The organism is Clostridium sp. MCC328, assembly GCF_018785465.1.
Taxonomy (GTDB): Bacteria; Bacillota; Clostridia; order Lachnospirales; family Lachnospiraceae; genus Pilosibacter; species Pilosibacter fragilis.
Window position 1 is genome coordinate 1 of record NZ_WQPW01000102.1, and the last position, 115343, is coordinate 115343.

Sequence of the window (115343 nt, forward strand, 5' to 3'; positions counted from 1 at the left end):
CCCATCGGACCTGTCGCTCCCACTGCTCCTGCCGGACCCATCGGGCCCATCGGACCTGTCGCTCCCGGCGCTCCTGCCGGACCTATCGGGCCCATCGGACCTGTCGCTCCCGGCGCTCCTGCCGGACCCATCGGGCCCATCGGACCTGTCGCTCCCGGCGCTCCTGCCGGACCCATCGGGCCCATCGGACCCATCGGACCCATCGGGCCCATCGGGCCCATCGGACCTGTCGCTCCCGGCGCTCCGTCAAATCCCGGAAACCCCTGTGGACCTCTCGGTCCTTCCGGACCCGGGCATCCCTGAGGGCCTCTCGGCCCCTGCGGTCCCCGGCAGCAGCAGGTTCCGTGTCTCCAGCCATATCCCCAGCCGCTTCCGCAATTTCCGCCACAGCCGCCTCTTCTGTTTCCTCCGCAGCCACAATTTTCACCGCAGCCACCTCTTCCATCTCCGCCACAGCCCTGCGTTCCGTCCCGGCCGCAGCAACAGTTCCCATCCCAGTGTCCTCTCTCGTCTCCGCCCCGGCAGCTCTCTGCTCTGCAGTCCTCGTTCTCCCAGAAACCATATCCACAATTACGCATAACCAATTCTCCTTTCAGCATATTTTCCTTGCGGACATCCCATACAGGTTGTTCGCTTACTATAATCTATGCTGCCCGTCCGAAACTGCTACTTCTGCGATTTTTTGTCCAAAACTCCGGCTGTCACCTCACTGGATCCATTCAATTTGCTGCTCTTTTCTTTTCTCAAAATATTTCCTGTTTAACTGGCATGTCTCCGTCCCCGGCCGGCACCTCTCCGCCAGCTCATTATACCGCTCCGCCATCTTCCATTCCCCGAGCCTGTCATAGCAGACACACATCTGAAGATACGGAATATATCCCCGGCACTCCGGCATCACAAAACCGTCCTCCCCTGTCAACTTTCCGGCCTGAACTGCCTGCCCGTACCAGAAAATTGCGTCGCGATAGCGCCCGGCCGAGAAGAACCACCATCCGAGATCACAGCAGAGCTCCGGCTTCGGGATCCCCTCAGAAAGTCCGGAAAGCAGAAACTTTAGTCCCCGGTCCCGGTCCCCGATCCGGTACATACAGTACGCCCCATGCCTGCAGGCATCCACCCGGTCTTCCCGCCAGCCATCCGGCAGTTCCAGATATTCCGAAAATACGGAAGCAGCATCCCGGTATCTTCTGTGATAATATAATTCCTTTCCATAATAATACTGATCCCGCGGAGATAATTTCCCCTTCTCCCGGAGCATCTGCTCAAATATCCGAAGATTCCTGTCCGGATCCCCTGTCCCCACTTTCCGGTGCTCGATCATGATATCTTCCCGCACTACTTTTCCAAAGGGTTCCACCGCCTCATGGATGCGCCCTTTCCATACGGCTTTTCCGCACCGCCTTAAAAGACGTTCTCTATAAAAGAAAAATGACGGTGCGCCATCCCCGTCATATCCAACCGCGTATTTCAACATCACCACATCCGGCCGTTCGTCATCCAGCCGTCTCTTAAGATCCATTAATTTTCTCCGTTCCTCCTGCCTTACCACATCATCTGCATCCAGCCAGAACAGGTAATCCCCCGTTCCCTTGGAAAACGCGAAATTTCTCGCCGCAGCAAAGTCATCCTTCCATTTAAAATCATAAACCTTGTCCGTAAAAGAAAATGCGATCTCCTTCGTCCGGTCCGTAGATCCCGTGTCCACAATTATGATCTCATCCGCAAATCCCTGCACGCAGGCCAGGCATCTTCCGAGAACCTTTTCCTCATTGCGCACGATCATGCATAGGCTGATGGATACCATAATCTCCCCCTCTTTGTCCTGTTTCTTCTATCTTAATATATGAGAGATGCTCCAATCTGCTATTCTCTCAGACGCAGTAACGGGCAGATCTCATTACAGTTGAAACTCCATTTCTGCAAAGCCTGCCGCTTCCATCTGTGAACAGGGATTTCCTGTGGCACAAAAAGGCGCTGATCTGCCATGACCTCTCAGCCATACGCAAACCAGCGCCATTTACACTTCACTTTTTAACGAGCCAGACCGGTTCCGATTCTACTGCCCCTATTCCGCATCTGCCACATAAGCCACAGCAATATCTTCGTAGCCATCTGTAGATGGGATCTCAAAATAAACTTCCTTGCCCGGATTCTTATATGTCATATTGATATCCATCTTATAGTTCATCTCATCAGCTTCGGATGTTGTATGATCTGTGACACTCATTCCGTAGTCCATAAACATCTTCATAGCCTCGCAATAGCCATCTTTGTTGACCGTCATCTCGCCGTTTGACTCATTGATCTTCATGTCCAGAGTGACCCCAAGCTCCTCGTAGGTCTCTGCGGTCGCGCTGGTAACTGCGGTCAGGACCTCGTTGATCTTCTGGTCATCAATAGTAAATGCAAGTTTCCTTGTGTCACCGCTTGTATACATTCTCAAGCCTTTGACAACATCCGTATCCAGATCCATGTTGATCTGTGTGGCCTGAGCTTTCGCAGCTTCCAGATCCATGGCTTGCCTGTACTTGATGCCCATAGTGTTCACATACATGTATCCGTCTGTGTAGAACATATCGATCGGCACTGCGGTTCCAAGCGTATCCGCGGTACCCTTGCATACAAACTGCATGTCTCCGTTCGCGTCCTCTTTCATCATCAGCTTCATATTCATGGACATATCAATATCCTGTCCGAGATAAGACATGGTGATCGTATAGTCCACATCGATATTCGCGCTCGGGAGAGACTCGCTAAGCTGCTGTGCTTCCTCATAGACCTTCAGCGCCTCCGGATCGTTCTCCGCGACAGCGATCGGAACTGCCTTTACCTGGGTAACACCATTTACGCTCCAGGCACCATTTTTATCGATCTCATATCCGTCCGCATGACTCGTATTTGTCTGCGCATATCCGGCATTCATCTGCAGATAACCGGAATTTCCGAAATAATAGCACTGTGCCCAGCCATCATGATCACCATCGATCCAGTCCCAGCCGTTCCGGCAGTAGGAACCGTCATCGTTCTCATACCACCAGCCGTTCATATCCTCGTGCCATTCGCCCGCGAATGCTGGGAAGGACAGTGCCATTGCTAACGGCATCGCTGCAGTAAGGATCATTTTCCACTTTTTCATAAGAGAGACCTCCTTAAAATTCAACAACCGCATCGGTCATCTGCACAAGTTTCCAGATGCCGGAGCGCCTGTTCTGTCACCCATCTGTTCATATACTTCCGTGAGTTCCATATCTCAAGTATAGCAGTTCAACCATGCAATCGCAAACCATTTTTGCTGTAGACTTCTTACGTTTTCTTTAACTGCAAAAATCCGGCAAAGCGCTTCTGCACGCTCTGCCGGATTCAATCTCTTTTCTTTATTCCAGATATGACTGCTCTGCCTGTATCACTGCGTAATAACTATCCCATTTCTCTGAGATCAGGTTCGCGATCCCCTGTTTTACCTCTTCGTTCGTTTTCCCATACTGGAATGGAACCACCGCGTCGAAAATCAGGTTCGTATGAGTCGTCCCCTTGACCATGCGGAAATCATGGATGGTGACGCCCGGAAAATGTTCGTTGATCATGTCAACAACTTCCTTTTTTGTCTCATTGATCGCCTCGTTATTCACCACGATCGGATCCATGTGGATCACGGCCTCACAGCCAAGTTTTTCCTTCAATTCCTTCTCGATCCGATCGATCACGTCGTGGATCTCAAAGATATCGCAATACCCTGACACTTCCCCGTGGAGGGAGATCATGCGTCTCCCCGGGCCGTAATCGTGGACCACTAGATCATGGATCCCAAGGATCTCAGGATGAGCCATAACGATCGTCCTGATCTCATTTACAAATTCTCTGGAAGGCGGTTCTCCGAGAAGCGGATTCAGGGTATCCTTCGCCGCGCTAAATCCGGCATACAATACAAAGCATGCCACAAGGCAGCCGCACCATCCATCGATACTAATTCCTGTCACATGGGCCACCGCCATGGAGATCAGAACCGCCGTTGTCGCGATGGAATCGCTCATACTGTCCATAGCCGTCGCTTTCATGGTCTCCGACTGGATCTTTTTGCCGACTGCCCGGTTGTAAAAGCACATGTATCCCTTTACACAGATGGAGACCACAAGGATCCCTACCGCCAGGGCACCTGTCTCCACCGGCTCTGGATGAAAGATCTTCTCTATGGAAGTTTTGAAAAGCTCGACCCCCATGAGAATGATGACCATGGAAACTCCAAATCCGGAGACATACTCGATGCGCCCGTGTCCAAAGGGGTGGTCCGCGTCAGCCTTCATACCGGAAAATTTAAATCCCACAAGAGAGATAAAGGATGATCCTGCATCTGACAGGTTATTGAATGCATCCGCCGTAATAGCGATGGATCCACTGATCACACCCGCCAGATATTTTCCGGCAAACAGAAAAACATTGAGCGCGATGCCCACAATACTGCAGAGCATGCCGTAGGCACGGCGCACATCGCTGTCCCCGAATTGATCCCTGTTTTTAATAAATAAGCCGGACAGTATCGTAATCATGTAAAACACCTCCATCGGTCCGCACACTTGCCGCGCCAAGCCAAAAATCAAGAAATTGTAATTCAGGTCTTCTCACATTCAGCACAGAAAGCCCATCGGCCCGCCGAATCGCTACAAGTTGCTTTCTTCTAACCATCTGTATACTCAAACAGCGAGGAAAAACATGATCTTTCATGTTCTCCTCGCTGTTCTTATATGCCTCAGCATACGAAAAAGTTCCTGCTTCCAGAAAGCTTTCCGATATATTTATTTGTCAAAATACCGATCACTCATCGACATCCTGTGTATCATCCTCGTTGAGAATGATTTTATCTGCTTCCTCAAGCGGAGCATCCGTCTCCTCCTGCGGCTCTTCAGCAGCCGGTGCTTCCTGCTCCTGGATCTTATCCTCGATCTCGCCTGTGCTGAGCTTGATATTGCGGTAACGCTTCATTCCGGTACCAGCCGGGATCAGCTTACCGATAATAACATTCTCTTTCAGACCGATCAGGTGATCGACCTTACCGTTGATCGCTGCCTCAGTAAGAACCTTTGTGGTCTCCTGGAAGGATGCGGCAGATAAGAAGGAATCGGTTGCAAGGGATGCTTTTGTAATACCGAGCATGACCTGTTTGCCCTCTGCCGGCTGTTTGCCTGCAGCGATGAGCTCCTCGTTCATCTCGTTGAAATCAAGAACATCCATGGATACGCCCGGAAGAACGTCGGAATCGCCGCTCTCCTCGACACGGATCTTCTTTAACATCTGACGCACGATCATCTCGATATGCTTATCGTTGATCTCTACACCCTGTAAGCGGTAAACACGCTGTACCTCACGGATCATGTAATCCTGTACGGCACGAACGCCCTTAACCTTCAACAGGTCGTGCGGGTTGATGCTACCCTCTGTAAGAACGTCGCCGGCCTCGAGAACCTGTCCGTCCGCAACTTTGATTCTGGAACCATAGGGGATCAGATAAGTCTTGGAGTTTCCTGTCTCCTGGTCCGTAACGATGATCTCACGTTTTTTCTTTGTATCTTTAATTGTAACAACACCACCGAATTCAGCGATGATCGCAAGTCCCTTCGGGCGTCTGGCCTCGAAAAGCTCCTCGACACGGGGAAGACCCTGTGTGATATCGCCGCCGGCAACACCGCCGGAGTGGAATGTACGCATGGTCAGCTGTGTACCCGGCTCACCGATGGACTGTGCGGCAATGATACCAACAGCCTCTCCGACCTGTACCGGCTGGCCTGTCGCCATGTTTGCGCCGTAGCACTTGGAGCAGACGCCGATATGGCACTTACATGTCAGGACTGTACGGATCTTAACAGTATTTCTGCCGAGCTTCTCAAGAACCTTGATAACGGCTGCGGCACGTTTCGGTGTACACATATGGTTTGCCTTGACAACAACTTCTCCGGTATCCGGATCTGTGATCGTCTCAGCGATATATCTGCCTGTCAATCTCTCCTGCAGCGTCTCGATGGTCTCTTTACCGTCCGTAAAGCCCTCGATCTCCATGTACGGGATCGTTCCCTTGCTTTCACAGCAGTCTGTCTCACGGATGATAAGGTCCTGGGATACGTCAACAAGACGTCTTGTCAGGTAACCGGAGTCGGCTGTACGAAGAGCGGTATCGGACATACCTTTTCTCGCACCATGTGCGGAGATGAAGTACTCAAGTACGTCAAGACCTTCACGGAAGTTGGACTTGATCGGGAGTTCGATCGTGTGACCGGTCGTATCCGCCATGAGTCCTCGCATACCGGCAAGCTGCTTGATCTGCTTATCGGAACCACGGGCTCCGGAGTCCGCCATCATGAAGATGTTGTTGTATTTATCAAGACCTGTCAGAAGGTCATGTGTCAGCTGGTCATCGGTTGCTTTCCATACATCGATAACTTCTTTGTAACGCTCTTCCTCTGTGATAAGACCACGGCGGAAGTTCTTAGCGATACGATCAACGGTAGCTTCTGCATCTGCGAGGAGCTGCTTCTTTGTTGCCGGGACAGTCATATCGGAAATGGATACGGTCATAGCTGCTCTTGTGGAGTACTTGTAACCGATCGCCTTGATATCGTCCAGGGTGATCGCTGTCTGGATCGCTCCGTGTGTATTGATGACTTTCTCGAGGATCTGCTTTAACTGTTTCTTCTTTACGAGGAAATCGATCTCCGGCTTTAACTCGTTGCCCGGGATCGTTCTGTCTACAAATCCAAGATCCTGCGGGATGATCTCATTGAAGAGGATACGTCCGACAGTTGTATCAACGATACCAGTCATGGTTCTTCCATCCGGAAGAGTCTTTGTCACACGGACTTTGATTCTTGCGTGAAGAGTAACGGCACCGTTCTCATATGCAAGAAGTGCTTCGTTCGGGCTCTTAAAGAACATTCCCTCGCCCTTTGCGCCCGGTCTCTCCTGTGTCAGATAGTAGATACCGAGAACCATATCCTGGGAAGGAACGGCTACCGGACCACCATCAGACGGCTTTAACAGGTTGTTCGGGGAGAGAAGAAGGAAGCGGCACTCTGCCTGAGCTTCCATGGTAAGCGGAAGGTGGACCGCCATCTGGTCTCCATCGAAGTCCGCGTTGAATGCGGTACAAACGAGCGGATGAAGCTTGATCGCCTTACCTTCTACAAGGATCGGCTCGAACGCCTGAATACCAAGACGGTGAAGAGTAGGAGCACGGTTTAACATAACCGGATGCTCTTTGATTACATCCTCAAGTACGTCCCAGACCTCTGTCTGGAGGCGCTCAACCATCTTCTTCGCGTTCTTGATGTTATGTGCGGTTCCGTTAGCAACGAGTTCCTTCATAACGAACGGTTTGAAGAGCTCGATCGCCATCTCCTTCGGGAGACCGCACTGATAGATCTTAAGTTCCGGTCCAACGACGATAACGGAACGTCCGGAATAGTCAACTCGCTTACCGAGAAGGTTCTGACGGAAACGTCCCTGTTTACCCTTTAACATATCGGAAAGGGACTTTAATGCACGGTTTCCAGGACCTGTAACCGGTCTGCCGCGTCTGCCGTTATCGATCAGGGCATCAACGGCCTCCTGAAGCATTCTCTTCTCGTTGCGGACGATAATATCCGGAGCACCGAGCTCAAGAAGTCTTGCAAGACGGTTGTTACGGTTGATGATTCTTCTGTATAAGTCATTTAAGTCGGATGTCGCGAAACGTCCACCGTCAAGCTGAACCATCGGACGGATATCCGGCGGGATAACCGGAATCACATTCATGATCATCCACTCCGGTCTGTTTCCGGAGCTGCGGAATGCATCTACGACCTCAAGACGTTTGATGATTCTCGCTCTCTTCTGGCCGGATGCCTCCTGAAGAGCTTTTCTAAGCTCTTCGGAGTCCTTATCCAGATCGATATTCTTTAAAAGTTCCTGAACAGCCTCAGCACCCATTCCCACACGGAATGTGCCGTAGCCATACTTTTCAACAGCATCACGGTACTCTTTCTCAGAAAGGACCTGTTTTAACTGAAGACCGGTGTTTCCGGCATCCAGAACGATATAGGAAGCAAAGTACAGGACTTTCTCGAGGACTCTCGGAGAGATATCCAGAATCAGGCCCATACGGCTCGGAATACCTTTAAAATACCAGATATGGGATACCGGAGCAGCAAGCGCAATGTGTCCGATACGCTCACGGCGGACGCTGGATTTTGTTACCTCAACGCCGCAGCGGTCACAGATAACACCTTTATATCTGATTTTCTTGTATTTACCACAATGACACTCCCAGTCCTTGGTCGGTCCAAAGATTCTCTCACAGTACAGACCGTCTTTCTCCGGCTTTAAGGTTCTGTAGTTGATGGTCTCTGGTTTCTTAACCTCACCATGGGACCATTCCAGAATCTTTTCCGAAGAGGCAAGTCCGATACGGATCGCGTCGAATGTCATCGGCTGATAAGTTTCATTTGTCTCAGGCATGAACGGTACTCCCTTCTAATTATTTGTCGTCATCCTCGGTATAATCGTCATCGACATAGTCGTCTTTGGCACCGTCGTTTGTATAGTCATCGTCTTCCACATTGACAAGCTCGTCGCCCTTGAATTCCTGCTTCTGGAATCCGTAGTCGGATAAGTCTTCCTTATCGTTGTAGCGGCGGTCTCCCTCGATGATGGAACGAAGGTCATAGTTGGTATCGGAGTAGTCGATGTTCTCAGACATATCGACCTCTTCACCGTTGTCACGCAGCACTCTTACGTCCAGTCCGAGAGACTGTAACTCTTTTAAGAGTACCTTGAAGGACTCCGGAATACCCGGCTCCGGAATGTTCTCGCCCTTGATGATCGCCTCGTAGGTCTTTACACGTCCTACAACATCATCGGACTTCACAGTCAGGATCTCCTGAAGGGTGTAAGCCGCACCGTAAGCCTCAAGAGCCCAAACCTCCATCTCACCGAAACGCTGTCCGCCGAACTGTGCTTTACCACCTAACGGCTGCTGTGTTACCAGTGCGTATGGACCTGTGGAACGGGCATGGATCTTATCATCAACCAGGTGATGCAGCTTCAGGTAGTGCATGTGTCCGATCGTAGTCGGACCATCGAAGTATTCACCTGTACGTCCGTCGCGGAGCTGTACTTTACCGGTACGGCTGATCGGAACGCCTTTCCAGAGAGCACGATGGTCAAGGTGCTCGCCGAGGTATTCCATCGCATCCGGACGAAGGATATCCTTATACTTCTCCTGGAATGCATCCCATTCCATATTTACATAATCATTTGCAAGCTCCAGTGTATCCTGGATATCGTTCTCGTCCGCGCCATCGAATACCGGTGTGGAAACGTTAAAGCCGAGTGCCTTTGCAGCAAGGCTTAAGTGGATCTCGAGGACCTGTCCGATGTTCATTCGGGACGGCACGCCTAACGGGTTTAATACGATATCGAGCGGACGGCCATTCGGAAGGAACGGCATATCCTCTACTGGAAGTACACGGGAGACAACACCCTTGTTACCATGACGGCCGGCCATCTTATCACCGACAGAGATCTTACGTTTCTGTGCGATGTAGATGCGGACTGTCTCGTTTACGCCAGGAGCAAGCTCGTCGCCGTTCTCTCTTGTGAAGAGTTTTGCGTCGATGATGGTTCCGTAAGCGCCGTGCGGCACCTTTAAGGATGTATCGCGGACTTCTCTTGCCTTCTCACCGAAGATCGCGCGGAGAAGTCTTTCTTCTGCAGTCAGCTCAGTTTCTCCCTTCGGAGTTACCTTTCCGACTAAGATATCACCGGCACGTACCTCAGCGCCGATGCGGATGATTCCTCTCTCATCCAGGTCTTTTAATGCGTCCTCACCAACACCCGGAACATCTCTTGTGATCTCTTCCGGTCCTAACTTGGTGTCACGGGATTCGCATTCATATTCTTCAATATGAACAGATGTGTATACATCGTTCATAACGAGTTTTTCGCTTAAGAGAACCGCATCCTCGTAGTTGTAACCTTCCCAGGTCATGAATCCGATCAGCGGGTTCTTACCAAGTGCGATCTCTCCATCCTTTGTGGACGGTCCGTCTGCGATAACCTCGCCCTTCTCTACATGGTCTCCCTTGTAAACGATCGGCTTCTGGTTATAGCTGTTGGACTGGTTGCTTCGTGAGAATTTGATCAGGCGGTAAACATCGCGGTTTCCGTCAGAATCTCTCTTGATCACGATCTCATTGGACGCGGAGCGCTCAACAACGCCAGCATTCTTTGCAACAACGCAGACACCGGAGTCAACGGCAGCCTTGCCCTCGATACCGGTACCAACGACCGGAGCTTCTGTGGAAAGAAGCGGTACTGCCTGACGCTGCATGTTGGATCCCATCAGGGCACGGTTCGCGTCATCGTTCTGTAAGAACGGGATCATGGATGTAGCGACAGAGAATACCATTCTCGGGGATACGTCCATTAAATCGATCTGTCTCTTCTGGAAGGAGGAAGTCTCCTCACGGAAACGACCGGATACGTTGTTGTGGATGAAGTGGCCTTCCTCATCGAGCGGCTCGTTCGCCTGTGCTACGATGTAGTTATCCTCTTCGTCCGCGGTCATATAAACGACTTCATCGGTAACACGCGGGTTTGCCGGATCAGTCTTATCTACGACACGGTACGGAGCCTCAACAAAGCCGTACTGGTTTACCTTCGCATAGCTTGCAAGGGAGTTAATCAGACCGATGTTCGGTCCCTCAGGAGTCTCGACCGGACACATACGGCCATAGTGGGTGTAGTGTACATCTCGAACCTCGAATCCCGCACGTTCTCTGGACAGACCGCCCGGTCCTAACGCGGAGAGACGTCTCTTATGCGTAAGCTCGGATAACGGGTTGTTCTGGTCCATGAACTGGGATAACTGGGAGCTTCCGAAGAACTCCTTCACTGCTGCGGTTACCGGTTTGATATTGATCAGGGACTGCGGAGTAATTCCGTCGATGTCCTGTGTTGTCATTCTTTCGCGTACCACACGCTCCATTCTGGAAAGACCGATGCGGTACTGGTTCTGAAGCAGCTCGCCGACTGCACGGATACGACGGTTTCCAAGGTGGTCGATATCATCCTTAACGCCGATGCCGTACTCAAGGTGCATATTGTAGTTGATGGAAGCAAGGATATCTTCCTTTGTAATGCACTTCGGAACGAGCTCGTGGATGTTGCGGTGGAGTTCTGCTTTTAACTCTTCCTCGTCATCCCCTGCTTTTTCCAGAATCTCTTTTAATACCGGGTAGTATACTAATTCTGTAATACCTACTTCTTCCGGATTAAATGTTACGTATGCGGAAAGATCTACCATGAGGTTTGAGAGAACCTTCTCTACACGTTCCTCAGTCTGGATCCATACGTACGGGATTGCTGCGTTCTGGATCGCGATCGCCTGGTCCTTTGTGATTGCCTTTCCTGCTTCGGCAAGGATTTCACCTGTAGATGTATCGACGATATCCTCAGACGGAATCTGTCCTACGATACGGTTCTTCATGTGGAGCTTCTTGTTGAATTTGTATCTGCCGACCTTCGCGAGATCGTATCTTCTCGGATCAAAGAACATACCATTTAACAGGCTCTCAGCGCTGTCAACGGACAGCGGCTCGCCCGGACGGATCTTCTTATATAATTCAAGGAGACCATCCTGATAGTTGTCGGATGTATCTTTTCCAAAGCTTGCGAGAAGCTTCGGCTCTTCACCGAAGAGATCGATGATCTCGGCGTTTGTTCCATATCCGAGCGCACGAATCAGGACTGTAACCGGGACCTTTCTCGTACGGTCTACACGGACATAGAACACGTCGTTGGAATCGGTCTCATACTCTAACCATGCTCCACGGTTCGGGATCACGGTACAGGAGTATAATTCCTTACCGATCTTATCATGATCGATTCCATAATATATACCTGGGGAACGTACCAACTGGCTGACGATAACACGCTCGGCACCGTTAATAACGAAGGAGCCGGTATCTGTCATTAACGGCAGATCGCCCATGAAAATCTCATGTTCATTGATTTCATCTTTATCTTTGTTGCAGAGTCTCACCTTAACCTTTAAAGGTGCCGCGTAAGTCGCATCACGCTCTTTGCACTCTTCGATCGTATATTTGATGTCATCTTTGCACAGCGTGAAGTCTACAAACTCCAGGCTCAGATGTCCAGCAAAGTCAGCGATCGGAGAGATATCGTCAAAGACCTCTTTCAGGCCCTCGTCGAGGAACCACTGATAAGAATCCTTCTGGATCTCGATCAGGTTCGGCATCTCAAGAACTTCTTTCTGTCTTGAGAAGCTCATTCTTACGCTCTTGCCGGCCGGCACCGGACGCATTCTGCTTTTCTCCATTTGACGTTTCACCCCTGTTTTCTTTCTCTATAATCAATAGCCAATTTTGGGCATACTGGTACCATATGCACATGATACCACAATAGTGCACATTTCATACTATCATGGGTTTGTCAATCTGTCAAGCACTTTTTTACAAGGTTTTCCTGGACGTTGTTCACGTAAATAAAAGATGTGCTGCAGAATCTTTCAGATGATCCTGCAGCACATCTTTTATCAGTCTATATAATTTTTACCATTCTACTCTACGCTTGTGTAATACCCCGGCGCATACATCTGGATCGAATAAAAATCATCCCCTGACGGGCTTTCTTTACTTGCAAAAATCTCCGGTCCATAAGCTGTGGTAAATCCGTTGACACTGTCATCTGTCTTACTAACGATCATATCCTCGGTATTGATCAGTTCCTGATATACCTCCTGTCCGCTTAGATCCGTATCCAGATAGCCGAATTCCTGAAATGCAGCTTCCAGCACGTCCACGATCTGGTAAAAGGCCTCCTCATTGCTGCTGTAGGCACCGATCCCATGGAGATCGTCCGTTGCCGTGTCAGCGTAGATGGTAATGCTTCCCACATACTCCCCGTCACGACTCAGATAATAGGCCTGATCTGTGTTGTACCAGCTCATATCGTCCGAAGCATAGTTGTAGCTGTATGTGTCCTCCATCGACCACTCAGAAAATCCGTACTGCGGCAGGAGCCGGTCCAGGGCGGCCGTCACATCCGCAAGCTGGGCGTCATAGTGACCGTAGTTTGTACAGTTTGTTCCGATGGCCCGCACCTCCTCGTCGGAGAGCTCGCCCTCTCCAAGGACCCCCACGGCATTGGAATCTGCAGAGGACCAGAGATCGCCGCTGGACGAGTCGAAGATGTTCTCGATCCCGTAGATCGATTCCCTGATCGCATGGGTGATAAGAAACAGCAGGTTTCCGCCGACGGAAAATACCAGCCAGATGATCACGACGATCAGAATGCTGGTAAACGGCTTCTTCCGTCCCCGCTCGGAGTTTACGCGGTCCATGATGTTCTTCGCGGACTGGCTGCTGTAAGTTCCACTCTGGCAGGTATCTGCCTGGCTGCGGTACTGTTCAAGCTGGCTCTTCATATGTTCGAACGCATTCCGCTGTCCCGTCATCCGGTTTCCCATATTCTGGAATGGCTCCGCTGTCTTCTTCTCCCGATTTGTCTTTTTCTTTCCGCCCTGTATTCTGGTTGATGTCCCATTCCCTTTAAATATGCCCGCGTACGGATCTGTACCGGACGCGCTGCTTCCAGGGTATTCGCTTCCGCCATCATGGTACAGGCAGTTTGACTCATGGCGCGGATGTCTCTCATTTAAATAGTAATCCACATCCTGTACATATGGATGCCACACGATCCTTTTGCATCCGCTGCAGTATAGACCCGATGTCATTTTCTGGTCGCAGTATGGACAATATCTCTGTTTCATCCGTAGTTCCTCCTGTCGGTATTCCTCTTTTCAGGTCATTTTAATTTTGTATTTTAAACCCAACAGCTAAATTTCCACTCTCATTTTAACATAGGTTTCCGGTATACACAATCGAGATTTTACATCGTCAGCCCGATGCCTGATTCTTGTTACAGTACACGGGCACTCCTTGCCCGCGCACTGTAACAGGATTTTGCCGATGCTTCGCATTCCGAATCGGCAAAATCCACTACCACCACTGTATTGTACGGAATTTTCAGTTCAGAAAATTCCTACCCATGAAAAGTAACTGATTCTTTTCCCAAAACGAAAAAAGACTCAGAGCAGCCACTTTGCATGGTCTCTGAGTCTTCTCACACTGATATACTGCTTTTACCGGTTCAGGATCTCCATAAATTCTTCCCCTGTGATCGTCTCCTTCTCGAGAAGATATCCGGCAAGTTCGTTTAATTTTGCTGCATGGTCTCTTAAGATTCCCATTGCCTTCTCGTACTGTGCCTTCACGGTAGCGATCACCTCGTCATCGATGGCTTTCGCTGTCTCCGGTGAGCATGCGAGGGAGGTGTCTCCGCCAAGGTACTGGTTCGTCACGGTCTCAAGGGCAACCATACCGAACTGGTCGCTCATACCGTAGCGGGTCACCATAGCGCGGGCAAGCTTTGTGGCCTGCTCAATATCGTTGGAGGCGCCGGTCGTGATGGAATGGAACATAAATTCCTCCGCCGCACGGCCGCCGGTCAGGGTTGCGATCTTGTTAAGTGCCTCCTCCTTGCTCATAAGAAGACGTTCACCGTCCTCCACCTGCATCGTATAGCCAAGAGCACCGGAAGTTCTCGGTATGATCGTGATCTTGTGTACCGGAGCGGAATTGCTCTGGCACGCTGCAACGAGGGCGTGGCCGATCTCGTGATAAGCGACGATCCGGCGTTCATTTTCCGATACGGACGCATTCTTCTTCTGATAACCGGCGATAACAGTCTCAACGCTCTCCTCCAGGTCAGCCTGGGATACAACGCGGCGTCCCATGCGGACGGCACGGAGCGCGCCCTCGTTGATAATGTTCGCAAGCTCGGCACCGCTGGCTCCGACAGTCGCTCTCGCGATGGCGTTAAAGTCAACGGACTCATCCATCTTGACATCTTTTCCATGTACCCGCAGGATCGCCTCACGGCCTTTGAGATCCGGGAGTTCCACCGGAATTCTTCTGTCGAAACGGCCCGGTCTCAAAAGAGCCTTATCGAGGGTCTCTGGACGGTTTGTGGCCGCCAGGATCACAACACCCTTTCGTCCGTCGAATCCGTCCATCTCTGTAAGAAGCTGGTTTAAGGTCTGCTCACGCTCATCGTTTCCGCCCATGCCGCTTCCGTCACGCTTTTTACCGATGGTATCGATCTCATCGATAAAGACGATACACGGCGCTTTCTCATTTGCCTGCTTGAAGAGGTCCCGGACCTTCGCGGCACCCATGCCGACGAACATCTCAACAAACTCAGAGCCGGAGATTGAGAAGAACGGAACATGCGCCTCACCGGCAACAGCCTTTGCAAGTAATGTTTTACCTGTTCCTGGAGGGCCTACGAGGAGCGCGCCCTTCGGAAGTGTGGCACCGATATCGGAATATTTTTTCGGATCATGAAGGAAATCAACGATCTCCTTTAAGGCGTCCTTCGCCTCCTCCTCACCTGCGACATCCGCGAATGTAACACCGGTCTCACTCTCCGCGTAGATCTTTGCATTCGATTTTCCAAATGTCATCGCGTTTCCGCCCATGCGCTTCGCCATGCTGCGGCTTAAGATCTGTCCAAGTCCGATCATGATCATGAATGGAAGGATCCAGTTTGTGAAGACTGCCATGATAGCGGATTCCTTCCGCGGGATCACCTTGTCGAAGGTCACTCCCTTACTGTATAACCGTTCTGTCAGATCCGGATCATCCCAGAGACCTGTCTTGTAGATCTGCTGTTTCTCATTGCTGTCTTTTGTGATGAATACGATCTCGCCGTTCGTGTCATCTTTTTCCACCTGTGCGACCTGTCCGTTGTCCACCATGGTCAGGAACTCGTTGTAGCCAACTTCCTTTACCTGGCTTTTCAGTGCGGACGGGAATACGAGTCCGTTTAACAGGACCGTCATGACCAGAATTATGATCATATAATAGAAAAATCCCTTAAATGAATTGAGATCATTCGGGTTCGGCTTTTTTCCGCCGTCTTTGGTACCCATACGTCTGCCTCCTTGATTTTCATTTTTCTGCAGAGCTTTTCATCGCATCCGAGCCTCTGCTGTTACTTTTTCTGCCTTTTACATGCTTTGTTTTCTGAAGATCTGCGTGAGATGACACCCTGTCATTTCGTGTGATATTTATCCTATATCAGGAAACATTGAAAGTCAATGGAATTTATGGAAGTTTCTGAAATGTTATATTTTTTTTAGAAATTACCATTTTTCTTTCTGTCCGGCGGAGTTTGCAGGTTTCCAAACTTTTTTTATTGTTCTTCTTGACAAACAATCCTTTTCGTACTATGATACCCATAACCAAACAAGAAAAACCGTTGAGAAAGAGGAGTACATTTTCGATCGTGTTTTCACAGAGAGCTGCAGGCGGTGGGATTGCAGTATTGCACTGGAAATGGAATGGACTTTCGAGGGCAGTCCTGAATTTTAGTATGGACTGACGGCTACCGCAGTCGTTAAGAGAGCGGCGTATATGTTGGTATACGAAAAAAGCGGACCGAAAGGTCAAATTGAGTGGCACCGCGGATATGAAATTCGTCTCAAGCATCAGATTCTAAATCGATATCTGATACTTGGGATTTTTTTTATACAAAAATAAGTGCTCTGCACCGTACAACATCCCGATCCCCAAAAACCTTCGCTCCACACCTCCAACAACTACTCGGCAAAACGGCGGTCGCCGCAACAGGACCTGCCGCAGCTGCAAAACATCTTTATCAAAAGTAGAAGAGGAGAACAAAATTATGAAAAAATCCATCAAAGCAATCATCGCAGCAACCTTCACCGCAGCACTCCTTGCAGGCTGCTCTTCTAACACAGCTTCCACCACAACAGCTGCTGAGACAACGACAGCCACAGCAACAGAAGCTGCCGCAGAGACAACAACGTCTGAATCCGCAGACGCAGCAGATACAGCTCTTGCAGACGGTTCCTACACCATCGGCATCAACCAGTTCGCAGTCCACGGCTCTCTCGACAACTGCCGCGAAGGCTTCCTTGAGGGGCTTGCAGAGAACGGTATCGTTGAAGGAAAGAACCTTACCGTATTAGAAGAGAACGCACAGGCTGACCCAGGGTTAGCAGCACAGATCAGCACAAACTTCGCCGGACAGAAGGTGGATCTCATCTGCGCGATCGCAACACCGAGCGCCCAGAGTGCATACAGCGTCGGCAGAAAGAACGACATCCCGGTCATCTATACAGCCGTTACGGATCCGGTTGCAGCCGAGCTCGCAAACGCTGACGGAACTCCGGTTGGCAAAGTGACAGGTACCAGCGACAAGCTTCCGGTCGAGCAGCAGCTCGAAATGATCCGCGCGATCCTTCCGGATGCGAAAAAGATCGGAATCATGTATACAACAAGCGAAGTAAACTCCGCTTCCACTCTGGCTGAGTACAAGGAAAAAGCCGCTGACTACGGTTTCGAGATCGTTGAATCTGGCGTTTCCTCCGCAGCAGACATTCCACTCGCTGCTGACAGCCTCTTAGAGCAGGTCGACTGCTTAAACAACTTAACAGATAACACCGTCGTTGCCTCCCTTCCGCTGATCCTTTCCAAGGCAAATGCGAAAAACATCCCGGTATTCGGAAGTGAGATCGAGCAGGTCAAGATTGGCTGCCTCGCTGCTATGGGACTTGACTATGTAGATCTTGGAAAGCAGACAGGACGCATGGCTGCAGAAGTTTTAAAGGGCGAGAAGAAAGCAAGTGAACTGAACTTCGAGGTGATCGAGACTGCTGCTTTCTACGGAAACTCCAAAGTCGCTGAGGATCTTGGAATCACTTTCCCGGAGGATCTTGCTTCCAACGCAAAAGAGTTATTCACTGAGATCACACAGTAGTTCAACAAATTTCATCCACTTTTAATAAGGAAGTCGGATGATCGGCAACATAAACCATCATGGTCCGGCAAAGCGATTTTCCGCTTCTGCCGGACTTTGCAGCAACATGTAATTGCGGGATTTTCCCCAGTTACTGATTTTCGGAGGATATCATGGCAATCTTATTAGGAATCTTTGAGGAAGGGCTGATCTACGCGATCATGGCCCTGGGCGTCTACATCACCTACAAGATCCTGGACTTCCCGGATCTGTCGGTTGACGGAACTTTCCCTCTGGGCGCAGCGCTGACCGCGGGACTGATCGTAAAAGGAGTTTCCCCAGTGTGGGCACTTCCGCTCTCCTTCTTTGCGGGTGTTCTCGCCGGATGCGTGACCGGTGTCATTCATGTAAAATGTAAGGTCCGCGACCTGTTTTCCGGTATCATTGTCATGACAGCCCTCTACTCCGTAAACTTAAGGATCGCCGGAATGAAGGCAAACCTTCCGTTCCTGTCCCAGGATACGATCTTTGACAACGAGTGGACCAGAAACAGTCTTCCGGCATCCGTAAGACCGTACATCGTTGTGATCATTCTGGCTGTGATCGTCCTGATCTGCAAGTTCGTTCTCGACTGGTACTTAAATACGAGATCCGGATATCTGCTCCGGGCGGCCGGTGACAATGATGCTCTTGTTACATCCCTGGCAGAAGACAAAGGCCGGGTAAAGATCATCGGCCTTGCGATCGCCAACGGATTCGCAGCCCTCGCAGGCGGAGTTCTCGCCCAGAAGCAGGCGTTCTTCGACATCTCGATCGGAACCGGAACCATGGTCTTCGGTCTCGCAAGCGTGATTCTCGGAACACAGCTGTTCCACCGCTTCGGAAAGCTGAAGGCGACCACCGCTGTTATCGCAGGCGCAATTCTCTATAAAGCGTGTGTCGCTTTCGTTATTTCCATGCGGATCGTAAAGGCGACCGACCTGAAACTTATCACCGCGGCAATTCTTCTTCTGATCCTGATCGTCAGTGATTCCATGAAGAGAAAGGGGGCACACCATGCTTGAGTTAAAAAACATCAGTAAATATTACAACGCAGGCACTGTAAATGAAATGTGCCTCTTTAACGATTTCAACCTCAGCATCGATGACGGCGAGTTTGTTTCCGTTGTCGGCAGCAACGGATCCGGTAAAACATCCATGTTGAATCTGATCTGCGGCAGCATTCCGGTGGATTCCGGCACCATCGTCATGGGCGGAACCGATATCACAAAAATGCCGGAATACAAGCGCCAGCGCCGCATCGGCCGCGTCTACCAGCACCCGGCGATGGGAACCTGCCCGAATATGACGATCCTCGAGAATATGGCTCTCGCGGACAATAAGGGAAAGCCGTTCAATCTTCTCCCCGGAACAAATAAAGCCCGCATTGACTTCTACCGCGACCAGTTGAAAATCCTTGGTCTCGGTCTTGAAGATAAACTGGGTGTAAAAGTCGGTGTTCTCTCCGGTGGACAGCGTCAGGCGATGGCTCTTTTAATGTCAACCATGACTCCCATCGAATTTCTGATTCTTGATGAGCACACGGCCGCTCTCGACCCGAAGACGGCAGATATTATTATGGAACTGACCGGAAAGATCGTTGCAGAAAAGCACCTGACGACCATTATGGTCACACATAATCTCCGGTTCGCTGTAGAGTACGGAAACCGTCTTCTGATGATGCATCAGGGGCATGCGGTCATGGATAAAAAAGGCGAGGAAAAGGCGAACACGAAAGTGGATGATATCCTTGACATGTTTAACGCGATCAGTATTGAATGCGGCAACTAATGCGCACCTCGCGCGGACGCTTGTGACAGTCTACATCTTCGCGCGAGTGCGCATCATTGGCACGTTAGTGCCTTTTATGTAACAGGGAATTTCTCGGAATTTCCTGTTACATAAAAAAGAGCTGTATGCGGCCGGAACTGGAATGACCAGTTTTCGGGGCATATGGCTCTTTTCGTTTTTGGGGGTATTGACTCATTGAGTCGAATCGCTCACTCGCAAACACGCGCTTCGCGCTCTATTGTCTGCTTCGCAGACAGTTTGCTCGTTAGCGGCGCAGGAAAAACAAATGTCGCCGGAGGCGCCGCTTGTTTTTCCTCTGCGCTCGCTATATCTTTATTTTCGTCCACTTTCCACTCTTAAATCTCCAGTTCGTCAGGCACACTCTCACGATCTGGTCGCACACGATTCCGAGCCAGATACCGACAACTCCAATCTCCAGTACATAGCAGAACAGGTACGCACAGGACGGGCGGACGATGGTGATGCTGAGGGTCGAAGCACAGGTGGTGAACACCACATCTCCCGCACCCCTGAGGCAACCCATGTAAATGACCTGGGAGATCTGCAGGAGTACGATCACAGTCATGACCTGCATGATCCGGACACCCATGGCGATAATATCTTCCTCAACAAAGTACAGGTGAAAATACCAGTTTCCTAACGTCAGGTACAGGATCGACAATACGATGGAGATCATGTTTCCGATCCTCTGGCAGATTGTTCCATACATGACCGCCAGATCCGGGCGCTTCTCCCCGAGACTCCGCCCGCAGAGCGCAACGGCAGCCACCTGCATGCCGTCGCCGAAGGAGAATGACAGGTTCATGACATTCATGGCCACCTGGTGCGCCGCGTAGGCCGAGGTTCCTAGTCTCGCCGCCATGATCGATACAAGAAGGAAACCGGTCCGCATGAACACCTGCTCGATGAAAACGCTGGAGGCGATCTTTGCCATATTCTTTGCCGGTTCCAGGGTGATGCGGACGCGCTCTTTTATAATGTAGGGAATGCTGACAAAATTGTCTTTCGGGATCAGGGAGCAGATGCTCATAATGCAGGCAACCACGGTTCCAAATACAGTCGCCAGAGCCGCGCCCGCGATTCCCATCGCCGGAAAGCCAAGATGACCCTGAATCAGGAGATAATTTCCGATCATATTGACCACGTTAGAAGTCACGTTGGTTCGCATGGCGATCTTCGTGTTTCCGGCACCGCGCTGGGAGGCGTTGATGGCCATGGAGATGATATTGAAGATCATGCCGCCCATGATGATCCGGAAATACAGGACCGCGCTCTCCTGAGTGTCCTCGTTGGCACCGCAGAAGCGGATGATCGGTTCCGCAAAAACCACCGCCGCTATGCTGATCAAAATTCCGACAACGACTGTGAAGATCAGCGCCATCAGGAGAACCTGGTTCGCGCCGATCCGGTCTTTCTCACCGCGACGTCTCGCCACCAGGGCAGATACGGATACATTCATGGCGATAAAGATACACAAGCCGATGAATTTCGGCTGCGTTGTCAGACCTACTGCCGCCACCGCGTATGCGCCGATGGAGCTCACCATCAGCGAGTCCACCATGCCCGCCAGGGCAATAAAAAAGGACTCCATCACCGCAGGCCAAGCCATCTGGAATGCGATCTGGTATCCTTGTTTTCCTCCACCCATAAATTTCTGAAGTCTCGTCTTTTCGTTTTCCGGCATTCTCATCACTCCTGTATGTCTGCTTTTGGCATCTTTAAAATATTTTTCGGTGTGTTGCTCTGATTCTTATTAGATTTATTATACAATACGGTGAATGTAAAATCAAAGTAAAAATTAGTAACTGTGAAGGTACCGAATTTCTAACATTGAGGGCGTAAACAGTAACGGTACCGAACAGTTACAATAAATATAGTTTTATGGTAACTATTCAGTACCTTCATAGTTACGTGCAAAAATCCATTCCAGATCAGCTTCGCTGATGGGATTTTTGCCTTCCAGCCTATGTTTTCTTACGGTCAGCGCAGCAAGTGCGCAGACCTACTGAACAGTTACGTTTTATGTAATCTTGCTTCATCAGCACTTTTATCGTACAATTATTATGTTGTCCAACCGATACCCGGCAACGGGAGGAGGTGGGTCTTTTGAATTTGATACTTTCGTTTCTTGTCTCCTGTGCGGCTGGTGTAGCCTGCCACTACATCATCAAATGGTTAGATGGAGACAAGTAGGGCAACACTAGCCTGGTGGTTTCTTATCCACCATAAAAAATAAGAAGAACCCCTCAGTATTCGCGGTACTGAGGGGTTCATTCTTTTTTGTCCTTTGAATCTGATACTTTCTTTGCCTAACGGCATTATATCATATGTGTTTTTTATTTGCAATATTCCAACACACGTTTAAAGCTGTATTTTTATATGCAGTGTTACTGTACACGCATGCGTGTACAGTAACGTGATTTTGCCGATGCTTCGCATTCCAAATCGGCAAAATCTGCTACCAGAAGTGTATCGTACGGAATTTTCAGTTCAGAAAATTCCTACCCGTGTACAGTAACTATGCAGTTACTGTTCCTCCTTGCGCAAACAGTAACTGATTTTGCCGATGCTTTCCAGATTGGCATAATCCACTGCCACCGCTGTATTGTATGGAATTTTCAGTTCAGAAAATTCCTGCCCGTGCACATTGACCGGTACCGAACAGTTACAATAAATATAGTTTTATGTAATCTTATTCCATTTGTGGTTCTACCGTATAATATTTATGTTGTCCAACCGATACCCGGCAGCGGGAGGAGGTGAGCTTTATGCAGTTTTTATTTTCATTTCTTGTCTCCTGTGCGGCTGGTGTAACCTGCCATTACATCATCAAATGGTTAGATGGAGACAAGTAGGGCAACACTAGCCTGGTGGTTTCTTGTCCACCATAAAAAATAAGAAGAACCCCTCAGTATTCGCAGTACTGAGGGGTTCATTCTTTTTTGCTATATGCAGTTTTTATTTTCTTTGCCTAACGGCATTATATCATATGTGTTTTTTATTTGCAATATCCCAACACACGTTTAAAGCTGTATTTTTATATGCAGTTACTGTTCCTCCTTGCGCAAACAGTAACTGATTTTGCCGATGCTTTCCAGATTGGCATAATCCACTGCCACCACTGTATTGTACGGAATTTTCAGTTCAGAAAATTCCTGCCTGTGTCCAGTAACTATATGCTGCCTGCACCATTTTTCTCAGCTTCTGGAAAATCCCAGTGTCTTCTCCAGATCCTTCTTAAACGTCAGCACATCTGTGGAAAGCTCCGCGATCCGGGCATCAGTCATGCGGCTTACAGGGGCGGAGATGCTGAGGGCATAGACCGGTTCCTTGTGGTAGTCCGGGATGCTGACCGCAATACAGCGTACACCTTCCTCGTTCTCCTCATCATCCATCGCATATCCGGCTTCCCGAACCCCGCGGATCCGATCCATGAGATCTGACAGACTCGTCACTGTATACGGAGTCAGGGAGGTGATCTCAGAACTGTTCCAGATATCTTCGATCTCAGGATCCGGCAATTCCGCAAGCAGCGCTTTGCCGACACCGGAGCAGTATAACGGGATCCGGCTCCCAACTCTCGACACCATGCGGATCGAGCTGACTGTGGACTCCACTTTATCGATATACACGGCCTCCGTTCCCTCTCTGCGGACCAGATGTACCGTCTCTCCCGTCTGCTCCGAGAGCTTCTTCAGAGACGGATGGATCAGGGACGCCATATTCGTCTGTTCCAGGATCTTACTTCCGATTTCCAGAAATTTTAAGGACAGCGCATATTTTAAGGATTCCTCATCCTGACGGATATAGCCCATGTACTGGAGCGATGTCACGAGGCGGTGCGTCGTGCTCTTATGAAATCCAAGCTCAGCGCTCAGATCCATGATCCCCATAGGACCATTTTCCGCCAGACGCTCGATCACCTGGAACAGGCGCTCCGCAACCTGGATCGGATTTTTTCCTGTTTCTTCCATTCTGCTTGTTCTCCTATCTAACCCGGCAGATCATTCCTGCCAGCCGGGTATTCGCGCAGATATAACTGCAGTTTCCTGCGCAATTTCTTAATTTATGCCTGTTTGGCAAATCTGCGGATTGCCGTGCAGTCCACTGCCGATCATATAAACCGTGTCTTCTTCGTCATTTCCACGAACTCTCTGTTCGTCCTTGTGCGGGCAAACATATCCAGGATCTTCTCCACAGATTCTTCTGCCTTCATGGAGTTTGTCGCCTTGCGAACGATATCCACAGCTTCCGCTTCCTCGCTCGTAAGCAGGAGGTCGTCGCGTCTTGTGCCGGACTTTAAGATATCGATGGCCGGGAAGATCCTCTTCTCGGAAAGTTTTCTGTCGAGTACAAGTTCCATGTTGCCGGTACCCTTAAATTCCTCGTAGATCACGTCATCCATACGGCTTCCGGTATCGACGAGGGCTGTTGCGAGGATCGTTAAGCTTCCGCCCTCTCTCATGTTTCTCGCTGCACCGAAGAATCGCTTCGGCATGTGGAGAGCCGCCGGATCAAGACCGCCGGAAAGTGTGCGTCCGCTAGGCGGAACAACGAGGTTGTAGGCTCTCGCCAGTCTCGTAATACTATCCAGAAGGATCATCACGTCGCGTCCATGCTCTACAAGACGTCGCGCGCGCTCGATCACCATCTCAGAAACGCGTTTGTGGCGCTCCGGGAGCTCGTCGAAGGTGGAATAGATGACTTCCACGTTCGGTCCCACAACGGATTCCTTGATATCTGTGACTTCCTCCGGACGCTCGTCAATCAGGAGGATGATCATATGCATGTCCGGATAGTTTGTCGTCACGGCTTTTGCCACCTGTTTTAACAGGGTCGTCTTACCTGCCTTCGGCGGGGACACGATAAGACCACGCTGTCCTTTACCGATGGGGGCGAGAAGATCCATGACTCTCATGGCCGTCGTATTTTTTCCGCCTCTGACTTCCAGATTCAATCTCTGGTTCGGGAAGATCGGGGTCAGGTCCTCAAAGTTCGGGCGGCGTTCCACGACACTTGTCGGGTAGCCGTTGATCGTCTTCACATAGAGGAGTGCCGCAAATTTCTCTGTTGCGGATTTCACTCTGCGGCTTCCGCGGATGATATCACCGGTCTTCATATTGAAGCGGCGGATCTGGGACGGAGCTACATAGACGTCGTTGTCGCCCGGGAGGAAGTTCTCGCAGCGGATAAATCCGAAGCCATCCGGCATAACTTCCAGGATTCCGTTTGCCTCGATGCCGCTGTCAAGGTCCTGGAGGTCGTTCTTCGGGTCCGCAGTGTAGCTCTGAGTTCCCTGGTTTCTTGTCTGGTAACCTGCCTGGTAGGTTCTTGTGCTCTCCTGGATGCCCTGGGCGTCCTGGACACTGTTCTGGCTCTGGCGGTCCTGATAGGAAGTGCCCTGTGTCTGTGCATCCTGGCCTGCGGACTGGCTGTTCTGTCTGTCCTGATAACTGCCGCTCTGACGGTCCTGATAGCTGCCCTGACGGTCCTGGTAATTATTCTGGCGTTCTCTGTAGTTATTCTGGCGGCTCTGGTATCCGCCCTGGCGGTCATTTCTCATCTGGCGCTCGCCGCGGTCCTGACGATCAGATCTCTCATAGCGTTCGGTTCTCTCCTGACGTCCTGTATGTTCCTGACGGTCTGCACGCTCTGATGCCGCAGACGCCCTCTCCGGTGCCGCGCTTTCCGTTCTCGCGCTTCCAAAACCGTTTCCAGAAGCTGCTGCCTCTACAGCTGTCCCCTGTGCCGGCACTGCTGTACTTTCTCTATTTTCACTGTTTCCCGCCGCTGCCTTTTGGCTGTCGGCGCTCTCCGCTGTCTCGCAGAGACGGTCAATTAATTCTGCTTTTCGTAAGCCGCTGATATTCTTGATTCCCTGGCTCTTTGCCAGCTCTTTTAACTGAGTCAGCGGTAATGTCGCTAATTTTTCACGCATAATGGATACTCCTTCATTCTTATTCCGGTTTTATCGTCTCGTTGGGAATCATAAAAGATTGTAACAGCCTCTCCGTCCCCGGACCGGCTGCCTTTGAACCATTAGATTTGAAACTCTTCTCCGATGGGATCACCGCAATTACGCAGTATCGGAGGATCAGTATATCTCATTATAACGCACACATTATAAAAAAGAAAGAGGGAATTTTACAGATTTGGAATACGAAGCATCTGCACAGTTCCCTCTTTCTTTATTGTCTGCAGCATCTACAGCTTAATTGTCTTACCGCGTATACAGCGCTCAGGCAGCTCAGCGAATTATTTCACAAAATTCCTTATTCTGTCTCCCCGGCTTCTCTCTTGATAAACTCCATATGCTCCCGGATCTTCTTCTCATACCCGTTCTCCGACGGCTCATAAAACCGCATTCCCTCCACTCCGTCCGGCAGGTACTGCTGGGTGACATAGTGGTTCGGGTAGTCGTGGGCATACTTGTAGCCGAGACCATGTCCAAGCTTTTCAGCGCCCTTGTAGTGCCTGTCCTGAAGATGGGCAGGTACCGGCATGGTCCGCGTATCCGCCACGGTCTTCATCGCTTTTGCGATCCCCATGTATGCCGCGTTGCTCTTCGGCGCGGTGGCGACATAAGCTGCCGCCTGGGAGAGGATGATCTGGCTCTCCGGCATGCCGATCCGCTCAACGGCCTGGGCCGCGCTCACCGCCACCACCAGGGCATTCGGGTCCGCGTTTCCCACGTCCTCCGACGCACAGATCATGATCCGTCGGGCAATAAATTTCACGTCCTCGCCGGCATACAGCATCCGCGCCAGGTAGTAGACCGCAGCGTCCGGGTCAGAACCACGCATGCTCTTAATGAACGCGGAGATCGTATCGTAGTGGTTGTCCCCGTCATGGTCATAGCGCACCACCCGTTTCTGGATACATTCCGCCGCCACATCGATCGTGATATGGATCTTTCCGTCATCGGATTTATCTGTCGTCAGGATTCCCAGCTCCACTGCGTTCAACGCCGCTCTCGCGTCGCCGTTCGCCACATCCGCCAGGAAATCCGCCGCCTCGTCGGTAATATCGGCGCTGTAGGTTCCCATTCCTTTTTCCGTATCATAAACCGCCCGCATCACAAGTTCCCGGATATCCTGCTTTTCCAGCGGTTTTAACTCAAAGATCCTGGATCTTGACAGCAGGGCGTTGTTCACCTCAAAGTACGGATTCTCCGTTGTCGCGCCGATCAGGGTGATCGTTCCATCCTCCACAAACGGAAGCAGATAGTCCTGCTGGGACTTATTAAAGCGATGGATCTCGTCCACGAAGAGGATCGTCTTCTGCCCGTACATACCGATGGAATCCTTGGCGTTCTTTACGATCTCTTCCATATCTTTTTTCCCGGCTACAGTCGCATTGATCTGCTCGAACCGGGCACTTGTCGTGTTTGCGATCACTTTCGCCAGAGTCGTCTTTCCCGTTCCCGGCGGACCGTAAAAGATCACGGATCCAAGCTTATCCGCCTTGATCGCGCGGTAGAGGAGCTTGTCCTTCCCGATAATATGTTTCTGCCCGACCACCTCGTCCAGAGTCGTCGGACGCATCCTGGATGCTAACGGCGACTCCTTTTCCATCGTGTTCGCTCTCATATAGTCAAATAAATCCATGGCTGCTGCCTTTCTGCGTTTTGCAGCGCTCCGTTTCCGCATGAAATATCACCATCTGCGCGCTGCATCCATTACCGCTCTTTTTGCAGGTCTTAATCGACCATCAGTTCGTCTACTGTAACAAAAGTATACCCTTTCGCTGTCAGGTTGTCAATGATCCGGAACGCCGCTTCCACAGAGGTTTTGAACTCGTCATGCATCAGGATAATGTCCCCGTCCTCCGTATCTTTCACCACTTTTGCGGTGACTTTCTCCGTATTTTTCAACCGCCAGTCGATGGAGTCCACATCCCAGAATACGGGGATCATGTCCACGGCCTCCTCCAGCTTCGCATTCCAGTTCCCATAGGGCGGACGGACATACTCCGGCAGGGTCCCGGTTACTGCCCGGATCTTCTCCCGTGCGGCCCAGAGTTCTTTTGCTGCGTCGGAAAGCTTCTCTTTTGTGAGATCCTTGTGGGTCATACAGTGAACACCGATGAGATGTCCGTCCTTTGCCATCTGCTTTACGAGATCCTCATTTCCGTCGATGCATTCGCCCACGAGGAAAAAGGTCACGCGGATTCCGCGTTCCCTGAGGCCGTCTAAGAGCGGCTTTGTGTATTTGGGATTCGGGCCGTCATCAAAGGTGAGTGCCGTATACTTTTTTGCGATGTCTTCCTGCTGGCCGTACAGATCTGATACAGCCTTTTCCGATCGTCCGGCTCCGCTGTGATCATGTCCCGAAACCTCAGTGGTCATCCCTTCGCCCGGCACAGGGATTCTTCCCGTATCAACCGGTTTTCCCTCGTGCGTATCAAATATTTCCCCTCTTCCCTTCCACATCCGCACTGCCCCCCAAGCCAGGATCATATCCACGATCAGGATCACAATAAAAATAAAAACTTTCTGTTTGAATTTCATACGCTCCTCCAGCTGCATGTATTACCGATACGTAACTGTTCGGCACTCACAGTTACGCGCAAAAATCCATTCCAAATCGGCTGTGCCGATAGGATTTTTGCCTTCTATTCTAAGTTTTCTTACGGTCAGCGCAGTAAATGCGCAGACCTACTGAACAGTTACATCGATACAATATATGCGGCCGCCCCACACTTTACCGCTCTGTTTTCTCCCTCAAAAAAGACAAAGCCCCTGAAACAGCTGTATTGGGGATAAGCTGCTTCAGGGGCTCTGCCTGCTCAATATGTACCATAATATTTCCCTTTTCAGGGAAATCCACACCGGGAACATGAATTTTTTCGCCGTGGCGAGACAGCGGGCCTCCCGGCCTTCCATTTTCCTGGCAGGCATCCAATCTGCCAGAAAACCGGTCTCTATCACATCCACCACGATGTGATTCTGCAACGATCCGGCGTCTTCATAGCTGCATGATCTCGTAACTGTTCAGTACCGCTATCATTGCATGTTTTCTATAACAAGGAGTGAAATACATCTGTCTCAAGTGGGTGGACTCGGGATCCCTGTGAGTGGATCCCTGGTCCGGAAAAGGATGGGTATTTATAACTGAAAGTTTGTTTTCCTTCCTTTTTGTTTGGTGTCTTCATTATATGCCATACTATATGGAATGTCAATAGTTATTTCAGACTTTTTGTTTGCATTAATGTTATTTTGTTGACAAACAGTTTGTCATATGCTATTCTGGACTTACATCGAAGCCTGCAGAGGCATTTCTTTATACCTCTGTTTTGTTATTTTTTTCACATAGCGTATATACGGCGAACACCCCGGGGAGATGTCCGTTTTTGACGCTTATCTTATGGGGGTACATTTATGGAAATTTCCCAGTATCTTGACTTTGACTTTCTGATCCGTTTTCTCGAGGGACTCCAGAAATTTTTAGGCGAAAACAGCGAGATCCTGATCCACGATTACCGGAAAGGATACGATCACACCATCGTTTACGCCTTAAACCCGGCGGTCAGTGGCCGTGCGGTTGGCGGTTCACCGAAGGGCGGAATGATCACACAGCTCGGAAAAGACATCGAGCCGATGAAAGACAGCATCCAGACCTTCTCCAATGGACCGAAAGACCGTTTCTATAAATCTTTCACCACGCTGATTCCGGACGAAAGCGGAAAGATCGTTGGATCTGTCTGTGTGAATCTGGACGTCTCGGATCTCCTGAATGCGCAGCGTGCGCTGGGTGCTTTTGTTCAGTACCCGATGACCCATCACGCGCCGACAAATGATATCGATGCCCTGGCCACAAAAAATGTGGATGACATTCTTAAGTACTACATGAAACAGGCGGAGCTTCTGGTCGGAAAACCGATGGGACTGATGAACAAGGAGGAAAAGATCCGCGCATTGGACTACCTCGACCAGAAGGGTGTCTTCAAAATTTCCAAGACCAGCGTTCTTCTCTGCGAGACGCTTCAGGTATCAAAATATACGCTCTACAACTACCTTGAGGAAGCACGGAGCGGACGTGGGGATAACAGCAGCGAAGAATAGCTCGCTTCTCATAAAAAACCGGAGTACAGGCATCTTGATATACTTGTACTCCGGTTTACATTTCTCGCAACTGTTCAGTACCTGCATAGCTGCAAACAAAAAGCCCATTCTATTAGAGCTGTTTCTGTGCCACCTCAATAACACATTCATGTTTCTTAGTCACTCTGTCATAATTAATTCCAACCAATAGCAGATTTCCCTGATAATCTTTTAAAGCACTTCCATAATTCTTTTCTTTGATCTGGTTCAGCGCACCGGCTGCGCTTTTATCCCACTTCAGTTCAATCACCACCGCCGGTTTATCCAGATGCGTCTTGCGCGGAATCATACATATATCAGCAAAACCTTTTCCTGAAGGTAATTCGCGGATCATCGTATAGTATTCCCGTGCAAAATAGAATGCAAGATTGACCGTGCAACTGAGCGAATTCTCGTCATTATATTGAAGAATAGACATTTCCTCATGCGCTTTATCAATTCCGGAGGCGACAGTATCCGCATCCATTGCCCACAATGCCTCTAATAATTTTCTGGATGACTCCACGGAATCTGCAACTCCATGCCAGTTCATTGTACTGATCGCATTTACATACTCCTGTGAAACCTCTTTGTTTGGTATCGCTGCAGTTTCTCTGATACTGTCATAGGTTAAATATCCAAGATGAACCAGTAATGTCAGAATATCATCTTTTGTCGCAAATGTGGTCATATCATTGCTGAAGGTTCCAATATTGATTGATACCGACTCACCTGCAAGCATTCTCACCACTGAATCCTGCAGACCATCCATATCCATTTGGATATAAATCTTCAGAGCTTCATATGTTTCTGTCTGATTCCAATAAGTACCGAATTTGTGCCGCAGCATGGCTTCAACAACAGACTTTGGACTGTACATGGAGTAATATCTGTCACCCGATTGATGATGAGCAATCAGATCATATCCATCATACCACTGTTTTGCCTCATCGAAACTCATTTGATACTTTTTACACAGGTCCGATACTTCCTGCTCTGTAAATCCAAAATATTCTGCCATATCACCAGGATCTGTCATGGAATACTCAGTAAACATGTTAAGTGCCGAATGGGATCCATATTTTTTTATAGGCAGAATTCCTGTCATATAAGCCAGAGCAACATAATCCTTGTCCTTAAGCCACGCGCGAAGAAAATCCAGATATTTTTTCTGCGCATTCTGATCCTGCTGATACTCCCGGAAAAGGCAGTCCCACTCATCGATCAGAATCACGAAAGAACGCTTTGTTTTCGCATAGATATCTTTCATCACCTGAATCAGATTATTTTCATCCCGGAACCGAATATCTCCAAAATGTTCCATAAGATCAAACACCAGGTATTTCTGCAGCATGGCCAGCATATCATCCATGTCGTGGGTCATGCTGAGAAACTCCTGCATATTGACTTTGATGACATCATATTGGTTCAGATGAACATGGTAAGAAGCTGCCCCACTGATTTTTAGAGACGCAAACAAGCTGGAGGAATCCTCTCCCCGGTCATAATACGCAGCCAGCATATCTGCTGCCATTGACTTTCCAAAACGCCTTGGCCGACTAACACACAGAAACTTCTGCCGGGTATTCAGAACCGCATTTGTCTTCTCGATCAGTCCTGTTTTATCCATATAAATTTCCGAGTTTAAACTTTCCTGAAATCCTTTGCTTCCCGGATTCAGATAGCTTCCCATGTGACTCCCTCCCTGCGAAATATATTTATATTACTCTTATTATACCTGATTCTGATTGAGATCACAAGAACCGTCCGCCTTTATGCCTTATGAGACCCCTTCCGATAACAGAGTGTCCTGATCACGAGCTACCGATGATCAGCCGAACGTCTGCCAGACCGGCAGGTTCAATTTTCTGTCAGATCGTCACATTCTCCAGCACCTTCAGCTGATCCAGCCCCGCGCTTCCACCTGAGATCAGGAAGCAGACCTTCTCATCCTTTTTCACCTTCGCAAGTCCCTGTAAGACCGCACCGACGGTGATGGCGGAGGACGGCTCGCAGAAGATCTTTCCCTCTGTCAGGAGCAGCTTCCATGCTTTTAACAGATACTCATCCTCCACATCAAAAAATCCGTCCACGTTCGCCGCCACATACGGATAGCACTGGTCTCCCGGCATCTGGGACACAAGAGCGTCCGCGATAGACTTCTTCTGTTCAACCTTCACCGGCTTTCCGGCCGCCAGACTTGCGCTGTATCTCGGAAGCGCTGCCGGCTCTGCCCCGTAGACCTTAACACTGTTATCCATACCCTTTACCGCCGTTGAGACACCGCCGATGAGTCCGCCGCCGCTGACCGGAACGATAATCGTATCGATCTCCGGACACTGTTCCAGAATCTCGATTCCCGCGGTTCCCTGTCCGGCCATAATCTCCTCGTCGTTGTACGGCGGAACCATGGTCGCATTTTTCTCCCTGCAGATCCGCTCCGCAACGTCAAACCGCTCAGATGTCTCACACTGAACGACCTCCGCTCCCAGCTCTTTGATCGCATTTACTTTAATAGCCGGTGCCGTATACGGCATCACGATCGTCGCCTTTGCACCAAGCTTCTTTGCAGTATACGCCACTGCCTTTCCGTGGTTTCCCGAAGATGCCGCGACGATCCCGCAGCTTAACTGCTCCGGTGTCAGCATCCTGATCTTGTTGACCGCTCCGCGGAGCTTAAATGCGCCGGTGATCTGCATGCACTCCGCCTTCAGATACACCTGACAGCCAAGGTACTCGTCCAGCTTTTCCAGACGGATGAGCGGTGTTCTCGTCGTGTACGGGGCGATCCTGTTTTTCGCTTCAAAAATTTTTTCCAAGGTAAGAGACATATGTTTTTCCTCCTCTGCGTTGATGCTTTGATTGTACCATCCGAAACCCCAGATGTAAAACAAAAGAGAGCCAGATTTCTCTGGCTCCAAAAAAGAGGTATTTAAACATATGAGATTGAGCTAAATATAAAGGGCAGGTCTTCTGTCTTTAAAGGATGGAAGTTTGCTCTCCACTTCCTTGATCCGATCCGTATCCACATATACCGGAATCAGTTCTTCTCTTTCATTTCCAGCTGCAAAGGCAACTCCCATCGGATCGACTGCTACACTCTCACCCATCGCTGTGCCTCCGCACTGATCGCACGCAAATACGAAAAATGTGTTTTCCAGTGCTCTGGAGGTAATCAGTGTACGGAACTGATGACTCTTTAAATCGCCTTTGAACCATGCAGTCGGCATAATGACAATCTCAGCTCCTTTGGCCTTCTGGTAACGTGCTACTTCCGGGAAACGAACTTCGTAGCAGACAAATAAACCGAGTTTTCCAAACGGAGTATCTACTGGCTCAAAAAACTTGTCTCCAGCTTTATACTCATTGGATTCCTTGTATCCGAACGCATCATATAAATGCGTTTTTCTGTAAGTCTGTACGATTTCTCCCTTGTTATTCACCATAACAACTGTATTGTAACAGCGATGATCAGCCGGATCCTCAATGGTCTCCTTCATTCCGAATGTGAGCCATACATCATGATCTGCGGCTAATTTTTTCATTCCCTGCACAAATTCTCCGTCCAGCGGTTCCGCAACCGCATTTGCTGTTGCAATGTCTGTACCAGCCGGAAAACGGCTCATAAAAGTTTCTGGGAAAAGAATCATACCCGGATGATATTTTTCTGCTGCTTCCTTTACTAAGCTGTCAGCTTTCTCGAGATTATCTTTTGGATATTCAGTTGGTGCGACCTGTGCCATAACAAATAAGCTTTCCATGTCTTTCTCCCACAGAATTTATTTCCCTTATCATACTACATATCACACACTTTTTCTATATACAGATTCAGTGTTTTATTTGGCCCTAAAAAGCCATTTTTTAGATTCCGACAGAATACAGAAAGAGACAGGCATCCCCGTCTCTTTCTTATCGTACACAGTTCTTTCCCCCATTATCAGCTCTTTACGATCGACCGATTATCTTTATCCCCACACCATCTTTCTTTTCCTACTTAACCCACTTTTCAACCTTTTCCACATGGAATCCAACAGCATGGGCTATCTGCTCCAGCGGCAATCCTAGTTTTCGAAGATTTATGGCCGTCAATTCAGCCTGCGTCTCTCGTCCTTCCTCATAACACTCTTTTTCCACCTCATCCATTGTCCGGTACATCTCGTTCACTCCCTTCGAATTTTCCTTGAGATACCTTGTTCTTTCTGCCAGCAATCCGTAATGCATGTCATCTGCATCTGCGCAGTTGAAATCATGCATCAGCTTTCCAATGGCGGAATCGTCACGGTACTCTCCGTTCACATATAGAATATGTGCCCCATCACCAAACGGTTGGTTTAATGTCTGATTCATATTCTGGATCATATACACCGCCTTTCCCGCCTGATAATAATCCTTTTCTGTGATAAAAATCACCCCCCTCAAATTGTATTTTTTCAACAATCCTAAAAAAGCGGATCTGATATGAACTGTTGATTGTGTGACTTTTCCCCGTAGGGCTCGCCGAGATAGGTTTCGAAAACACGTGTTATTGCCGGATTTTTGTTTTTATCCCTACTCACCCATACAATAAAACGTAAATTCTCCTTCTGCCAGGAGCTTCCCCGTATCGGTCTCCACGACCTCAGCTTTTGTAAAGCAGACGGTCTTCCCGCGCTTTGTGATCTGCGCCAGACCCTGAATGTTTTTTGCGCTGCTGCCGCGAAGGAAACGGAAAGAGCTGTCCAGAGTCACATATTTTCTTCCGTCATTCCTCGTTACAAGTCCCGCGGCAACCTCCGCCATCACGAACATCAGGCCGCCGTGGACGGTCTGCATAGCATTCAGGGAATCCTCTGTGATCTCAGCCCGGACCTCGGCCCGGTCTTCCGATAATGCGACCGCACGGATCCTGTTGTGGAGCATAAATGGGTTTGTTTGATTCACACGCTCCATCTGTTCTACATACGTTTCTTTTCCGGGATTCTCCATATCATTTCCTCCACATTTCTACTTCTGTCCTTCTGCTTTTTCACATGATCTTCTGTCTATGACGATGATCATTTATTCGTGCAGTTTGCAGCATCGATGGCGATTGCCAGCATCAGTGCCATAATTTCGTCCTTCGGATCCAGAATGTCGATCACATAGGTGTCGCCCCAATGGAACGGCTTCTTTGAAATATGAACCACCGCACAGCACTCCTCATACACATCGTAGTCCCAGGCCAGAAAATCGCCCTCACACCGCCATCCGTTGTAATCCAGTTCATACCGCGGCTTAAAGAAGGTAAACTCTTTCTGCACACTTCCGAATTCTTTTCCATCGATCTCGATATCGAATGCCGGAAGCAGGGTAAGGAGGCGTTGTTTCACCATGCCGACTTCCCGTCCGCTCTTGTCGTATACGTGGATCTGATGCCCCAGTGCAAAAAATTCCGCTTTTACAAAGTATTTTGGTTCTTCCTTCTCATCATACACATCGTATGTATCGGTCCATGAGAAAACTCTCTGTTTGATCAGTAGCTGCATAGGCTTCTCCTTTCTTAAAACGTCCGCTCCCATCCCGCAAACGCCTCATCCACCGCCGCCAGATATTCCGGCACATGCTGGGATTTGCGGATCTTTTTCGCAAGTTTTTCGCTGTCCGGTACTTCAGCTAACATATAGCTCCATAAATCTTTCATACGGAAAAGAAGATTTCTGTCGCCGGACATGGTCTCGCGGTAATATTCAAAGATCTCATCGTGGAAGGCACGGATCCGGGGCATGAGATTGTCTCCCGTGTTTCTGGACTCCGGTACTGTCTTTTCCGTCTGCTCCGGTGATGTCTCTTTGTTTCCGTTTTCTGTTCCTGCACAGACCTGGGCATTTTCCACACCGGCTTCTTCTATTTTTATCAACTCTGCCAGTGCCGGATTTCTGATGAGTCCCCTCCCGATCATCACGTTTTCCACCGTCGGGAATTTCTCCCGAAACTTTTTCATATGCTCTGCCGTGAACAGATCTCCGTTGTACACGACGGGATTCCGGCTCTCCTTTAAAATATCCGCAAAAACATCAAGATGCGGAACACCTTTATAAAACTCCTTCTGGATCCGTGGATGCACTGTCAGCTCGCTGATCGGGTACCGGTTGTAGACCTCCATGATCTCCGGCCACTCTTCCACTTCATTCTTTCCGATCCTGGTTTTAACAGAGATCTGGAACTCCCCGTTTCTCACCGACGCGTCCGAGAACACTTCATCAAAAAAACGATCCAGATCATCCGGGTAAAGTAAAAAACCGGAACCTTTTTTCTTCGCTGTGACCGTCCCTGACGGACATCCAAGATTCAGGTTGATCTCCCGGTATCCCATCTCTGCTAATTTCTTTGATGCCAGAAGAAAATCTCCCGCCCGGTTCGTCAAAATCTGCGGCACCACCGGTACCCCCGCATTATTCTCCGGCAGCACATCCCGCATCTCCTTCACGCTCATCCCCTGCTCCGGTCCCGGTGCCAGAAATGGTGTAAAATATTTGTCTACACCACCGAAATACTTGTGGTGCAGATTCCTGTATGGATATGTTGTGATTCCCTCCAATGGGGCGAAATATAGATGCAGCATGTCATGTTCCTCGTATCTTTTCGTAAACTCACAGTTCTTCCTGAACTGTTTTTCTTATCGTACCACATTTGGAACGTCAGAGCAAATTATAAAATCTTCTATAACATGCTAAGGTATGGATATCTGACAGCAATTCTTATTTCTTTTGCTCTGACTCATTCGGACCTGCTCGTCCACTTAACCATTTTTCTGCAGTTATTAACACAATCTATTTCATTTTTCTGCACGTATAAATACGTGTCTATTTTTCATTGACTAACACATCTGCACCTGTCATAATCAAAGAAGAAATCTATATGAAAACCTCAGAACTGATAAAACTGTTAATGCGTGCGAAGTGCCGCAGCATTCGAAACGAAAGCCGTCATGACATCTGGTATAGTCCAATGACAAACCGTGAATTTCCTGTTACAATTTTCCCTTTTTTTCTCTGCCTTTTCTCTGGAAAACTATCCTTTTTTCATCTATACTATATTCATAGTCCCATTACGACATCATTGCTGTTTATCTCATTTGGAGGTGCTTTTATATGACAGAACTCAGTATTCATGAATTATCCCTTGGTTTTTCCCATGACAGACAGATGCTTGTGGAGTTTCTCGCAAAGCATCATTTAAATTATGAGGACGATATCGAAGCGGCGTTCGGCGTGTTTGATTCCGATGACAATCTCACCGGATGCGGATGCTGCGCAGGAAATCTTTTAAAATGCTTTGCGGTGGATGAGAGTCTCAGAGGACAAAATGCTCTCGGAAGTCTCGTGTCCAGACTTGTCGAAAACCGGTTTGAGGCAGGGCATTACGATCTCTTCGTGATCACAAGACCGAAAAACAAGGTGCTCTTTACATCCTGCGGATTTTACCCGCTGGCAGAAACCGAAGCTGTCCTGATGCTGGAGAATAAGAAATCCGGACTGGACAACTATTATAAGAAATTTCTCGCTGGGACAGATACCGATGAGAACGTGGGCTGTATCGTCATGAACTGCAATCCCTTCACGAAAGGTCATCTCGCCCTGATCACTTACGCCGCTAAGGCATGTTCCCTGCTCCATATCTTCGTGGTTGAGGAGAACCGGTCCAGGTTCCCGTTTGCGGACCGTCTGAAGCTTGTCCGGGAAGGTACAGATCATCTTCCGAACGTCATTGTGCATCCATCAGGACCATATATGATCTCCAACGCTACATTCCCGACCTACTTCTTAAAGGACGACGAGGACGCGGCGAAGATCCAGAGTGAGCTCGACATCACACTGTTCGCGTCGAGGATCGCGCCGCTCCTTCATATTACAAAACGTTTCGCCGGGGAAGAGCCTTTTGATCCGGTAACAAGGCGCTACAACGAGGCGATGATCCGCATTCTCCCGAAATACGGCATCTCCTTCATCAAGATCGACCGGATCACCACAGAGGGACCGGATGGAAAGCCGGAGGTCATCAGTGCTTCCAGAGTTCGGAAATTGTTGGATGAGCAGGGCGTGACCGACGAAGTTCTGTCGCTGGTGCCGGAGTGTACGGCGGAGTATTTGAAGGAAAGCTTTAAGTAACTGCGAATTCTCCTGCCAATCCTGTTCTCTGACGTTTTTCCAGATGCATGATAGCTGAAATGCTGTGCGAAAGTAAAGCGGACATTCGCAATCCGCTTCGCTACTTGCTCATGAACGCAGTTGCTTCGCGATCTGTCAGTGGGAGCTTTCAACTCCCACTGACATAAGCATCCCACTCACTCACCGCTTAGTGCTCCGCGCACTTGAAGCGGGGGAATGCTTATCTGCGTTCAAAAAGTCTTTGCACAGCATTTTCTGCATTTAGGAAGTTCGAATTAAATTCCAAATGGAGTGTTTTTTTATGAACCTGAATAATGTAATTACCGGCTCACCGGTGACTTCCGTGGAACTTCGCGCCGCCAGAGACCGGCGCGTCCTGAAAAAATGGGAACTTCTTACTACCGGCGGGGAGATCTGTCTTGTGGAGTTTTCCTTAAATATTGCCGGGACAGTCAAGACGTTTCCCTTCGCCCGGGCGGCATTCCGGGAGGAAGTACGGGAACTGTCTGACCACCTCTCCCGTTTCTCTGTTCTGAAAACGGAGGTTTATGAGAAAAATACCGGTGACTGCGCGTTCTTTCTTTTAAAGTCCCAGGCCATACAGGTCAAAAAATTTCTCGTCTCCGTCGAGGAAAGCCACCCTTTGGGCCGTCTCTTCAACCTTGACGTCTGCGGTCCCGATGGAATTTCCGTAAAGCGGCATGATCTCGGACTTCTCCCCAGAACCTGTCTTGTCTGCGGGGAAGATGCCCATGTCTGCGCACAAAAAAAGTCCCATTCCATGGAGCTGATCCAGTGGCAGACGGCAAAGCTCTTCCATGAATTCTTCCGGGACCGGGCAGCTGATCAGGCGGCTTCCGCGGCGGTACGGGGACTGCTCTACGAGGTTTCAACCACCCCGAAGCCGGGACTGGTGGATCGGAACAACTCCGGCTCCCACAAAGATATGGACTTTTTTACATTCCTTGACAGCAGCGCCTCCCTGATCCCGTGGTTCCGGGAATTCTTCTGCCTGGGATGGGATCACAGCAGTGAGCCGGACGGACAGCTCTTTGAACGGCTTCGCTACGCCGGACAGCGGGCGGAAACCGCCATGTTTTCCGCCACGGGCGGGATCAACACCCACAAGGGGCTTGTCTTTGCCTCGGCAATCCTCTGCGGGGCGCTTGGAAAAGTTCACGCGGGGCGGGAGCTTCCGCTGCCGTTGGAGGATGTGCTTCAGGAATGCAGGAAGTTAGGGGAGTGCTCTCTCGCAGATCTGCATCGACTTCCGAACGTGCAGACTCCGCTTCCCGGTTCCGAAACCCAACATATTTCCGGACATACACCTGACAAGATGCAGTCCGATCCGCAAAGCGCTTCTGCCCCCGACGTCAGAACACATTTCGTATCACTTTCTACGAACGGGGAACGCATCTTTACCGCCTACGGTATCCAGGGTGCCCGCGGTGAGGCGGCTGCCGGTTTCCCATCCGCAGTCCAGATCGGTCTGCCATCCCTCAAAAAATGGCTTTTCTCCGGTTTCTCTTTAAATGACGCCGCCGTCATGGCTCTTCTCACCCTGATCTCTGAAGTTGACGACACCAATATGGTTCACAGGGGGGGGACGGAGCTTGCGAAAAAAAGCAAAGAGCAGGCAAAGCGCCTGCTCTCCACTGTCACAAAAGAAAATTTTAAAGAGACCCTGAACTCCCTGGACCATCAGTACATCACAGACAACTTAAGTCCCGGCGGCTGCGCAGACCTTCTCGCCGTCAGCCTGATGTTCTATTTTCTGGAATCTGCCGGTATGATTGCGAATATTTAAGATGGTCCAAAGGCGCTGCTCATGCCGCGTGGGGACCGCTTCTTTCCACCCTGCCAGTAATTTCTTCTGAGTATGTGAGACCGGCAGCTTCCACCGTTGGCAGCTTCTTCTAAATACCTGACTGCCGAAAAGGCCAGCAGCTCTGCTTATCTAAAGAGCTGCTGACCTTTTCTTACTCCATCGTTACCTTCACGCCGTCGTCCTCAGTCCATCTGATCTCATACGTATCTGCAGTGTAGGTAAATCCATTGATCTCCATTTTTCCATCTCCGGTATTCTTGAAGGAAAGGGTGAAATCAGTACAGTCATCCGTGTCTTCTCCCACATACAGATAGAGCGGGCTGTCCGGATCATTCGGCTTTTTCATTATATTTCCGATTTCTTCTGCCATCTCACGCTTATCGAATTCTCCGGAAAGACCATGTTCTGCTTCACAAATTTTAAACGCTTCCGCGATCCGATGTCCCTTTTCATAGAACACTGCGCTCCTCGCGCGATTTACGTAACCATTATAAACTCCAATGCTCACAGAAGCCAGGATCACCATGATGACAATTACCACCATCAGCTCTACTAACGAGTATCCTCCATGATCCAGTCTCTTCATTTTCTGCTTTCTTTTCGCCATACACACCCCCAGCTTTCTTCGTTGAACCGGGGTACCCGATGACATTTTCCGTTATTCTGTTATTCCCCGGCTGGTTATTTGTTACATTGGGTACTTGTAACTGTAAAGTTACAGACAATTGTACTCTTTGTTTATAACATATGGTCACATGGCGTTCTATTGTCCAAATTATGTCACCAGATCAGGCCTGTTCTTTCTCCCGTTCTGCCACTGCCATGGCGATCTTTTCCGGTGTGATCGGGAGTTCGTAGAACCTGGTTCCTGTGGCGTTAAAGATCGCATCCGACACAGCCGGAAGCGGTGTATTGATCACGACTTCACCGATGGATTTCGCGCCAAACGGTCCCGCATCCTCGTAGCTGCTCTCAAACTCTACACAGATATGTCCGATATCGATACGGGTCGGGATCTTATACTGCATCAGGGAGTTCTCCGCAAGTTTTCCCTGTGCATTATAGGTGATATTTTCCGTGAGTGCCATGCCGATTCCCTGAAGGATACCGCCCTCTGCCTGAACTCTTGCCAGGTTCGGGTTCACCGGTGTTCCGCAATCCACGGCAGCCGCATAGTTGATGACCTTCGCCTCACCGGTCTCAAGATCTACCTCGACCTCCGCAGCGCCCACCATGAACGGCGGCGGAGAAAGCGGAGACGAATTCGTCACGGTCGCTTCTAAAGCGATCTCATTTCCGCACATGGAAGCCGTCGCAATATCGGTAAGTGATACCTGTCCGGCAAAATCTTGTCCCGCTCCTTCCCTGCGAACGGATTTTCCGTCAAATACGACCTCATTCTCCGGACACTTTAAAAGTCCGGCACCAAGCTTGCAGATCTGTTCCCGTATCTTTAATGCACACTGTTCTACGGCTTTTCCGGTTACATATGTCGTACTGGACGCATAGGATCCGGAATCATACGGAGAGGAATCCGTGTCTGCACCAAGAACAATGATCTCCTCCACTGAACACTCCAGCACCTCTGCCGCGATCTGTGCAAGGATCGTATCGCAGCCCGTTCCCATATCGGCAGCGCCGATGGAAAGCGTGTAAAATCCGTCATCATTGACCTTAATCGTCGCACTTCCCACATCGACGGAGGTAATTCCGGAGCCCTGCATCGCCATTCCCATTCCGACAGCACGGACCTTTCCGTTGCCCATATCGCGGACCGGATACTTCTCCTCCCAGCCGATCATCTCCTTCACGCGGGTAAGACAGCGGTCCAACGCACAGCTTGTATTGACCTGACCATAATACGCAGGCATCACATCGCCCTCTCTTATGATATTCTTCTCGCGGATCTCAAAGGGATCCATGTGGAGCTTCGCCGCCAGCCCGTTCACCGCCGACTCCACAGCAAACAATCCCTGAGTCGCTCCGTATCCCCGGTACGCACCTGCGGACATGTGGTTGGTATAGACAACATCGCTCACAAAGCGGAATGCTTTTGCCTTTCCGTAAAGAGGGATCGATTTGTGACCGGAAAGTCCTACGGTGGTCGGTCCATGCTCTCCATACGCGCCTGTATTGGACAGCGTATACATATCGATTCCGTTCACAATGCCGTTTTTATCTGCACCGACCCGCACATGGATCTCCATCTCATGACGCGGGGTGGAGGCAATCATGCTCTCCTCACGGCTGAAAATAATCTTTGACGGCTTTTTCGTCATCCATGTCACATATGCCGGATATACCTCACTGACAGAGGTCTGCTTTGCACCGAAGCCGCCTCCGATCCTCGGCTTGCTGACGCGGATCATGGTCTTCGGAATATGGAGCGCATTGGAGATGATCCGGCGGCAGTGGAAGACGATCTGGGTAGAGCTCACTACGTTTAAACGTCCGTAGGTGTCGATGGTACAGAAGGTACGGAACGTCTCCATCATGGTCTGCTGACACGCCTTCGTATGATAGACTCGGTCGATTACGATCTCGCTGTTCTTTAAGACCTCCTCGATATCTCCGGAGCCGGTCTCGTCATGGGCGCACAGATTTCTCCGGTTGTCCGCCCCGACCGGAACCAGGCTCTCCCAGTTCTCCTCCGGATGCACCAGGATCGGATTGTCCTTTGCTTTTCGGAAATCAAGAAGCGGTTCCAGAACCTCATACTGGACCTTGATAAGCTTTAATGCCTTGTCCACACATTTTTCATCACGACCGGCAACGATCGCCACCACATCTCCGACAAACCGTACATGGCGGTCGATCAGCAGGCGATCATACGGGCTCGGCTCCGGGTAGGTCTGACCTGCCTGAGTATATCTTCTTCCGTCCTGTGGGATATCCTCCCATGTATAGATTGCCTCGATGCCGTCCACCTTCATTGCGGCAGCCTTGTTTACGGATGTCACCATCGCATTTGCGTAAGGAGATCGCAGAAGCTTCACGATCAGGCAGTCCTTCGGTGCGATATCATCCACATAGACCGGCTGTCCCGTTACGAGCTGCATCGCGTCCTTTTTCCGTACCGGTTGATTTACATATTTCATGACTTCTCCGACTCCTTTCCGCTTTTTTCCTTTTTCCATGCAAGGAACGCCTGGATCCCGCGGAGCTGTCCCTCATAGCCTGAGCAGCGGCACAGGTTGCCGGCAAGATATTCCCTGATCTCTTCCTCTTCCGGGTACTCGTTTTCCCGGAACAACGCCAGTGCGTTCATGATAAAGCCCGGATTGCAGAAGCCGCACTGCTCCGCGCCCTGATCCGCAATAAATGCCCCAAACTCCTTCGCCTCCTCCTGAAGTCCCTCCAGGGTCGTCACCGTTCTTCCGTCCGCTCTTGCCGCAAGCACCGAACAGGATAATACCGGCTTCTCATCTAAAAATACCGTACAAAGACCACAGTTTGATGTCTCACAGCCGCGCTTCACGCTGTAGCATCCGTGATCCCGCACAAAATCGATCAAAAGCATGTCCGCGTCGATGTCGGCGGAGATCTTCTTTCCGTTTAATGTCATGGTAATGTTCATGATATAATTCCTCTATAAATTTTTTTCACTTTCATCTGATTGATCCGGCTGGAATTCTTTCTTATTTTCCCGCCAGCTTACAGACAGCTCTCCTTACCAGAACTCCCGCCAGGTGTTTCCGGTACTCCGCGCTTCCTCTCGTGTTGGATCCGGTCTCGACCTGTTCTTTTACACATTTCGCCGCGTTTTCTGCCATGTTTTCCACATCTGCGGCTTGAATATCCGCGTCTGCAAGTTCAAAAAGTACTGCCTTTCCAGGTCTCGCCCCGATGGAAAACTGGTATCCTGCCTCCGTCTTTGCCGCCGCGCAGGTCAGTACCGGAAAGTCTGTCTGGCTGTTGCGGACAGACTGGTAATCGAACGCTGCCTTTTCTTTCTTCACGATGAGCCGCACCAGGATGTCCCTGTCATACGGCATCTTCGCGTACTCCTTTAACGGAATGATCCCGCCTTTATAAAGCTCCACATAGCTGTCCATGGCCAAAAACATCGTCAGCACATCGGAAAATCCGTATCTTCCATAAATACTTCCACCCACTGTCGCGAGATTCCGGAACTGGACCCCGACGATATGGCGCACGGACTCCCTCGCCGCGCCGTCCGTGTATGAATTGAGTCCCGGATCAAGCTCCAGGTCTCTCAGTGTCACCATGCAGCCGATCCGGAATTCCTCCCCCGTCTCCTCGATGGTGTCAAGTCCGAGACCGGAGAGGTCGATCGCCGTACCGATCTGCATCTTTCCCATTTTCAGCCAGACCATACCGCCGAGCACGCGGTTGCTCTTCTTCTGATTTAACTGCCATGCCTCTTCCAGGCTTTCCGCACGTTTATATTCCCTGATAACTCTCATTCTTTGCTCCTTGTCGCTACAAAAACTTCATATCTGTCCAGCATTTTCACAGCCTGCGCAGACAAGCGTGTAATCCCTATCGAACAGTTGTAAAATATACTTTAATTTTAACATACTTTCTGTTATAATTCCGTTATAGTTAGAAAAATACAACGAAATTTCAACACAAAAATATTGAAAGAGGACAAAAGATCATGAAAAAAAATCTCAAGAAGCTTTCTGCCCTGCTCTTAGCTCTCGCATTATCCGTGAGCACGACTGCATGTGGAAACAGCACTGCATCCACGACGACCGCGGCTGAGACAGCTGCTGAAGTTACCACAGAAGCCGCATCCGAATCCGCTGCTGAGACATCCGCGGCTGCCGGCGGCGAAATAACTGTCACCTATCCGGTCACCATCACTGACCATCTTGGCCGTGAGGTTACGATCGAGAAACAGCCGGAATCCTTCGTCAGCGGCTACTATATCTCCACAAGCCTGATGATCGCCCTTGGTCTCGATGACCAGTTAGTCGGCGTTGAGGCAAAGGCCGATAAGAGAAACATCTACAAATTAAGCGCTCCGGAACTCACAGAACTCCCGTCTGTCGGAACAGCGAAAGAGTTTGACCTTGAGGGCTGTGCCGCATTAAAGCCGGACCTTGTGATCGTTCCGACAAAGTTAAAGGATTCCATCCCGGCTATGGAAGAGCTTGGTCTCACCGTAATCGCTGTAAATCCGGAAGACCAGACAAAGTTGTTCGAGACCATCGACATGATCTCCACAGCCGCAGACGTAGTTGAGAAAGGCCAGGAGCTGGAGTACTGGATCTCCGACGCTCTTGAGAGCTTAAAGAAATCCCTCGACGGCGTTGAGACTCCGTCCGTATACCTTGCAGGCAACAGTGCTCTGTTACAGACCGCTGGTCCGGAGATGTATCAGTCCACCCTGTTCGAGAACGCCGGCGGCGTGAACGCGGCTTCCGACATCACTGATACATACTGGGCAGACACTTCCTACGAGCAGATCCTCTCCTGGAACCCAGACTACATCGTACTCGCTGCTGACGCTGACTACGATGTTGACTCTGTTCTGAACGATTCCGCTCTCGCTGACTGCACAGCTGTAAAAGAAGGACACATTGCCCAGATCCCGAGCGACATCGAAGCTCTCGATTCCCCGGTACCGGCAAGCTTTTTAGGCAGCTACTATGTCGCTTCCATTCTTCACCCGGACGTTGTAACTGAAGACGATTTCAAGACTACAGAAAAGAATTTCTATGAAACATTCTATGGCTTCACTCCGGAAAGCGCAAACTGATTCCAACCGGACAATGGCAATTTCAACTCTGGCGATGACATTTCTTGTCATCGCCTTTGTTTCAGCACTGACTACCGGAAAGTACCCGATCTCCCTGGCGGATCTTTGCGCAGGGGAACCAATGGCGGTCCGCACTTTTACCATACTCCGCCTGCCCCGCGCCCTCATGGGACTCGTCGGCGGCTTTGGCCTCGGTGTGGCCGGGTTCGTCTACCAGACAGTCTTCCGGAACCCGCTGGCATCCCCCGATATCATCGGCGTCTCTTCCGGTGCCAGCGCAGGCGCCGCCTTCGCAATCCTTTTTATCTCCGCCGCATCGCCGTCCACCACGGTCTTCGCGTTTGTCGGCGGACTTCTCGCAGTCTGTCTGTCCCTTGGACTCACTGCCCTTTCCCCAGTGAAGGAACACTCTTCCATTGTTCTCGCGGGGATCGCGGTCCACGCCCTGGCGCAGACATTTCTCATGGTGCTGAAGCTCATGGCTGACCCGGAAAAACAGCTGGCTTCCATCGAATACTGGATCATGGGAAGTCTTGCGGGTGTCACTGCCTCGAAGATCCCGTTCCCTGTTGTGATCATTCTGTTTAGCTCCGCCGTTATTTTCCTGCTCCACCGCCATATACTGGCGCTGTCGGTGCAGGAGGACGAGGCACGAATGCTGGGTGTCTCTGTCCAGAAGACCAGGTTTTTCGTGCTTTTCCTCGCGACACTCACGGTGGCTGCCGCAGTCAGCGTCACGGGGCTTATTAGTTTTATCGGTCTTCTCGCCCCGCACACGGCGAGACTTCTCACCGGGCACAACAGGCGGTCATCCTGTCTTTTGAGCGGGATCATCGGAAGTGTCCTGCTGCTCACTGCGGACGTATTGGCGAAGTCCCTGACTGCGGTGGAATTGCCTGTGAGTATCTTCACATCGCTTCTCGGTGCACCGTTTTTGATCTATCTGATTCTCTCGGAAAGGAGGAGCTGAGTCAAAATGGCTGATTTTTTTTCTGTTCAGGATATCTCCCTCTGTCTCGGCGGACGGCAGATCCTGGATCATGTCTCCTTTTCTGTTGACACACCAGGACGCGTGATCGGACTTCTGGGGCCAAACGGAGGTGGAAAGACCACACTTCTCCGGGCCATCTGCGGGGAATTGCTCCATGACGGGCATGTTTTTCTTGAAGGTGCTGAGCTCGCCGGACTGCGTTCAAAGGAACTGGCACGGCGGGTCAGCTATATTCCGCAGCAGAGCGGGATCTCGATCTCCATGAGTGCCATAGATGTGGTGCTGATGGGATTTTATCCAAAATTAAAGCTGCTCAGCCAGCCGTCCGCGGATATGAGAGCGGCGGCACTCCGGGCTCTGGAACAGGTCGGGATGGCTGGTCTCGCAGACCGGGATTATCTGACGCTCAGCGGTGGAGAAAAGCAGCTTGTGATCCTGGCCCGGACGCTGGTGGAAGACACGAAGCTGCTGCTCTTCGACGAGCCGGACAGTTCGCTGGATCTCGGAAATAAGTACCGGATGGTGCGGATGATCATGGAATTAGTGCATGGGTGTCCTGGAAAAGCTGGTCTGATCTGCCTTCATGACCCGGTTCTGGCGCTTGCCTGCTGTGACACGCTGATGCTTTTAAAAGATGGCCGCCTGATCTGCACGCTGCAGCCAAAAACTGACTCTGTCCAGGATATGGAAAAGGCGTTTTCTGAAATTTATGGGGCGGTAAGACTTGTTGCTGTTGCGGATCCGGAAATCTCGAACTATAAGCGGCTCATCCTGCTTCCCCTTCTCTAATTATTCTGCTGCGGATCTTTCTCCCGCAGTGCTGAATCATTTTGCTGTTTCCAGATTGGCATTTATGATATTATGGTAACTGTTCAGTATCCTCACAGTCACATATTATGATCATAATAATTCTTGAAAGAAGGTGTTCTCCATGATATCCGACATCCGAGTTTTTCTCTGCGACGATGACCACCTCCGATTCTTTGGTGAAGGTCCCTGCCGTCTGCTCCATCTGATCGAGGAGACCGGTTCGCTGCGGGCGGCGGCGATGTCTATGGGGATGGCGTATACGAAGGCACTTGCCATCATGAGGCGAGCTGAAAAGAATCTCGGTTTTCCGCTCACGGCCCGCCGGATCGGCGGAAAAGGTGGCGGAGGAAGTGTCCTGACGCCGAAAGCAAAGGAGTTTTTACATGACTATGAAACCTACCGTGACGCCTGTATTCAGAGCAGCCGCGAGCTCTATACTCAGATCTTTTCTAAATATGCAGATGGGGGAGAAGACGGGGAATAAATTTGTGTCTGAAACAGCGGCAGCTGCAGGTATTCATAAAAAACGGCATTTGGTCATAACTGGCAGCCGGAAAATCGGGAAGAGCACGCTGCTGAGAGAAATTCTGGCACTGCCGTACTTTTCTGATTTAGGACCATTTCCAGGATTTACAACGCAGGCGTTTCCGCGCGACCGTGTGGAATTGACAGATAATCTTACTGGTGAAACTGCGAGAATCGGATCCTACCATCCACATAAGTCCCTCGCTGTTCCAAATTTCTCTGCAGATAATTTTGTACAAAAAGCTTGTGCTGCTGATTCTGCGCATCCTGATGCTCAACGATCCGGCAACCAAATGACACCGGATATGGATGGCTTCCTTGGGCTCGGCATCACTTCTGTAACCCGCGCCATTGAGTCCGCTTCCCAATGGGCGGTAATCGACGAACTCGGCTATCTGGAAAGCTCCTGCCCGGAATTCTGCGATGCTGTTTTCCGTCTTTTTGACCAGAAACAGGTCATCGCTGTTCTCCGCAGCCAATCCACACCGTTTCTCGATGCACTGCGGGCACGGAACGACGTGTTCGTTTACGACCTGGATCATCCGGTTCTGCCCATCGGATGCGTGATCATGGCGTCCGGGCTTGGAAAAAGATTTGGTTCCAATAAACTTATGGCAGATTTCAATGGAAAGCCAATGATCTACCGGATCTTATCCGCCACCGACGGTGCACTTTTTGCTGCCCGGATCGTTGTGACGAGATCCAGGGAAGTTGAAGCATTTTGTCGAGAGCGAAAGATTCCGGTCCTTCTGCATGCAATGCCCTACAGAAATCACACGGTCCATCTTGGACTGTCTGCCTTATTGAAGGAATATCCGGAACTTGCGGGGTGTATGTTTGCGCTGGGGGATCAGCCGCTGTTAACAAAAGAGACACTTGAAGCTATGGTAATAACATTTTCGCAGTATTATCAAACTGCCTCTCCGATTTTCCGCCTGGCAGCTATCGCTGAGGATGATTCTATAATTCCTGGAAACCCAATTCTTTTCGGGAACCGATATTTTGAGGAGCTTCTCACACTCCCGGACAATCACGGCGGCAATGTTCTGCTGAAAAAATATCCCGACGTTGTCCGGTATTTCCCCGCAGGTGATCCTCTGGAACTCGCTGACGCGGACACCCCGGCAGAACTGGAGCAACTAAAAAAAGCGGAATTTAACCGGTAAGCGACACCTCGGTATCGCCCGGATAAATTCCGCTTTTTTATTAACCCTGCGCACAGATTTCTTATCAAAAAATTTTCAACGTACTTGATCGGGTCATTTTAACGATTTCAAGTATTTTATAAACGTTCAGCGCAAACCCCATCATTTTTTATCATTCGGAAGCACAATATTCAACAAAATCGCAACCATAGCCGCCGGAACAATTCCGGAACCGCCGAAGATCAGCTGGATCGCCTGCGGGGTCTGAGCTAAGATTGCCGTGTTCGCTCCCATTCCATAACCAACTCCAAGCGCTACAGAAACGATAGTCAGGTTCTTCGCTGTCATCTTCTCCTTTGTGACCAGCTGGATTCCGCTGATCACGATGGATGAGAACATCATAACGGCTGCGCCGCCGAGAACAGCCTGCGGCATAATAGAAACGATGGCGCCCAGCTTCGGAACAAGACCGCAGAGGATCAGGAATACCGCGCCTGTCGCGAGAGCGGTACGGTTCACTACTTTTGTCATCGTAACCAGTCCGACGTTCTGGCTGAAGGAGGTGTTTGGAAGAATTCCGAACAGTGCCGCGAAAGAAGAGCCGATACCGTCGCAGATCACGCCGCCGGAAAGCTCCTTATCTGTCGCCTCACGGTTCATTCCGCCTTCAATAACACCGGAGATATCTCCGACCGTCTCAACAGCTGTTACGATAAACATGATGAGGATCGGCGCGATGGCACGGGCATCAAACACCGGCTTCACCGGAAGAAATTCCGGAATGCTGATCCAGCTTGCCTGGGCGACTTTGTCCCAGTTCAGGACCCATGCTTTCGTGTACTCGGCTCCGTCTGCCGTGATTCCCGTTGTCGGAAGAACCAGGCTCATAACAAATGCCGCAATATATCCCGCAATGATTCCGATGAGAATTGCGGAGTTGCTTGCCATTCCGTTGGTCCAGTGTTTCACAGTAAGGATCACCACAAGGACAAAGATCGCCAGGAGAAGGTTCTCCATAGAGCCAAAGTCCTTCGCGCCGCTTCCGCCGCCGAAAGAATTGATCCCGACGGAGATCAGGGACAGTCCGATGGACAATACAACCGTTCCCGTTACAACTGCCGGGAAAAATTTACGCAGCGGCTTGATAAAGAATCCGAGAACACTCTCAAAAAGACCGCCGAGAATTGACGCTCCCATGATCGCGCCATAGGTGGCGAGTCCGCCGCCCATAGTGTCCGCCACACTCTTGAAAACTCCGATGAAACCGGAGCTGGTTCCCATGATGATCGGAACTTTACCTCCGATCGGACCGATCGCATAGAGCTGGACCAGAGTCACAACTCCCGCTACAAACATCGCGTTCTGTAAAAGACAGACCTGAAGATGGGCGAACTCCTCGCTTCCACTGATTCCGCATGCGCCGCAGATAATGAGAAGCGGGGTCAGGTTTCCGACAAACATCGCCAACACATGCTGGAGTCCAAGTGGAATCGCACGTTTCAACGGCATTTTTCCATAGAAATCATACATCGCCTGATCCGTTATCTTTTCTTTTCCCATACGTTTTTCTCCCCTGATGTAAATTTTTTCAGCTGCCTGTGTATGTACAGCCGTAATTTTCCACTGTCCCATCTGAATTCCGGCACGATTGCCATCGACAGGTTCACTTATTAACAGTGATTATTTTTTGTACCGTCATTATAAGCAAAAAAAGACAGCATGTAAATATGCTGTCGAAAATTTATATGTTCTTTTTTCGTTCTGGATCGTCAGTGTCGGATGCCTCCGCTGCAGCATGCAGACTTTTCAGTTCGGAAATCCTTATCTATGTGGAGTAACGAGATCAGGACTCTTCCCCCTCATTGGCTTCTTCCATGGTGACGACAGCCTGGGATCTTTCATCCGTATAATGGATCCGCAGAACTGCCTGAGGCCAGTTGAGCTGGATATGAGCGGTCTTGTTCTGCTCGGCTCCGGCTTTTTCGATAAGTTCAATGAGTTCTTTCAGAACCTCACGGGTCAGGTAGCCGCCGCGCCAGTGGAATGTAAGTGTTTTATTCTTCTTTGCAGTCTGCCGGGAGCGCTTGTAAACTTCCTCCGTCTTTGTGAAGGAAAGTTTTTTCTCTTTATAGTAAAAGTGATCACCGTCCGTACAGGCCGGGGCGGGGGCGATCAACGGCTCATGGTCGCGGAAGACCGCCTTATCGTCCAGATTGAAGTAGTCGTAGCGGATCTCACCGCCGGTCTCAACGCATTTTCCAAGGCTGTTGTCGAAGGTGGCATCCAGGTGATAGCAGGTCTTACCGATCTTCACGATATTCCATGTATGGCGGTACTTGATCCCTTTTTCCGGATTGTTTCCGCATAAGGCGATCATACACCAGATTCCAAGCGCGTCGCAGAGGATCTTGACCGACTTTGCGATCCCCTCGCAGACGCCGACACCATGACCTAACGGTCCGATAATTTCATGGGAATAGGGCTTTTTCAGTTTATCGTAGTGGATATTCTCACAGATAAAATCGTGGATATACTTTTCCTTTTCCAGCTCCGGGAGCTTTGCCGCCGGTCTTGCGAGCTTTTCCACCCGGGCATTCATGGCTTTCTGGTGGTCTTTGATCTTGCTCTTCTCAAAAAGGTATTCCGGGATGAAGATCAGATTCGGGGAATCCGCGAAATACCGGTATTTAAAGCTGGACACCCAGAAAATCTCCGGGTGGTCAAGGCGGAGCTCAAAAAAAATATCGCTTAAGGCGTGACCGTCGATCCGGGGGATCTGGAAAGAGTCAGCAAGGCTTAATAGTCCCTGCTGCATGGCACGGTAAACAGCCTGTCGCTCTTTGTCCATGTGATTATAATAAAATGGTTCCATGATAGTTGTGATCCTTTCAAATCTCTAAAGATTTACCCGACTCAGTATAACGTATTTGTAAATGCTTTTCCAGTTAAATTCTGCGGAAAAACATTAACTGTACAATCGTTGTAAGGTTTAATATTTTTGTGCGCCAGTGCGTCAACGCAGAATTGGCTCGTGCGTCCGCGCAAAGCGAAAGAAGACCGCCCATCACCAGCACAACACTGACAACAGGCGGTCTTCACATATTCATATTTTATTTCCCGCACTCTCCAGCAGCTGCCCGATCTTCGAAACAAACAGATCGAACGCAACATCGTTCTTTCCGCTGTTGATAACGATATCGGCGAGAGCCCTCGTGGGCTCTACATAGATGTAGTGCATGGTTTTTACGGTTGTCAAGTACTGGGTGATGATTCCCTTCAGGTCGCGGCCGCGCTCCTCTACGTCGCGGACGATGCGGCGGAGGATCCGCTCGTCAGCGTCGGCTTCCACATAGACTTTGATGTCCAGGAGGCTGCGGATCCGCTCGTCGGCGAGAAGCAGGATGCCCTCAACGAGGATGATCGGTCTCGGCTCGATCTTGATGATCTCGCTGGATCGGTTGTGCTGGCTGTAGTCGTAGACCGGACACTCGATGGTCTTTCCGGCTTTCAGCTCCTTTAAGTGCTCCACCAAAAGATCTGTCTCCAGGGAATCCGGATGGTCATAGTTGACCTTCACACGCTGCTCAAACGGGATCCCGTCCTGTCTGCGGTAATAGTTGTCGTGGTAGATCACGACAACATCATCCCCGAAGTACTGCCTGAGCCTGTTCGTAAATGTCGATTTTCCTGAGCCAGACCCCCCGGCAATTCCGATAATAATAGGTTCCATATCGATTACCTCGTAAGTCCAAATTCTTCCGGCATGAATCTCGGACAGATATTCTCTGTCGTGCAGATCACCGTTGCCGCAAGTCTTGTACCGATTCTGCATGCCTCCTGCAGCGTCTTGCCGTAGGTAAGTCCGATGCAGACGCCGGAAAAGAACGCGTCCCCGGCTCCCGTCGTGTCCACGATATCTACCTTACGTCCCGGATAAATTCCGGTGTGCCCGTCCGAATCAACAAAGACAGATCCGTCTCCTCCCATGGTGACCACCATGCGGGAGATCTTCGCGGAACGGATCCGGTCCGGAAGAATTGCCGCTAACTCTGCCGGAGTCATATGGTCATAATCTTCCGAGAACAGGATTCCCGCCTCCTGCTGATTGCACACAAAACATGCGGTTCTGCGGATAAAATCTCTTCTCTCCACAGCGATCGTCATATTGGATACAAGCGCATAGACCTCTTTGTGATACTTTTCCGCATACATGAAGGTCTTTTTCACGATCTCCTTGTCTGTATCGATCTCGATCGCAATGCTGTCCGCATCCTTAAAGATCTCGTCCCCGTGCTCATCTAAGATCTGCTCGATGGGCTTGTGGTCCGGTCTCTTTGAGATGGATGCCACCACGTCTCCCTCATGATCAAAGACGGCCAGCCATGTTCCCATGCCGTCCTTGACCTTTTTCATGTATTTCGTCTCGACTTTATGGCGTTTCAGCTTCTGGATCACATCGTCTCCCATGGCGTTGTCATCCACCGCACTGATAAATGTCGGTTTCAGCTCGATATTTGCGATGTTCTCCGCCACGTTTCTCGCAACGCCGCCGTGGATCTGGATCACAGTTCCGGCATTTCTTCCCTGCGGAATATAAGGGGACAGGGAATACCCCTTAATATCTATAAACACATCTCCGATTACTACAATTCCCATCGTAATTCTCCTTTATCTATGTCCTTTATCTCTGACCTTTATCCTGTTGGGTCATTTGGGATATGATCCTTTGTGGTGTAATCTTAACACATGTTAAAATGCGTGGCAAGAGTCAGTTCTGTCATGATCTTCTCTCTTGAGGTCATATCCAAAAAAGATCCTGGCCGGAGGCATTGCTGCTTCCAGGCAGGATCTTTCTTCTATATAAAATAAGATTCCGTGTAACTGTTCAGTACCCTCACAGTTACGATTCAGTTACTTGTTCTCAATATCCATGATCATATCAACACGTCTCTGATGACGTCCGCCCTCGAAGCTTGCGCCAAGCCACTCGTCGACGATCATCTTTGCCAGTTCGCTTCCAACGACGCGTGCACCAAACGCGAGGATGTTGGAGTTGTTGTGCATTCTGGAAAGCTTTGCTGTGTACGGCTCGCTGCAGACGCATGCGCGGATGCCTTTTACCTTGTTTGCTGCCAGGGAGATACCAACGCCTGTTCCGCAGATAGCGATTCCGAGGTCTGCCTCGCCGTCAGCGACAGCACGGCCGACTTTCTCACCGTATACCGGATAGTCACAGCTCTCTGTGGAGTCGGTTCCGAGGTTTAATACTTCGTAGCCTTTGCTCTCAAGATGCTCTTTGATGATGTTCTTCAGCTCTACTGCAGAATGGTCATTTGCGATTGCGATTTTCATTTCTTTCTTCTCCTATGATTGTGATAGTGTAACCGGTACATGTCACCAGTTTACATAATATTTTGAATCCGTCCAGAAAACTGTCCAGCTTCATGCGAATATTTAATTATCGCCGTCATCCGCATTCTCAACCTGAAAGAATATCTGGATCAGGTCGAGTCTGGATGTCATGGACACTAAGAGCATGTCCATAGCGGTGATAGCGGCCATGGATTCCACCACAACGACAGCTCTCGGAACAACCACCGGGTCGTGGCGACCGTGGATCACGAGATCGATATTCGCGCCGTCCTTTGTGACGGTCTCCTGGGACTTTGCGATAGACGGGGTCGGCTTGAAGGCCGCCCGGAATACCACATCGCTCCCGTCGCTGATTCCTCCGAGAACGCCGCCAGCATGGTTCGTCTCCTTTACGATCTTGTCCCCGTCCATTCGAAACTCATCGTTATTCTCAGATCCGCATGCCTTTGTTGCGGCAAAACCGTCACCAATCTCAAAGCCCTTGACGGCACCGATGGAGAGGATTGCCTTTGCGAGGTTCGCGTCCAGCTTCTCAAATACCGGCTCGCCGAGGCCTACCGGAAGACCGGAGATCACGCACTCGACGACACCGCCGGCGGAGTCGCATTCCGCGATCTTCTGGTCAAGATAATCCTCCGCTGCCTTTGCTGCCTCCGCATCCGGAAGACAGAAGCGGTTATTCTGGATCTCAGCGAGATCCATCCGCTCCGGGGAGACTTCCACCGGTCCGATAGACTTCGCGTATGCGGTCACGGAGATATTCAACTGTTTTAAGAACTTCTCTGCGATGGCACCTGCTGCGACGCGGCCGATGGTCTCCCGGGCGGAGGAACGTCCGCCGCCGCGATAGTCGCGGAACCCGTATTTTTCCTCAAAGGTATAATCCGCATGACCCGGGCGGAAACAGGAAGCGATATTGGAATAATCCCTGGATCTCTGGTCCGTGTTCCGGACGATCATGGAGATCGGTGTTCCTGTAGTCTTTCCCTCGAAGACACCGGAGAGGATCTCGACCTCATCGCCCTCTTTTCTCTGGGTCGTAAAGCGGCTCTGGCCAGGTTTTCTGCGGTCTAAGAGCTTCTGGATATCGGATTCGTCCAGTGGAAGACCCGCCGGGCAGCCGTCGACGACAACTCCGATGGCCTTCCCGTGGGATTCTCCCCAGGTCGTTACTTTAAATATTGTGCCGATGGTAGAACCTGCTGCCATGTTATGTTAATCTCCAATCTTTACAATTTCACAGCAGTTTGGCTCATTGACCGTAATGCTGCGGTCGCTCATGACGAGAAGACCTTTTTCATAGTCGATCTTAAAGAAGGAAATACTTCCCTCGTGGTTGATGGATGCCAGATGCTTTCCGTCCGGGAAGATCGCGATGTCCTTCGGGTAATCACCGCTGATCGGGAGGCAGAAGCGCATTGTCAGCATGCCGGTCTCATCATCGCGGTCGTACATGGATACCGTATTGTCTCCGGCGTTGCTGCAGAATAAGTGCTTCTCATCCGGGGAGAGGTGCATCGCGCAGGCTGCGGTCAGCTGGTTCGGCTTGCTTCCTGTGGAAGGAATCGTCTGGATCTTCTCCACGATCGGAACGCGCTCACCCTCCTTATAAGAATAAACCTCGATCATATTTTTCAGCTCATAGAGAACATAGAAGAAACGTCCGTCGGAGCTGAACATAAAGTATTTCGGAGCGGATTCCAGCTCGCAGCGGATCGTGTCCACGAGAGTGATCTTTCCGTCCTTGTGGTCGAAACGGTAGACCTTGATCTGGTCGATTCCAAGGTCCGCCACCATTAAGAAACGCTCGTCCGGAGTCAGGCGGCTGCAGCTCACATGCGGGCGGAAGCTGCGCTCCGCAACGGATCCGAGGCCCTTGTGGAAAACGCCGTCGGCGATCTGGCCCACGGTGCCGTCCTTATTCAGGTTGAGGACCGTGATCTTTCCGTCATGGAAACCGGAGATAAAGATATAGTCGTCGGCTTTGCTTGTTGAGAGATGGCATCCGCGCATGCCCCTGATATTTGCGCTGTTTAAGCGGGCAAGGCTTCCGTTCGGAAGAACGCGGAACGCCACAACGCCCTCATCGGCGATGGAGTAGAGGATCTGTCCGTTCTGGGACGCTTTCAGATAGGAAGAATTATCGACCTCCACTTCGCAGCGGTAGATGAATTTTCCAGTCTCAACATCCACATCATATACAGTGATTCCCTTTGCCTTTCCCGTGTAGGAATAAGAACCCACATAGGCCATGTATTTTCCAGTCATAGGTAATTTCCCCTTTACTTTCGATTCTCCGAAAATGCCTCGTCCGGCAATGTTTCGGAATTTCATAGATATGCTCATTTTATCATAATCTGCCCCGTTTGTTAATCAAAATCTGAAAAACTCCGGGAATCGTATGAAAGAAAAAACATACCTCAGATTTTATTTCGAAACGGGGGCGGAAATCTATTGACAGAACAGGGAAATCATGAGTAAATATACAAGATGAAATTCTTGTCCTACAATCATTTTTAGTGCTGTTCTGCGTCGAAAGGCAGCAGGACGTTTGAATATTTTTACATTCAGGAGGAAAAAAGAATGGAGCATCCGCTCATTGATTTGTCCCATATTTGGAAGAGCTATGACGGGGATCTGATCCTTGATGATCTGAGCCTTTCTGTAAAGGAAAATTCCTTTGTGACGCTGCTCGGTCCGAGCGGCTGTGGAAAGACCACAACTTTAAGGATCATCGGTGGATTCGAAAAACCTGACAAAGGCCAGGTGATCTTTGACGGCGAAGATATCACAAACACACCGCCGAATAAACGCCAGTTAAATACAGTTTTCCAGAAGTACGCCCTGTTCACCCACATGAGCATTGCGGAGAATATCGCGTTCGGTCTGAAGATCAAAGGCAAATCAAAGAGCTATATTGACGATAAGATCAAGTACGCGCTGAAGCTCGTAAACCTGGACGGTTTCGAGAACCGCAGCGTGGATTCTCTGAGCGGCGGCCAGCAGCAGCGGATCGCCATTGCCCGCGCCATCGTAAACGAGCCGAAGCTTCTTCTTCTCGATGAGCCGCTCGGTGCCCTCGACTTAAAGCTCCGCCAGGACATGCAGTACGAGCTGATCCGGCTGAAGAATGAGCTGGGAATCACCTTTATCTACGTCACCCATGACCAGGAAGAGGCACTGACCATGTCTGACACCATCGTCGTCATGAACCAGGGCTATATCCAGCAGATGGGAACCCCGGAGCAGATCTACAACGAGCCGGAGAACGCCTTCGTCGCGGACTTTATCGGCGAGAGCAATATCGTGGGTGGTACGATGATCCACGATGAGCTTGTTGAGATCTTCGGCGCGAAGTTTGCCTGCGTGGATAAGGGATTCGGAAACAATAAACCTGTGGACGTCGTGATCCGCCCGGAGGACATCGACCTTGTGAAACCGGAGGACGGCACGCTTCAGGGCGTTGTCACGCACCTGATCTTCAAGGGCGTCCACTACGAGATGGAGGTTACGACCCCGGACGGCTACGAGTGGCTGGTCCACAGCACGGACATGTTCCCGGTCGGACAGAAGGTCGGCATTCATGTGGATCCCTTCGATATCCAGATCATGAACAAGCCGGAGTCCGAGGACGAGGAGGCCGTGGGAGTCAATGAATAGAAAAGCATCCAGATTTCTGGCTTATCCTTATATGATATGGATGGCAGGATTTACGGTGATCCCTCTGCTCATGGTATTCTACTATGGATTGACGGACCGCAGTGGGGCATTCACCCTGGCAAACATCCTGGCCATCGGTTCCTCTGAGCATCTGAAGGCCCTCTGGCTCTCCCTGGCGCTCGCGGGAGTCAGCACCGTGATCTGCCTCCTTCTGGCGTATCCGCTGGCGCTGATCTTAAGAAAACGCCATATCGGAAAAGGCAGCTTCGTGGTATTCATCTTCATTCTCCCGATGTGGATGAACTTTCTCTTAAGAACCATGGCATGGCAGACACTCCTCGAGAAGAACGGCGTGATCAACACCTTCCTCACAATGCTGCATCTGCCGAACATTGCGATCATCAACACACCGGCGGCCATCATTCTCGGCATGGTCTACAACTTCCTGCCGTTTATGGTACTGCCGATCTACAATACCCTTGCGAAGATCGATGACAACGTGATCAACGCGGCCAGGGACCTGGGCGCGGACAACTACCAGACGCTCACAAAGATCCTGCTTCCACTAAGCGTTCCTGGAATCGTCAGCGGGATCACGATGGTATTCGTACCGGCACTCACCACCTTCGTGATCTCGAACCTCCTGGGCGGCAGCAAGATCCTGCTCATTGGAAACGTCATCGAGCAGGAATTCACAAAGGGAAGCAACTGGAACCTCGGTGCCGGACTTTCCATCGTGCTCATGGTATTCATCCTTCTCAGCATGACCATGATCGCAAAATACGATAAGGATGGGGAGGGATCTGCATTCTGATGAAAACCGCAGGAGAAAGATTTAAGAAATTTATTGAGGATTTCTATCTGGTGCTGGTACTGGTCTTTCTGTACGCGCCGATCCTCGTCATGATGGTCCTGTCCTTCAACAGCTCAAAATCGAGATCCCAGTGGGGCGGATTCACCTTAAAATGGTACACACAGATGTTTGAGAGCGCCACGATCATGGATGCCCTCTATAATACGTTACTGATCGCGTTCCTGTCGGCGCTTATCGCAACAATCCTCGGAACAGCGGCGGCCATCGGACTCTCCGCGATGAAGAAGCTTCCGCGGACAATCTGCATGGGACTCAACAATATCCCGATGCTAAACTCCGATATCGTGACAGGGATCTCCCTGATGCTGATGTTCATCGCCTTCGGGATCTCCCTGGGCTTCAAGACGATCCTGTTCGCCCATATCACCTTCAACGTGCCCTATGTGATGCTGAGCGTCATGCCGAAGCTTAAGCAGACGAGCCGGAACACCTACGAGGCGGCCATGGACCTGGGCTCCGGTCCGTTACAGGCATTTTTCAAGGTAGTATTCCCGGATATTATGCCTGGTGTGTTATCGGGCTTTTTGATGGCGTTTACGATGTCTCTCGACGACTTTATCATCACCCACTTTACGAGGGGCGCCGGGATCAATACACTTTCCACCCTGATCTACAGTGAGGTGCGCCGCGGCATCAAGCCGTCCATGTACGCCCTGTCCACCGTGATCTTCGTGACGATCCTCGCGCTGCTTCTCATCACGAACTTTGCCCCGGCAAAACCGCAGGCGAAGGCGGGAGCCGGAAGCTTCGGTCCGAACGCGGTACCGGATAAGGAAAAGAAGCCGTTGTGGAACGGAAAGACAGCCATCGTGCTGGCGTCCTTCCTGATCGTGGGAAGCGTCTGCTATACAAGCTATCTTCACTTTACGTCATCCCACTCCAACGAACTCTATGTTTACAACTGGGGAGAGTATATTGATGAGAGTGTTATCGATGAATTTGAGGCGGAGACCGGAATTCATGTGACGTATGACCTCTTTGAGACAAACGAGGAGATGTATCCGGTCATCGAGGCAGGAGCAGTCAGCTACGACGCGGTATGTCCGTCGGACTACATGATCCAGAAGATGGTGGAGAACGGACTTCTCGCCGAAATCAACTTTGAGAATGTGCCGAATATTGCGAATATCGATCCGGTCTACCTTGAAAAATCAAAGGCGTTTGATCCGGAGAACCGCTATTCTGTCCCGTATACATGGGGAACGGTCGGAATTATCTACAATGTCCAGAAGCTGGAAGAGCTTGGAGTCCCGGCGCCGACAAAGTGGTCGGATCTCTGGGATGAAAGATTAAAGGGCGAGATCCTGATGCAGGACAGCGTCCGCGACGCGTTTATGGTTGCATTAAAGGAACTTGGATATTCCATGAACACCACAGACGTGGGAGAGCTGGAGGAGGCGAAGAAGCTTCTCCTGGCGCAGAAGCCGTTAGTACAGGCATATGTTGTGGACCAGGTCCGCGATAAGATGTTAAACGGCGAGGCGGCGGTAGGTGTTATCTACTCCGGTGAGCTGTTATACCTCCAGGAAGAGGCGGAGACACTGGATCTCGATTATGATCTTGAGTACGTTCTTCCTAAAGAGGGAACAAACCTGTGGATCGATTCCTGGGTCATCCCGGACAACGCGAAGAATAAGGAGAACGCGGAGAAGTGGATCAACTTCCTCTGCCGCCCGGATATCGCGGTGAAGAACTTCGAGTACATCACCTACGCAACCCCGAACAAGGCAGCGTTCGAGATCCTGGATCCGGAATATCAGGAAAATAAATCTGTATTCCCGGATACAGATGAGCTGGAGAATTCTGAGGTCTACAGTTATCTTGGAACCGAGGCGGATGATCTCTATAATGCACTCTGGAAGGAAGTTAAATCACAGTAATATATGAAAGGAAACGGGAATCCGGCAGAAACAAACTCTGCCGGGTTCCCGTTTTTGATTTCTATAGTTCCATATTTTATGATACCAGGGTCAAAAGGTCAGAAGTTCAACGCAAGCTTGCTTGCAGGAGAATTTTTGACCTTGGGACCCGCCAAAAACATGAGTAAGTAGCCATCTTTCAAAGAAAAATGAGCGAATTACGAATGTTTTTGAGAATTGCGGGAGCACGCAGTGCAGAGCAATTCGGTATCAGAGGGGTCAAAAGCTTTTGACCCCAACATCATATTTTATAGCAATACTGCCCTTATCTCCGGTTCGCCTTCTCCACATGCACGCTCTTACCTTTGATCTTCACATGGTTCATTGCGTCCATAACGATATCAGCCTGCTCCTTCGGAACTTCCACGAAGGTATATTTGTCATACATATCGATACTTCCGACGAGACGGCCCGGGATTCCGGATTCACCGGCGATGGCTCCTAAGATATCGCCCGGCTTCACGTTCTGGTTCTTTCCGAGGTTGATGAACAGTCTTGTCATGCCGCCTCTGGCATTCTTTCTGTCCATGTACTCCTCATCATCGCCTCTCTGGCGTCTGCGTCCGTTTCTTCCGCGGTCATTTCTTCCGCCGCGTCGGTCGAGATCGTCAAGGTCACGGAGCGGTCTTCCCTCATCCGCGATATCCTCGTAATCGTCGCCCATGGCCATCTTCAGGAACGCTGCCGCAAGCTCTAAGGAAGTGTAATCCTCAGCAAGAAGACGCTTCTCGATAATATCTGTCATGCGCTCTAAATTGCTGTCGTCACCGATATGCTGCTGAACATCATCTAAGATCTTCTCCGCCTTGATCGCAGTCACATCATCTAAGGACGGGATCGGCTGCGGAACGATTTTTGTCTTGCAGAATCTCTGGATGTCGCGGAGCTTGTAGACCTCGCTTCCCACCGCAAGGCTGAATGCGCGTCCTTCTCTTCCGGCACGTCCGGTACGTCCGATACGGTGTACATAGTACTCGTCATCCTGCGGAATATCGTAGTTAAATACGGCTTCCACATCGTCAACGTCGATACCTCTCGCCGCAACGTCCGTCGCAACAAGGATCTCGGTAGCGCCATTTCGGAAGCTTCCCATTACACGGTCACGCTGCTCCTGCTTTAAGTCTCCGTGAAGACCTTCCGCAAAGTATCCGCGGCCCTGGAGTGCCTGCACCAGCTCATCCACCTGCTTTTTCGTGTTGCAGAACACAACGGAGAGCTTCGGGGAATAGAGATCCAGCAGACGACACATAACTTCCACTTTGTTTCTCGGTTTTACTTCATAATAATACTGGGTCACCTTCGGAACCGTCAGTTCCTTCTTTACGACCTGAACCATCTTCGGGTCCTTCTGGAACTTCTGGGCGATCTGGGCGATCGCGTGAGGCATTGTCGCGGAGAACATTACGGTCTGGCGCTCCTCAGGAAGCTCACCGAGGATCGTCTCCATGTCCTCGAGGAATCCCATGTTCAGAATCTCGTCCGCCTCATCGAGAACCACCGTGTGGATCGCGTCGGTGCGGATCGTCTTTCTTCTCATATGATCCATCACACGTCCCGGGGTTCCAACGATGATCTGGACACCGCCCTTTAAGGAGCGGATCTGTTTTACGATCTCCTGTCCGCCGTAGACCGGGAGGATCTTGATCCCGGACATGTATTTCGCAAGGCGGCGAAGCTCTTCCGCTACCTGGATCGCAAGTTCTCTCGTCGGGCAGAGGATCATTGCCTGTGTCTTTCTGTTTTCCGGGTCCATCTTCATGAGAAGCGGAATTCCAAAAGCTGCGGTCTTACCGGTTCCGGTCTGCGCCTGGCCGATCATGTCATGGCCTTCCATCTCAACCGGGATCGCCTGGGCCTGGATCGGGGACGCCGCCTCAAATCCCATATCTGTAACTGCGCGGAGGATCCGCGGGTCTAAATTAAGTTCGTCAAATCTGATTGTTTCCATTCAATATCCTTTCTATGTTGTCTGCATAACGATTCCATGCCAGGATACATTCATTCGACGACTCCTACGGACTCCCAGATCTCTATACCGGTCACAGAATTCTATATACAATACTGACGGCTCGTTAATATTTCAAGCCATACAGGGTGCAAATGTAAAATATCTTATAACATAGGGAGGAAAAAGTCAAGCGACGATGTCTAAAAAAACGGAAGGGCAGGTACTTTTTTAAGTACCATGCCCTTCCGGGGTGTATGTTAATTTAAACCAGTATCAAGCCTCTTTTTTGTGGTAGCACAGATATCCAAACGCCGCCGCAACGCCCACCGAGTAGATCACGAAGGTGCAGGCAAACGGAAGCTTCGCATTCACAGAGTAGATAAATCCCGCTGTCAGGGAACCCGCAATACTTCCCAATGACTGGGTCGCGTTGAAGAATCCCATGACGAGGTTCTTCTGCTCCGGCGATGCCTGGTCTGCCACCATGTTCTGGAGAACCGGGACGCTGACGGAATAGCCAGCGTAAACAAGGATACTGAACAGGATGAAGATTCCGATCTTCACGGATATCAATGTTCCGATGGAAGCCAGCGCACAGAACGCTGTGAGAACCACCATAGACTTTTTGACGTTCGTCTTCTTGATGATCCAGATACAGAGGCTCATGTTCGCGATAAAGGATACGAAACCGACGCCCGCCTTGATGATTCCGTTGTAGGAGGAAGTCAGGCCCAGCTGTGCCTTTAAGTAGTAGTTAAAAGCCTGGTCGAAACCGGTATTTCCGAAGTTGATAAAGATGTTGATCGCAAACAGGAACACGAAAGCCATGCACATGAAATTCCTGCTGTCGATGAACGCCTGGAATGGGTTCGCTTCCTTCATGAGCTGCTTTGCCGGAATATCCTTTAAATTCGCCGTGCTGTCCGGTTCACAGATAAGGAAGAAAGCAATTGCCACCGCGATCAGGGTTCCCGCCTGGACTAAGAACGCCAGACGCACGGAAAACTCGCCTAAAAATCCGCCTATCATGTAGCCGAAAGCGCTGGCCACGCTCTTGATCGTTGCACTGTATGTCAGGTATTTCCCCTGGTCTTCCGGGTCTGACTTGTTTACGATATAGGTCAGAAAGCTTACAAAGATACCGCCGGTGAAGAGTCCCGCGAACATTCTCGCGAGAATGATCATGAGTTCCGTCGTAGCGTAGGCAAACCATACCTGGGCCACACCGTATCCCAGACAGCAGATCAATAAGGAAAGCCTTGAAGAAATATAGTTATTGATCTTACCCCAGAACGGAGATAACAGGAAGTTTGTGATCAGCATAACTGCTAACGCCACTCCAAACATGTAGTCGTGGAGCTGCAGCTCCTGGATTACCGTCGGTGTGACCGGGTGGGCAAAGTTGGCCGCCAGGTTAAATACGATCATGGCAGTGAAAAAGGCAGCAAATCTCAATTTGTACTTCATAAGCGTTGTCTTCCTTTGTCTTAATTTTCAGTTCCAGACTTCTGTCATTCTTCACGCCCCACTGAAACTGTTTCGTTTTTTTCGTGTTTTGCTTTATTTTTGCAGAAAATTCACATAATTCAAGTTTAAACTTATATCCGCTGAATGTCAAGCGCAAACAACCGTATGTTCTCTGTAACACTTTATCTGGATTTTTCTCCCCGCAGCAAAGGCACACCCCAAACATCAGGATGTGCCTATTACTCTTAGCTTTCGGTTTCTATTTTCCCGGCATCTCTGCCATAATTTCCGCCATCTCTTTTAACCCTGTAAACACAGCATCCGGCACCGTGTCAGCGTTCTCCAGATCACCGGCCTTCGTCTCCCCGGAGAGCACCAGAATCCCGTGGGCTCCATTTGCCACGCCGGTCTTCACATCAGTATAGAGACGGTCTCCCACAAAGGATATCTTCTCCCGCTCGCTTCCCGTGAGTGTCAGCACCATATCCACAGTTTCCTTAAATGGTTTTCCCACATACTTCGGCTGCTTTCCCGTAGACAGTGAGATTGCCGCGCACATAGCACCACAATCCGGGATAAATCCAGCCCGCGTCGGACAGTTGATATCCAGATGTGTTGCCAGGAATACTGCCCCACTCCGGATGTAGGTACAGGCCCTCTCTAACTTCTCGTAGGTCAGAGTCATATCAAATCCGATGACCACAACATCCGGCATATCCTTTGTGAGGAGAATGCCGTTCTCCCGGAAATTTTCCTCCAGGTCCGGGGTTCCAACTAAGTAAACCCTTTTTCCCGGATAATACATTTTCAGATATTCGATCATCACATCGCCGGATGTAATGATCTGATCCCGGCGGATATGGCAGTCCATTTTCGCCAGCTTATCAATATAGGTCCTCGGAGATTTCGAGGAATTATTTGTAAAAAATACATACCGCTTTCCGAGACGTTCCACCTGTCTTAAAAATTCCAGGGATCCGTCCAGGATCTGCGTGTCCAGATAGAAGGTTCCGTCCATGTCCAGGACGAAAAGCTCTGTCTCCTCCAAAAGTTTTTTTCTGTCCATCTTCCCTTTCTCCCTGCCTTATACCTTGAACCGGTATCCGACACCCCAGATCGTCTCGATATACTGGGGTTTCGCGGTATTCATCTCGATCTTCTCGCGGATCTTCTTGATGTGGACTGTAACGGTCGCAATATCACCGATGGATTCCATGTCCCAGATCTTGGAAAACAGCTCTTCCTTCGTGAAGACGTGGTTCGGGTTCTGGGCTAAGAACGCCAAAAGGTCAAATTCTTTTGTCGTAAAGTTCTTCTCCTCGCCGTTTACATAGACGCGGCGGGCTGTCTTATCGATTTTTAAACCGCGGATCTCGATGATATCGTTCACCGGGGTTCCGCTTCCGATGAGTCTCTCGTAGCGGGACAGGTGGGCCTTGACTCTCGCCACCATCTCGCTCGGGCTGAACGGCTTTGTAATATAGTCGTCAGCACCGAGACCAAGGCCGCGGATCTTATCGATATCGTCTTTCTTTGCGGAGATCATGATCACCGGTGTGTTTTTCGTCTCTCGGATCTTCTTACAGATCTCAAATCCGTCCACTCCCGGCAGCATAAGATCCAGGATAAAGAGGTCGAACTCCTCCGAAATCGCCCGCTTTAAACCGGCTTCTCCGTCATTTTCTATCTCAACCTCGAAACCGGACAGTTCCAGATAATCCTTTTCGAGTTCTGCAATACTCTCCTCATCTTCTACGATCAGAATTTTGCTCATATAAGTTCCTCCTGTTATGGGTATTATATTTTACTGCTGCGCGTCCCCCGCGGTCTTTCTGAGTACAAAGTGGATCTCTGTTCCGATTCCCAGCTTGCTGGTGGCCCAGATCTTTCCTCCATGGTCCTCAATGATCTTCTTTACGATGGAAAGGCCGATGCCGCTTCCGCCCTTGCTGGAATTTCTCGAGGAATCCGTCCGGTAGAAACGGTCAAAAATATACGGAAGCTCTTTCTGTCCGATGCCTTTTCCGTTGTCCTCGATCTCCACCTGGACAAAGTCACCCACATCCAGGATCCGGATATTGATGATCCCATTCTTTTTATCCATGTATTTTAAGGAATTTCCGATGATGTTGTTGATGACGCGCTTCATCTGCTCCGCGTCGGCGATCACCATCACGTCCTCATCTACAAAGTTAAAATAGCCAAGCTCGATTCCTCTCGCCTCGAGTTCCAGTCCTACTTCCTCCACACAGTCGCGGAAGTAGTTTGCCACATTGATCTTCGAGAAGGTATACGGGATCTTATTTGTGTCGATCTTTGAGTAGAATGTCAGCTCGTTGATCAGACGGTCCATATCGTTCGCCTTGTTGTAGATCGTCCGGATATATTTATCCCGCTTCTCCGGCGAGGACGCAACGCCTTCCATAAGACCTTCCGCGTAGCCCTTGATGGCTGTGATCGGGGTCTTTAAATCGTGGGAGATGTTGCTGATCAGCTCCTTGCTCTCCTTATCATACTGGATCTTTTCTTCCGTCGATTCTTTCAGACGGATCCTCATTTCCTCGAAGTTCTGGCAGAGCTGCCCGATTTCGTCATCGTCCTCCACATCGAGAGTGAAGTCCAGATTTCCGTCGCGAATCTGTTTCGTTGCCTCCTGAAGCTTTCCGATCGGCCATAAGATCGACCGGTAGACCCAGGCTGTCAGCATACCGCCTGTGATAAAAAGGATCAGCACACTGCTGAAGAACATCTCTGTGATCAGGGATTTTACCTCCGGGATCACATCCACAACGTTTGTCACAAGGTAGACCGCGATCCGGCTCCCATCTGCCAGTTCAAATTCTCTCTGTTTGATCAGATGTTCCGTATTTTTATCCAGATAATTGCCCCAGGAATCAGAGTCATTGATCTCCGCATAGTCCGATATCTCTCTCTCCAGGCTCGATGCTGTCTCGTCGTTTCCTATATAGATCAGTTTTCCATCCTTCGTCACCATCAGAAAGGAGTGTTTTTCAGTCATCCGGGCATTCAAGTCGCCCAGATACGACTGGTCCGTGAAAATCTCCGGATCCTTCGCGATCTTTTCTTCGATCTCCTTCTGAATGCTCTCAGTCAGGTGGCTGAATACCCGGATCGACGCGCCGGCAGAGAGATCCACCTGGCCAACGTCGTAGGTCTCCCGGAACACCCGGTTCTGATAGGAACTGAGTCCTAACATCGAGATATAGATCAAAAAGATCGGTACCACCGTGATCGTCAGAAATGTGATAAGTAATTTTGTACGTATTTTCATGAGCGGCTGCGCGCTCCCTTCTTATTTTTGTCCGCCAGTCTGAGATGACATACCGGCTTTCTGATCGCTCCGCACTACGTGCTCCTACGTCTGTGCCCCGCACCGGCCAGTGCAAAGCGATCCGGTATCCGATGGGGCAAAGGATCCTTTGACCCCAACAGCATATGATAAGTATAACACAACTCTTGTGGGTAATTTATAAAAGTATTCTAAAAAAGAATGTACCTTGGCACATTCTCGCGCCTCGCGCGGTCGCTTGCGACAGTCTACACCTTCGCGCGAGTGCGCATCTTTGGCGCATCTTTGGCACGTCAGTGCCTTTTTATGTAACAGGGAATTCCTCAGAATTTCCTGTTACATAAAAAAGCGGCGCAGTTTCCTGACATTTCCGGAAACTGCGCCGTAGCTTTTCGATCATTTCTGTCCCTGCACATCCATGATCGTTCTATTCTTTTTCTCTATTACAGATACTTCTTTAAATCCTCAACCTTGTCAAGCTTCTCCCACGGAAGATCGATATCTGTTCTTCCGAAGTGACCGTATGCTGCGGTCTGCTTGTAGATCGGACGGCGGAGATCAAGCATCTTGATGATTCCTGCCGGGCGGAGATCGAAGTTCTCACGGATGATCTCGACTAACTTCTCGTCGGATACCTTTCCGGTTCCCTCTGTCTCAACCATGATGGAGGTCGGATGAGCCACACCAATCGCGTAGGAGAGCTGGATCTCGCACTGGTCAGCAAGGCCTGCCGCTACGATGTTCTTTGCAACGTAACGCGCTGCGTATGCTGCGGAACGGTCTACCTTTGTGCAGTCCTTTCCTGAGAAGGCTCCGCCGCCGTGACGGGCATATCCGCCGTAGGTGTCAACGATGATCTTTCTTCCGGTCAGTCCGCTGTCTCCATGCGGTCCACCGATCACGAAGCGTCCGGTCGGGTTGATGAAGAACTTTGTATCTGCGTCTACCATCTCCTGCGGAAGGATCTCATCAAATACATATTTCTTGATGTCCTCATGGATCTGCTCCTGAGTCACATTCTCATCATGCTGTGTGGAAAGAACGACTGCATCGAGGCGGAACGGCTTTCCGTTCTCATCGTACTCAACTGTAACCTGGGTCTTTCCGTCCGGTCTCAGGTACGGAAGAGTTCCGTTCTTTCTGACCTCGGTGAGACGTCTTGCAAGCTTATGCGCAAGAGCGATCGGATACGGCATGTACTCCGGGGTCTCGTTTGTAGCGAAACCGAACATCATACCCTGATCACCAGCACCGATTGCATCCAGCTCATCGTCTGTCATGTTGTTCTCTTTCGCTTCAAGCGCCTTGTCAACACCCATGGCGATATCGCTGGACTGCTCGTCGATCGCAGTGAGAACACCGCAGGTATCACAGTCGAAACCATATTTTGCACGGTCATAGCCGATCTCACGGACGGTCTCGCGGACGATCTTCTGGATATCCACATATGCCTTTGTTGTGATCTCGCCCATTACCATAACAAGACCTGTTGTTGTGCATGTCTCACATGCAACACGGCTCATCGGATCCTGTTCCATTAACGCGTCGAGGATCGCGTCGGAAATCGCGTCGCACATTTTGTCCGGATGTCCTTCAGTTACGGACTCGGAAGTAAATAATCTTTTTTCCATTGTAGCTCCTTTCAAGTTGTAGGAAGGCCGCACCTGCTCTCCGCAGTTACGGCAAAACAAAAGTCCGCTCATGCTAAGCGGACTTGACTGGTTTACGTGGTCAAATCCTCTTATTGCTCGATTTACTCGCTCAGGTTGGCACCTTCCTGCCCTCTCGCATCTGCGATTAACAGGGGTTGCCGTGACTTCACCGGTCCTATGTACCTCCATCACTCTGAATAAGGGATATTGCGAACTTTTTTAAGTTTATTATACTGTGAGCCACCCAAAAAATAACCCACGGACTGTATCTTATACGATTCATACGTGAATGTCAAGCGGCAATCGCAAAAAAGCCCGAAAATCCTGAGAAATCGGGAAAATTTCCCGGTATACCAGAACCTTCGGGCTTTCAAATTCTCATCAGCCGACTCTCAGTCTGAATTTCTGCGCTTCCTTCTCGGAATCCACGCGCTCGATCACAGCACCGAGAGAGCGGAGCTTCTCTTCAAAATTCTCGTAGCCGCGCTCAACATAGCCGATCTCGTCCACAGTCGTGTATCCATCTGCGGCAAGACCTGCAAGCACAAGAGCCGCGCCTGCGCGAAGATCCGGCGCAACGACCTGAGCCCCTGTGAAGCTTCCGACACCGTCAACGATGGCAACACTGCCTTCCACCTTGATATTCGCGCCCATGCGGGAAAGCTCATCCACGTATTTGAAGCGATTCTCAAAGATACTCTCCGTCACAACACTTGTCCCATCTGCCAGGGCAAGCGCCACGGTCATCTGCGGCTGCATATCAGTCGGGAATCCCGGATACGGGAGTGTCTTAAAGTTCATGTGACGCTGTCTCGGTTTTCCGACCACACGGATCTCCTCGTCGAACTCAACGACCTCGCAGCCCATCTCGGTGAGTTTTGCGGAGATCGCCTCCAGATGCTTCGGGATCACATTTTTTACGGTAATATCACCGCGGGTGATCGCTGCGGCACACATAAATGTTCCGGCCTCGATCTGATCCGGGATGATCGAATAGTTTGTTCCGTGAAGACGTCTTACACCTTTGATACGGATCACATCCGTACCTGCGCCTTTAATGTTTGCGCCCATACTGTTTAAGAAGTTTGCGACATCAACGACATGCGGCTCTTTTGCTACGTTCTCAAGGATCGTCTCGCCTTCCGCCATCGTTGCGGCCATCATGATATTGATGGTAGCGCCGACAGAAACCACATCCAGATAGATATGACTTGCCACAAGATCGATCGCGTGGGCCACAACAGCACCGCGGACGATCTTCACATCAGATCCCAGTGCACGGAATCCCTTTAAGTGCTGGTCGATCGGACGGCTTCCGATCGTACATCCGCCGGGAAGCGGAACCTCCGCACTCTTATATTTTCCAAGAAGCGCGCCGATAAAATAATATGACGCGCGGATTTTTCTCATATGCTCATCTTCCACGGTCACCGCGTGGATATTTTCCGCATTGATCTTTACAGTATGGCGGTCAATACGCTCAACCTTCGCTCCAAGATGGCTGATTGCCTCTAAAAGAGCATTGATATCGCTGACATCCGGGAGATTATCGATCACAACGTCATCATCGGTCATGATCGCCGCCGCTAAAATTCCCAGAGCCGCATTTTTTGCGCCGCTTATAGTTACTTCTCCTACAAGCGGATTTCCGCCCTTCATGATGTACTGTTCCATTACGCACCTCTATCTATATATCTAAAAAGGGACAGAGCTATCCCGCATTCGTCCCAGCTTGTTTTCGTTATGATTATAACATATCTGGGAAAAATGTAAAGTTTTTCTTAAGGAACGAAACCTATAGGGTTGGCACGCAGCATATGAAATCATACCCCGCTGCCCCAAGCACCTGGTTCGCCGTCTCCATGGACAGCACTTCTGTTGCCCCGCTCTCTGGATGATACACACGGACATGTGTCTGGTCATAGCCGGTCAGGTACATGGACGTTCCCTCTCCAGTGTAGGCTAACACCGGAATGTTCTGTCCCACAAAGTATAACACCTGGATGATCGTGCTGCCGGAGGCGTCCAGAAGGAAGGTTCCATCCTCCATCGTCTGGTTTATCTCAAAGGAATCGAGGTAGCGCTCCATCAGCCTTGACGCCGATGTGATATCCCTGATATAGGAAGCGCTCGCCCTGTTTCCGCGCACCCAGATGATCCGGTCACGTCCCACTGTCACGAATCCCATACTGTTGTACGCCGTCTCCGCCGCGTCCGAGAACTCCACAAACCGTCCGAGGAATCTGCCCCGTCCGTAGGCGTAAAACTCTGTTTCCCTGCAGGCAGCTGTCTCGATCGGCTTTACAGTCTCGCTGCTCTCCGCAAGCTTCGGGGATGCCTGACGGATCTTCTTTGCCGTCTCGATATCCCTGTCGAGCTGGACAAACAGGACCTGTCCTTTCTGATCCGACGCGTACCAGCCGATATCGTCGGTCTTTCCCGGAAGGATCTCCGCGTTGCAGACCAGCGTGTCCGCGGAATATGTCCCGAAGAATCCGTCCTTGCTTGTCACAGTCTTCATATGGATCCGGCTGTCATCCACAGACACCTCGCGGATCCAGGAACCCGGCTTCTCATAGTGCATCACGGACTTCATCTCCCTGTCCACGATATCGATGCTCTTTAAATAGACTCCCATTACACGGCCGTTGGACATCAGGTAATCCCCGCTATCTCCGGTTCCGTAGATGCAGTCATTTCCGACAAAGCCGAAAATTCTTGATACGGACCCCGCCTGTCCGCCGAGCTGGGTCTTGTCCCCGGTGTCGAGGTCCATGATCTGGATCGTCTGGGAATCCCAGATTCCTGTATTTTCCTGCCATGCCGCCCGGGAGTGATCCGCGCTGACCGCAAACTGGTCCTTTGTGAGACCGGAAGCAAGCGCCACATACTCCAGGCTCTTCAGATCGATCCCGTAGATTCCATGGTCCATATAGAAATAGAAGATTCCGTTCGTTCCGCGGTGTGCGAGGACGGAGAGATCGTCCTTCAGCTCCTCAAAAGGTTCCGTGGATGGAATAAAAAATTTCTCCTCCAGGGCATTCTGGTCCATCGCATAGTGATAGTAGGCGATTCCCGTGCTGCCTTCATGGGTTCCGCGGTTCATTCTTCCGTAGACGATAAAATCGATTCCGCCGTCCTCATCCACAGAAAGAATCTCGACGCCATGTTCCGGCACGTTGTCACGGATATCGTCGGATGCTGCGCCGCCGAAGGCGAACACTCTGGCTCCAACATTCTCGCCACTGTCGTATGCCCACAGCTCCCGGCCTGTCACAAACGCTGTGTACTGGCCCCCAGCACTCTTTACGGCATGGACTCCGTCACCGTTTCCGATTCCCAGAATGATCCGTTTTCCAGAGAACAGATCGGAATCTCCTGTGAAGAGCTCCGTCATGGTCCTCTCGTAATCCATCATGTAGATCCGCTGGGATGCCCACTTCATTGTAAAGTTTTCTGTCACCTCGTAGGTTTCCGTCTTCTCGCCATCCTTCGCCGTCACATGGGTCGTGATCTCCACATTGGCGAGATTTCCGGACAGTTCCTTTAATTTCGTGTACGCCTCACCGGTCCGCTCCACGCCCAAAGAGCCCCATGTGAGCTGGGTGAAAGTGTCTTTTAACGTCACAGTTCCCAGTTCCGAACTGTTTGCGCTGGGAGATGTCTCCATATACATGGCCAAGCTCTGGGCATCGCTGTACTTGTATGTCTTTGAGGAAAACTCCTCCGCCAGTGCCAGCATCTCGTTCACATGGCCCTGGTCCTGCTCCACGATCCGCATGTAATACCAGGCCTCGGATCCGTCGGGAAGACTCGCGCAGACGCCGAGAAGATACTCTTTTCCTGTCTCAAGAAGATTCTGGATCAGAAACTCTGCACTTACGGCATTTTCGCTGTCTCCATTTATGGCTGCATCAAGAGATGTGACCTGGGTGCGCTCGATCAGGTCTTCTGTGTCGAGGCTGCGGATCTCATAGCGCAGTCCCTGGATCTTTGTCGTACCGGCAAACCGTACCTTGAGTTTCCGGTCTTCCGGAAGTACGATCAGGCTGCCGCGGTCTGCGGTCACACCGCGCTCCTCCGTCTGGCCGAACACCGGCGCCATCTCCCGGTCTCCCATCGTCGCATAGAGTACCGGAAATTTCGCTTTCTCCATCGCCGTGTACTCCGTGATTCCATGCTCTTCTTTCTTCCCAACTGGGTGTATAAAATAAACGATCACTGCCGCCACAAAAATAAGCAGCAGGATCATGACTTTCTTGCCGGTCTTCATCTTACTGTTCCTCGCTCTGTCTATCTGTCACTGCTCTGATTTTCCATTCTGTTTAAGATCCGTCTCCTGTAGATCTCATTTATAAACAGTACCTGTAAAAGATCCTGTCCTTCTTTACCACCTGCGGTCTCCTCCGGATGGCGCTGTCTCACTTTTGAAAGCTCCCGGTATAAGAATTCCCGGTCCGGGTATTCGTCATACATGGGACTTCCAGGGTATTCCAGAAGATCGCATGCCTCCTCCGCCAGGATCTGGTTCTGCTTTGCCGATGCCGGATAGAGACCTCGAAGATAATCTATCTCTGACCGGGATTCATTTCCGGTCAGCTCCGTTTTTCCGCTCTGCTCCTCTCTACGGTAAAGCATCCAGGGGACTTTCTTTGGCCCTTCGGACGAACAGGTCCTTTCTGGGTTAAAAATTCCGTAACCCTTTTTTACTTCCAGGGGATATCCCCGGTAAATCTTCTCCATAAAAACGTTCCCGCTCCTTTGCTGATCCCTATACAGGATTATCATATGCAAAAAGAGCGGGAAAGCTACCATTTCACTTTACTATGATCGTACCATGATCGGCTGATCAGGCTGTTCTTATCTGTTTGCAGACAGTATTGTAAACGTACATCCTCTCAGCGCAATGCTCTTAGAACAGTTTCTTCGGGTAAACGCCTGCATCTACCAGCTTCTGGATTGATGCGACAACTGCCGGTTTGTCTTCCTTATAAGTAACTCCAAACCATTTATCCTTTGTCTCAAGCACACGGACAGTTCCTTTTCCACTGTGGATGCACTCGTCGATCACTGCCGGAAGAAGATACTCCGCCTTCAGATCTCCCTCTTTCACATTAGAAAGGAACTCCGGGAATCCCTTTTCCAGTTCCTTTACGAAGGATGCCGGGAGACCGAACATGTTCATGGAGACATGCTGATCTTCTGACACGATAACCGGATTCCCGTCGTGGTCTGCCGCGTGCATGCCGTCCTCGGCCTTATATACATCATATGTCTCTGTGACCTTGGAGAGGTATCCATTATTGTCCACAGTGCACACGCCGCGGGTTACAGGACCGTTTTCGCTTAAGGTGTTGGAGAGGATAAATCCTGCCATACACATATCGAAGGTGTCCTTCGTATCATCCATCTCATTTACCATGTAATCATGGACGATCCTGAAACCTTCTTTTCCATAATAGTCATCTGCATTGATGACAAGGAACGGCTCCTTAATTAAATTTCTCGCCGCAAGGATCGCCTGACCGGTTCCCCACGGTTTTTTTCTTCCTTCCGGAACAGAAAATCCCTCCGGGAGATCATCCATCTCCTGATACGCGTACTCTACCGGAGCGATCTTCTCGATACGATTTCCGATGATCTCCTTGAAATCCTTTTCCAGATCTTTTCTTATAATAAAGATAATTTTATCAAATCCTGCTTCCAGGGCATCATGGATCGAATAGTCCATAATGATCTCACCGCTCGGTCCAACCGGGGCAAGCTGCTTGATCCCGCCGCCAAAACGGCTTCCAATTCCTGCTGCCATGATGACAAGAGATGTCTTTTTCATGTAACAGTCCTCCTTTATCTGATGATTCTTCTCACACTCACTTGAAGACATCATAACACAAACCCCGTGGGTTTTCAATCAGACAAGTGCTTCCCCGCGTTTTTTAAGAAAATCGTAACTGTTATTTTACTTATATATTCTCGAATTTTTATTCATAATCTGCGAACTTCTTCTTTGTAATACCGGATTCTGTAAAACAGCTTTTTCTGTGTGGCAGGAAGCTTGAAAGCTGCGCTTTAAAGTTCGATCATGTCGATCAGTTTCTGAAGTTCGTTGATAAACATGGATGTGTGATATCCGTCAGCGGCTGCGTGGGCGATGTTGACGCAGAATGGCATTGTAAGTATCCCGTCATGCTCTGTGAACTTACCGCAGGTAATAATTGGAAACAGCATCGGGGTTCCGCTCTCTGTGTAGGCGGAATAACCAGTAAAGTTTAACCACGGCACCATGGAGATACAGTAAAAGTTCTGTGGCTGTCCCGGTTTTGCCTTTACGGCTTTTACGTCTTTGTAGGTCTCCATGTCATCTCTCATATTTTTATAGAAGGTTTTAAAGTCTTCCGTGTATCCGGTCCAGACATCGGAGAAGGTATGGTCATCCTCATGGAAGATCGTATAATTCGGATGAAGGATATCGTAGTATCCCGGATTTCCTTCCTTGTCCCGTCCCATGCGGAATTCTTTTGTCACTGCGATCTGTTTTGAGACACAGTAGACAAAGGCAGGATAAAACTTCAGTCCTTTTTCTTTTACCTGCTGGTGCAGCTTCGTGATATCTAAGGACACAGTCACACTGTAGCCGCATTTTAACAGGTTTGTATAATAATCATAATGGGAGTTTCTCTCCCAGGTGGTTCGGTCGATCGGTGTAAATTTCATATGATGAATCTCCATAATTTCTATACTTCCAGTACCTCTGCTCTGCACACTTTTTTGTTGCATGCAATTCCATAGTACAAGATTCTTCTTATACCTTCCTGACGAAATTCATATCCATAGTCTTTATCCTGTATCTGCCTTAACGCTTTTTGAACCATCTCCTCCTCATGACCTGCTTCCGCATATTTCACTTCAATAACAATTCCTGTGCCAGAATTTGAGATCCGGATCGTAATATCACTGAATCCGTCCCCTGACTCCCGGTCGGATCTGACGATCCAATCACTCTTATAACTCAGAATTCCAAGCAGGATTCCCTGATAAAAGTTTTCTTTTCGTGAACACTGTGCAAACGTGTCCCTGATACTGATCGTCTGCCTCATATATTCCGTGAATAAAGTTTCGACCTGTTCAGCATTTCCCGCTTCCAATGCGCTGCAGAATGAATCGGCCATCGTTCCATCGTTCTTTACATTTTTCTGGAACATTTGCAAAATATGTTCTGTGATGATGTTGCGAATCTCCTGATTTGGAATTGCCAGATCATATCGGTTTCCAACCGGTTCCCCTCTCTGCGTTAAATACCCTGTCATAAACAAAGTACTCCAGCGATTGTCCATAGATGAATACAATTCCTTATAGGTAAGTTCCTGATTAATATTTTTTTGAACCGAACCACCATTGACAAGAAGTTCCAGTTCTTCTTTCGTTACTCCCGTCTGATCTTCCAGTCCATCAATAAAATGGTAGATCATTTCATTTCCGCTTGTATTCAGCCAATAATTCTGAGGCGGAAGATATGGATCTTCAATATGGTCACTGCAATAATTGATCACATCCCACGGACAATAAACATCCGCTTTTCCGAATCGGTATCCATCATACCAGTTCTTTACTGTTTCATAATCCAAATCCAATTCGTAATAGTGAAGCATATCTCTCACTTCATCGTCTGTAAAACCGAAACATTCATCAAATGCAACTTTTGTGATTGGAAATATTTTAAAATTATTAAGTCCTGTAAATATACTTTCCTTCGCTACACGCAGACACCCGGTCAGAACCGCAAATTTCAAACTATCATTTGTTTTCAGAACATTCTCAAATAAGTTCCGAATCAGCAATGCCATCTCGTCATAATATCCATTCTCATTTGCCTTTGCCAGCGGAACATCATACTCATCAATAAGGACAATAACTTTTCTGCCATAGCTTCGTTCGAGCAATTCCGAAAGTTCCTTTAAGCTGTATACAAGTGTATCCTGCGTCATACCGCGGTCCATTAATTCTTCAAACATCTTTTTGTCGACATCACTGAGTTTCTGGCTATCCAGGGAAATAAATGCCCGCCTCGTCTCTGCATTCATAATTTTTATAAGACTGCTGCAGGCACCTGAAAAATCACTGGCATTTACACCTTTCAGGCTGATGGAGATCACAGGGAACTGACCCATATATTTTTCACATAGTGCTGACTTCTGCGAAATATACAATCCCCGGAAAAGTTCAGGGTCCGCCCCAATTTCAAAGAAGCTGCGGAGCATACTCATATTCAGTGACTTTCCGAAACGCCGCGGGCGTGTAAATAGATTAGCCTTTCCCCACTGGTTCAAAAGCTGCTCGATCAATTTTGTTTTATCTACATAATAGAAATCATCTCTTCTTATTTCTTCAAAATTTTCGATTCCAACCGGAAGTTTCAGAAGCTCTGTCATATGTGTCTCCTCCTTTCCCTGTGCTGTTTTCTTCATTTTACCATCTGGCATTTACACATGCAAGTTGAATCATTTCACTCCATTCATCTTCACTTAATCCTTTGGAAATATCCAAAGAGTACGAGTAATTCCCATCTGTCCAGACAGCCAGAGTGAAAACATCATTCTCGCCTTTCAATGTCACAGGATTCGCTCCAACCATAATTTCTTTTACGCTGGAATACACATTATAATCTCCGGAGACATCATCCGTTCCCATGCCCTTTCGGAATACGGCTGTCTCGCCTTCTCCGGTATACTCGATCTGCGCCATCTCTCCCCAGTAGGAGATGTATACTTCTTTTTCAACAGTAAACGGGAGTCCCTCCACTTCGTTTACCGGGAAACCTACTGCCGCGGAAAGCTCATCGATAGACTTTACTTCCACCATGCCGTTCGCGATGCTTACGCTTTCTTTCGTTTCCAGTTCTCCCGGTCCCGTGAGCTTCGGCCAGGCGAAGGTGCATACCAGAAGGATCGCAATGCAGGCCGCCGCGGCTGTTATATTTCTCACCGTTCGTCCGCGGAACTGGCGGATCTTTGACTCTTCTCTGCTTTTTGCCGCCTTTTCCGTTTCCAGATTCAAGTTCTCCACATAGCTGAGGATCCGTTTGCGCATCGCCTCGTCTACCTCGATTTTGTTCATGATCTCATCATATTTCTTCAAAATCGTACTCTCCCTTCAGAACTTCCTTAAGCTTCTCCCTTCCCCGGCGAAGATCCGAACGGACCGTCGATTCGTTTCTTCCAAGAACCTTTGCGATCTGTGCCGTCTGATAACCTTCATGGTAAAACAGGTGAATCACCTCCCGGTATTTTACCGGCAGACTCTTTACCGCCTCCCACACAAAGGACAGGTCCTCCCGTTCTTCCGCGACAAGCTCCTCATTCAATTCATCCGTCTCCCGAAGTTTATTATACCTGATTCTGTTTTTGCTCAAGTTCGCAGCGACTCGCAGAAGCCAGGCTTTTTCATGATTCTCACTTTCAAATTCCGGTGCTGTCTTTAAAAACTGCACCAACGTGTCCTGAAGAACTTCCTCTGCATCGCTCATATTATGAAGATATGTATAAGCATAGCGCAGGATGCTGTCTCCAAACCTGGTCAGAATCATTTCCGCCCGGCCGTTCGTCTCCGCCTGATGCATCCGCGCTTCCCATTCTTCTTTTTCGACCATATTCTGCCGGTTTTCGTCCTTTACCCCCGGCATAAAGGCCCAGATAAGGGCTTGCAGCCACCGGAGCAGACGGAATCCCGGCAGCTCCCATGCTGTCCATATTCCCATTCCCATTTTTCTCCCTGTTTTATCAGTATCCTGTCATATGAAGCTCTATCCGTAGTCAGAGCAGTTCACTCCGATATCCATTCTCAGCAGACCTGTCCCGCCATTCCAGTCATCTCATCCGCTGAAATCCCGGCTTCTACATACATAGAATAAGTATAACCATCCTCCGTCCAGGTGGCAAGAAATACCTTATCTTCCTCTCCCTTTAAGGTCAGTTCACGATTTTCCGCCTGAACTTTCTGCTCCTGCGCATAAGCAGTGTAATCTCCGCTGATATCCCCGGTTCCCGGTGTTTTCCGGATTCGTATTTCCTTATCCTCATTATTCCAGAAGATCACTTCGATCGTCAGAGCATCAGCAGAGTCCAGCACCTGGATCATCTTCTTTCCGTATTCTGCCGGAATTTCCGGAAGTTTTAAGTCAAAGCCAGCCATATTTTTCGCCTCCTCCATCGTTTTTACCTCGATCCATGGATTCGCAATCTGAACATTTTCAGATGCCTCCTGTGAGTCTTTCATTGTCTCGATTACTGCAGTCTCCTTTATTTCCTGTTTTCCATTTCCGCAGGCGCTCACGAAAGCCGCCATCATAACTACTGTTGCAAGCATTACTAAATTCTTCTTATACATATTGATTCCCTCACAATTCTTCATTTTGACTCCGGCATTTTTGCCTTTCTACCCTATATACAACCAGCCGAACGAAAATGTTGCGGTAAAAAATATTTTTTCGAATATCAGAATTAAAATGCTCAAAAAGAATATGCCCTGGCACATTCGGGTGTCTCGTGCAGTCGCTTGCGATAACCTACAGCCTCGCGTGAATGCACATCATTGGCACATTCGTGCTTTTTTCATCGGAGAACTCCCCCCGAATTTCCTGTTACAAAAAACACTCTCAGCACAGGCCAATTACGGTCTGTTCCAAGAGTGTCTCTGATGCATATTCCATATTTTATTTTATACGATCTTGCTTCCGTTCGCCGTCATCTTGAATTTCGCTCCGAGCATTTCACACGCACGACGGCACATGAGCATGCGCTGTAAGAAGATCTCGAAGTACTCCAGCATGGAGCAGATGTTTTCGTCGATCCTTAAGTTCAGGGTGATCACTTTCTTTTCCTCATTTACCTTTAATTTTGCCTCTGTAACCGCATAGTTTACGCGGTCGTGGATATCAAAGGATGCCATCTCCTTCTGGCGGACGCGGTTTCTGCGCACATCCGTCTTGTCGGCGATGATGAGCGCCGCGGAGATCGGATCTACAGCTCCGCCCGTTGACTCATCATGGTTTCCGATCGCGGAGACGATGATCGCGCGGTCTGTGATCGGAAGATCCGTCTTTTCCAGGATTTGGGATGCCAGAAGGGCACCATACTCCGCATGGGCATGCCGGTTGATCGCATTTCCCATATCATGCATGAAACCGGCGATCTTCACCAGCTCGATATCGTGATCTGAGTAACCGAATTTCTTTAAGATCATTGCTGCCCGCTCCGCAACCATCGCGCAGTGCGCGTCCGAATGATCTGTAAATCCCATAGTCCCCAGATTGTCGTTTCCTTTTTTCAGGTAAGCTAAAACTTCCTCGTTTTTCTTGATTTCCTTATATGTCATATTCTTTTTCCTCTGCCGCAGTCGACCCAGCTCGTGACTGCTCTTTCTTTTTTCTCTCATTTTCACTTCTATATCATATAGCAGAAAAAAGAAACGAACAATCACACTCCGGTAAAAGAATGTAAAATCTGTGTAAAAACTCATTCTGTGAGATTTCCATCTTAATTCGAGGCGAACCTCCGTGAGGCAGGACGCAAAGTTCATATCTGTGAGACTGGATGCGAAGTTCTTCCGTGGGACAGGATGCAAAGTTCATATCTGTGAGGCTGGATACGAAGTTCATACCGTGAGACAGTATGTAAAGTTCTTCTTGACATATGTACGAAATCGTACTATAATTCTACGTACGATTTCGTACATTCATAACTGTAAAACTGTCCGCTAGAAAAGACACGATTTTCCCCCGCGGGCAGACACAGTAAAAAAACTGAAAGGGCACACGATGAATATTTCACTTTCCGACCACTTTACCTACAAAAAACTCCTGCGGTTCACGTTTCCGTCTGTCGTCATGATGATTTTAACGTCCATCTACGGTGTTGTGGACGGTGTTTTCGTCTCGAACTTTGTGGGTTCCGAGGCCTTCGCCTCCATCAATATCATTATGCCGTTTCTCATGATCCTCGGTGCCATCGGCTTTATGACCGGCACCGGCGGCAGTGCACTGGTGGCTCTGACCTTCGGAACCGGGAATGAAAAAAAGGCAAAGGAGATCTTTTCACTCCTCGTCTACGTTCTGATCGCGGTGGGCTTCCTCTTTACGGTAGGCGGTGAGATTCTTTTAGCCCCGATGGCAAGACTCTTAGGTGCTGATGAGATCCTTCTCCCCTACTGCGTCCATTACGGCCGGATCATCCTACTGGCTCTGATCCCCTTTATGCTGCAGAATGTATTCCAGAGCTTTTTAGTTGTTGCGGAACGCCCGCAGCTCGGACTCCTGATCACCATCGCGTCAGGACTTACAAACATGATCCTCGATGCTTATTTTATCGCTGTTCTGCGTCTCGGCGTTGTGGGAGCTGCCGCCGCAACGGCGATCAGTCAGTCCATCGGCGGACTGATCCCCCTGCTCTACTTTATCTTTCCAAACAGGAGCCGACTCCGTCTCGGAAGGACCCATATGGACTTTAGTGCCCTGTTGAAGGCCTGTACAAACGGCGCTTCCGAGTTTATGACGAACATCTCCATGTCCATCGTAAACATGCTCTACAACTGGCAGCTCATGCGCCTTGCCGGTTCCGACGGTGTTGCCGTATACGGCGTCATCATGTACGTGAGCTTTATCTTTGCGGCGCTCTTTATCGGCTACTCTATGGGAAGTGCCCCGATCGTGGGCTATCACTGCGGTGCAGGAAATAAGAGCGAGTTAAAGAATCTGCTCGGAAAAAGCTTCCGGCTGATCCTGACCTTCCAGATCATCCTGACGATCGTGGCAGAAGCGGGTGCCCCGTTTCTTGCGGGAATTTTCGTCCGCTATAACACGAACCTCTTAGACATGACGGTCCATGCATTCCGCTCATACTCGATCTCTTTCCTGTTCATGGGCTTCAGCATCTACGCATCGTCCTTCTTTACGGCACTCAACGACGGATTCGTCTCCGCTGTGATCTCCTTCTGCCGTACCATGATCTTTGAAACGGGTGCTGTGATCATCCTGCCGTTTTTCCTCGGTGTCTCCGGGATCTGGTATTCCATCATCGCGGCGGAATTTATGGCGGTATGCCTGTCGCTCTTCTTCCTGATCCGGAAGGCAAAGAAGTACGGATACACATAGACCGATAGCCCGTGCAGGCGGATGCAAAGCCCTGCACTGCCCCCATACACTTATATTTTCAGGAGATCTGCCATGTACTCTGCATTTAAAGAATTTTACAACCTACTCAGCCAAGTCGACAGTGTCTACCATGACGCTGCATTAAAGCTCGGTCTCACGGACAGCGAGCTTGATATTCTCTACTCCCTCAATGAACACGGCTCCGGCTGCAATCAAAGTATTTTTTACAAAGAGACCGGCACCACAAAATCCACGATCAACTCTGCAGTACGCAAGATGGAACAGGCCGGTTATCTGTACCTGAAACCCGGAACAGGGAGGAACACCTGCGTTTTTCTCACGGAAAAAGGAGAGGAACTCATGAAAAATACCGCCCATCGCCTGATCGCCATCGAAAATGCGATTTTTGAGAGCTGGTCTCCCGAGGAGCAGCAGCTCTTCATGAAACTGAACCGGGATTTCGCAGCTAAATTCACGGAGGAGACGAAAGCCTTATAAACTCTGCTAAAGCAGAATGTGCCTTTTGTGTAACAGGAAATTCCGAGGAATCCCTGTTACGCAAAAATCAGCGCCTCTGAAAAATACTCTCAGGAGCGCTGATCTTTTACGTCTATATCATCTGAAATTAGAACTGTCTCATAAGATTTACCATCTCGATCGCGGAAAGTGCACAGTCATATCCCTTATTTCCGCCTTTGCTTCCGGCACGGGCGATTGCCTGCTCAATGTTCTCGGTTGTCAGGACGCCGAAGAGTACCGGCATCTTCTCTGCCAGTCCCACCTGCGCGATTCCCTTGGAGACCTCACTGCACACATAATCGTAGTGTGTGGTATCACCGCGGATCACAGCGCCGACGCAGATGATCGCATCGTACTTGCCGGACTTTGCCATGGCAGATGCCGCAACCGGGATCTCGAACGCCCCCGGAACCCAGGCCGCCGTGATATTTTCTTCCTCCACACCGTGGCGGACAAGTCCGTCAACCGCTCCGCCTAAAAGCTTATTTACGATGATCTCGTTGAAACGGGAAGCTACGATCCCCACTTTCATGCCTTCCGGTGCTACAACTTTTCCTTCTAATACTTTGATCTCTTTCATGATGTTTCTCCTTTTCTTATGCTTACTGCTATTCAGAAGTCTTCATAATTACATGCAAAATTCTATTTCCAATTGCCCATCACTTCCATCCGTGCGGGATGCATGCCCGTAGATCTGTGCCGCCTGCGCGGCTGTAATCATCTCATCACTTCCGTCCGTGCGGAATGCATGCCGCCGGTGTACAGGAGTTTCAGCAATGGACGTTCCATCCTATCACACTTTAATTTTTGTAAAGATATGTCCCATCTTGTCCTGCTTCGTCTTCAGATAGAAGCTGTCGTACTGCTGCGGATCGATCTCGATCGGCACGCGCTCATGGATCTCAAGTCCGAAGCCGGAAAGTCCGTAGATCTTCTCCGGATTGTTCGTGAGAAGTCTTAAGGAATTCACGCCGAGATCCCTTAAGATCTGTGCCCCGATCCAGTATTCCCTGAGATCCGGAGCAAAACCAAGCTTGATATTGGCCTCCACCGTGTCAAAGCCCTGCTCCTGAAGCACATACGTCTTCAGTTTGTTGATCAGACCGATGCCGCGGCCTTCCTGGCGCATGTAGAGGATGATGCCACGGCCTTCCGCCTCCACCTGGCGCATCGCGGTCTGGAGCTGTTTTCCGCAGTCACAGCGCATGGAACCGAACACATCTCCGGTGAGGCACTCGGAATGCACGCGGCAGAGCACATCCTCGCCGTCCCCGATATCACCTTTCACAAGAGCCACATGGTGCTCGCCGGTAATATCGTTCACATAGCCATAGATCTTAAAGTGTCCGTACTGGGTCGGCATGTCCGCGCAGGCCTCCTGCACCACATGTTTTTCATGGACACGGCAGTAATCCTGCAGTTCCTTGATCGTGATAAATTTCAGTCCGTACTCCTTCGCCAGCTTCCACAGATTCGTGGTCCGCATCATGGTTCCGTCTTCCTCCATGATCTCACAGCACACGCCGCACTCGGAAAGTCCCGCCAGACGCATGAGGTCCACAGTTGCCTCGGTGTGGCCGTTTCTCACGAGCACTCCGCCCCGTCTTGCTACAAGCGGGAATACGTGTCCCGGTCTTCTGAGATCCTGGGGATTTGTCGCCGGGTCCACGCATTTCATCATCGTGTAAGAGCGCTCCGCCGCGGAAATTCCTGTTGTCGTGTCCACATGGTCAATGGAGACCGTGAACGCCGTGCAGTGGTTATCCGTGTTCTCGGATACCATCTGCGGAAGTCCCAGCCGCTCTGCCACTGCCGCGCTCATCGGCGTACAGATCAGTCCCTTTGCGTGGCTTGCCATGAAATTGATATTTGCCTGTGTCGCGAACTCTGCCGCGCAGATCATATCTCCCTCATTCTCCCGGTCCGGGTCATCTGTCACGAGAATGATCTTTCCCGCCCGCAGATCTTCGATCGCTTCTTCGATTGTGTTGTATTGCTCGTTCATATTTTCCTGCCTTTCCAGAGCCTTTTATTAAAAGTTTTTCTTTCAGCAGGATTCCTACTGCTGAAACTTTAACCGCTCTGATCTCATATTTTCTGGATGTTTCTAAATATCTTCAAAGCATCTGTTTTAAAATCCATATTTCTGAAGAAACTCCATGCTGAGCCCCGAGTTTCCCTTTGCGTTTCCCGCGGCATTTTCATCGTCAGGCATTTTTCCCCGGTCCGCACCGGAATTTCTTCCGATATCCACAAATTTCTGAATGTATTTCCCCACAATGTCGTTTTCCAGATTGACCGCATCTCCTGCTTTTTTCTTCAAAAGCGTTGTCTCCTCGCCGGTATGTGGGATCACCGACACTGAAAAGTTCCGCTTTGTCACCGCTGCCACCGTGAGGCTGATCCCGTCGATGCAGATTGAACCTTTTTCCACGATCAGATCCAGGATCTTATCTGTACATGCGATCGTGACCCAGACTGCATTCTCTTCCCGTCTCATCGATTCGATCTGACCGGTTCCGTCAATGTGACCGGAAACGATATGACCGCCAAACCGACCGTCTGCCGCCATGGCCCGCTCCAGGTTTACATAACTTCCATCCCGCAGTGCTCCGAGGCTGCTTCTCCTCACTGTCTCCGCCATCACGTCGGCGGAAAACTCATTATTTTTCATATTCGTGACCGTAAGGCAGACACCATTGACCGCGATGCTGTCACCGATCTTTGTTCCTTCCAGGACTTTTTTCGCTTTTACCGTCAGTGTACCGGAATTTCCGCGCAGGGAAAGTGCCTTCACCTGTCCGAGTTCTTCTACGATCCCTGTAAACATGCTCTCATTTCCTTTCCCATTTTCAATCTACCGAATATCTGAGCATCAGATCATCTCCGATCGTCTCCATCTGTCTCAACGTCAGCATCACGGCTTCCGCCGGATGCGCCACACCGATCCCAGAAACCGGAGTCTTCGCACCGGCACCACCGAAGATCTTCGGAGCGATAAACGCGCAGATCTCGTTTACGATCCCGGCTGACAGCGCCGCGTCATTTAAGGTACCTCCGCCCTCTAAAAGCACGCTGTCGATGCCCTGTTTTCCAAGATATTCCATAAGCTTTCTAAGATCCACTCGCCCGTCTGCGTCCGGGACCGACACAGTCTCTACACCAGCCGCATGAAGCTGTTCCGCTTTCTCTTCCGTTTCTTTACAGCCTTCCCCGGAATGCTCCCCCGCATACGCTACGATGGTCCGGTACTCCTTTGCCGTCTTCACGATCTGTGAATCCATCGGGATCCTGAGCCCACTGTCGCAGATGATCCGCACCGGACTCTTCAGCCCGGGGATCCGGACGTTTAACATCGGATCGTCTGCCAGGACCGTGCCGATCCCAGCCATGATCCCCATATACTGGTGGCGCAGCTCCTGCACCTTTTTCCTTGCGCTTTCTCCCGTGATCCACTTGGAGTCGCCGGTCCGCGCAGCGATCTTTCCGTCCGCCGTCATGGCATATTTCATGACCACATATGGCGTTTTCTTTGTGATGTAATGGAAGAATACCGGATTTAACGCATCGCATTCCTCCCGCATAAAGTCCTCTTCCACCCGGACTCCCGCTGCTCTTAAGATCGCCGCGCCTTTTCCTGCTACCAAGGGATTCGGATCTCTTGAACCGATCACGACTCTTGCGATCTTCTGCTCGAGGATCGCCTCCGTGCAGGGAGGTGTCTTTCCGTAATGGCAGCACGGCTCTAACGTCACATAGAGTGTCGCGCCCTCCGCACTTTCCGTGAGCGACGCAATGGCGTTTCGCTCCGCGTGAAGTTTTCCGCACCGCTCATGATAACCTTCCCCTATGATCCTTCCGTCTTTCACGATCACAGCTCCCACGAGGGGATTCGGGCTCGTCCAGCCAAGTCCCCCCTTTGCAAGCTCAATGGCACGCATCATATAATCCCGGTCCGTCATCTTTTTCACTCCTTTCTGCAAACCTGCCTTACGGGCGCAATCAGGAAGTTCCATGGGAATTTTCTGTTAAAAAACCTGTAAAGTAGATGCCTACAGGGTTTTCCATATTCGGTCCGTTGTTTCATTCGGAAATATAACTTTTCTGCTATTCACAGCTTTCCCGGATCAATCTCCTGTTACACAAAAAAGCCCTGAAACAGTTTCCTATTTCAGAGCTACTGATCCGATCTTCCGCGATACGGAATCTCTCGATCCTGTCCTCTTTTTCGAACACCGGATCGCTTCCGCATATCACAAACAAACCTGAAATTCTTCTTTCATCCAGACTATACTGTCGGCCCCGGAATCTCACCGGATCATGCCTCTCGGCTCGCGGGCTTTACCGCCGGTAGGGACTTGCACCCTGCCCTGAAGACTTATTATTGAATTGTCCTATCGCTGACCGTCATTTTCATCAGCGGTTATTTACAATATACTCCCGTTCTCTGTATTTGTAAAGTATTTTCGATGGGAATTTTTGTCATTGCCAGACAATATTTCCAGACAGCCCAATCCATATCCCTGACCGGCTCCACAATCCAGAAAGATCTTATCGTCCCTTATGATCATATCTCCCGCGTACTGTGTTCCATATTTGAATGTCGGCGTGTGTCCCACTACGGCAGTCATTCCCGCCGGAAGCCGGTTATCCGAATCCGGTGATTCATAGCGGTTTAAAAGGACATCATAATCCGCTGTTTTTCTTTTCCCACCGGGATCTTTTTGCACTGCCAGAAGTTCTTTTTTCATTTCATCATCCGGCGCTCCGTGAACCAACACATACTTCCTGCCGCAGATCTCCATGACTTCCCATAACGGCATCGTTCCGATAAACTCCAGAACCTTCCTGCGTCCTGTCTCTGACAGCATATTCATCTGCCTGATGATCCCCGCCCCGTCTCCGGCCACCCAGGACCGCATCGTGGAATCCGGGATCCCGGCCGCGCGGTCTGTTCCAAAATACTGTAAAAGCCGCTGTTCATGATTTCCCCTCAGTGCCAGAATATTCTTATGTTCCATCACAAAGCGCAAAAGTCCCAGGGAATCCGGTCCTTTCGCCACAAGATCCCCCAGGATCACCATCCGGTCCGCATCCTCAAACCGGATCTTTTCCAGTATTTGCAGAAAAGGAATAAAATATCCGTGAACGTCGCTCATCAGATACAGGTTCCCGCTCATGCCGCTGTCTCCGGGCCATACACATAGAGACGGTCCCCTTCCACATTCACGTAGCCTTCCGTACCTTTTTCCAGATAATTGCGGCTTAAGAAGCAGAGCGGTTCTCCCATTCCCATCTTCGCCATAACGCGGTAATAATCTCCCTCGAAGGAGGAATACTCGACCGCCACCGGAAAACTGTTCTCCTGCCGCTCGTTTCCGGTCCACACCGTGTTCTCCGCGCGAAAGCGGACAGTCACCATATCATCTTTGCGGATTCCGTTTCTTCCGAGTGTTCCGCAGACACTACCGCCGAGATCGATCTGCTTGCCGCCGTCCTCCCTCGCGTATCCATGTACCCGGTTTCCGGCACCTAAAAGAGCCGCCACCGACTCCGTTCCCGGATTCCTGTAACAGTTTTTCGGGGAATCGATCTGGTCGATATTTCCCCTGTTCATGATCACGATCCGGTCCGCCATCGCGAACGCCTCCGACGGATCATGGGTGACGTGAAAGACGGTTGTCCCAAGCTTCCGGAACAAGAACGCCATTTCGGTTCTCATCTCCACCCGGAGCTGGACATCCAGATTGCAGAGCGGCTCATCCATCAGGAGAATATCCGGCTTTGTGATCAGTGCCCGGGCGATCGCGACTCTCTGCTGCTGACCGCCGGAAAGCTCCGCCGGATACCGTTTTTCCAGTCCCTCCAGATGCAGGAGCTTTAAGAGCTCCTGTACCCGCTCCTCAATCTCCTCTTTTCCGGTTTTGCTCCGTTTTAAGCCGTAAGCGATGTTATCATACGCTGTCATATGCGGCCACAGTGCAAAATCCTGAAACACCATGTTCATATGGCGCTTCTCCGGCGGCAGGACTTTTCCCGCCTCAGAGATCACCTGTCCGTTCATGATCACGCGCCCGCCATCGGGAGACAGCATGCCTGCGATAATGTTCAGCAAGGTGGATTTTCCGCAGCCGGACGGACCCAATACGCTGATGATCTCGTTTTTATGGACTTCCATGCCGATTCCCTTAAGCACTTCCGTCTTTCCAAAGCTTTTTGTCAGATCTTCTATTTTTAAGATGACTTCCTGTTTCTGAATCTCCATATATTCCTCCAAAAGCAGTTAGCGTGTACCCTATAAAGTCTCCCACTGTATCTGCTTTATTTCCTGATCGTCTAACTATTCTGTACCTTCATCGTTACCCGCTTATTTTCTTTCTGCCCCCGGAAGAGCTTCACCACAGATCCGGCTGCTCTTCTTCTCTGGAACAGCTGAGAATAAAGCGGTAAAAGCTCCATCAGTAAAATGAGAAGAACCACGATTCCGCCGCCAAACACCGTTGCCGCCGCAGAATATCCGAATTTCAGATTTTCCACTCCTTTGCTGATGTAGACCGGCAATGTCTGATAGTTCGGTGGATAGAGGATCGTATTGATCGCAAGGTTGAACACGCTTCCGCCAAATGCGGATAAAAACGCGGACAGGACGGTTGCCTTTAAGAGCGGCCAGAGGATCGTCCGGACCCGTGTGATAAGGCCGGCGCCGGATAGCCGGGCCGCAAACAGGATCGGTCTCGGGATCTTTGCCATGCCGCCGGTCAGAACTCTCGTGATGACCGGGATCGCCGCCGCAACGCTGGCAAGAACGATAATCCTGGGCGTTCCGTACATCTTAAGCCCCACGGATTCGATCCACCGCTGATTCCATACGAAGATATAGCCGATACCTAAAACGACTCCCGGAACTGCCAACGCAACCAGGGACAGCACATCGATCACGCGCTTTAAAACGAAGTCTGAATAGTTCAGCACATAGGAAACGAAAAATCCGAGAACCAGCCCAATGATGGCTGCCGCAAAGGCAATCATCAAGGAGTGTTCCAGACCATTTAAGAGCTCTTTACTGTCTACGATGACCTTCTCATAATTCTTTAACGTGAAACTGAAATTTGCAACGGAGATCGAGTCGGAGAAGGACATGACCACTGTGGAACCAAGCGGCACGAACAGTGTGATAAATGCCAGAAATGCCCCTAAGAAATCGAGGATGATCCCGACTCCAAATGCAGGGCGGACCGGCACCGCCTTCACGGTTCCCGTATCAAAGAAATCATACCGTTTTTTACCAATGATCCTGTACTGGACGATCATGGCTGCGATGATGATCAGTACCAGATAGAAGGATAACACGCCTGCCATATCCAGGCGGATCGGGGAACTGTAAAGTGCCGTGTAGATCGCGTATGGCAATGTCGGGAAGCGATATACTCCGGAGATTGCTGCCGGGAGTCCGAAATCACCGATCGTATCCATAAAGATCAGGATCGCCGCGGAACAATAGGCCGGAATGCATAAAGGTGCCTGCACGGTCTTCCACTCTTCCCATGGAGATGCCCCATTCATTCTTGCTGCCAGAGACAGCCGTTCCGGTTTCCACTCCAGGGCCGCCTTGATCGTCACCTAAGCAAAGGGGAACTTGTTGAGTACCATGATAAACACCAGCCCCGGAAAGCTGAATACCAGACTGTTTATGTTGTTCCAGTGAAGCCAGGACCTCGCGATCCCGTTTCCGGAAGCGAAATAGACCCAGCCCTGGGCAATGATGAAGGACGGCATGATCATCAGGATCCACGCCGCGATGTCTAAAAGTTTCGCAGTCTTAAACTCCCATTTTACGCGGAAATTTGCAAGAAACGCCCCAAACGCCGTGCCAAAAAATGTTGTCCAGATGCCAAGAGACATGGAATTTCCAAGTGCCTTATACCAGAGCGGTTTTTCAAAGACCTCAAAGAGCAGGCTCATTCCATCTGCTTTTTCCGTATTTCCAAAAAATCCGGGACTTACGATCTGTAAAAGAACGCTCCCCAGCGGCAAGATAATTAAAACAGCAAGCACGGAAAGGACGATCCAGCCGATCGCCCCTTCTGCCTGTCCTCTATGTGCCGCGCTTCTTAATTTTCCACTATTTCGCGGACTCATCTGCAAACCACTCCTTGATCTCTGCTTCGTGTTCAGATGCCCAGGATGCCTCTGCATAGACAAGCTTTCCATCTTTCTCGCGATCTTCTTTTTCGTTTACGCCTGCAACGGACGGTTCAAAATATCCTTCATCTCCCGCATCCACCAGCTGCTGCTGTGTCTCCGGCTGTAAAAGGAATTCGATGAATTTCTTCGCAACCTCCGGCTGATCCGTCTTCGCGCTGATCGCTGCCACACGTACAGATGCCGGTGCGCCTTCTTCCGGCCAGATGATGCTGATCGGCTCTCCGGAAGCGATCATGCCGTATGCGTTGCTCTCCTGAAGTCCTGCCACCGCGATCTCACCGCTGGCAAGCGCCTGAACCACCTGCGGGTTCTTTGGGTAGACCTTTAAGCCATTTTCGAATAATGAGCCGAAGTACTCTTTTCCGCTGTCCATTCCCTTCGAGTTGAAGAAGTATGACACGAAGGGATATGCCGGAGCCGCTACGCTCGGATCTGCGATTCCGATCTTATCTTTATATTCCGGTTTTGCGAAGTCTTCCCAGGTCTTCGGAGCTGTTTCTTCTGTGAAAACATCATTCCTGTACGCGATCACGCCTGCCGCGTGTGCCCCGGTCGGATAGTATGCCTTGTCCGCCGGAACGACCTCCTTAAAGAAATCGGTGAGGTTTCCCGCATTAGATGGTTCCCAGTCCGTGAGAAGCATTCCCTTCTTTCCGAGAGAGTTGATACTTGGCATGGAATCCAGCCATACGATATCCCACTGTGGGTTGTCGCCCTCCGTCTCGATCCTTGCAAGTGTCTCCGCACCGTTTCCTGCTACGACTTCCACGTCATATCCGGTCGCCTTTTTAAACATCTCCGGGATAATATCATCGAAGTCGTTTAAATATACTACAAGCGGTTTGGTCTGGGACACCTTCCCAGCCGTCTCCGCCACAGTTGTTGTCTCTGCCGCCATCGTCCCTGCTGCTGTCGTTGTCTCCGAAGCCGCTGTGGTCTCCGCTGTTTTCGCACCGCAGCCGGTCATGGATGCCGCCGCCATCAGTCCCGCCATGGTAAGTGCTGTCAGTCTTATTTTTTTCATAATGTGTTTCCTCCTGCAGATCGTCTCTGCCTTTTTCTTTTATGCCTGTCTGTCAGTTTCTGTCTTTATCCTATGCGTCCTCTGTAAAATCTGGTGCCGTCATCACCTAAAGTCTGTGTAAAATCTGTGTCAGGTAAGCTTCCGAAAATCCGGAAAGTTCCAAAGGTATTTCTTGCAGATCACTGCGATCCTTAGTATACTTGATCTATCAGGAGGGTGTCTTATGTTTAATTTTAATTTCTATACCCCGACCCGCGTCGTATTCGGAAAAGAAACCGAATACCGGATCGGAAAGCTTGTAAAAAATGTCAACTGTAAAAAAGTCCTGCTCCACTACGGAAGCGGCAGCGTGATCCGCTCCGGTCTTCTCGGACGCATTAAGGAATCCCTGGACGCGTCCGGAGTCACCTATGTGGAGCTTGGCGGTGTTGTCCCAAACCCACGTCTTTCCTTAGTCCGCGAGGGGATCGAGCTCTGCCGAAAGGAGGGCGTTGATTTTCTTCTCGCTGTCGGCGGCGGCAGTGTCATCGACTCCGCGAAAGCCATCGGTTACGGTCTCGCGAACGACGGTGATGTCTGGGATTTTTATGAGCACACCCGTCAGGCATCCGCATGCCTTCCGATCGGCGTTGTTCTGACCATCGCGGCTTCCGGAAGTGAGATGAGCAACAGCTCTGTTATCACAAACGATGAAACACTGGAAAAACGCGGCTACAACAATGATATCTCCCGCCCTGTATTCGCTGTCATGAACCCGGAGATCACAATGACTCTCCCGCCGTACCAGACAGCCTGCGGCTGCACCGATATTCTGATGCATACCATGGAGCGCTATTTCACAAACGGCGGAAATATGGAGATCACCGACGCCATTGCGGAAGGTCTTATGCGCACCGTGATCACGAACGCGAAGATCCTTGTGGACGATCCAGACAACTATGACGCGAGAGCCGAGGTGATGTGGTCCGGAAGTCTCTCTCACAATGGCCTCACCGGCTGCGGAAACGACGGCGGAGACTTCGCCTCCCACCTCTTAGAGCATGAGATCGGCGGAATGTTCGACGTTGCCCACGGTGCGGGCCTTGCGGCGATCTGGGGCAGCTGGGCAAGATATGTGATCGACAGCTGCACTCCGCGTTTTGCGAAATTCGCAGTGAATGTCATGGGTGTTGAACCTGGAAAAGATGACATGGAGACGGGTTTAAAGGGCATCGAGGCCATGGAAGACTTCTACCGTGCCATCAGTATGCCGACAAACTTAAAGGAACTCGGGATCGACCCGACAGAAGAACAGCTTGAGACCATGGCGAAAAACGCGAGAATCGCTGCAGGCGGCCCGAAGGGATCCGCGAAGAAGCTGGAAGCGGAAGATATGCTTAAGATCTATCAGATGGCTGCAGGAAAATAGCAGAAATCTATCAAAATTATATGAAGAAAACCGGGATGCCGCCTATCTGCGCAACATCCCGGTTTTCATATAATACCATGAATCCTTGTTTTTTATAAAAAAACGTGCCTTGGCACATTCTCGCGCCTCGCGCGGTCGCTTGCGACAATCTACATCTTCGCGCGAGTGCACATCTTTGGAATTCCTCGGAATTTCCTGTTACATAAAATAAGACTGCCGTCCAGCATAAGCCTACTGATACGGCAGTCAATTTTTTCATCTACACGTAATCTCTGACCAGAAAGACCGGCTTGATCGCCATGATCTCATCGAATTCCTCCTGAGTGACGGATACATCCGCGTTGGTCTTTTTCAGATCATTTTTTACAACGTCAAACGCGTCCTCCACAGACTCAGCGCGCCCCTCACGGACAGCACGCTGCATCCGCTCTACAGTCACCGGATGAAGGTAACAGGCCGGAACCGGAAGTCCGAGATGGAGACTGTCCACATAGCCCGTAACGGCTTCTTCCGCCGCCGCAAGACGTTTTTCGATGGCTTTCCGGTTATTCGTACTCGTCGGCATGACATTCGCTCCGGAGAACAGAAAGATCGCCGCCATTCCAAAGAGGACAAAGTATACAGCAAACGCATCGTGATTCATAAAGGAGAATACGCCATATGCAAGCGCCGCCGCCCCCATGACTACCATGAATAAAGCGAGCCATTTGTAAAACGGCTTTGTCTTCTCATACGTTCTCTTTTTCTTTGCCGCATTGGTGAGCTCTGTGAACAGGGACAGACGCTTCGTGAGAGCTGCTTTTGCCTGTTCCAGAACATTTACCGTCTCCTTCGCCTGCTCAGAAAGCGGAATGAGACATTTCTCCGCCTGTTTTTTCTCAGCTTCCGCAAGGCGCTTTTCCGCCGCTTCACTCACGGTCTTTATCTGCGGGAACCGTTCCTTCACGGATGCCACGAACGCGTCCACCTGATCCTCATATTTAAAGTTGCACTGCTTTTCCTTACCGTCCCCGTAGACAACCACCAGATACGGCATGGTGGCAAACAGGCCTTTTCCGGTAAATCCGCCTTTGCTCATCGCCACGCGCTTAAAGACACGGGAGACGGAAGATACCGGGATGTAGAAGCGCCGCTCCAGATAAAAGCTGTTGAGGTACAGAGCCTCTTTTCCGATTCCGCAGGGACCGATCTTCTTACAGTGCTTTTTATCCTCTGAAAGAATACTCTCCGGAATCTCTTTTTCTCCAAGTTTTGCCGGTTTTAAGAACATAACTCTCGCCTCCCAAATACTGAATAACCAGTATAAGCTGCCCTCAGCCTGTCACCGGGGCAGCTTATACTTTCTGCATCATCTGCAGTCAGACACTCCCAGCTTTGCAGCCTGTCTTTCGTGTCATTATAATCTTACATTATGCTGTCTGTTTCTTCGTTGCGCGGATGAAGATTCCAAGGAATACGACCGCAAGTACGATACCTACCGGGTACGCAATTGCAGTACCGAGGTTTAAGCACTCTTTTGCACAGAAGAAATATGTCATGGAAACAGCGCTCATGAAGGTTGCCGGAACTGCTGTGAGCCAGTAGTTCTTCTTTGCCTTGTAGAGGTACATGCTTGCTGTCCAGAGAACGATCATAGCCAGTGTCTGGTTTGTCCAGCTGAAGTATCTCCATACGATGCTGTAGTCCATATGTCCAACGATAGCGCCGATTCCAAGTAACGGTACGCAGAGAAGCAGACGGTTCTTCCAGTTCTTCTGGTCAACCTTGAACCAGTCAGCAAGTGTTAAACGTGCGCTTCTGAATGCTGTATCACCGGAAGTGATCGGGCAGGCGATAACACCTAACATAGCAAGAGCAATGCCGACACCGCCCATGGTCTTCTGGCAGACATCATAGATGGCCGCGGACTGACCGTTCTTCATGATCTCTGCGAGACCTGTGTTTAAACCACCTGTCACTTCGTAGAGAGAGCATCCTGCTGCTGCCCAGATCAGGGCGATAATACCTTCACATACCATTGCGCCGTAGAATACGAAATGACCCTGTTTCTCAGATTTCATACAACGCGCCATAAGAGGTGACTGTGTTGCGTGGAAACCGGAGATCGCGCCGCAGGCAACGGTGATGAACATGAAGCTCCATACCGGTGTTCCGCTCGGATGCATGTTTCTGAAATTGCTCCAGATCTCCGGGATCACATATTCCGGTTTTGTGAAGATACCAAAAGCAACACCAAGTGCCATGATGATCAGGCAGATACCAAAGATCGGATAGATCTTACCGATGATCTTGTCGATAGAAATAAAGGTTGCGATAAAGTAGTAAGCCAGAATGATCCAGAGCCACATCTCTTTGTTTACGACCAGGCCCTGTGCTCCGCCGTTGCTGAACAGAGTTACGATCAGACCAGCCGGACCAACTGCGAAAACAGTACCGACCATGACAAGAAGTACAACACTGAATACACGCATCACGTTCTGCATCAGGCCGCCGAGGTAGATTCCGCATACCTCTGAGATAGAAGCACCCTCATTTCTCTCGGACATCATGCCGGAGAAGAAGTCATGAACACCGCCGGCAAAGATCGTACCGAAGGTGATCCACAGGAATACGACCGGTCCCCACAATGCACCCTGCATGGCTCCGAAGATCGGGCCCAGACCAGCGATATTCAGAAGCTGGATCAGAAAGAGTTTCCATTGGGGCATGACTACGTAGTCGACACCATCGTTGATTCTGACTGCCGGTGTCTCTCTGTCATCCGGGTTGAAAATGTTATTTACGAGGTTGCCGTAGACAAAGTAACCTCCGATCAAAAGTGCCAGACAGACGAGAAAACTAATCATACAAATCCCTCCTTGAATATACATTATGCTTATTTCTTTTTCTTCAAGCAAATGTATTATAGTATATTTTGCACAATATTTAAAGGTGGTCTGCATGAACAGCATGGTTATCTGCACAAACGGCACTCCTTTCGTCATGAACGGAGTGCCGCAGCTTCTCTTTCTGTCAGCTGATCTTCAACAGCTGTTTTAATGTTTTCAGTTTTTCTCTTCCCACCGGGAGTTCCCGGCTCTCATACCCCTTCATATGTACGGAAAGTCCGTTTCCGCTGCCTGCGAAAAGTTCCGAAATAAATGACAGATTTATAAGATAGCTCTTATGGATCCGGAAGAATCCGAAGTCCGCCAGCTTTTTCTCAAGTTCTCCCAAAAGCTGGTTGACCTCATAGGATCTCGATGTGGTATGGACCACACACCCGTGTCCGTCGGTCTCCGCATACACGATCTGGGCGATCTCCAGAAACAGGATTCCGCGGCTGGCCGTCACAGGGATCTTGCCGAATACCATTGCTTCGCGCCTCTCTTCCACACCTGCGTTTCCCTGCTCTGCCTCCTGTTTTTCTGCTGCTGCCGGTTCCGTTTTTTTCTCCTGCTCCTCCATTTTTCCCGCGGAATCACATTTTCCTTCCCCAATGCATTTTTTCACAACATGGTGCACCCGCTCCGGACCGAACGGTTTTAAAATATAATCATCGATCTCCATCTCGTATGCTTTCGCGGCATACTGGGAATAGGCGGTGGCAAAGACGATCTTCGCCCCGGGAAACAGTCTTTTTGCCGTGGCCGCCAGCGTCGTCCCCTCCATGTCCCCGAGGTCCATATCCACAAAGATCAGATCAAACGAATCCGCCTCATTAAACATCTTTAAGGCGTCCGATCCGCTCTCCGCTTCCGTGATCTCACAGTCCGGACGCACTTCCTTCACCCTGCGGATCAGCATTTTTCTTGCCGGTCTCTCATCATCGATCACTGCGATCTTCAAAACATCTCCCCCTGTCTCTCATAGTTTCCCCAATGTATAAAATAGTCCGGTCGTAACTGTTCAGTAGGTCTGCGCACTTGCTGCGCTGACCGTAAGAAAACATAGGCTGGAAGGCAAAAATCCCATCAGCGAAGCTGATCTGGAATGGATTTTTGCACGTAACTATGAAGGTACTGAATAGTTACGTCCGGTCACAGTATTTTCCTGTCAGCTCTCTGCCTGATACGGAATACAGAACGAAACATCCGCCCCGTCATCCGTATTCCGGATCTCCAGCCCATAACGCTTTCCGTATGTACTCTTCAAACGTTCATTCACATTTTTTAATCCAACGCTGCCGGTCTTGTTTCCGGTCAGGATCCTCTCTGCCTCTTCCGGTTCAAAACCTTTTCCATGATCCCTGACCCCGATCCTCACCAGCTCCTCCCCGGGCCCGCTTTGCACCCGTTTTGCTGAGATCTCCACTCTGCGCACCCCGTCCGCGCTGTTTCCATACCGGACAGCATTCTCCACGATGGGCTGCAGGATAAAGGACGGGACCTGACAGGAGAGACCGTCTTCCACGTTGATCTCCACCCGGAGCTTCTCCTCAAATCTCGCCTTCTCGATCTCCAGATACGTCCGGACATGGTTGATCTCCGTATCGATATCCAGCATGTACTGGTCGTTCTCCAGAGTCTGACGGTAGTAGGACGCTAACGTTAAGATCAGGTCACTGGCCTTTCCCGCATCCTCATCGCAGATGCAGGAGATCGTATTCAGCGCGTTGTAGAGAAAATGCGGGTTAACCTGGGACTGCAGCGCCTTAAACTCCGCTTTTTTCCGCAATTTCTTCTGATATTCCACATTGTAGACCCCTAACTGTGTGGAAAACATCTTCGCAAGTTCCTCCAGAAAATCCCCGATGCTCCGTTCCACACGTCGTCTCTTTTTCACGACAATGGACAGACTTCCGATCTTCTCATCTCCGGTCATGACCGGAACTGTCACCGTCACGAGGGAGTGAAACAGCGGCCGTATCTCCTCATCGAGATCTTCCTCCCAGATACATTCTGCTTTCATTCCTTTTGCCGGTCCTGTCAGATGTTCCAGAAACTTTTCCCGGCGGAAACGGCTGTCATCGATCAGGGAACTCACCGCCAGAACTTCCTTTTCATCCGTGATGATCACCGCCTGACATGGGATCTCACCAAAAATGATATCAGTCACAGCTTCCATATTTTCCCGCTTTCCGAAACCTTTTCTCAGATAGACGAGACTCTTGTCCGCGATTCCCATGGAAAGACGCATCCGCTCCGCAAACAGACTGTCCTCGCGCATATATACCATATCAAAGGTCTTGAAAAAGAGCACCATTCCCACAGAATTCATGACGATCATCGGGACGGCAATCTTTCCCACAAGCTCCATGGCCGCGCTGAGAGGCTTCGAGATCATCAGAATGATCACCATCTGCAGGATCTCCGCCTCTGCAGTCAGGAAAAACAGATCGATGCTGTCCATCTCTCCTGCCTTGTACTTTTTATAGACCAGACTTCCCAGCACGCCTTCCACCAGCGTCGAGACCGCGCAGGAGGCTGCTGTAAAGCCGCCAATATCAAACAGAAACCGGTGGGCTCCGGCGATGAGTGCCGTCATCATTCCGACAAGCGGTCCTCCCATGATCCCTGCTGTCAGAACGCCGATGACGCGGGTATTGACGATGGCCCCGCCGGTCTTTGTCCCTGTGTAGGTCGACACGATGCTGATGGCACCGAAGATCACTGCCAGCGCCATCTTCTGGATGATCGTGCTGCTCTCTCCCCGGAACAGCTTCCGCACCGATGCCATATTGGTGAGCAGCGTTGCCAGAAGCACCAGCAGTCCGATATTTAAAAGCATGTTGAAAAACATGGTTCCTGTCATAAAGCTCCCCCTGTCCCCGCAGACTGGTTGTTCTTGTCTGCCTCTTTCACATATTTTTATCATATCACATTTTTCTGTTTATTTGTTCAGAAAATGTGAAGCGCGGTCGCTTGCAACAGTCTACATCTTCGCGCGAGTGCGCATCTTTGGCACGTCAGTGCCTTTTTATGTAACAGGGAATTCCCCAGGATTTCCTGTTACATAAAAAAACTCCGGAAGACCTGGGCTTCTTCCCTCAGGTCTTCCGGAGCTTTGCACACCGACCGTAAACCAGGCCGGTATTTTCCTTATGAATTATAGATATCCTCGTTTAACATTCCCTCGGATTTCGCAACGTAGATCGCGGTTGCGGAGTCACCGACAACGTTAAGCGCCGTTACTAACATCTCGATCGGGCGGTTGATCGCAAGAATCAGGCTGTATGCTAAGAGTGCACCGTCGTTGATGTAGCCAAGACCGGAAAGGATCGTGAACAGGATGATCGCGCCTGCGCCCGGAGCTGCCGGTGTACCGGCGGATGCGATCAGGGCTAAGAGAGCGATCACAATGAGCTGGGACAGGGTTACATCGTAGCCTGCGCAGCCTGCGATGAACAGCGTCGCAACGACCTGCATGATCGCGGTACCGTTCATATTGATGGTCATACCGAGCGGAAGTACAAAGGAAGCGATCTTCTCATCAACACCAAGCTCCTCTGTGGTCGTCTTCACGTTAAGCGGAAGAGCAGCCGCACTGGAGGAAGTGGAGAATCCGAATACTGCTACACGGAAGATCTTCTTTGCGAACTTCACCGGATTCTGCTTTGTTGTAGCTGCTACAAAGATCGGGTATCCTACGAAGAGGAATAAGAGAAGCAGGATAACGGTTACGACAACGTATGCCAGAGCCGGTTTTAAGTGGTTGATTCCGTATGTCGCGAATGTTCTTGCAAGGAGAACGAAAATCGCGAACGGACCGAACTTTGTAACAACGTAGTTTAAGAATACAACAACGATATCGTTTACTTCTGTGATGAGCTTCTTTAATGTTGCGCTCTTCTCGTCGCCGACTGCCTTCATGCAGAGACCGAGGGAAACCGCTAAGAACACGATCGCGAGAACGGAAGTGTTTGTGCTGAATACCGCTGTGATATTGGACGGAACAATGTTAAGGATCACATTTAACGGGTTGGAACCGGTAGATCCGGCAGAACCTTCAAGACCCTCCACCTGAATATTGAATACACCTGCATTGTAGATCATGATTCCGACTACGCATGCCATAAGTAATGCGAAGAAAGAACAGATCAGGAAACCTGCGATCGTTTTTACGGAAATTCTGCCGAGAGTTCTTGTATCGGAAATCTGTCCGATCGCAAGTGTGATGGATGTGAATACCATCGGTACGATGACAAGCTGTAAAGAACGGATAAACAACTGACCGATAATATAGAAGATACCGAGTGCCTTTTCAGCGCCTGCCACTGTGATGTCCTGGAACAGGATGCTGTTAATCGTTGCCCATACGGCTTCCTTGCCTGTGCTGTTGAGGTTTTCTCTTAAGAACATTAACAGAAGACCTGCTACCAGACCGCAGACGAGGGAAATACTCATTCTGACAGCGAGTGAACTTTTCTTTTTCTCCATGTAATCCTCCTTTTTTTACCGCGCAACACACCCGGAAACATAAGTTTTGGGGCGGCTCTCCAAAACATTCCTGATATGCGGATACAAGCTATGACTCATTACCCGCATAAAAATCTCCGGGACACTGACAGGTTTTTCTCAATCCCTGTCAAACTATCCCGGAGATTATATCGTAGTCTGAGCAATTCCGCAAGTAGGAATTTTAAATTTCTTTATGTTTTTTTTACAGAAATTTTATTTACTGGAATCGTCTGCCGGAACAGCCTCCGAAGTCTGTGTCTGATCCAGTGCCGCATTTAACTCCCGGAACGCCGCCGCGAGATCCTGCTCGTTGCCGTCAGTGTCATAGATCCTGCCATACTGCTCGTGGGTATACATTTTAATATTGTCCAGTGTCACGCTGCGATCTGTCGTGATCGAGAGATTGTAGTTTTCCTGCCACGGGATGGAACACTCATAATTTCCCGCTTTCGTCACCTGAACCAGCTTTTTAGCGTCACCGATCTGGAAGGTGACCTTCGCTGCACCGTTCTTCGGCGCCGCCCAGAACTTTACATGGATTTTGTCCCTCTGTCCAAGACGTCCATGGACATTCTGGCTGAGCACACTGTCTTTTTCCAGAGTGACTGCCTTTGATCCGTCATGTTCTGTTTTCTCAACATTTCCGGTGGTATCCCAGCCTGTGAGCCCCAGAGCGAACTGACCATTGTATACACAATCGTTTACATAATTCCGGTATACCCAGAGTCCGTAGCCGCAGGTAGTATCCTTTAAGATCGGAGCGGCATTCTTCACATAATCCGCCACCTGGGACTCCTTGATCTGGGTATTGTAGGAGAACGCCTCTGTGGAATCCATATAGAGGAACTGCTCCATAAAATACTTCTTTCCGCTCTTTTCCACCAGACCGTTCATGCTGTTCTGCATGGATGCCAGCGCTTTTTCCGCGGAAATATGGTCTCCCATGTTCTGCTGTCCGAGGGACACACTGTACATAAGAGCGGCGTACTCTGCATCGGCACACGGATACGTGGCAGAGTGGGAATAGTAGGTATAGCTTCCGTCCAGCTGGTAGATCGGATCCCCGTCGGACCGGACCTCCATGGATAGTCCTGGGAACACTTCCTGACTCTCGGAGAGGAGCTTATTTAAAAAGCTGTCATAGAACTCAAAAAACAGCTTCGCCTCCGGGCGCTTTCTCTCCGGGATCCAGATCTCGGAATAATCCTGGAATGTCTTTCCGTAGACCGCGCCGACCTCCTCAAGTGAGTAGTGGGCCTTCAGGTAATCCTGATATCCGCATCTGGATGCCAGACGGATACTGAGGGCTCTTGTGAGATCCTGGTCCATGTTTGACGTATAGTCCCAGAAGTCCTCCCAGGTAATAAAACCGCCCTGAAAGTTCCCGTAGTCGGATACCCGGTCATAGATCGTCTTACAGTAATCTATCCACATCTTCCTGTCATTGCTTCCGTCCTGCACCACACCGGCATATCGCTCCGGAAGGGACGCGTCACCGCTGTAATCCCAGCAGTAACCGATCCGCAGCGTCACCATAAGTCCGTGGTTATCCGCGCACTTCATGACCTGATCGAGCTTGGCGAAAGCAGCCTCATTGTACATATTTCCCATATCCCCCGGCTGAAACTCTCTCCACGGGATCACAAGAATGATGCTGTTGAAGCCGTCCGCCTTGATGCGGGCAAAATTTGCCCCCATGTTATCATCTTCAGTTCCCCAGTAGTTGATCGGCCAGGCATCACCGAAGTAGGTCACGGATTTTAAGTATTCCGGAAACGCCGCCTGCGCTTCCATCCGGAGTTCAGGGATCCCCGCCATCAGGGCTGCGGCGGCCAAAAGCGCTGCCGCTGGTCTTGCCAGTTTTCTTATGTTCATACAATCACCTTTTATAACTGTTCTTCACAGCTTCCTTTTTTGTTTCTGGTATGCATCGGCACACACCGATTCCCGTTTACTATACCACAATGTAAAAATTTCTGCAAAATTTATCCTAAAAAAATTCCGCAAAATTTATCCTTGACTAATTTAAGACTTACGGGGATACTTTTATTAGAAAGATCGTAACGGTTCAGCAGGCTGCGCGCTGACCGCACTGGTCGCGCCGGCCGTACTCGCCGCAGTAAAGCGCAGACATTACGGTACTGGAGCGTTGCGAAGTATTTATTAAAGGAGGACTTTATAAGCATGGAAAAATCAACGGTTTATTTTACCGATTTCCGGTGTTCGGTTGGAACCAGCCAGTTGGACAAGCTGAAAAAGCTCTGCGTTGCCGCAGGGATCAAAAACATTGACATGGACGGAAAATTCGTCGCGATCAAAATGCATTTCGGTGAGCTCGGAAATCTCGCCTTCCTTCGTCCGAACTACGCGAAAGCCGTTGCGGATCTCTGTAAGGAACAGGGCGGCATGCCGTTTCTGACCGACTGCAACACCCTGTATCCGGGCAGCAGAAAAAATGCCCTGGATCATTTAGACTGTGCAAACCTCAATGGCTTCAACCCGATCTCCACCGGCTGCCAGATCATCATCGGTGACGGTCTTCGCGGAACTGACGAGGTGGAGGTTCCGGTCGTGAACGGAGAATACTGCAAGACGGCCTTCATCGGCCACGCGGTCATGGACGCCGACGTCTTTATCAGCCTGACCCATTTCAAAGGTCATGAGTCCACCGGTTTCGGCGGTGCCATCAAAAACATCGGTATGGGCTGCGGAAGCCGTGCCGGAAAAATGCAGCAGCACGCAAGCGGAAAGCCGGCTGTCCGTGAGAAGCTCTGCCGCGGCTGCGGACGCTGTGCGAAGGAGTGCGGAAGCGATGCTATTACATATGTAAATAAGAAAGCCGTCATCGATTATGACAAGTGCAAAGGTTGCGGCCGCTGTATCGGTGCCTGCAGCTTTGATGCTATCTACAACCCGAACTACAATGCCAACGAGCTTTTAGACCGCAAGATGGCAGAGTACGCACAGGCTGTCTGTTATGACCGCCCGTGCTTCCATATTTCCCTTGTGCAGGATATCAGCCCGAACTGTGACTGCCACGGCGAAAATGATGCCCCGATTCTTCCGGATATCGGAATGTTTGCAAGCTTCGATCCGGTGGCTCTGGACCAGGCCTGCGCGGATGCCTGTCTGAAGGCAGCTCCAATCGCCAATAGCCAGCTTGGAGAACATCTCTCCCAGCCGGGATGGCACTGCCACCATGATCACTTCAAGGATTCCAACCCAAATATCGAATGGCAGGCGACTCTCGATCAGGCGGAAAAGATCGGTCTCGGCACAAGACAGTATGAGCTGAAACGGATCTGATCAGGATCTTCCTTGAAATAAAAAACAGGGAGAAGTTCCATTTTACGGAACTTCTCCCCGTTTTTTATGTACAATTGCAGCGCGTCATTCCTTTCACGTTCGCCGGAAAGATCTATTCACGCTCAATCGCATCCATCAATTTTTTACATCTTCATTCCAAGCGCTCTCGGCTTGCATCCGTCCGGAATTGGGCAGTGATAGGTGTCACCATCCAGCTCCTCCTCCATCTCCGCTTTCGCCTTCGCGATGATCTCCGGATCCTCATACATATCGATCGCTGCGCCTGCCATTGCCTTTGCCGCGTAGATCAGTCCCTTGTGTGCCAGTCCGCTCTTACCCTGGGAAACGACCTGCCAGGAGTGGCCCGGTGTTCCAGCCGCCCATGTAGCAACGTAGGCCTGGGCAGTCGGGCAGTTCCAGCTCACATCACCGACGTCCGTGGAACCGAAGGACATGATTCCGTCCGGGTTGAACGGAGCGACAAAGCGGTACATGCTCTCGCCCTTATGGGAAAGGACTTCCGCCTTAGCTGCTTTGTCCTTGCAGTTCTTTGCGATCTTCTCTAAGGACTCAAAACGGCTGTCGCCAACGCCCTCACTGATGGCTTTGGCAAACTTCATCTCCTCTTCCGTGTACTCCGGAGCACCAAGCTCCACAAGGTTATCCCAGAGTTCCTTTGCGATCACTTTGTTGCTCATGAGGTTCGAGCAGCCTTTTACGAAATCGATTTCCACGCGGGTCTCTGTCATATGGGCAGCACCCTCAGCGATCTTGTTGACACGCTGATAGATCTCCTCCACCTGACTGTTCTTCGGGGCACGGATCAAATACAGAACTTCCGCGTACGGCTGTACAACGTTCGGGGAGTATCCGCCGGTGTTTGTGATCGCATAGTGGATTCTCGCTTCCGGAACCACATGCTCTCTTAAGAACTGGACACCCATGTTCATAAGCTCCAGCGCATCAAGGGCGCTTCGTCCAAGATGCGGTGCGCCGCCTGCGTGGGCGCTCTTTCCATAGAATTTATACGCTACCTGATAGTTTGCGAGGGAGCTTCCCGTGTCGGCCTGCGTTAAATCTCCCGGATGCCATGTGATCGCGGCGTCAAGGTTTGCGAACACTCCGCCTTTCGCCATAAATGCCTTTCCGGATCCGCCTTCCTCACCCGGGCAGCCAAAATAGATCACGGTTCCCGGTTTTCCGCTTTCTTCCAGATACTTTTTGATTCCGATCGCCGCGGAGAGGGACGCTGTGCCGAGCATGTTATGTCCGCAGCCGTGTCCGCTGGCACCATCATGCACAACGATCTTCTCGGTAGCTCCCGCTTCCTGATCCAGTCCGGACAGGGCATCGAACTCGCCTAAGATACCGATCACAGGTTTTCCGGAACCGAACGTGCCCTTAAACGCTGTCGTTACACCCGCAAGACCTGTCTCAACTGTAAAACCTTCTGCTTTCAGAACATCGCAAAGGATCTTCATCGACTTTTCTTCCGTGAAGGCCGTCTCCGCGCAGCCCCAGATCTCGTCGCTGGCGGTAAAGATCTCGCTGGATTTCTTATCAATTTCTTCCCAAGCTGTCTGTTTTCCCATCTCCATATCACCTTTCCTGTACATGATTTCCGGCTGTTGTCCGCACTGCTTTTTTCATTTTTTCTAAAAGCGGCCCTCGAACTTGCATATTCGAGTTATTCTGATTTTTTGCACAATACGCAACCAGTTATCTATAATTATACTATTTTATTCCATGATGCGCAACCTTTTTATTCTTTTGTGTGTAAAGTAAATTTTCCGTTTTAATTATATCAAATTTTCTCCTCTATTTATGTTGCTCTTCACAGCCGCTTCCGGCTTCGGAGTTTTTTGGACATGGCTTTTTGCTGGCTTTCTGCTGAATCAAATTAAGCTTGCGCTTTTATACCTGCGATGGTATAATTTACAGGTAATGCCCTGTGATACAGGGCGAACGTGAACACACTGGAGGTATCCACATGAACTGGAGTATCGTAGCAAATGTCATTCTTGTCATTCTCCTGATCCTTGTCGTTGTCCTCGCTGTGCTTTACTTCCTCGGACGTAAGATGGAAAAGCGCCAGGTAGAACAGCAGAGCGCGATCGATGCCGCTAAGCAGACTGTGAGTCTGATGGCGATCGACAAGAAAAAGTTGAAAATAAAGGAAGCCGGACTCCCGCCGATCGTTTATGAGCAGACTCCATGGTATGCAAAGTGGATGAAGGTTCCGGTAGTTAAAGCAAAAATCGGTACAAAGATCATGACCATGATCGCCGATGAAAAGGTTTTCCTTCAGCTCCCGTTAAAGACTGAGGTCAAGGTTGAGATCAGCGGTCTTTACATCACAGCGATCAAGTCCGTTCCGCGCGGAGGACTGATCCCGCTTCCGAAGAAGAAAACGATCGGTCAGCGTATCAAAGGAATTTTCAAAAAAGACTGAATCGACAAGAAAAAGACAAAATAAAAAAGCCCCCTCTTCTGATGAATTTAGTTTCATCCAGAAGACAGGGCTTTTTTATTTGATTTTAGATCAGTCCCACAGATTTCATAAAGAAGATCCATAAGAACAGTGTAAACATGGACACCGCCGTACTGATCACGACAAACTGTCCGGCAAGCTCCCCGTCACCGCCCATATTCTGCGCCATGGGGTAGGATGCGGCTGCAACCGGTGTCGCGTAGACAGCGATCAGAAGGAACAGCTCAAGTCCACGAAGTCCAAAGGTGTAAGCGATCGCGATGATGATCGCCGGAAGGATAAACAGCTTGCAGGTAAGCGTTGGAACCAGATATTTGAGGTTTTTCCGGATTGCCTTAAACTGTAAGGTTCCACCGAGCACATAGATCGCTAACGGAGAAGTCATATTGGAGAACGCTGCGATCGGGGTCACAAGACTTCCCGGAAGCTTGATCCCGAGGAAAAAGAAGATCAGACCCACGATGGCACCCTGCAGGAGCGGATTCGCTGCCACCGCCTTCAGTGTCTTCTTAATATCTGATTTTCCCTCTCCGTTGAACATTTCAAGAATAAATACCGATGTGGTATTGTAGATCGACACAACGACCGTAACCATCATAGCCGCGATCGATGCCGCTGAATCTCCGAATACCGCGATCGTGAGCGGCAGTCCGAACAGAACAAAGTTGCTTCGAAAGATCGCCTGGATGATAACGCCTCTTCTGGGGTTTTCCTTTACGATCTTCGGAATGATCACGATCAGGAGCGCTTCCACGATCAGGATACTTGCACCCGTGAAGATCAAAAGCAATGGTCTCGGAAGCGACTCGGCATCGGCTTTATAAATATTGTAGAAGGTCATAAACGGATAAAATACCCGGAAGACCATCTGGTTCAGCTTCTGTAAAAATTCCTCTTTCACAACTCCTCTGATCTTCATCGTATATCCGAGCGCCAGATAACAGAAGAACGGGATGACCGCATTAACCGCGACTAAAAAACTCTCCATACATCGTTTGTCCTCTCACAGCTGTTCTTTCGACCGCTATTTCTCTGAATACGATCTACAGGCCAGCTGCGTCCTTTCTTTTTTGTCATCTCCCTGAGCTGTCAGGAAATGCGTATTTGTGTAACCCTTTCAACATCCCCATATCAAGACTTTTCTCTATATTGAAATTCCCAGCACTTCATCCTTTTTCGACGATGCCAGAATTTCTGTACTGCAGTCAAATGCGTATTCCCCATTCATCTCCATGGAATATTTGATTCTTAGAAGAATGGACTCTTCGTCCTCCTCAACTTCAAGCAGGGAAGTCGTGATCCCCATCAGGAACAGTCCCATCGGCGTCCGGTAGTTTGCTGTCGTCCGCCTTCCGGGTTCAAAGATCATGTGGCTCTCCACGAGTCCGCGTTTCATGACCTCGATCCGGTTCTCCATCACTTTCACCGTATTGTGGGTCGGTGTGCCCGTCTCGTCAAGCGACTCATCATAGATCAGATACTGCTTGCCGTTTTTCACGTAATACGTCCCCGGGGTGATCATCTCGACCGTGTCCTCTTCCTCACCGATCGTCTGTACCCCCCGGACACGGACTAAAATATCCTTTGTCATGTAAATCTCCCCTGATATATCATTTTGAACGGTCCGCACGGCTTCAGGCACGGACCGCTGTGAACATTTTTATCTCTCATATCTCCGAAACGCGTGATCGATCAAATCGTCGATCAGCTGTCTCTTGTCTACACCTCTTGCCTCCCACAACATCGGATACATGCTGATGGCGGTGAAGCCCGGAAGTGTGTTGATCTCATTGAATACGACCGTTCCGTCTGCCTTTACAAAGAAATCCACGCGGGATAAGCCGTAGCCGTCCACTGCATTAAAAATCTTAACAGCAGCCTCACGGACACGCTCTGTGGCTCCGTCAGGAAGCTCCGGGTCAACGACAGTCTTGGACTCCGCGTTGTAGTATTTCGCGTCGAAATCATAGAACTCAGCCGCAGCAAGGATCTCACCCACGCCGGAAGCTTTCGTGGAATCACCGTCACCGAATACGCCGCACTCGATCTCACGGCCCACGATCATCTCCTCAACGAGGATACGGCGGTCATTGTCAGCCGCTTCCTTTAAGCCGGAAATCAGCTCTTCGCGGTTATCTGCTCTTGTAACACCTCTGGAGGAACCGGCGTTAGACGGCTTTACAAATACCGGATATGGGATCTCTTTTTCGATTTTCGCGATAACCGCATCCATATCCTTTAATTCCGCTTTCATAACGGAAACGTAAGCTGCCTGACAGATGCCGAGTCCGCTTACCATGCGCTTTGTGGAAAGCTTATCCATCGATACCGCGGAAGCGAGAACGCCGCAGCCGACGTACGGGATCTTCGCAAGCTCAAGGATTCCCTGTACGGTTCCGTCCTCACCGTAGAGACCGTGAAGGACCGGGAATACCACATCCACCGGAATCTTCTCAAAAGATCCGTTCTCTGTGACGATCAGGCATTTCTCCTTTGCATCCGGGGACAGCACCGCCCCAGCTTTTGACTCTCTCCAGGTATCATCTTTGACCTGGCTTAAGGAGTCCACCTTTACCCAGTGTCCGTCCTCCGTGATCCCGACGAGGATCACATTATATTTCTCCTCATTGATATTTGCTGCCACATTCTGTACAGACATACAGGATACCACATGCTCAGATGACTGTCCGCCAAACAGGACAACGATATTTTTCTTTTCCATGATGTTTTTTTGATTCCTCTCTGATTTTCTATTCAAGTCGAACGTCCGTGAGATTTGGCGCGTGATCCCGGTCAGCAAAGCCGGCAGATTCCTTACAGGACCACTGTGCACCCGAATCATTTCCCCCGATGCACTGGCACTGGACGGGCTGTTTTGACATGTTATCGTTTAGATTATAGCACAACTGGTAATAATTACAAACAGGAAATAACATTTGCCTCTGACATAAAAAGTAAAAAGCAAAGAAGGTGTATCTATGAAACGAACCTGTAAGCTCAGTCTCTCTTTCCTGTGTTTTTTGATCTGTTTTCTTCTTTCCATGTCCGGCATCCGGGCGCGGGACGAGGCTCTGGCGGCGGATATTGCCCCAAAGATCCTGCGGTTCCATGTTCTCGCGAACAGTGATTCCGCCAAAGACCAGGCGTTAAAGCTTCGGGTGAAGGATCTTCTTCTGGAAAAGATCCGGGACGGGGCCGCCGCGGGTCAGATCGCCGGAAAAGAGGAGCTGAAAGCATATATCCTGTCTGAATCTTCCACACTGGAAGCCGCTGCAGAAGACTTTATCCACAGCTTTGGGTATGATTACGGTGTACATGTGGGGATCGAGACCTGCAGGTTTCCGGTGCGCACCTACGGGGACATGACATTTCCCGCCGGGATGTATGAAGCCGTCCGGGTGACCATCGGAAACGGTGCCGGGCACAACTTCTGGTGCGTCCTGTATCCATCCCTATGCTACACGGACAGCATTCATGCATCGATGCCGGAAGGATCGAAGGAGACGTTGAAAAGTCTGATCCCGGAGGATGATTTTCAGGCGCTTTTAAAGGCAAGACCTGCCTGTTTTCTGAAAAGCACCAGCCCGGCGGTCACAGGCGAGGACACATCTCATACAGCTATCACCTCTGTAGCCAACCCTGACAATACAGACAAAACCGCAAGCAAAAAAAGTGAGCAGGGAACATCTTCCCTGCCCACTGTAAAAGTCCGTTTTCGGATTGCTGAACTATTTTCAGCGCATCCGCAGCTTACTGACTAAGACTTAAGTTTCCCTTAACTGCCCAGTCATAGGTCTCCATTGCCTGGAACAATGAGAGGTCTCCGGTCTTCACCGCGATCTCCTTTGTCTTTAAGGAGTTCTGCTGCTGCATATACTCAAGACGTCCGATGGTTCCTAACTGCCATTTTCTCTCTGCAGTCTCCATCTTCGTCTTTTCCAGCTCGTAAGCTGCCTTTGCTGTCTGGAGCTCGTTTCTCTTCTGGAGAACGTCGTTGTAAAGGTTTACGAGGGAGGACGCGACTTCTTCCTTCTCCTGCTTGATCGTGCGCTGTAAGTTCTGGTACTCGACGGAGCCTGCGTCCTTGTTGTCGAGGTCCAGCACGTTGTATCGGATCGTAAAGTTGTTGTCCTGCGCCGCCTGTTTGTCCTTCTCCGGGTTCATTCCGTCGATCCTTGTGAGATCAGCTGCCGGGACATCCTTGATCTCCGGCTTTGCGTCATACTTCCATCCGAGCATCGTGCAGAGGGTCTGACGGAGCTTCTGCTCACTGGATGTCAGTGTCAGTTTCGTTGCCTGGGTGGACTCCAGCTGCTGTCTCGCGGAAAGAACCTGGCTCTGGGTCGCAAGACCGTTGGCTGCCTGGTTCTGGGTGGACTGGTAGACTGCCTCTAAGAGTGTGAGTCCGCTCTCTAAGCTCTCCTCGTTGAGCTTTAACTGCTTGTAGCCGATCATGGCGCTCTGGGCGCCGGCGGTCAGCGCCGCGCGGGTGCTGTCCACAAGCTTGATATGCATCTGCTCCGGGGATACCTGTTCCAGGCTGTCGCCCTGCAGTGCAATTGCGTCTGCCTGGTAGTCCATGAGTTCTGAACTGTAATAGAGCTGTGCGTAGTTTGTCGGAGTCATTGCCGGAACTTTACCGATCATCTCTTTGGCTGCGTCAAGAGAGCCTTTCAGTGTACTTGCCGTATCCGCAAGCTCTCCCGAACTATCCAGTAATTTTGATTTCAGCTTCACGACATCCTTTGCTGCGTCCTTCTTATCGGAATATGTCTCTTTCACTGTCTTAAACGTCGGGCTGTAGACCTCAACAAGCTTCCCGATCTCGTCATATTCCAGCATGTTATCCGCGAGCTTCTTCATCGTCGCGTCATCGTACTCATTTCCCGGCTGGGATATAAATCCGTTCTCATCCGCAACACCGGTCGCCTGAACCGCCTTCGTCGCTGCGAAAGCGTTCACAGGCGCTGCCGCAAGCGCAAGCGCAAGTGCTGCCGGAATCACACGTCCTGTCAAATTTCTTTTCATTCTGATTCTCCTTTAGCTCTGCGATGAGGAACCGATATCGAGAAGTCCCTCAAGCGCCCACTGATAGTTTTCGATTGCTCCTGTAAGGTCGAGCTTTGCCGCTGTGTGGGATGCCTCACTGGAAAGCCATGCGGACTCCGCCTGGAGGTATTCCTGGCGGCTCATCATTCCGAGGGCATTTTTCCTGTCAGCAGCTGCCTTGTCGGCCTTTGCGGCTCCGTAAAGCGTCTCAGATGCCTCGTAGGCTTTCTGTTTCTGCTTTACGTCCTGGTACATAAGATCCAGGGAAGAACGGATAGAATCTTCCTGGTCCTTGATATTTCTGGCTTTCTTTACTGCTCCGCCGGAGGAACTGGCCTTTGCCATTCTTGTATCATACAGCGTATAGTTCATCTCGATGGCCTTCGCCTCGTCCTTCTTCGGATCGAAGGAATCAATCACCGTGAGATCCGGTTCCGGAACCTTTGTAATCTCCGGGTCCGCGTTGTACTCCCAGCCTAACATCGTGATCAGCGTCCGCTTCTGGCTGTTCAGACTGGATGCCGCCTGAAGCGCACTTCCGTTTGCGGAATTTAAGGCATCTTCTACGGTCAGAACATCTTCCGTTGACATCATTCCGAGATCTTTTTTCTTCAGTGCCGCCTCATAATTCTGCTTTGCGATCTCCTGATTTAAGACAGCAATATCATACTGATCCTTTAATGTCTCATAAGTGCGCATCGCTTCCCTTGCGGTTTTTGTCTTCTCATTTCTCGCGATACGAAGTCCGCGGAGTGCTGAGCCGCCGTTCTTTTTTCCATTTGCGGTATCTTCCAGCTGCTGCGCATAAGCGCGCAGGGCATGCATGTTTGTCCTATATTCTTTATATTCGCTGCGGGTCGAGCTGTCATTTTTCAGATCATCCGCGTCCTTCTCCAGCTCATCCGCCTCCGCGCGCAGATCCGCCGCCAGCGCTGACATCTGGTCCTTTGTAAGGCCCGTGGATCCGCCCGGATTGTAATAATACTTCTGCAGCTGGTTCTGATAATCCGTATTATACCTCTCGATCAGTCCCGGGAGCTCCCAGTATTCCAGGGTATTGTCCTTAAACTTTTCAAGGGCTGCTTCGTCATATTCTGTGACCGCGACGTCCTTCGTCGCAGCTAACGCAGGAATTCCGGTACCCGCTGCCGCCAGGGAAAGACTTCCCATAAAAACGGCTGAGAGCACGGTCAGACCTGCCTTTTTCCATTGATTCTGTCTCATAGGTTTCCCTCCATCTATGAGCATAACGATTTCATCGCAGAAACGCAATAACATTTCTCTTACATTTTCTTTCCAAATACGGCAATCCGGTGGCAATTTTATTCACCCCGGCTTCCGCCTCCAAAAGCAGGAAGCCCCGCAGAGCATTCCGCATTCCGGCTGACCGCCTCCCGACCGGGCAGCGGCCGTCTCTTGCAGACTCTGCAGGGATCCGCTTTCAATGTTCAAAGCTTTAATCTACGTCAATGATCTCTTTCTTATCCTGATTCTTTCCGCTCATGATCACATAGAAGACCGGAAGAACAAGAAGTGCCATCGCTGTAGAGACGATCAGTCCACCGACATCCACAAGTGCGAGTCCCTGCATCGTCTTACCGGCATTTCCGTAAGCCGCCGCCATCGGGATCATTGCCACGATCGTCGTGAGTGTTGTCATGAACATCGGGCGCATACGGGTCGCGCCGGCTTCAATGACCGCCTCCTTAAAGTCCATCGTTGCCCGGTACTGGTTCGCCGTATCGACGTACAAAATACCATTGTTTACTACCGTTCCGACTAACATTAAGAAGCCTAACAGGGAGGTCATGCTGATCGGGCAGTCCACTAACCATAAGAACAGGAAGGAACCGATCAGGGCGAACGGGATCGTCGTCATCACCATGATGGAGAACTTTGGTGACTCGAACTGTGCAGCCATTACAACAAATACAAGGAATACGGCTGTGGCGATCGCCTGTCCCAGGGACGCAAACTCTTCGTTCATCATCTTTGTGGATGTGTTTTCCTGCATGGAGATCGTGCCGGATAAGTACTTATCGATGACCTCCTTCTGGATCTTATCCTTCGTGGTGCTGTCCGCTCCCTCTGTCAGCGTACCGGTGATGGTCACCTGATACTGCTTATCACTCTTTGTGATACTCTGCGGGCTGTCCTTGAAGCCGATATCCGCGATATCCATAAGGGCTACGGATCCGCCGGTCGCTGTCGGAAGAACGATTCCCTGGAGCTTATCGATCGTATCGTACTCATCATCCGCGTACTCAACCTTTACATCGATATCATTTCCGTCAACATTCAGGGTCGTTGCCGTCGTTCCGCTGACCATCATGTATACCTGGGAAGCAACGGCGGTCGGGGAAAGTCCCTCCGCTGCCGCCTTGACCGGATCCACATTGATCTTTACAAGGGGAGCACTGTTTTCAAGGGAAGAGTGGATGTTTGTCGCATCCGGGCGTTTCTGGAGCTCGGAAACGATCTCATCCGATGCTTTCTTTAAGTCATCGTACTGTGTGCTGACAAGAATATATTCGAGATCCTCCGCATTTCCCATGGACATCCCACTACCCAGAGAGCTCTGGCTTTCCAGACTGACCGAACAATCCGACCATTTCTGCATATCGCGTTTCCATTCCTTGAGCACCTGATCCGTCTTTCTGCCTCTGTCATCCTTTAAATATGCCGTCAGGGTCGCTCCGCTTCCGCCCATATTCATGGAAAGTCCGGAACTTCCGTAGGAGAGCATGTAGGAATCAAGATCCGGATCCTGAGTCACATAGTTCTCTGCTCTCTGGAGGATCTTATCGACCTCCTCGATCTTAAGACCCGGCTGGGTCTCAATCGTCACTGCGATCGTTCCCTGATCATCTGCCGGCATAAGCTCTGTCTTTAACTTTGTCGCAAGGAACAGGGAGAAGATCACAAGCACAACGGCGGTTCCCATGACCATCGCTTTTTTCTTTAAAAGCTTCTCCATCAGGGAACGGTATCCATTCTGCAGAGCTCTCATGATGCCGGAGGCCGGGGTATTTTCCTTCTCCTTCGGACGGTAGTACACGTAACAGAGCGGTACAAGCGTCATCGCGGAAATCAGGGACGCAATCATACAGAATACGATTGTGAAGCCTAACGGCTTGAACATCTGTCCGCTCATTCCGGAGATCAGAGCTAACGGGATAAATACGACACAGGTCGTAACGGTACCACCGATGATGGATTCCAGCACAGCTGCAGTACCATCGATTGCGGCTTTTCTCGTTTCAACAAAGCCACCGCCCTTATCCGTAAAGCGGAAGCAGCTTTCCAGAACTACGATTGAGTTATCAACCATCATTCCGACGCCGAGAACCAGACTCGACAGGGTGATGACGTTTAACGTAAAGCCCATGGTCTTCATGAGGATGAGGGCCGCTAAAATTGATACCGGGATGGAGGTTCCGACGATCAGGGATGCCTTGATATCCCCGAAGAACAGCCAGATGATGAACATCGCAATAATGACTGCCATGATCATGGTCTGGAATACGCTCTTTAAGGAATTGCTGATCTGATCACTGTAATCATTGACAACGACGTACTCCAGAGACGGATCCTGTGCTTTTAACGTTTGCATTGTCTCCTGGACTGCCTTGGAAACGGTAATGTGGTCGCTGTCCTGA

At 50.1% G+C, this 115343-nt stretch carries 89 protein-coding genes, 1 pseudogene, 2 riboswitches and 1 other annotated feature (1 of these 93 running past the window's edge); of the genes and pseudogenes, 20 read left to right on the top strand and 70 right to left on the bottom strand.

Features of this window, described 5'->3' with window-relative positions; all coding sequences use genetic code 11:
- The 8 genes and pseudogenes from GPK83_RS13640 to ftsH all read right to left on the bottom strand — a co-directional run.
- A pseudogene (locus GPK83_RS13640) lies at window positions 1-578 on the bottom strand (collagen-like protein); the annotation flags it as partial.
- A gap of 128 nt (window positions 579-706) precedes the next feature.
- A complete protein-coding gene (locus GPK83_RS13645; RefSeq protein WP_015553333.1) occupies window positions 707-1804 on the bottom strand; it encodes a glycosyltransferase family 2 protein in 1098 nt (365 codons plus the stop codon).
- A gap of 261 nt (window positions 1805-2065) precedes the next feature.
- Window positions 2066-3136, bottom strand: a complete 1071-nt coding sequence (locus tag GPK83_RS13650; RefSeq protein WP_215705012.1) for a hypothetical protein — start codon at window positions 3134-3136, stop codon at window positions 2066-2068.
- 238 nt (window positions 3137-3374) lie between these two features.
- Complete coding sequence (locus tag GPK83_RS13655; protein ID WP_215705013.1) at window positions 3375-4544, bottom strand: cation diffusion facilitator family transporter; 1170 nt, start codon at window positions 4542-4544, stop codon at window positions 3375-3377.
- Window positions 4545-4809: 265 nt separating this feature from the next.
- Complete coding sequence (gene rpoC / locus GPK83_RS13660; RefSeq protein WP_215705014.1) at window positions 4810-8481, bottom strand: DNA-directed RNA polymerase subunit beta'; 3672 nt, start codon at window positions 8479-8481, stop codon at window positions 4810-4812.
- A 19-nt stretch (window positions 8482-8500) separates the two neighbouring features.
- Window positions 8501-12364 (bottom strand): DNA-directed RNA polymerase subunit beta, encoded by a 3864-nt coding sequence (locus tag GPK83_RS13665; RefSeq protein WP_215705015.1) that lies wholly within the window; start codon window positions 12362-12364, stop codon window positions 8501-8503.
- 240 nt (window positions 12365-12604) lie between these two features.
- Window positions 12605-13816 (bottom strand): hypothetical protein, encoded by a 1212-nt coding sequence (locus GPK83_RS13670; protein ID WP_215705016.1) that lies wholly within the window; start codon window positions 13814-13816, stop codon window positions 12605-12607.
- A gap of 372 nt (window positions 13817-14188) precedes the next feature.
- A complete protein-coding gene (ftsH, locus tag GPK83_RS13675; protein ID WP_215705017.1) occupies window positions 14189-16039 on the bottom strand; it encodes an ATP-dependent zinc metalloprotease FtsH in 1851 nt (616 codons plus the stop codon).
- A 320-nt stretch (window positions 16040-16359) separates the two neighbouring features.
- Window positions 16360-16596: a binding site (T-box leader), on the top strand.
- Window positions 16597-16794: 198 nt separating this feature from the next.
- On the opposite strand from ftsH, the gene GPK83_RS13680 reads away from it, so the two are divergent.
- The 3 genes from GPK83_RS13680 (at window position 16795) to GPK83_RS13690 (ending at window position 19701) form a co-directional block, all read left to right on the top strand.
- On the top strand, window positions 16795-17892 hold the full coding sequence (locus tag GPK83_RS13680; RefSeq protein WP_215705018.1) for an ABC transporter substrate-binding protein: 1098 nt from the start codon (window positions 16795-16797) through the stop codon (window positions 17890-17892).
- 152 nt (window positions 17893-18044) lie between these two features.
- Window positions 18045-18935: an ABC transporter permease gene (locus GPK83_RS13685; protein ID WP_252196364.1), complete on the top strand. Its 891-nt coding sequence runs from the start codon at window positions 18045-18047 to the stop codon at window positions 18933-18935.
- A complete protein-coding gene (locus GPK83_RS13690; protein WP_215705019.1) occupies window positions 18928-19701 on the top strand; it encodes an ATP-binding cassette domain-containing protein in 774 nt (257 codons plus the stop codon). Before GPK83_RS13685 ends, GPK83_RS13690 begins: the two co-directional genes overlap by 8 nt.
- Window positions 19702-20026: 325 nt before the next feature.
- Here the strand turns inward: GPK83_RS13690 and GPK83_RS13695 are convergent, their stop codons facing one another.
- The 6 genes from GPK83_RS13695 to GPK83_RS13720 all read right to left on the bottom strand — a co-directional run bounded on the left by GPK83_RS13695 (window position 20027) and on the right by GPK83_RS13720 (window position 28675).
- On the bottom strand, window positions 20027-21406 hold the full coding sequence (locus GPK83_RS13695) for an MATE family efflux transporter (protein WP_117551723.1): 1380 nt from the start codon (window positions 21404-21406) through the stop codon (window positions 20027-20029).
- Window positions 21407-22919: 1513 nt separating this feature from the next.
- Window positions 22920-23696, bottom strand: coding sequence for an IclR family transcriptional regulator (locus GPK83_RS13700; RefSeq protein ID WP_117469192.1), 777 nt, complete (start codon window positions 23694-23696; stop codon window positions 22920-22922).
- A 140-nt stretch (window positions 23697-23836) separates the two neighbouring features.
- The gene (gene rho, locus GPK83_RS13705) at window positions 23837-25660 is read right to left on the bottom strand and encodes a transcription termination factor Rho (RefSeq protein ID WP_015553319.1); all 1824 of its coding nucleotides are present in this window, start codon (window positions 25658-25660) and stop codon (window positions 23837-23839) included.
- Window positions 25661-25994: 334 nt separating this feature from the next.
- On the bottom strand, window positions 25995-27329 hold the full coding sequence (locus tag GPK83_RS13710) for a replication-associated recombination protein A (protein ID WP_215705020.1): 1335 nt from the start codon (window positions 27327-27329) through the stop codon (window positions 25995-25997).
- 92 nt (window positions 27330-27421) lie between these two features.
- Window positions 27422-28231: a polysaccharide deacetylase family protein gene (locus tag GPK83_RS13715; RefSeq protein ID WP_015553317.1), complete on the bottom strand. Its 810-nt coding sequence runs from the start codon at window positions 28229-28231 to the stop codon at window positions 27422-27424.
- Between the two features lie 261 nt (window positions 28232-28492).
- Complete coding sequence (locus GPK83_RS13720) at window positions 28493-28675, bottom strand: hypothetical protein (protein ID WP_215705021.1); 183 nt, start codon at window positions 28673-28675, stop codon at window positions 28493-28495.
- A gap of 426 nt (window positions 28676-29101) precedes the next feature.
- Here GPK83_RS13720 and GPK83_RS13725 point away from each other — a divergent pair, with 426 nt between their 5' ends.
- Window positions 29102-29785, top strand: coding sequence for a helix-turn-helix transcriptional regulator (locus GPK83_RS13725; protein ID WP_215705022.1), 684 nt, complete (start codon window positions 29102-29104; stop codon window positions 29783-29785).
- A gap of 112 nt (window positions 29786-29897) precedes the next feature.
- Here the strand turns inward: GPK83_RS13725 and GPK83_RS13730 are convergent, their stop codons facing one another.
- The 7 genes from GPK83_RS13730 to GPK83_RS13760 form a co-directional block, all read right to left on the bottom strand.
- Window positions 29898-31496 (bottom strand): AAA family ATPase, encoded by a 1599-nt coding sequence (locus GPK83_RS13730; protein ID WP_215705023.1) that lies wholly within the window; start codon window positions 31494-31496, stop codon window positions 29898-29900.
- Window positions 31497-31674: 178 nt separating this feature from the next.
- Window positions 31675-32634 (bottom strand): threonine/serine dehydratase, encoded by a 960-nt coding sequence (locus GPK83_RS13735; protein WP_215705024.1) that lies wholly within the window; start codon window positions 32632-32634, stop codon window positions 31675-31677.
- Window positions 32635-32754: 120 nt separating this feature from the next.
- Window positions 32755-33564: a carbon-nitrogen hydrolase family protein gene (locus GPK83_RS13740; protein WP_215705025.1), complete on the bottom strand. Its 810-nt coding sequence runs from the start codon at window positions 33562-33564 to the stop codon at window positions 32755-32757.
- A gap of 229 nt (window positions 33565-33793) precedes the next feature.
- Entirely contained in the window at window positions 33794-34150 is a 357-nt protein-coding gene (locus tag GPK83_RS13745) for a hypothetical protein (RefSeq protein ID WP_252196365.1), read from the bottom strand.
- 201 nt (window positions 34151-34351) lie between these two features.
- Window positions 34352-34768 (bottom strand): PaaI family thioesterase, encoded by a 417-nt coding sequence (locus GPK83_RS13750; RefSeq protein ID WP_215705026.1) that lies wholly within the window; start codon window positions 34766-34768, stop codon window positions 34352-34354.
- A 68-nt stretch (window positions 34769-34836) separates the two neighbouring features.
- Window positions 34837-35307: a hypothetical protein gene (locus tag GPK83_RS13755; protein ID WP_117469300.1), complete on the bottom strand. Its 471-nt coding sequence runs from the start codon at window positions 35305-35307 to the stop codon at window positions 34837-34839.
- A 14-nt stretch (window positions 35308-35321) separates the two neighbouring features.
- Window positions 35322-36383, bottom strand: coding sequence for a tRNA-dihydrouridine synthase family protein (locus GPK83_RS13760; protein ID WP_252196366.1), 1062 nt, complete (start codon window positions 36381-36383; stop codon window positions 35322-35324).
- Window positions 36384-36912: 529 nt separating this feature from the next.
- Between GPK83_RS13760 and citC the strand changes: the two genes are divergently transcribed.
- Both citC and citX read left to right on the top strand, forming a co-directional pair.
- A complete protein-coding gene (gene citC / locus GPK83_RS13765; RefSeq protein WP_215705027.1) occupies window positions 36913-37929 on the top strand; it encodes a [citrate (pro-3S)-lyase] ligase in 1017 nt (338 codons plus the stop codon).
- 301 nt (window positions 37930-38230) lie between these two features.
- Window positions 38231-39736, top strand: coding sequence for a citrate lyase holo-[acyl-carrier protein] synthase (gene citX, locus GPK83_RS13770; protein ID WP_215705028.1), 1506 nt, complete (start codon window positions 38231-38233; stop codon window positions 39734-39736).
- 172 nt (window positions 39737-39908) lie between these two features.
- Here the strand turns inward: citX and GPK83_RS13775 are convergent, their stop codons facing one another.
- The 4 genes from GPK83_RS13775 to GPK83_RS13790 form a co-directional block, all read right to left on the bottom strand.
- Window positions 39909-40364, bottom strand: coding sequence for a prepilin-type N-terminal cleavage/methylation domain-containing protein (locus tag GPK83_RS13775; protein WP_199537909.1), 456 nt, complete (start codon window positions 40362-40364; stop codon window positions 39909-39911).
- A 181-nt stretch (window positions 40365-40545) separates the two neighbouring features.
- Window positions 40546-42855 carry a molybdopterin cofactor-binding domain-containing protein gene (locus GPK83_RS13780; protein WP_215705029.1) on the bottom strand — a complete coding sequence of 770 codons (2310 nt, stop codon included), beginning with the start codon at window positions 42853-42855 and terminating at the stop codon, window positions 40546-40548.
- A complete protein-coding gene (locus tag GPK83_RS13785) occupies window positions 42852-43334 on the bottom strand; it encodes a 2Fe-2S iron-sulfur cluster-binding protein (protein WP_015553264.1) in 483 nt (160 codons plus the stop codon). The genes GPK83_RS13780 and GPK83_RS13785 overlap by 4 nt, the downstream gene beginning before the upstream one ends.
- Window positions 43335-43395: 61 nt before the next feature.
- Entirely contained in the window at window positions 43396-44184 is a 789-nt protein-coding gene (locus GPK83_RS13790; protein WP_015553263.1) for an FAD binding domain-containing protein, read from the bottom strand.
- A 194-nt stretch (window positions 44185-44378) separates the two neighbouring features.
- On the opposite strand from GPK83_RS13790, the gene GPK83_RS13795 reads away from it, so the two are divergent.
- The 5 genes from GPK83_RS13795 (at window position 44379) to GPK83_RS13815 (ending at window position 48977) form a co-directional block, all read left to right on the top strand.
- The gene (locus GPK83_RS13795; RefSeq protein ID WP_015553262.1) at window positions 44379-45485 is read left to right on the top strand and encodes an ABC transporter substrate-binding protein; all 1107 of its coding nucleotides are present in this window, start codon (window positions 44379-44381) and stop codon (window positions 45483-45485) included.
- 13 nt (window positions 45486-45498) lie between these two features.
- Window positions 45499-46455: an iron ABC transporter permease gene (locus GPK83_RS13800; protein ID WP_252196367.1), complete on the top strand. Its 957-nt coding sequence runs from the start codon at window positions 45499-45501 to the stop codon at window positions 46453-46455.
- 6 nt (window positions 46456-46461) lie between these two features.
- The gene (locus GPK83_RS13805) at window positions 46462-47265 is read left to right on the top strand and encodes an ABC transporter ATP-binding protein (protein ID WP_215705031.1); all 804 of its coding nucleotides are present in this window, start codon (window positions 46462-46464) and stop codon (window positions 47263-47265) included.
- A gap of 142 nt (window positions 47266-47407) precedes the next feature.
- Window positions 47408-47770 (top strand): LysR family transcriptional regulator, encoded by a 363-nt coding sequence (locus GPK83_RS13810; protein WP_117469180.1) that lies wholly within the window; start codon window positions 47408-47410, stop codon window positions 47768-47770.
- 334 nt (window positions 47771-48104) lie between these two features.
- A complete protein-coding gene (locus tag GPK83_RS13815; protein ID WP_215705032.1) occupies window positions 48105-48977 on the top strand; it encodes an NTP transferase domain-containing protein in 873 nt (290 codons plus the stop codon).
- A 141-nt stretch (window positions 48978-49118) separates the two neighbouring features.
- Here the strand turns inward: GPK83_RS13815 and GPK83_RS13820 are convergent, their stop codons facing one another.
- The 7 genes from GPK83_RS13820 to GPK83_RS13850 all read right to left on the bottom strand — a co-directional run bounded on the left by GPK83_RS13820 (window position 49119) and on the right by GPK83_RS13850 (window position 56597).
- Entirely contained in the window at window positions 49119-50516 is a 1398-nt protein-coding gene (locus GPK83_RS13820; protein ID WP_117469178.1) for a nucleobase:cation symporter-2 family protein, read from the bottom strand.
- A 283-nt stretch (window positions 50517-50799) separates the two neighbouring features.
- Complete coding sequence (locus GPK83_RS13825; protein ID WP_215705033.1) at window positions 50800-51828, bottom strand: transglutaminase domain-containing protein; 1029 nt, start codon at window positions 51826-51828, stop codon at window positions 50800-50802.
- Between the two features lie 231 nt (window positions 51829-52059).
- Window positions 52060-52686, bottom strand: a complete 627-nt coding sequence (gene udk / locus GPK83_RS13830; protein WP_215705034.1) for a uridine kinase — start codon at window positions 52684-52686, stop codon at window positions 52060-52062.
- A gap of 5 nt (window positions 52687-52691) precedes the next feature.
- Window positions 52692-53612, bottom strand: coding sequence for a PfkB family carbohydrate kinase (locus tag GPK83_RS13835; protein WP_117469175.1), 921 nt, complete (start codon window positions 53610-53612; stop codon window positions 52692-52694).
- A gap of 255 nt (window positions 53613-53867) precedes the next feature.
- Window positions 53868-54308, bottom strand: a complete 441-nt coding sequence (gene rpiB, locus GPK83_RS13840; protein ID WP_015553253.1) for a ribose 5-phosphate isomerase B — start codon at window positions 54306-54308, stop codon at window positions 53868-53870.
- A gap of 102 nt (window positions 54309-54410) precedes the next feature.
- Window positions 54411-55538, bottom strand: a complete 1128-nt coding sequence (gene aroC, locus GPK83_RS13845) for a chorismate synthase (protein ID WP_215705035.1) — start codon at window positions 55536-55538, stop codon at window positions 54411-54413.
- Between the two features lie 6 nt (window positions 55539-55544).
- Window positions 55545-56597 (bottom strand): beta-propeller fold lactonase family protein, encoded by a 1053-nt coding sequence (locus GPK83_RS13850; protein WP_215705036.1) that lies wholly within the window; start codon window positions 56595-56597, stop codon window positions 55545-55547.
- A 315-nt stretch (window positions 56598-56912) separates the two neighbouring features.
- On the opposite strand from GPK83_RS13850, the gene GPK83_RS13855 reads away from it, so the two are divergent.
- Genes GPK83_RS13855 through GPK83_RS13865 form a run of 3 tightly spaced genes read left to right on the top strand, consistent with a single transcriptional unit; the run spans window position 56913 to window position 60743 of the window.
- Window positions 56913-57989 (top strand): ABC transporter ATP-binding protein, encoded by a 1077-nt coding sequence (locus GPK83_RS13855; protein ID WP_021904493.1) that lies wholly within the window; start codon window positions 56913-56915, stop codon window positions 57987-57989.
- The gene (locus GPK83_RS13860) at window positions 57982-58803 is read left to right on the top strand and encodes an ABC transporter permease (protein ID WP_144364093.1); all 822 of its coding nucleotides are present in this window, start codon (window positions 57982-57984) and stop codon (window positions 58801-58803) included. The genes GPK83_RS13855 and GPK83_RS13860 overlap by 8 nt, the downstream gene beginning before the upstream one ends.
- Window positions 58803-60743 (top strand): extracellular solute-binding protein, encoded by a 1941-nt coding sequence (locus tag GPK83_RS13865; RefSeq protein ID WP_215705037.1) that lies wholly within the window; start codon window positions 58803-58805, stop codon window positions 60741-60743. The genes GPK83_RS13860 and GPK83_RS13865 overlap by 1 nt, the downstream gene beginning before the upstream one ends.
- A 304-nt stretch (window positions 60744-61047) precedes the next feature.
- Here GPK83_RS13865 and GPK83_RS13870 read toward each other — a convergent pair whose 3' ends face one another.
- From GPK83_RS13870 to GPK83_RS13945, 16 genes are all read right to left on the bottom strand, one after another.
- Window positions 61048-62730 carry a DEAD/DEAH box helicase gene (locus GPK83_RS13870; protein WP_215705038.1) on the bottom strand — a complete coding sequence of 561 codons (1683 nt, stop codon included), beginning with the start codon at window positions 62728-62730 and terminating at the stop codon, window positions 61048-61050.
- Between the two features lie 273 nt (window positions 62731-63003).
- Complete coding sequence (locus GPK83_RS13875) at window positions 63004-64197, bottom strand: MFS transporter (RefSeq protein ID WP_015553245.1); 1194 nt, start codon at window positions 64195-64197, stop codon at window positions 63004-63006.
- Window positions 64198-64456: 259 nt separating this feature from the next.
- Window positions 64457-65263, bottom strand: coding sequence for an HAD-IIA family hydrolase (locus GPK83_RS13880; RefSeq protein ID WP_144364090.1), 807 nt, complete (start codon window positions 65261-65263; stop codon window positions 64457-64459).
- A gap of 18 nt (window positions 65264-65281) precedes the next feature.
- Window positions 65282-65971 carry a response regulator transcription factor gene (locus GPK83_RS13885; RefSeq protein WP_015553243.1) on the bottom strand — a complete coding sequence of 230 codons (690 nt, stop codon included), beginning with the start codon at window positions 65969-65971 and terminating at the stop codon, window positions 65282-65284.
- A 30-nt stretch (window positions 65972-66001) separates the two neighbouring features.
- Entirely contained in the window at window positions 66002-67489 is a 1488-nt protein-coding gene (locus tag GPK83_RS13890) for a HAMP domain-containing sensor histidine kinase (protein ID WP_215705039.1), read from the bottom strand.
- A 461-nt stretch (window positions 67490-67950) separates the two neighbouring features.
- On the bottom strand, window positions 67951-69138 hold the full coding sequence (metK, locus tag GPK83_RS13895) for a methionine adenosyltransferase (protein ID WP_015553232.1): 1188 nt from the start codon (window positions 69136-69138) through the stop codon (window positions 67951-67953).
- A gap of 107 nt (window positions 69139-69245) precedes the next feature.
- A riboswitch (SAM riboswitch) is annotated at window positions 69246-69363 on the bottom strand.
- 177 nt (window positions 69364-69540) lie between these two features.
- Window positions 69541-70833 (bottom strand): UDP-N-acetylglucosamine 1-carboxyvinyltransferase, encoded by a 1293-nt coding sequence (locus GPK83_RS13900; RefSeq protein ID WP_015553231.1) that lies wholly within the window; start codon window positions 70831-70833, stop codon window positions 69541-69543.
- 121 nt (window positions 70834-70954) lie between these two features.
- Complete coding sequence (locus tag GPK83_RS13905; RefSeq protein WP_215705040.1) at window positions 70955-73432, bottom strand: hypothetical protein; 2478 nt, start codon at window positions 73430-73432, stop codon at window positions 70955-70957.
- A gap of 20 nt (window positions 73433-73452) precedes the next feature.
- A complete protein-coding gene (locus GPK83_RS13910; RefSeq protein WP_133304035.1) occupies window positions 73453-73797 on the bottom strand; it encodes a hypothetical protein in 345 nt (114 codons plus the stop codon).
- 274 nt (window positions 73798-74071) lie between these two features.
- Window positions 74072-74992 (bottom strand): sugar phosphate nucleotidyltransferase, encoded by a 921-nt coding sequence (locus GPK83_RS13915; protein WP_015553228.1) that lies wholly within the window; start codon window positions 74990-74992, stop codon window positions 74072-74074.
- Window positions 74993-75228: 236 nt separating this feature from the next.
- Window positions 75229-75873, bottom strand: a complete 645-nt coding sequence (locus GPK83_RS13920; RefSeq protein ID WP_015553227.1) for a chloramphenicol acetyltransferase — start codon at window positions 75871-75873, stop codon at window positions 75229-75231.
- Window positions 75874-75893: 20 nt separating this feature from the next.
- Entirely contained in the window at window positions 75894-77624 is a 1731-nt protein-coding gene (locus GPK83_RS13925; RefSeq protein ID WP_252196368.1) for an AAA family ATPase, read from the bottom strand.
- A gap of 1 nt (window position 77625) precedes the next feature.
- Window positions 77626-78294, bottom strand: coding sequence for a hypothetical protein (locus GPK83_RS13930; protein ID WP_215705041.1), 669 nt, complete (start codon window positions 78292-78294; stop codon window positions 77626-77628).
- Complete coding sequence (locus GPK83_RS13935; RefSeq protein WP_252196369.1) at window positions 78281-78913, bottom strand: sigma-70 family RNA polymerase sigma factor; 633 nt, start codon at window positions 78911-78913, stop codon at window positions 78281-78283. Before GPK83_RS13935 ends, GPK83_RS13930 begins: the two co-directional genes overlap by 14 nt.
- Before the next feature lie 83 nt (window positions 78914-78996).
- Window positions 78997-79542, bottom strand: a complete 546-nt coding sequence (locus tag GPK83_RS13940; RefSeq protein ID WP_215705042.1) for a hypothetical protein — start codon at window positions 79540-79542, stop codon at window positions 78997-78999.
- Window positions 79543-79872: 330 nt separating this feature from the next.
- On the bottom strand, window positions 79873-80529 hold the full coding sequence (locus GPK83_RS13945; RefSeq protein WP_215705043.1) for an HD domain-containing protein: 657 nt from the start codon (window positions 80527-80529) through the stop codon (window positions 79873-79875).
- Window positions 80530-80971: 442 nt separating this feature from the next.
- Here GPK83_RS13945 and GPK83_RS13950 point away from each other — a divergent pair, with 442 nt between their 5' ends.
- Both GPK83_RS13950 and GPK83_RS13955 read left to right on the top strand, forming a co-directional pair.
- The gene (locus tag GPK83_RS13950) at window positions 80972-82303 is read left to right on the top strand and encodes an MATE family efflux transporter (protein WP_215705044.1); all 1332 of its coding nucleotides are present in this window, start codon (window positions 80972-80974) and stop codon (window positions 82301-82303) included.
- A gap of 72 nt (window positions 82304-82375) precedes the next feature.
- Window positions 82376-82801: a MarR family transcriptional regulator gene (locus tag GPK83_RS13955; RefSeq protein WP_215705045.1), complete on the top strand. Its 426-nt coding sequence runs from the start codon at window positions 82376-82378 to the stop codon at window positions 82799-82801.
- A gap of 127 nt (window positions 82802-82928) precedes the next feature.
- Here GPK83_RS13955 and ribE (GPK83_RS13960) read toward each other — a convergent pair whose 3' ends face one another.
- The 9 genes from ribE (GPK83_RS13960) to GPK83_RS14000 form a co-directional block, all read right to left on the bottom strand.
- Entirely contained in the window at window positions 82929-83402 is a 474-nt protein-coding gene (gene ribE, locus GPK83_RS13960; protein ID WP_015553223.1) for a 6,7-dimethyl-8-ribityllumazine synthase, read from the bottom strand.
- A 213-nt stretch (window positions 83403-83615) separates the two neighbouring features.
- Window positions 83616-84827 (bottom strand): bifunctional 3,4-dihydroxy-2-butanone-4-phosphate synthase/GTP cyclohydrolase II, encoded by a 1212-nt coding sequence (locus tag GPK83_RS13965; protein WP_215705046.1) that lies wholly within the window; start codon window positions 84825-84827, stop codon window positions 83616-83618.
- Window positions 84828-84953: 126 nt separating this feature from the next.
- Window positions 84954-85652, bottom strand: coding sequence for a riboflavin synthase (gene ribE, locus GPK83_RS13970; RefSeq protein WP_215705047.1), 699 nt, complete (start codon window positions 85650-85652; stop codon window positions 84954-84956).
- Between the two features lie 22 nt (window positions 85653-85674).
- On the bottom strand, window positions 85675-86784 hold the full coding sequence (gene ribD / locus GPK83_RS13975) for a bifunctional diaminohydroxyphosphoribosylaminopyrimidine deaminase/5-amino-6-(5-phosphoribosylamino)uracil reductase RibD (RefSeq protein WP_215705048.1): 1110 nt from the start codon (window positions 86782-86784) through the stop codon (window positions 85675-85677).
- A gap of 305 nt (window positions 86785-87089) precedes the next feature.
- Window positions 87090-87204: riboswitch (FMN riboswitch) on the bottom strand.
- Between the two features lie 45 nt (window positions 87205-87249).
- Window positions 87250-88002 carry a metallophosphoesterase gene (locus GPK83_RS13980; RefSeq protein ID WP_215705049.1) on the bottom strand — a complete coding sequence of 251 codons (753 nt, stop codon included), beginning with the start codon at window positions 88000-88002 and terminating at the stop codon, window positions 87250-87252.
- The gene (locus GPK83_RS13985; protein WP_215705050.1) at window positions 87999-89087 is read right to left on the bottom strand and encodes an ABC transporter ATP-binding protein; all 1089 of its coding nucleotides are present in this window, start codon (window positions 89085-89087) and stop codon (window positions 87999-88001) included. The genes GPK83_RS13980 and GPK83_RS13985 overlap by 4 nt, the downstream gene beginning before the upstream one ends.
- 71 nt (window positions 89088-89158) lie before the next feature.
- Window positions 89159-90442, bottom strand: a complete 1284-nt coding sequence (locus GPK83_RS17400; RefSeq protein ID WP_215705051.1) for an ABC transporter permease subunit — start codon at window positions 90440-90442, stop codon at window positions 89159-89161.
- Window positions 90443-90961 carry a hypothetical protein gene (locus GPK83_RS13995; protein ID WP_215705052.1) on the bottom strand — a complete coding sequence of 173 codons (519 nt, stop codon included), beginning with the start codon at window positions 90959-90961 and terminating at the stop codon, window positions 90443-90445.
- Window positions 90945-92051: an extracellular solute-binding protein gene (locus GPK83_RS14000; protein ID WP_215705053.1), complete on the bottom strand. Its 1107-nt coding sequence runs from the start codon at window positions 92049-92051 to the stop codon at window positions 90945-90947. Before GPK83_RS14000 ends, GPK83_RS13995 begins: the two co-directional genes overlap by 17 nt.
- Before the next feature lie 223 nt (window positions 92052-92274).
- On the opposite strand from GPK83_RS14000, the gene GPK83_RS14005 reads away from it, so the two are divergent.
- Window positions 92275-93459 carry an iron-containing alcohol dehydrogenase gene (locus GPK83_RS14005; protein ID WP_215705054.1) on the top strand — a complete coding sequence of 395 codons (1185 nt, stop codon included), beginning with the start codon at window positions 92275-92277 and terminating at the stop codon, window positions 93457-93459.
- Window positions 93460-93718: 259 nt separating this feature from the next.
- On the opposite strand, the gene GPK83_RS14010 is transcribed toward GPK83_RS14005, so the two are convergent.
- From GPK83_RS14010 to GPK83_RS14035, 6 genes are all read right to left on the bottom strand, one after another.
- A complete protein-coding gene (locus GPK83_RS14010) occupies window positions 93719-94729 on the bottom strand; it encodes an ATPase P (protein ID WP_215705055.1) in 1011 nt (336 codons plus the stop codon).
- 139 nt (window positions 94730-94868) lie between these two features.
- Window positions 94869-96305 (bottom strand): carbon starvation CstA family protein, encoded by a 1437-nt coding sequence (locus GPK83_RS14015; RefSeq protein WP_215705056.1) that lies wholly within the window; start codon window positions 96303-96305, stop codon window positions 94869-94871.
- A 166-nt stretch (window positions 96306-96471) separates the two neighbouring features.
- Window positions 96472-97287 (bottom strand): LytTR family DNA-binding domain-containing protein, encoded by an 816-nt coding sequence (locus GPK83_RS14020; RefSeq protein ID WP_215705057.1) that lies wholly within the window; start codon window positions 97285-97287, stop codon window positions 96472-96474.
- 207 nt (window positions 97288-97494) lie between these two features.
- On the bottom strand, window positions 97495-99192 hold the full coding sequence (locus GPK83_RS14025; protein ID WP_215705058.1) for a LytS/YhcK type 5TM receptor domain-containing protein: 1698 nt from the start codon (window positions 99190-99192) through the stop codon (window positions 97495-97497).
- Window positions 99193-99479: 287 nt separating this feature from the next.
- The gene (locus GPK83_RS14030; RefSeq protein ID WP_215705059.1) at window positions 99480-100817 is read right to left on the bottom strand and encodes a dicarboxylate/amino acid:cation symporter; all 1338 of its coding nucleotides are present in this window, start codon (window positions 100815-100817) and stop codon (window positions 99480-99482) included.
- Window positions 100818-101051: 234 nt separating this feature from the next.
- A complete protein-coding gene (locus GPK83_RS14035) occupies window positions 101052-102713 on the bottom strand; it encodes a glycoside hydrolase family 5 protein (RefSeq protein WP_215705060.1) in 1662 nt (553 codons plus the stop codon).
- A 309-nt stretch (window positions 102714-103022) separates the two neighbouring features.
- Between GPK83_RS14035 and GPK83_RS14040 the strand changes: the two genes are divergently transcribed.
- Window positions 103023-104144, top strand: a complete 1122-nt coding sequence (locus GPK83_RS14040) for a DUF362 domain-containing protein (RefSeq protein ID WP_215705061.1) — start codon at window positions 103023-103025, stop codon at window positions 104142-104144.
- Between the two features lie 143 nt (window positions 104145-104287).
- Here the strand turns inward: GPK83_RS14040 and GPK83_RS14045 are convergent, their stop codons facing one another.
- The gene (locus GPK83_RS14045) at window positions 104288-105760 is read right to left on the bottom strand and encodes a M20 family metallopeptidase (RefSeq protein WP_252196370.1); all 1473 of its coding nucleotides are present in this window, start codon (window positions 105758-105760) and stop codon (window positions 104288-104290) included.
- A 374-nt stretch (window positions 105761-106134) separates the two neighbouring features.
- On the opposite strand from GPK83_RS14045, the gene GPK83_RS14050 reads away from it, so the two are divergent.
- Entirely contained in the window at window positions 106135-106596 is a 462-nt protein-coding gene (locus tag GPK83_RS14050; RefSeq protein ID WP_015553212.1) for a hypothetical protein, read from the top strand.
- A gap of 85 nt (window positions 106597-106681) precedes the next feature.
- On the opposite strand, the gene GPK83_RS14055 is transcribed toward GPK83_RS14050, so the two are convergent.
- From GPK83_RS14055 to GPK83_RS14065, 3 genes are all read right to left on the bottom strand, one after another.
- A complete protein-coding gene (locus GPK83_RS14055; protein WP_215705062.1) occupies window positions 106682-107623 on the bottom strand; it encodes an AEC family transporter in 942 nt (313 codons plus the stop codon).
- Between the two features lie 156 nt (window positions 107624-107779).
- A complete protein-coding gene (locus GPK83_RS14060) occupies window positions 107780-108226 on the bottom strand; it encodes a DUF1934 domain-containing protein (RefSeq protein WP_015553210.1) in 447 nt (148 codons plus the stop codon).
- 69 nt (window positions 108227-108295) lie between these two features.
- On the bottom strand, window positions 108296-109357 hold the full coding sequence (locus GPK83_RS14065; RefSeq protein ID WP_118599861.1) for a D-alanine--D-alanine ligase family protein: 1062 nt from the start codon (window positions 109355-109357) through the stop codon (window positions 108296-108298).
- 256 nt (window positions 109358-109613) lie between these two features.
- Here GPK83_RS14065 and spoIIR point away from each other — a divergent pair, with 256 nt between their 5' ends.
- Window positions 109614-110396, top strand: coding sequence for a stage II sporulation protein R (gene spoIIR, locus GPK83_RS14070; RefSeq protein ID WP_015553208.1), 783 nt, complete (start codon window positions 109614-109616; stop codon window positions 110394-110396).
- Here the strand turns inward: spoIIR and GPK83_RS14075 are convergent.
- The 3 genes from GPK83_RS14075 to GPK83_RS14085 all read right to left on the bottom strand — a co-directional run.
- Window positions 110386-111663 (bottom strand): TolC family protein, encoded by a 1278-nt coding sequence (locus GPK83_RS14075; protein WP_117469117.1) that lies wholly within the window; start codon window positions 111661-111663, stop codon window positions 110386-110388. The genes spoIIR and GPK83_RS14075 overlap by 11 nt on opposite strands.
- A gap of 12 nt (window positions 111664-111675) precedes the next feature.
- Entirely contained in the window at window positions 111676-112908 is a 1233-nt protein-coding gene (locus tag GPK83_RS14080; protein ID WP_215705063.1) for a TolC family protein, read from the bottom strand.
- 232 nt (window positions 112909-113140) lie between these two features.
- Window positions 113141-115343, bottom strand: partial view of an efflux RND transporter permease subunit gene (locus tag GPK83_RS14085; RefSeq protein WP_015553204.1) — the 3' portion only. It continues 854 nt past the right edge of the window; the window shows 2203 of its 3057 coding nt (coding positions 855-3057); its start codon lies off the right edge, out of view; it ends in the stop codon at window positions 113141-113143.

Excerpts from the sequence above, each read along its gene's own strand:
- GPK83_RS13645 (WP_015553333.1), bottom strand. The coding sequence starts at position 1,804 with ATGGTATCCATCAGCCTATGCATGATCGTGCGCAATGAGGAAAAGGTT.
- GPK83_RS13650 (WP_215705012.1), bottom strand. The coding sequence starts at position 3,136 with ATGAAAAAGTGGAAAATGATCCTTACTGCAGCGATGCCGTTAGCAATG.
- GPK83_RS13655 (WP_215705013.1), bottom strand. The coding sequence starts at position 4,544 with ATGATTACGATACTGTCCGGCTTATTTATTAAAAACAGGGATCAATTC.
- rpoC (WP_215705014.1), bottom strand. The coding sequence starts at position 8,481 with ATGCCTGAGACAAATGAAACTTATCAGCCGATGACATTCGACGCGATC.
- GPK83_RS13665 (WP_215705015.1), bottom strand. The coding sequence starts at position 12,364 with ATGGAGAAAAGCAGAATGCGTCCGGTGCCGGCCGGCAAGAGCGTAAGA.
- GPK83_RS13670 (WP_215705016.1), bottom strand. The coding sequence starts at position 13,816 with ATGAAACAGAGATATTGTCCATACTGCGACCAGAAAATGACATCGGGT.
- ftsH (WP_215705017.1), bottom strand. The coding sequence starts at position 16,039 with ATGGGTACCAAAGACGGCGGAAAAAAGCCGAACCCGAATGATCTCAAT.
- GPK83_RS13680 (WP_215705018.1), top strand. The coding sequence starts at position 16,795 with ATGAAAAAATCCATCAAAGCAATCATCGCAGCAACCTTCACCGCAGCA.
- GPK83_RS13685 (WP_252196364.1), top strand. The coding sequence starts at position 18,045 with ATGGCAATCTTATTAGGAATCTTTGAGGAAGGGCTGATCTACGCGATC.
- GPK83_RS13690 (WP_215705019.1), top strand. The coding sequence starts at position 18,928 with ATGCTTGAGTTAAAAAACATCAGTAAATATTACAACGCAGGCACTGTA.
- GPK83_RS13695 (WP_117551723.1), bottom strand. The coding sequence starts at position 21,406 with ATGCCGGAAAACGAAAAGACGAGACTTCAGAAATTTATGGGTGGAGGA.
- GPK83_RS13700 (WP_117469192.1), bottom strand. The coding sequence starts at position 23,696 with ATGGAAGAAACAGGAAAAAATCCGATCCAGGTTGCGGAGCGCCTGTTC.
- rho (WP_015553319.1), bottom strand. The coding sequence starts at position 25,660 with ATGCGTGAAAAATTAGCGACATTACCGCTGACTCAGTTAAAAGAGCTG.
- GPK83_RS13710 (WP_215705020.1), bottom strand. The coding sequence starts at position 27,329 with ATGGATTTATTTGACTATATGAGAGCGAACACGATGGAAAAGGAGTCG.
- GPK83_RS13715 (WP_015553317.1), bottom strand. The coding sequence starts at position 28,231 with ATGAAATTCAAACAGAAAGTTTTTATTTTTATTGTGATCCTGATCGTG.
- GPK83_RS13725 (WP_215705022.1), top strand. The coding sequence starts at position 29,102 with ATGGAAATTTCCCAGTATCTTGACTTTGACTTTCTGATCCGTTTTCTC.
- GPK83_RS13730 (WP_215705023.1), bottom strand. The coding sequence starts at position 31,496 with ATGGGAAGCTATCTGAATCCGGGAAGCAAAGGATTTCAGGAAAGTTTA.
- GPK83_RS13735 (WP_215705024.1), bottom strand. The coding sequence starts at position 32,634 with ATGTCTCTTACCTTGGAAAAAATTTTTGAAGCGAAAAACAGGATCGCC.
- GPK83_RS13740 (WP_215705025.1), bottom strand. The coding sequence starts at position 33,564 with ATGGAAAGCTTATTTGTTATGGCACAGGTCGCACCAACTGAATATCCA.
- GPK83_RS13745 (WP_252196365.1), bottom strand. The coding sequence starts at position 34,150 with ATGAATCAGACATTAAACCAACCGTTTGGTGATGGGGCACATATTCTA.
- GPK83_RS13750 (WP_215705026.1), bottom strand. The coding sequence starts at position 34,768 with ATGGAGAATCCCGGAAAAGAAACGTATGTAGAACAGATGGAGCGTGTG.
- GPK83_RS13755 (WP_117469300.1), bottom strand. The coding sequence starts at position 35,307 with ATGCAGCTACTGATCAAACAGAGAGTTTTCTCATGGACCGATACATAC.
- GPK83_RS13760 (WP_252196366.1), bottom strand. The coding sequence starts at position 36,383 with ATGCTGCATCTATATTTCGCCCCATTGGAGGGAATCACAACATATCCA.
- citC (WP_215705027.1), top strand. The coding sequence starts at position 36,913 with ATGACAGAACTCAGTATTCATGAATTATCCCTTGGTTTTTCCCATGAC.
- citX (WP_215705028.1), top strand. The coding sequence starts at position 38,231 with ATGAACCTGAATAATGTAATTACCGGCTCACCGGTGACTTCCGTGGAA.
- GPK83_RS13775 (WP_199537909.1), bottom strand. The coding sequence starts at position 40,364 with ATGGCGAAAAGAAAGCAGAAAATGAAGAGACTGGATCATGGAGGATAC.
- GPK83_RS13780 (WP_215705029.1), bottom strand. The coding sequence starts at position 42,855 with ATGAAATATGTAAATCAACCGGTACGGAAAAAGGACGCGATGCAGCTC.
- GPK83_RS13785 (WP_015553264.1), bottom strand. The coding sequence starts at position 43,334 with ATGAACATTACCATGACATTAAACGGAAAGAAGATCTCCGCCGACATC.
- GPK83_RS13790 (WP_015553263.1), bottom strand. The coding sequence starts at position 44,184 with ATGAGAGTTATCAGGGAATATAAACGTGCGGAAAGCCTGGAAGAGGCA.
- GPK83_RS13795 (WP_015553262.1), top strand. The coding sequence starts at position 44,379 with ATGAAAAAAAATCTCAAGAAGCTTTCTGCCCTGCTCTTAGCTCTCGCA.
- GPK83_RS13800 (WP_252196367.1), top strand. The coding sequence starts at position 45,499 with ATGGCAATTTCAACTCTGGCGATGACATTTCTTGTCATCGCCTTTGTT.
- GPK83_RS13805 (WP_215705031.1), top strand. The coding sequence starts at position 46,462 with ATGGCTGATTTTTTTTCTGTTCAGGATATCTCCCTCTGTCTCGGCGGA.
- GPK83_RS13810 (WP_117469180.1), top strand. The coding sequence starts at position 47,408 with ATGATATCCGACATCCGAGTTTTTCTCTGCGACGATGACCACCTCCGA.
- GPK83_RS13815 (WP_215705032.1), top strand. The coding sequence starts at position 48,105 with ATGACACCGGATATGGATGGCTTCCTTGGGCTCGGCATCACTTCTGTA.
- GPK83_RS13820 (WP_117469178.1), bottom strand. The coding sequence starts at position 50,516 with ATGGGAAAAGAAAAGATAACGGATCAGGCGATGTATGATTTCTATGGA.
- GPK83_RS13825 (WP_215705033.1), bottom strand. The coding sequence starts at position 51,828 with ATGGAACCATTTTATTATAATCACATGGACAAAGAGCGACAGGCTGTT.
- udk (WP_215705034.1), bottom strand. The coding sequence starts at position 52,686 with ATGGAACCTATTATTATCGGAATTGCCGGGGGGTCTGGCTCAGGAAAA.
- GPK83_RS13835 (WP_117469175.1), bottom strand. The coding sequence starts at position 53,612 with ATGGGAATTGTAGTAATCGGAGATGTGTTTATAGATATTAAGGGGTAT.
- rpiB (WP_015553253.1), bottom strand. The coding sequence starts at position 54,308 with ATGAAAATCGCAATCGCAAATGACCATTCTGCAGTAGAGCTGAAGAAC.
- aroC (WP_215705035.1), bottom strand. The coding sequence starts at position 55,538 with ATGGCAGCAGGTTCTACCATCGGCACAATATTTAAAGTAACGACCTGG.
- GPK83_RS13850 (WP_215705036.1), bottom strand. The coding sequence starts at position 56,597 with ATGACTGGAAAATACATGGCCTATGTGGGTTCTTATTCCTACACGGGA.
- GPK83_RS13855 (WP_021904493.1), top strand. The coding sequence starts at position 56,913 with ATGGAGCATCCGCTCATTGATTTGTCCCATATTTGGAAGAGCTATGAC.
- GPK83_RS13860 (WP_144364093.1), top strand. The coding sequence starts at position 57,982 with ATGAATAGAAAAGCATCCAGATTTCTGGCTTATCCTTATATGATATGG.
- GPK83_RS13865 (WP_215705037.1), top strand. The coding sequence starts at position 58,803 with ATGAAAACCGCAGGAGAAAGATTTAAGAAATTTATTGAGGATTTCTAT.
- GPK83_RS13870 (WP_215705038.1), bottom strand. The coding sequence starts at position 62,730 with ATGGAAACAATCAGATTTGACGAACTTAATTTAGACCCGCGGATCCTC.
- GPK83_RS13875 (WP_015553245.1), bottom strand. The coding sequence starts at position 64,197 with ATGAAGTACAAATTGAGATTTGCTGCCTTTTTCACTGCCATGATCGTA.
- GPK83_RS13880 (WP_144364090.1), bottom strand. The coding sequence starts at position 65,263 with ATGGACAGAAAAAAACTTTTGGAGGAGACAGAGCTTTTCGTCCTGGAC.
- GPK83_RS13885 (WP_015553243.1), bottom strand. The coding sequence starts at position 65,971 with ATGAGCAAAATTCTGATCGTAGAAGATGAGGAGAGTATTGCAGAACTC.
- GPK83_RS13890 (WP_215705039.1), bottom strand. The coding sequence starts at position 67,489 with ATGAAAATACGTACAAAATTACTTATCACATTTCTGACGATCACGGTG.
- metK (WP_015553232.1), bottom strand. The coding sequence starts at position 69,138 with ATGGAAAAAAGATTATTTACTTCCGAGTCCGTAACTGAAGGACATCCG.
- GPK83_RS13900 (WP_015553231.1), bottom strand. The coding sequence starts at position 70,833 with ATGGAACAGTACATCATGAAGGGCGGAAATCCGCTTGTAGGAGAAGTA.
- GPK83_RS13905 (WP_215705040.1), bottom strand. The coding sequence starts at position 73,432 with ATGAAGACCGGCAAGAAAGTCATGATCCTGCTGCTTATTTTTGTGGCG.
- GPK83_RS13910 (WP_133304035.1), bottom strand. The coding sequence starts at position 73,797 with ATGCTTTACCGTAGAGAGGAGCAGAGCGGAAAAACGGAGCTGACCGGA.
- GPK83_RS13915 (WP_015553228.1), bottom strand. The coding sequence starts at position 74,992 with ATGAAAAAGACATCTCTTGTCATCATGGCAGCAGGAATTGGAAGCCGT.
- GPK83_RS13920 (WP_015553227.1), bottom strand. The coding sequence starts at position 75,873 with ATGAAATTTACACCGATCGACCGAACCACCTGGGAGAGAAACTCCCAT.
- GPK83_RS13925 (WP_252196368.1), bottom strand. The coding sequence starts at position 77,624 with ATGAAGAAAACAGCACAGGGAAAGGAGGAGACACATATGACAGAGCTT.
- GPK83_RS13935 (WP_252196369.1), bottom strand. The coding sequence starts at position 78,913 with ATGGGAATATGGACAGCATGGGAGCTGCCGGGATTCCGTCTGCTCCGG.
- GPK83_RS13940 (WP_215705042.1), bottom strand. The coding sequence starts at position 79,542 with ATGTATAAGAAGAATTTAGTAATGCTTGCAACAGTAGTTATGATGGCG.
- GPK83_RS13945 (WP_215705043.1), bottom strand. The coding sequence starts at position 80,529 with ATGACATATAAGGAAATCAAGAAAAACGAGGAAGTTTTAGCTTACCTG.
- GPK83_RS13950 (WP_215705044.1), top strand. The coding sequence starts at position 80,972 with ATGAATATTTCACTTTCCGACCACTTTACCTACAAAAAACTCCTGCGG.
- GPK83_RS13955 (WP_215705045.1), top strand. The coding sequence starts at position 82,376 with ATGTACTCTGCATTTAAAGAATTTTACAACCTACTCAGCCAAGTCGAC.
- ribE (WP_015553223.1), bottom strand. The coding sequence starts at position 83,402 with ATGAAAGAGATCAAAGTATTAGAAGGAAAAGTTGTAGCACCGGAAGGC.
- GPK83_RS13965 (WP_215705046.1), bottom strand. The coding sequence starts at position 84,827 with ATGAACGAGCAATACAACACAATCGAAGAAGCGATCGAAGATCTGCGG.
- ribE (WP_215705047.1), bottom strand. The coding sequence starts at position 85,652 with ATGTTTACAGGGATCGTAGAAGAACTCGGACAGGTGAAGGCACTTTCC.
- ribD (WP_215705048.1), bottom strand. The coding sequence starts at position 86,784 with ATGACGGACCGGGATTATATGATGCGTGCCATTGAGCTTGCAAAGGGG.
- GPK83_RS13980 (WP_215705049.1), bottom strand. The coding sequence starts at position 88,002 with ATGAGCGGGAACCTGTATCTGATGAGCGACGTTCACGGATATTTTATT.
- GPK83_RS13985 (WP_215705050.1), bottom strand. The coding sequence starts at position 89,087 with ATGGAGATTCAGAAACAGGAAGTCATCTTAAAAATAGAAGATCTGACA.
- GPK83_RS13995 (WP_215705052.1), bottom strand. The coding sequence starts at position 90,961 with ATGAGTCCGCGAAATAGTGGAAAATTAAGAAGCGCGGCACATAGAGGA.
- GPK83_RS14000 (WP_215705053.1), bottom strand. The coding sequence starts at position 92,051 with ATGAAAAAAATAAGACTGACAGCACTTACCATGGCGGGACTGATGGCG.
- GPK83_RS14005 (WP_215705054.1), top strand. The coding sequence starts at position 92,275 with ATGTTTAATTTTAATTTCTATACCCCGACCCGCGTCGTATTCGGAAAA.
- GPK83_RS14010 (WP_215705055.1), bottom strand. The coding sequence starts at position 94,729 with ATGTTCTTAAAACCGGCAAAACTTGGAGAAAAAGAGATTCCGGAGAGT.
- GPK83_RS14015 (WP_215705056.1), bottom strand. The coding sequence starts at position 96,305 with ATGATTAGTTTTCTCGTCTGTCTGGCACTTTTGATCGGAGGTTACTTT.
- GPK83_RS14025 (WP_215705058.1), bottom strand. The coding sequence starts at position 99,192 with ATGACAGGAACCATGTTTTTCAACATGCTTTTAAATATCGGACTGCTG.
- GPK83_RS14030 (WP_215705059.1), bottom strand. The coding sequence starts at position 100,817 with ATGGAGAAAAAGAAAAGTTCACTCGCTGTCAGAATGAGTATTTCCCTC.
- GPK83_RS14035 (WP_215705060.1), bottom strand. The coding sequence starts at position 102,713 with ATGAACATAAGAAAACTGGCAAGACCAGCGGCAGCGCTTTTGGCCGCC.
- GPK83_RS14040 (WP_215705061.1), top strand. The coding sequence starts at position 103,023 with ATGGAAAAATCAACGGTTTATTTTACCGATTTCCGGTGTTCGGTTGGA.
- GPK83_RS14045 (WP_252196370.1), bottom strand. The coding sequence starts at position 105,760 with ATGTACAGGAAAGGTGATATGGAGATGGGAAAACAGACAGCTTGGGAA.
- GPK83_RS14050 (WP_015553212.1), top strand. The coding sequence starts at position 106,135 with ATGAACTGGAGTATCGTAGCAAATGTCATTCTTGTCATTCTCCTGATC.
- GPK83_RS14055 (WP_215705062.1), bottom strand. The coding sequence starts at position 107,623 with ATGGAGAGTTTTTTAGTCGCGGTTAATGCGGTCATCCCGTTCTTCTGT.
- GPK83_RS14060 (WP_015553210.1), bottom strand. The coding sequence starts at position 108,226 with ATGACAAAGGATATTTTAGTCCGTGTCCGGGGGGTACAGACGATCGGT.
- GPK83_RS14065 (WP_118599861.1), bottom strand. The coding sequence starts at position 109,357 with ATGGAAAAGAAAAATATCGTTGTCCTGTTTGGCGGACAGTCATCTGAG.
- spoIIR (WP_015553208.1), top strand. The coding sequence starts at position 109,614 with ATGAAACGAACCTGTAAGCTCAGTCTCTCTTTCCTGTGTTTTTTGATC.
- GPK83_RS14075 (WP_117469117.1), bottom strand. The coding sequence starts at position 111,663 with ATGAAAAGAAATTTGACAGGACGTGTGATTCCGGCAGCACTTGCGCTT.
- GPK83_RS14080 (WP_215705063.1), bottom strand. The coding sequence starts at position 112,908 with ATGAGACAGAATCAATGGAAAAAGGCAGGTCTGACCGTGCTCTCAGCC.